Annotated in this window: 110 protein-coding genes, 1 other RNA gene and 4 pseudogenes (2 of these 115 only partly in view); 67 read left to right on the top strand and 48 right to left on the bottom strand. The window is 52.8% G+C overall.

Annotated features, from left to right (window positions below; genetic code table 11):
• Positions 1–1,650 carry the 3' portion of an autotransporter outer membrane beta-barrel domain-containing protein gene (locus N7E69_RS13840; protein WP_261743117.1) on the top strand. The gene continues 1,296 nt to the left of window position 1, outside the view, so 1,650 of the gene's 2,946 nt are visible here — the last part of the coding sequence; its start codon lies beyond the left edge, outside the window; it ends in the stop codon at positions 1,648–1,650.
• A gap of 85 nt (positions 1,651–1,735) precedes the next feature.
• Positions 1,736–2,359, top strand: coding sequence for a hydrogen peroxide resistance inhibitor IprA (iprA, locus tag N7E69_RS13845; RefSeq protein WP_000950242.1), 624 nt, complete (start codon positions 1,736–1,738; stop codon positions 2,357–2,359).
• A gap of 44 nt (positions 2,360–2,403) precedes the next feature.
• Here iprA and ampH read toward each other — a convergent pair whose 3' ends face one another.
• On the bottom strand, positions 2,404–3,561 hold the full coding sequence (gene ampH, locus N7E69_RS13850; RefSeq protein WP_000830780.1) for a D-alanyl-D-alanine-carboxypeptidase/endopeptidase AmpH: 1,158 nt from the start codon (positions 3,559–3,561) through the stop codon (positions 2,404–2,406).
• A 346-nt stretch (positions 3,562–3,907) separates the two neighbouring features.
• Here ampH and sbmA point away from each other — a divergent pair, with 346 nt between their 5' ends.
• Both sbmA and yaiW read left to right on the top strand, forming a co-directional pair.
• Entirely contained in the window at positions 3,908–5,128 is a 1,221-nt protein-coding gene (gene sbmA, locus N7E69_RS13855; RefSeq protein WP_000477019.1) for a peptide antibiotic transporter SbmA, read from the top strand.
• Positions 5,129–5,142: 14 nt separating this feature from the next.
• Positions 5,143–6,237, top strand: coding sequence for a surface-exposed outer membrane lipoprotein YaiW (gene yaiW, locus N7E69_RS13860; RefSeq protein ID WP_001271421.1), 1,095 nt, complete (start codon positions 5,143–5,145; stop codon positions 6,235–6,237).
• Positions 6,238–6,274: 37 nt separating this feature from the next.
• Here yaiW and N7E69_RS13865 read toward each other — a convergent pair whose 3' ends face one another.
• Complete coding sequence (locus tag N7E69_RS13865) at positions 6,275–6,583, bottom strand: YaiY family protein (protein WP_000763139.1); 309 nt, start codon at positions 6,581–6,583, stop codon at positions 6,275–6,277.
• Positions 6,584–6,850: 267 nt separating this feature from the next.
• Between N7E69_RS13865 and N7E69_RS13870 the strand changes: the two genes are divergently transcribed.
• Complete coding sequence (locus N7E69_RS13870) at positions 6,851–7,066, top strand: DUF2754 family protein (protein ID WP_001239244.1); 216 nt, start codon at positions 6,851–6,853, stop codon at positions 7,064–7,066.
• Between the two features lie 25 nt (positions 7,067–7,091).
• On the opposite strand, the gene ddlA is transcribed toward N7E69_RS13870, so the two are convergent.
• Entirely contained in the window at positions 7,092–8,186 is a 1,095-nt protein-coding gene (gene ddlA / locus N7E69_RS13875) for a D-alanine--D-alanine ligase (RefSeq protein WP_001096593.1), read from the bottom strand.
• A gap of 77 nt (positions 8,187–8,263) precedes the next feature.
• Here ddlA and N7E69_RS13880 point away from each other — a divergent pair, with 77 nt between their 5' ends.
• The 5 genes and pseudogenes from N7E69_RS13880 (at position 8,264) to adrA (ending at position 12,791) form a co-directional block, all read left to right on the top strand.
• On the top strand, positions 8,264–8,977 hold the full coding sequence (locus tag N7E69_RS13880) for an extensin family protein (RefSeq protein ID WP_000480794.1): 714 nt from the start codon (positions 8,264–8,266) through the stop codon (positions 8,975–8,977).
• A 168-nt stretch (positions 8,978–9,145) separates the two neighbouring features.
• A pseudogene (locus tag N7E69_RS13885) lies at positions 9,146–10,357 on the top strand (multidrug efflux MFS transporter).
• A gap of 296 nt (positions 10,358–10,653) precedes the next feature.
• Entirely contained in the window at positions 10,654–10,914 is a 261-nt protein-coding gene (gene iraP, locus N7E69_RS13890) for an anti-adapter protein IraP (RefSeq protein WP_001518423.1), read from the top strand.
• A 352-nt stretch (positions 10,915–11,266) separates the two neighbouring features.
• Positions 11,267–11,587: a phosphate starvation-inducible protein PsiF gene (gene psiF, locus N7E69_RS13895; protein WP_000705165.1), complete on the top strand. Its 321-nt coding sequence runs from the start codon at positions 11,267–11,269 to the stop codon at positions 11,585–11,587.
• Between the two features lie 91 nt (positions 11,588–11,678).
• Positions 11,679–12,791: a diguanylate cyclase AdrA gene (gene adrA / locus N7E69_RS13900; protein ID WP_000484098.1), complete on the top strand. Its 1,113-nt coding sequence runs from the start codon at positions 11,679–11,681 to the stop codon at positions 12,789–12,791.
• A gap of 14 nt (positions 12,792–12,805) precedes the next feature.
• Here the strand turns inward: adrA and proC are convergent, their stop codons facing one another.
• A complete protein-coding gene (gene proC, locus N7E69_RS13905; protein ID WP_000412193.1) occupies positions 12,806–13,615 on the bottom strand; it encodes a pyrroline-5-carboxylate reductase in 810 nt (269 codons plus the stop codon).
• A gap of 139 nt (positions 13,616–13,754) precedes the next feature.
• Here proC and N7E69_RS13910 point away from each other — a divergent pair, with 139 nt between their 5' ends.
• The 5 genes from N7E69_RS13910 (at position 13,755) to ppnP (ending at position 16,458) form a co-directional block, all read left to right on the top strand.
• Positions 13,755–14,210, top strand: a complete 456-nt coding sequence (locus tag N7E69_RS13910; RefSeq protein ID WP_261743118.1) for a YaiI/YqxD family protein — start codon at positions 13,755–13,757, stop codon at positions 14,208–14,210.
• 201 nt (positions 14,211–14,411) lie between these two features.
• A complete protein-coding gene (aroL, locus tag N7E69_RS13915) occupies positions 14,412–14,957 on the top strand; it encodes a shikimate kinase AroL (RefSeq protein ID WP_000983565.1) in 546 nt (181 codons plus the stop codon).
• A gap of 26 nt (positions 14,958–14,983) precedes the next feature.
• Positions 14,984–15,175: a protein YaiA gene (gene yaiA / locus N7E69_RS13920; protein WP_001143161.1), complete on the top strand. Its 192-nt coding sequence runs from the start codon at positions 14,984–14,986 to the stop codon at positions 15,173–15,175.
• 250 nt (positions 15,176–15,425) lie between these two features.
• The gene (locus N7E69_RS13925; RefSeq protein WP_001276437.1) at positions 15,426–16,103 is read left to right on the top strand and encodes an AroM family protein; all 678 of its coding nucleotides are present in this window, start codon (positions 15,426–15,428) and stop codon (positions 16,101–16,103) included.
• 70 nt (positions 16,104–16,173) lie between these two features.
• Positions 16,174–16,458, top strand: a complete 285-nt coding sequence (gene ppnP / locus N7E69_RS13930; RefSeq protein WP_000941953.1) for a pyrimidine/purine nucleoside phosphorylase — start codon at positions 16,174–16,176, stop codon at positions 16,456–16,458.
• A 37-nt stretch (positions 16,459–16,495) separates the two neighbouring features.
• Here ppnP and rdgC read toward each other — a convergent pair whose 3' ends face one another.
• Positions 16,496–17,407: a recombination-associated protein RdgC gene (rdgC, locus tag N7E69_RS13935; protein ID WP_000964305.1), complete on the bottom strand. Its 912-nt coding sequence runs from the start codon at positions 17,405–17,407 to the stop codon at positions 16,496–16,498.
• A 125-nt stretch (positions 17,408–17,532) separates the two neighbouring features.
• Between rdgC and mak the strand changes: the two genes are divergently transcribed.
• Positions 17,533–18,441, top strand: coding sequence for a fructokinase (mak, locus tag N7E69_RS13940; protein WP_001219271.1), 909 nt, complete (start codon positions 17,533–17,535; stop codon positions 18,439–18,441).
• A 21-nt stretch (positions 18,442–18,462) separates the two neighbouring features.
• Here mak and araJ read toward each other — a convergent pair whose 3' ends face one another.
• From araJ to sbcD, 3 genes are all read right to left on the bottom strand, one after another.
• Complete coding sequence (gene araJ, locus N7E69_RS13945) at positions 18,463–19,635, bottom strand: MFS transporter AraJ (protein ID WP_000755619.1); 1,173 nt, start codon at positions 19,633–19,635, stop codon at positions 18,463–18,465.
• Between the two features lie 172 nt (positions 19,636–19,807).
• A complete protein-coding gene (gene sbcC, locus N7E69_RS13950; RefSeq protein ID WP_001573932.1) occupies positions 19,808–22,948 on the bottom strand; it encodes an exonuclease subunit SbcC in 3,141 nt (1,046 codons plus the stop codon).
• Positions 22,945–24,147 (bottom strand): exonuclease subunit SbcD, encoded by a 1,203-nt coding sequence (gene sbcD / locus N7E69_RS13955; RefSeq protein WP_001221264.1) that lies wholly within the window; start codon positions 24,145–24,147, stop codon positions 22,945–22,947. Before sbcD ends, sbcC begins: the two co-directional genes overlap by 4 nt.
• Before the next feature lie 213 nt (positions 24,148–24,360).
• On the opposite strand from sbcD, the gene phoB reads away from it, so the two are divergent.
• From phoB to malZ, 5 genes are all read left to right on the top strand, one after another.
• Positions 24,361–25,050, top strand: coding sequence for a phosphate response regulator transcription factor PhoB (phoB, locus tag N7E69_RS13960; protein WP_000113921.1), 690 nt, complete (start codon positions 24,361–24,363; stop codon positions 25,048–25,050).
• Between the two features lie 69 nt (positions 25,051–25,119).
• The gene (phoR, locus tag N7E69_RS13965) at positions 25,120–26,415 is read left to right on the top strand and encodes a phosphate regulon sensor histidine kinase PhoR (RefSeq protein WP_000893636.1); all 1,296 of its coding nucleotides are present in this window, start codon (positions 25,120–25,122) and stop codon (positions 26,413–26,415) included.
• A gap of 408 nt (positions 26,416–26,823) precedes the next feature.
• Positions 26,824–28,143, top strand: coding sequence for a branched-chain amino acid transporter carrier protein BrnQ (gene brnQ, locus N7E69_RS13970; RefSeq protein ID WP_000149619.1), 1,320 nt, complete (start codon positions 26,824–26,826; stop codon positions 28,141–28,143).
• A 74-nt stretch (positions 28,144–28,217) separates the two neighbouring features.
• A complete protein-coding gene (gene proY, locus N7E69_RS13975; RefSeq protein ID WP_001537837.1) occupies positions 28,218–29,588 on the top strand; it encodes a proline-specific permease ProY in 1,371 nt (456 codons plus the stop codon).
• A gap of 161 nt (positions 29,589–29,749) precedes the next feature.
• Positions 29,750–31,567 carry a maltodextrin glucosidase gene (malZ, locus tag N7E69_RS13980; RefSeq protein ID WP_000930694.1) on the top strand — a complete coding sequence of 606 codons (1,818 nt, stop codon included), beginning with the start codon at positions 29,750–29,752 and terminating at the stop codon, positions 31,565–31,567.
• 71 nt (positions 31,568–31,638) lie between these two features.
• On the opposite strand, the gene N7E69_RS13985 is transcribed toward malZ, so the two are convergent.
• Both N7E69_RS13985 and acpH read right to left on the bottom strand, forming a co-directional pair.
• On the bottom strand, positions 31,639–32,241 hold the full coding sequence (locus N7E69_RS13985; RefSeq protein WP_000244731.1) for a peroxiredoxin: 603 nt from the start codon (positions 32,239–32,241) through the stop codon (positions 31,639–31,641).
• Positions 32,242–32,450: 209 nt separating this feature from the next.
• A complete protein-coding gene (gene acpH, locus N7E69_RS13990) occupies positions 32,451–33,032 on the bottom strand; it encodes an ACP phosphodiesterase (RefSeq protein ID WP_001009855.1) in 582 nt (193 codons plus the stop codon).
• A 93-nt stretch (positions 33,033–33,125) separates the two neighbouring features.
• Between acpH and queA the strand changes: the two genes are divergently transcribed.
• The 9 genes from queA to N7E69_RS14035 all read left to right on the top strand — a co-directional run bounded on the left by queA (position 33,126) and on the right by N7E69_RS14035 (position 41,016).
• A complete protein-coding gene (gene queA / locus N7E69_RS13995; RefSeq protein ID WP_001266522.1) occupies positions 33,126–34,190 on the top strand; it encodes a tRNA preQ1(34) S-adenosylmethionine ribosyltransferase-isomerase QueA in 1,065 nt (354 codons plus the stop codon).
• Positions 34,191–34,386: 196 nt separating this feature from the next.
• Positions 34,387–35,514, top strand: coding sequence for a tRNA guanosine(34) transglycosylase Tgt (tgt, locus tag N7E69_RS14000; protein WP_000667302.1), 1,128 nt, complete (start codon positions 34,387–34,389; stop codon positions 35,512–35,514).
• Between the two features lie 22 nt (positions 35,515–35,536).
• On the top strand, positions 35,537–35,869 hold the full coding sequence (gene yajC / locus N7E69_RS14005; RefSeq protein ID WP_000007628.1) for a preprotein translocase subunit YajC: 333 nt from the start codon (positions 35,537–35,539) through the stop codon (positions 35,867–35,869).
• Positions 35,870–35,896: 27 nt separating this feature from the next.
• Complete coding sequence (gene secD, locus N7E69_RS14010) at positions 35,897–37,744, top strand: protein translocase subunit SecD (RefSeq protein ID WP_000934811.1); 1,848 nt, start codon at positions 35,897–35,899, stop codon at positions 37,742–37,744.
• A gap of 10 nt (positions 37,745–37,754) precedes the next feature.
• Positions 37,755–38,726, top strand: coding sequence for a protein translocase subunit SecF (secF, locus tag N7E69_RS14015; RefSeq protein ID WP_039507835.1), 972 nt, complete (start codon positions 37,755–37,757; stop codon positions 38,724–38,726).
• Between the two features lie 144 nt (positions 38,727–38,870).
• A complete protein-coding gene (locus N7E69_RS14020; protein WP_000793035.1) occupies positions 38,871–39,236 on the top strand; it encodes a VOC family protein in 366 nt (121 codons plus the stop codon).
• Between the two features lie 25 nt (positions 39,237–39,261).
• Complete coding sequence (locus tag N7E69_RS14025; protein ID WP_000198318.1) at positions 39,262–39,954, top strand: helix-turn-helix transcriptional regulator; 693 nt, start codon at positions 39,262–39,264, stop codon at positions 39,952–39,954.
• Positions 39,955–40,123: 169 nt separating this feature from the next.
• On the top strand, positions 40,124–40,471 hold the full coding sequence (gene yajD, locus N7E69_RS14030; protein ID WP_000974818.1) for an HNH nuclease YajD: 348 nt from the start codon (positions 40,124–40,126) through the stop codon (positions 40,469–40,471).
• Between the two features lie 437 nt (positions 40,472–40,908).
• Complete coding sequence (locus tag N7E69_RS14035) at positions 40,909–41,016, top strand: type I toxin-antitoxin system toxin Ldr family protein (protein WP_000176312.1); 108 nt, start codon at positions 40,909–40,911, stop codon at positions 41,014–41,016.
• 83 nt (positions 41,017–41,099) lie between these two features.
• Here N7E69_RS14035 and N7E69_RS14040 read toward each other — a convergent pair whose 3' ends face one another.
• Together N7E69_RS14040 and N7E69_RS14045 are read right to left on the bottom strand one after the other, a co-directional pair.
• Positions 41,100–41,963: a nucleoside-specific channel-forming protein Tsx gene (locus N7E69_RS14040; RefSeq protein WP_000752021.1), complete on the bottom strand. Its 864-nt coding sequence runs from the start codon at positions 41,961–41,963 to the stop codon at positions 41,100–41,102.
• A gap of 299 nt (positions 41,964–42,262) precedes the next feature.
• A complete protein-coding gene (locus tag N7E69_RS14045) occupies positions 42,263–42,802 on the bottom strand; it encodes a DUF3251 domain-containing protein (protein WP_000198484.1) in 540 nt (179 codons plus the stop codon).
• Between the two features lie 151 nt (positions 42,803–42,953).
• Between N7E69_RS14045 and nrdR the strand changes: the two genes are divergently transcribed.
• The 6 genes from nrdR (at position 42,954) to pgpA (ending at position 47,061) form a co-directional block, all read left to right on the top strand.
• Positions 42,954–43,403, top strand: coding sequence for a transcriptional regulator NrdR (nrdR, locus tag N7E69_RS14050; RefSeq protein ID WP_000543533.1), 450 nt, complete (start codon positions 42,954–42,956; stop codon positions 43,401–43,403).
• Between the two features lie 3 nt (positions 43,404–43,406).
• Positions 43,407–44,510, top strand: coding sequence for a bifunctional diaminohydroxyphosphoribosylaminopyrimidine deaminase/5-amino-6-(5-phosphoribosylamino)uracil reductase RibD (gene ribD / locus N7E69_RS14055; protein ID WP_001150229.1), 1,104 nt, complete (start codon positions 43,407–43,409; stop codon positions 44,508–44,510).
• Positions 44,511–44,598: 88 nt separating this feature from the next.
• Positions 44,599–45,069 (top strand): 6,7-dimethyl-8-ribityllumazine synthase, encoded by a 471-nt coding sequence (gene ribE, locus N7E69_RS14060; RefSeq protein WP_001021372.1) that lies wholly within the window; start codon positions 44,599–44,601, stop codon positions 45,067–45,069.
• Positions 45,070–45,089: 20 nt separating this feature from the next.
• Positions 45,090–45,509: a transcription antitermination factor NusB gene (gene nusB, locus N7E69_RS14065; RefSeq protein ID WP_000801129.1), complete on the top strand. Its 420-nt coding sequence runs from the start codon at positions 45,090–45,092 to the stop codon at positions 45,507–45,509.
• A gap of 78 nt (positions 45,510–45,587) precedes the next feature.
• Complete coding sequence (gene thiL / locus N7E69_RS14070; RefSeq protein WP_000742083.1) at positions 45,588–46,568, top strand: thiamine-phosphate kinase; 981 nt, start codon at positions 45,588–45,590, stop codon at positions 46,566–46,568.
• Positions 46,546–47,061, top strand: coding sequence for a phosphatidylglycerophosphatase A (pgpA, locus tag N7E69_RS14075; protein ID WP_000154063.1), 516 nt, complete (start codon positions 46,546–46,548; stop codon positions 47,059–47,061). The genes thiL and pgpA overlap by 23 nt, the downstream gene beginning before the upstream one ends.
• Before the next feature lie 4 nt (positions 47,062–47,065).
• Here pgpA and N7E69_RS24580 read toward each other — a convergent pair.
• The 5 genes and pseudogenes from N7E69_RS24580 to xseB form a co-directional block, all read right to left on the bottom strand.
• A pseudogene (locus tag N7E69_RS24580) lies at positions 47,066–47,157 on the bottom strand (hypothetical protein); the annotation flags it as partial.
• Positions 47,158–47,164: 7 nt separating this feature from the next.
• On the bottom strand, positions 47,165–48,139 hold the full coding sequence (locus tag N7E69_RS14080; protein WP_001199872.1) for an aldo/keto reductase: 975 nt from the start codon (positions 48,137–48,139) through the stop codon (positions 47,165–47,167).
• Positions 48,140–48,195: 56 nt separating this feature from the next.
• Positions 48,196–50,058 (bottom strand): 1-deoxy-D-xylulose-5-phosphate synthase, encoded by a 1,863-nt coding sequence (gene dxs / locus N7E69_RS14085; protein WP_000006777.1) that lies wholly within the window; start codon positions 50,056–50,058, stop codon positions 48,196–48,198.
• Positions 50,059–50,081: 23 nt separating this feature from the next.
• Positions 50,082–50,981, bottom strand: a complete 900-nt coding sequence (gene ispA, locus N7E69_RS14090; protein WP_000348074.1) for a (2E,6E)-farnesyl diphosphate synthase — start codon at positions 50,979–50,981, stop codon at positions 50,082–50,084.
• The gene (gene xseB / locus N7E69_RS14095) at positions 50,982–51,224 is read right to left on the bottom strand and encodes an exodeoxyribonuclease VII small subunit (protein ID WP_001124944.1); all 243 of its coding nucleotides are present in this window, start codon (positions 51,222–51,224) and stop codon (positions 50,982–50,984) included. It abuts the gene before it with no gap.
• A 209-nt stretch (positions 51,225–51,433) separates the two neighbouring features.
• Here xseB and thiI point away from each other — a divergent pair, with 209 nt between their 5' ends.
• Positions 51,434–52,882 carry a tRNA uracil 4-sulfurtransferase ThiI gene (gene thiI / locus N7E69_RS14100; RefSeq protein WP_000668652.1) on the top strand — a complete coding sequence of 483 codons (1,449 nt, stop codon included), beginning with the start codon at positions 51,434–51,436 and terminating at the stop codon, positions 52,880–52,882.
• Between the two features lie 43 nt (positions 52,883–52,925).
• On the opposite strand, the gene phnV is transcribed toward thiI, so the two are convergent.
• The 5 genes from phnV to phnR all read right to left on the bottom strand — a co-directional run bounded on the left by phnV (position 52,926) and on the right by phnR (position 57,634).
• Entirely contained in the window at positions 52,926–53,723 is a 798-nt protein-coding gene (phnV, locus tag N7E69_RS14105) for a 2-aminoethylphosphonate ABC transport system, membrane component PhnV (RefSeq protein WP_000909797.1), read from the bottom strand.
• A complete protein-coding gene (phnU, locus tag N7E69_RS14110; protein WP_000052717.1) occupies positions 53,717–54,586 on the bottom strand; it encodes a 2-aminoethylphosphonate ABC transporter permease subunit in 870 nt (289 codons plus the stop codon). The genes phnV and phnU overlap by 7 nt, the downstream gene beginning before the upstream one ends.
• A gap of 2 nt (positions 54,587–54,588) precedes the next feature.
• On the bottom strand, positions 54,589–55,698 hold the full coding sequence (gene phnT / locus N7E69_RS14115) for a 2-aminoethylphosphonate ABC transport system ATP-binding subunit PhnT (RefSeq protein ID WP_000928799.1): 1,110 nt from the start codon (positions 55,696–55,698) through the stop codon (positions 54,589–54,591).
• Positions 55,699–55,703: 5 nt separating this feature from the next.
• Positions 55,704–56,717, bottom strand: coding sequence for a 2-aminoethylphosphonate ABC transporter substrate-binding protein (phnS, locus tag N7E69_RS14120; protein WP_000778013.1), 1,014 nt, complete (start codon positions 56,715–56,717; stop codon positions 55,704–55,706).
• 197 nt (positions 56,718–56,914) lie between these two features.
• A complete protein-coding gene (phnR, locus tag N7E69_RS14125; RefSeq protein WP_000836263.1) occupies positions 56,915–57,634 on the bottom strand; it encodes a phosphonate utilization transcriptional regulator PhnR in 720 nt (239 codons plus the stop codon).
• Between the two features lie 139 nt (positions 57,635–57,773).
• Between phnR and phnW the strand changes: the two genes are divergently transcribed.
• The 3 genes and pseudogenes from phnW to N7E69_RS24585 form a co-directional block, all read left to right on the top strand.
• Positions 57,774–58,877, top strand: coding sequence for a 2-aminoethylphosphonate--pyruvate transaminase (gene phnW / locus N7E69_RS14130; protein ID WP_000203973.1), 1,104 nt, complete (start codon positions 57,774–57,776; stop codon positions 58,875–58,877).
• 9 nt (positions 58,878–58,886) lie between these two features.
• Entirely contained in the window at positions 58,887–59,696 is an 810-nt protein-coding gene (gene phnX / locus N7E69_RS14135; protein WP_001675137.1) for a phosphonoacetaldehyde hydrolase, read from the top strand.
• A 5-nt stretch (positions 59,697–59,701) separates the two neighbouring features.
• Positions 59,702–59,784, top strand: a pseudogene (locus N7E69_RS24585) (hypothetical protein); the annotation flags it as partial.
• Positions 59,785–59,792: 8 nt separating this feature from the next.
• On the opposite strand, the gene yajL reads toward N7E69_RS24585, so the two are convergent.
• Positions 59,793–60,383 (bottom strand): protein deglycase YajL, encoded by a 591-nt coding sequence (yajL, locus tag N7E69_RS14140; RefSeq protein ID WP_001275809.1) that lies wholly within the window; start codon positions 60,381–60,383, stop codon positions 59,793–59,795.
• Complete coding sequence (gene panE, locus N7E69_RS14145) at positions 60,346–61,257, bottom strand: 2-dehydropantoate 2-reductase (RefSeq protein WP_000705816.1); 912 nt, start codon at positions 61,255–61,257, stop codon at positions 60,346–60,348. The genes yajL and panE overlap by 38 nt, the downstream gene beginning before the upstream one ends.
• 125 nt (positions 61,258–61,382) lie before the next feature.
• Here panE and N7E69_RS14150 point away from each other — a divergent pair, with 125 nt between their 5' ends.
• Entirely contained in the window at positions 61,383–61,874 is a 492-nt protein-coding gene (locus tag N7E69_RS14150) for a YajQ family cyclic di-GMP-binding protein (protein WP_001138913.1), read from the top strand.
• Positions 61,875–61,920: 46 nt separating this feature from the next.
• On the opposite strand, the gene N7E69_RS14155 is transcribed toward N7E69_RS14150, so the two are convergent.
• Positions 61,921–63,285, bottom strand: a complete 1,365-nt coding sequence (locus N7E69_RS14155) for an MFS transporter (protein ID WP_001000925.1) — start codon at positions 63,283–63,285, stop codon at positions 61,921–61,923.
• Between the two features lie 524 nt (positions 63,286–63,809).
• On the opposite strand from N7E69_RS14155, the gene N7E69_RS14160 reads away from it, so the two are divergent.
• Entirely contained in the window at positions 63,810–65,321 is a 1,512-nt protein-coding gene (locus N7E69_RS14160; RefSeq protein WP_000403146.1) for a tetratricopeptide repeat protein, read from the top strand.
• 11 nt (positions 65,322–65,332) lie between these two features.
• On the top strand, positions 65,333–66,826 hold the full coding sequence (locus N7E69_RS14165; RefSeq protein WP_000595934.1) for a tetratricopeptide repeat protein: 1,494 nt from the start codon (positions 65,333–65,335) through the stop codon (positions 66,824–66,826).
• Positions 66,827–66,907: 81 nt separating this feature from the next.
• Here the strand turns inward: N7E69_RS14165 and cyoE are convergent, their stop codons facing one another.
• The 7 genes from cyoE to N7E69_RS14200 form a co-directional block, all read right to left on the bottom strand.
• Positions 66,908–67,798: a heme o synthase gene (gene cyoE / locus N7E69_RS14170; RefSeq protein WP_000971352.1), complete on the bottom strand. Its 891-nt coding sequence runs from the start codon at positions 67,796–67,798 to the stop codon at positions 66,908–66,910.
• An 11-nt stretch (positions 67,799–67,809) separates the two neighbouring features.
• The gene (locus tag N7E69_RS14175) at positions 67,810–68,139 is read right to left on the bottom strand and encodes a cytochrome o ubiquinol oxidase subunit IV (RefSeq protein WP_000019878.1); all 330 of its coding nucleotides are present in this window, start codon (positions 68,137–68,139) and stop codon (positions 67,810–67,812) included.
• The gene (locus N7E69_RS14180; protein WP_000179833.1) at positions 68,139–68,753 is read right to left on the bottom strand and encodes a cytochrome o ubiquinol oxidase subunit III; all 615 of its coding nucleotides are present in this window, start codon (positions 68,751–68,753) and stop codon (positions 68,139–68,141) included. Before N7E69_RS14180 ends, N7E69_RS14175 begins: the two co-directional genes overlap by 1 nt.
• On the bottom strand, positions 68,743–70,734 hold the full coding sequence (cyoB, locus tag N7E69_RS14185; protein WP_000467158.1) for a cytochrome o ubiquinol oxidase subunit I: 1,992 nt from the start codon (positions 70,732–70,734) through the stop codon (positions 68,743–68,745). Before cyoB ends, N7E69_RS14180 begins: the two co-directional genes overlap by 11 nt.
• 10 nt (positions 70,735–70,744) lie before the next feature.
• Positions 70,745–71,701, bottom strand: coding sequence for a cytochrome o ubiquinol oxidase subunit II (cyoA, locus tag N7E69_RS14190; protein WP_001239448.1), 957 nt, complete (start codon positions 71,699–71,701; stop codon positions 70,745–70,747).
• 452 nt (positions 71,702–72,153) lie between these two features.
• The gene (gene ampG / locus N7E69_RS14195) at positions 72,154–73,629 is read right to left on the bottom strand and encodes a muropeptide MFS transporter AmpG (protein WP_000098473.1); all 1,476 of its coding nucleotides are present in this window, start codon (positions 73,627–73,629) and stop codon (positions 72,154–72,156) included.
• Positions 73,630–73,672: 43 nt separating this feature from the next.
• A complete protein-coding gene (locus N7E69_RS14200) occupies positions 73,673–74,251 on the bottom strand; it encodes a lipoprotein (protein WP_001537832.1) in 579 nt (192 codons plus the stop codon).
• 303 nt (positions 74,252–74,554) lie between these two features.
• Between N7E69_RS14200 and bolA the strand changes: the two genes are divergently transcribed.
• The 9 genes from bolA (at position 74,555) to fadM (ending at position 85,120) form a co-directional block, all read left to right on the top strand.
• The gene (gene bolA, locus N7E69_RS14205) at positions 74,555–74,872 is read left to right on the top strand and encodes a transcriptional regulator BolA (RefSeq protein WP_000973433.1); all 318 of its coding nucleotides are present in this window, start codon (positions 74,555–74,557) and stop codon (positions 74,870–74,872) included.
• Positions 74,873–75,218: 346 nt separating this feature from the next.
• Positions 75,219–76,517 (top strand): trigger factor, encoded by a 1,299-nt coding sequence (tig, locus tag N7E69_RS14210; RefSeq protein ID WP_001198403.1) that lies wholly within the window; start codon positions 75,219–75,221, stop codon positions 76,515–76,517.
• 247 nt (positions 76,518–76,764) lie between these two features.
• Positions 76,765–77,388 carry an ATP-dependent Clp endopeptidase proteolytic subunit ClpP gene (gene clpP, locus N7E69_RS14215; protein ID WP_000122257.1) on the top strand — a complete coding sequence of 208 codons (624 nt, stop codon included), beginning with the start codon at positions 76,765–76,767 and terminating at the stop codon, positions 77,386–77,388.
• A gap of 251 nt (positions 77,389–77,639) precedes the next feature.
• Positions 77,640–78,911, top strand: coding sequence for an ATP-dependent protease ATP-binding subunit ClpX (gene clpX / locus N7E69_RS14220; protein WP_000130314.1), 1,272 nt, complete (start codon positions 77,640–77,642; stop codon positions 78,909–78,911).
• A gap of 185 nt (positions 78,912–79,096) precedes the next feature.
• Entirely contained in the window at positions 79,097–81,451 is a 2,355-nt protein-coding gene (lon, locus tag N7E69_RS14225) for an endopeptidase La (protein ID WP_001067723.1), read from the top strand.
• Between the two features lie 208 nt (positions 81,452–81,659).
• Positions 81,660–81,932, top strand: a complete 273-nt coding sequence (gene hupB / locus N7E69_RS14230) for a nucleoid-associated protein HU-beta (protein WP_001043544.1) — start codon at positions 81,660–81,662, stop codon at positions 81,930–81,932.
• 290 nt (positions 81,933–82,222) lie between these two features.
• On the top strand, positions 82,223–84,094 hold the full coding sequence (ppiD, locus tag N7E69_RS14235) for a peptidylprolyl isomerase (protein WP_000969438.1): 1,872 nt from the start codon (positions 82,223–82,225) through the stop codon (positions 84,092–84,094).
• Positions 84,095–84,243: 149 nt separating this feature from the next.
• The gene (locus N7E69_RS14240; RefSeq protein WP_000680322.1) at positions 84,244–84,618 is read left to right on the top strand and encodes a helix-hairpin-helix domain-containing protein; all 375 of its coding nucleotides are present in this window, start codon (positions 84,244–84,246) and stop codon (positions 84,616–84,618) included.
• 103 nt (positions 84,619–84,721) lie between these two features.
• Positions 84,722–85,120, top strand: coding sequence for a long-chain acyl-CoA thioesterase FadM (gene fadM / locus N7E69_RS14245; protein WP_001194543.1), 399 nt, complete (start codon positions 84,722–84,724; stop codon positions 85,118–85,120).
• Between the two features lie 105 nt (positions 85,121–85,225).
• Here the strand turns inward: fadM and queC are convergent, their stop codons facing one another.
• A complete protein-coding gene (gene queC, locus N7E69_RS14250; protein ID WP_000817201.1) occupies positions 85,226–85,921 on the bottom strand; it encodes a 7-cyano-7-deazaguanine synthase QueC in 696 nt (231 codons plus the stop codon).
• Between the two features lie 64 nt (positions 85,922–85,985).
• Positions 85,986–87,686 (bottom strand): annotated as a pseudogene (locus N7E69_RS14255) (SgrR family transcriptional regulator).
• 100 nt (positions 87,687–87,786) lie between these two features.
• Between N7E69_RS14255 and cof the strand changes: the two are divergent.
• Entirely contained in the window at positions 87,787–88,605 is an 819-nt protein-coding gene (cof, locus tag N7E69_RS14260; protein WP_000113030.1) for an HMP-PP phosphatase, read from the top strand.
• A gap of 49 nt (positions 88,606–88,654) precedes the next feature.
• Here the strand turns inward: cof and cdsH are convergent, their stop codons facing one another.
• On the bottom strand, positions 88,655–89,710 hold the full coding sequence (gene cdsH, locus N7E69_RS14265; protein ID WP_000987849.1) for a cysteine desulfhydrase: 1,056 nt from the start codon (positions 89,708–89,710) through the stop codon (positions 88,655–88,657).
• Positions 89,711–89,822: 112 nt separating this feature from the next.
• Here cdsH and decR point away from each other — a divergent pair, with 112 nt between their 5' ends.
• Genes decR through N7E69_RS14280 form a run of 3 tightly spaced genes read left to right on the top strand, consistent with a single transcriptional unit; the run spans position 89,823 to position 93,868 of the window.
• Positions 89,823–90,281: a DNA-binding transcriptional regulator DecR gene (gene decR / locus N7E69_RS14270; RefSeq protein WP_000884593.1), complete on the top strand. Its 459-nt coding sequence runs from the start codon at positions 89,823–89,825 to the stop codon at positions 90,279–90,281.
• A gap of 40 nt (positions 90,282–90,321) precedes the next feature.
• Complete coding sequence (locus N7E69_RS14275; RefSeq protein WP_001235567.1) at positions 90,322–92,094, top strand: SmdA family multidrug ABC transporter permease/ATP-binding protein; 1,773 nt, start codon at positions 90,322–90,324, stop codon at positions 92,092–92,094.
• Positions 92,087–93,868, top strand: a complete 1,782-nt coding sequence (locus tag N7E69_RS14280) for a SmdB family multidrug efflux ABC transporter permease/ATP-binding protein (RefSeq protein ID WP_001256083.1) — start codon at positions 92,087–92,089, stop codon at positions 93,866–93,868. The genes N7E69_RS14275 and N7E69_RS14280 overlap by 8 nt, the downstream gene beginning before the upstream one ends.
• A gap of 31 nt (positions 93,869–93,899) precedes the next feature.
• Here the strand turns inward: N7E69_RS14280 and N7E69_RS14285 are convergent, their stop codons facing one another.
• Positions 93,900–94,025, bottom strand: a complete 126-nt coding sequence (locus tag N7E69_RS14285) for a hypothetical protein (protein ID WP_016712120.1) — start codon at positions 94,023–94,025, stop codon at positions 93,900–93,902.
• 55 nt (positions 94,026–94,080) lie between these two features.
• Here N7E69_RS14285 and glnK point away from each other — a divergent pair, with 55 nt between their 5' ends.
• Both glnK and amtB read left to right on the top strand, forming a co-directional pair.
• Positions 94,081–94,419 carry a P-II family nitrogen regulator gene (glnK, locus tag N7E69_RS14290; protein WP_000780341.1) on the top strand — a complete coding sequence of 113 codons (339 nt, stop codon included), beginning with the start codon at positions 94,081–94,083 and terminating at the stop codon, positions 94,417–94,419.
• Positions 94,420–94,450: 31 nt separating this feature from the next.
• Positions 94,451–95,737: an ammonium transporter AmtB gene (gene amtB, locus N7E69_RS14295; RefSeq protein WP_000684917.1), complete on the top strand. Its 1,287-nt coding sequence runs from the start codon at positions 94,451–94,453 to the stop codon at positions 95,735–95,737.
• A 99-nt stretch (positions 95,738–95,836) separates the two neighbouring features.
• Here amtB and tesB read toward each other — a convergent pair whose 3' ends face one another.
• Positions 95,837–96,697: an acyl-CoA thioesterase II gene (tesB, locus tag N7E69_RS14300; protein ID WP_000084176.1), complete on the bottom strand. Its 861-nt coding sequence runs from the start codon at positions 96,695–96,697 to the stop codon at positions 95,837–95,839.
• Between the two features lie 214 nt (positions 96,698–96,911).
• Between tesB and N7E69_RS14305 the strand changes: the two genes are divergently transcribed.
• Complete coding sequence (locus tag N7E69_RS14305; RefSeq protein ID WP_000779802.1) at positions 96,912–97,481, top strand: YbaY family lipoprotein; 570 nt, start codon at positions 96,912–96,914, stop codon at positions 97,479–97,481.
• A gap of 32 nt (positions 97,482–97,513) precedes the next feature.
• Here N7E69_RS14305 and N7E69_RS14310 read toward each other — a convergent pair whose 3' ends face one another.
• Complete coding sequence (locus N7E69_RS14310; protein WP_000961287.1) at positions 97,514–97,903, bottom strand: MGMT family protein; 390 nt, start codon at positions 97,901–97,903, stop codon at positions 97,514–97,516.
• Between the two features lie 84 nt (positions 97,904–97,987).
• Between N7E69_RS14310 and ffs the strand changes: the two genes are divergently transcribed.
• Positions 97,988–98,084: signal recognition particle sRNA small type (gene ffs / locus N7E69_RS14315), an RNA gene on the top strand.
• 49 nt (positions 98,085–98,133) lie between these two features.
• Here ffs and N7E69_RS14320 read toward each other — a convergent pair.
• Positions 98,134–99,684, bottom strand: a complete 1,551-nt coding sequence (locus N7E69_RS14320; protein ID WP_000213140.1) for an EAL domain-containing protein — start codon at positions 99,682–99,684, stop codon at positions 98,134–98,136.
• A 224-nt stretch (positions 99,685–99,908) separates the two neighbouring features.
• On the opposite strand from N7E69_RS14320, the gene N7E69_RS14325 reads away from it, so the two are divergent.
• Together N7E69_RS14325 and ykgO are read left to right on the top strand one after the other, a co-directional pair.
• Positions 99,909–100,169 carry a type B 50S ribosomal protein L31 gene (locus N7E69_RS14325; RefSeq protein WP_000801415.1) on the top strand — a complete coding sequence of 87 codons (261 nt, stop codon included), beginning with the start codon at positions 99,909–99,911 and terminating at the stop codon, positions 100,167–100,169.
• A 5-nt stretch (positions 100,170–100,174) separates the two neighbouring features.
• Positions 100,175–100,315, top strand: coding sequence for a type B 50S ribosomal protein L36 (ykgO, locus tag N7E69_RS14330; RefSeq protein ID WP_001197749.1), 141 nt, complete (start codon positions 100,175–100,177; stop codon positions 100,313–100,315).
• A gap of 55 nt (positions 100,316–100,370) precedes the next feature.
• Here ykgO and N7E69_RS14335 read toward each other — a convergent pair whose 3' ends face one another.
• From N7E69_RS14335 to acrA, 6 genes are all read right to left on the bottom strand, one after another.
• Positions 100,371–100,841: a YlaC family protein gene (locus tag N7E69_RS14335; protein ID WP_000136183.1), complete on the bottom strand. Its 471-nt coding sequence runs from the start codon at positions 100,839–100,841 to the stop codon at positions 100,371–100,373.
• A gap of 117 nt (positions 100,842–100,958) precedes the next feature.
• Positions 100,959–101,510, bottom strand: coding sequence for a maltose O-acetyltransferase (gene maa / locus N7E69_RS14340; RefSeq protein ID WP_001278787.1), 552 nt, complete (start codon positions 101,508–101,510; stop codon positions 100,959–100,961).
• 178 nt (positions 101,511–101,688) lie between these two features.
• Positions 101,689–101,907 carry an HHA domain-containing protein gene (locus N7E69_RS14345; RefSeq protein WP_001280991.1) on the bottom strand — a complete coding sequence of 73 codons (219 nt, stop codon included), beginning with the start codon at positions 101,905–101,907 and terminating at the stop codon, positions 101,689–101,691.
• A gap of 27 nt (positions 101,908–101,934) precedes the next feature.
• Positions 101,935–102,309: an Hha toxicity modulator TomB gene (tomB, locus tag N7E69_RS14350; protein WP_000344807.1), complete on the bottom strand. Its 375-nt coding sequence runs from the start codon at positions 102,307–102,309 to the stop codon at positions 101,935–101,937.
• 495 nt (positions 102,310–102,804) lie between these two features.
• A complete protein-coding gene (gene acrB, locus N7E69_RS14355) occupies positions 102,805–105,954 on the bottom strand; it encodes an efflux RND transporter permease AcrB (protein WP_001132508.1) in 3,150 nt (1,049 codons plus the stop codon).
• A 22-nt stretch (positions 105,955–105,976) separates the two neighbouring features.
• Positions 105,977–107,170, bottom strand: coding sequence for a multidrug efflux RND transporter periplasmic adaptor subunit AcrA (acrA, locus tag N7E69_RS14360; protein WP_001039202.1), 1,194 nt, complete (start codon positions 107,168–107,170; stop codon positions 105,977–105,979).
• 141 nt (positions 107,171–107,311) lie between these two features.
• On the opposite strand from acrA, the gene acrR reads away from it, so the two are divergent.
• The gene (acrR, locus tag N7E69_RS14365; protein WP_000101753.1) at positions 107,312–107,965 is read left to right on the top strand and encodes a multidrug efflux transporter transcriptional repressor AcrR; all 654 of its coding nucleotides are present in this window, start codon (positions 107,312–107,314) and stop codon (positions 107,963–107,965) included.
• A 118-nt stretch (positions 107,966–108,083) separates the two neighbouring features.
• The gene (mscK, locus tag N7E69_RS14370) at positions 108,084–111,446 is read left to right on the top strand and encodes a mechanosensitive channel MscK (RefSeq protein WP_000178241.1); all 3,363 of its coding nucleotides are present in this window, start codon (positions 108,084–108,086) and stop codon (positions 111,444–111,446) included.
• A 41-nt stretch (positions 111,447–111,487) separates the two neighbouring features.
• Here mscK and N7E69_RS14375 read toward each other — a convergent pair whose 3' ends face one another.
• The 3 genes from N7E69_RS14375 to priC form a co-directional block, all read right to left on the bottom strand.
• Positions 111,488–112,423, bottom strand: coding sequence for an Rpn family recombination-promoting nuclease/putative transposase (locus tag N7E69_RS14375; RefSeq protein ID WP_000440504.1), 936 nt, complete (start codon positions 112,421–112,423; stop codon positions 111,488–111,490).
• Positions 112,424–112,492: 69 nt separating this feature from the next.
• Positions 112,493–112,660: a pleiotropic regulatory protein RsmS gene (gene rsmS / locus N7E69_RS14380; RefSeq protein WP_000051161.1), complete on the bottom strand. Its 168-nt coding sequence runs from the start codon at positions 112,658–112,660 to the stop codon at positions 112,493–112,495.
• Positions 112,661–112,673: 13 nt separating this feature from the next.
• The gene (gene priC / locus N7E69_RS14385; RefSeq protein WP_001575715.1) at positions 112,674–113,201 is read right to left on the bottom strand and encodes a primosomal replication protein N''; all 528 of its coding nucleotides are present in this window, start codon (positions 113,199–113,201) and stop codon (positions 112,674–112,676) included.
• A gap of 68 nt (positions 113,202–113,269) precedes the next feature.
• Between priC and N7E69_RS14390 the strand changes: the two genes are divergently transcribed.
• The 3 genes from N7E69_RS14390 to dnaX form a co-directional block, all read left to right on the top strand.
• Positions 113,270–113,647, top strand: a complete 378-nt coding sequence (locus N7E69_RS14390) for a DUF454 family protein (protein WP_001189860.1) — start codon at positions 113,270–113,272, stop codon at positions 113,645–113,647.
• Positions 113,648–113,799: 152 nt separating this feature from the next.
• Complete coding sequence (gene apt, locus N7E69_RS14395; RefSeq protein WP_000127350.1) at positions 113,800–114,351, top strand: adenine phosphoribosyltransferase; 552 nt, start codon at positions 113,800–113,802, stop codon at positions 114,349–114,351.
• Between the two features lie 113 nt (positions 114,352–114,464).
• Positions 114,465–115,343 carry the start of a DNA polymerase III subunit gamma/tau gene (gene dnaX, locus N7E69_RS14400; protein ID WP_000121974.1) on the top strand. 1,050 nt of this gene lie beyond the right edge of the window, so the window shows 879 of its 1,929 coding nt (coding positions 1–879); its start codon is at positions 114,465–114,467; the stop codon falls past the right edge of the window.

Below are 115,343 nucleotides of genomic sequence, written 5' to 3' on the forward strand. Positions count from 1 at the left end.
GTAAACGCTTCAAACGTCGATACCCTAACTGTTAATAATGGTTCTCAGGTTAACGTAGCTGATAGTTCTTCTTTAATCGCAGACACCATCACATTGACCAATGGTTCAACGATGAACCTCAGTTCCTATGGTGAAGTTGATACCGATCACCTGACGGTTGATAGTTACAGTAAAGTTGATCTGACAAACGAAACTGCTTATCTGTATGCTAACACTATTACCGTATCAAACGGCGGTGAATTCAGCATCGGTGCTGGTGAATTTGATGCCGATTCTTTCGGTACGGATACTCTGGAACTGACCAACGCTGGTGTATTTAACATCAACAACAGCGACTATGTGCTGGATGCAGATTTGGTTAACGGCCACACCAATACAACCGATACATCAAATGCTACCTATGGTTACGGTGTCATCGCTATGACTTCTGACGGTCATTTGACCGTGAATGGTAATGGTGATTATTACAACGGTGATAACACTGCCGATACTACTTACAGTGCTAACGGTGAAGCGGATAATAGCTACACGGACAATGTTGTAGCGGCTACCGGTAACTATAAAGTGCGCATCGACAACGCTACTGGTGCGGGTTCTGTTGCGGATTACAAAGGCAACGAGCTGATTCGTGTCAATGACGTAAACACCGACGCAACCTTCTCTGCAGCAAACAAAGCTGACCTGGGTGCTTACACCTATCAGGCTAAGCAGGAAGGCAACACTGTCGTGCTGGAACAGATGGAACTGACCGACTACGCTAACATGGCGCTGAGCATTCCTTCTGCGAACACCAATATCTGGAACCTGGAACAAGACACCGTTGGTACTCGTCTGACCAACGCTCGTCATGGCCTGGCGGATAACGGCGGCGCATGGGTAAGCTACTTCGGCGGTAACTTCAACGGCGACAACGGCACCATTAACTACGATCAGGATGTTAATGGCATCATGGTCGGTGTTGATACCAAAGTTGATGGTAACAACGCTAAGTGGATCGTTGGTGCGGCAGCAGGCTTCGCGAAAGGCGATCTGAGCGATCGTACCGGTCAGGTGGATCAGGACAGCCAGTCTGCCTACATCTACTCTTCCGCTCGTTTCGCAAACAACATCTTTGTTGACGGTAACTTGAGCTACTCTCACTTCAACAACGATTTGTCTGCTAACATGAGCGACGGTACTTACGTTGACGGCAACACCTCTTCTGACGCCTGGGGCTTCGGCTTGAAACTGGGTTATGATCTGAAGCTGGGTGATGCAGGCTACGTAACGCCTTACGGCAGCGTATCCGGTCTGTTCCAGTCCGGCGACGACTACCAGCTGAGCAACGACATGAAAGTTGACGGTCAGTCTTACGACAGCATGCGTTATGAACTCGGTGTAGATGCAGGTTATACCTTCACTTACAGCGAAGATCAGGCGCTGACCCCGTACTTCAAACTGGCTTACGTTTACGACGACTCCAACAACGATGCTGACGTAAACGGCGACTCTATCGACAACGGCGTAGAAGGTTCTGCGGTACGTGTTGGTCTGGGTACTCAGTTCAGCTTCACGAAGAACTTCAGCGCCTACACCGATGCTAACTACCTCGGCGGCGGTGATGTTGATCAAGACTGGTCTGCAAACGTTGGTGTTAAATATACCTGGTAATCATTTTCTCTCAGGAGAAATAAAGGTAATTTAAACTGAAAAATGCCCGTCAAGGACTTGACGGGCATTATTGCAAGGAATGCATATGTTATCTTTAAGCAAGCCACTACAGGAATTCTACAGACTCGATAAATGCCTTTCTAAGCATGGTACGCGTTTCGAGTTTGTTAATGATAAAGAGATTATCTGTTCACCTGATGAAAGTAATACCCATACCTTTGTTATTTTAGAGGGGGTTGTTTCGTTAGTTCGGGGTGATAAAGTTCTTATTGGTATTGTGCAGGCCCCTTTTATTTTTGGCTTAGCCGATGGCGTGGCGAAAAAAGAGGCACAATATAAATTAATTGCGGAGAGCGGTTGCATCGGTTATCGCCTCTCATCATCACAAACTCTCGCCATCATTGAGCAGAACCAACTGTGGCGTGAAGCCTTCTGTTGGATAGTATGGAAAAGTCAGGTACTGGAACTTCGTGACAAGCAGCTCATTGGTAATAATTCTTACGACCAAATTCGTGCGACGTTAATGACAATGATTGAGTGGGATGAAGAACTTCGCTCACGTATTGGTGTTATGAATTATATTCATCAACGAACGCGCGTATCGCGATCGGTGGTGGCGGAAGTTCTCGCGGCCCTGCGTAAGGGTAATTACATTGAAATGAATAAAGGCAAACTGATCAGTATTAACCGTTTGCCCTCCGAATATTAACAAAAATGTTGCGCCTCGTCTGATATAGCGCGAGGCGCGACGACTCAGGATGCAGGAATAGCAATCGGTTTATTGCCGCTTAGCTCAGTAACCAAATCGTTAATCCCGTCGCTCATATTGGTAAAACGAGTGAGGGGGGAACGGGTTACCACCACAAAAGCGCCAATATTATATTGCGGGATCATCGCCATATAGGTAATAAAACCGCCGCCGCCTCCTGTTTTCTGGATAATGCCAGGACGTCCGTCTTTTGGCGCCATATAGACCCAGCCCAGACCGAGCGCGTCGGCTTTACCCGGTACGTCCATCCCGATGATTTTCTTTAACTGTGTGCGCTGATAAATCAACGTTTGCATACGATCGGCCTGATGGCTACGGTGATAAAAATCTGAAGACAGATACTGTTGCATCCAGCGCATCATATCTCCTGGCGTAGAATAGACCCCGCCGCTGCCAATGGCAGCCAGCGTATTATTACAGGGGCTTGCGCCTTTTTCTGCCACCATCAGACGTTTACACTGATCAGGAGAGGGGGTAAACGTGGTGTCTTTCATTCCCAGCGGGCGGGTAATCTTTTCTTCAAACAGTTGCGTATAAGGTTTGCCGGAGGCGGTCGCCAGCGCGTCGGCTAACAGGTCGAACGCCAGATTGGAATAGGCCGCCTGCGAGCCTGGCGCGACTTTTAACGTTGCTGTGGAGAGCCAGCTCCAGCGTTGTTCGCGGGTTGGCCAGACAAATACCGGACGATGCGCCGCGCCGCCGGGCTGTTCTCGCGGAAGCGCGCTGGTATGGGTCGCTAAGTTGACCAACGTAATCGGCGTGCCTTGATACGTCGGGACATGCGCGCCGGGAGGCGCATATTTGCTGAGAGGATCGTTTAATTTTACCGTTCCCTGATCGAGCAATTTTACCAACATTTCACTGGTCATTAGCTTGGTGAGCGAAGCGATACGAATGACCGAATCAAGCTGTGGACGAACATTATTGCCCGGTCTGGTGTCACCGAAACTACGAAATACGCGTTGATTGCCGTCGATCACCACCAGCGCCATGCCCGTGGCGCCGCTACCATAAAAGATATGCTCGGCATAACGATCAACGATATCAGAGGCAAAAACCGGATCGGCAATCGGCTGAGCCGCCTGGACAGAAGTAAGTGATGCCGCAAACAGCATGGCAGTAAAAAGCAGACTACGTTTCAACGGTGATGTCCATAAGTGAAATAACGGTGGTTATGCGTATTTATACTACCCGGCGGCACATTGCAAAACGTTAAAGAGAAAAAAGTGGGTGAAAAAACGTAACGGCGGGTTTTCGTGATGGAGAATGTTTACTTTTGTGATAAAGCGCTTGTGATAACCTGATAGCGTCAGCGTGCCTGCTGAGTATGAAACTCGTCGAAACAATTCTGTTGAGCAGAAATGCGAACTAAGCGTCACAACGTAGGTCACAATGCCTAGTTTAGCCCTTTCATTTGCGTGGGCATGGCGTGCTATTGCCGCCGTCACAGCAGCCGTAATAAAGATAAGAAGTTAGCAGGAGAGCATGATGTTTAAATCTTTTTTCCCAAAGCCAGGGCCGTTTTTCATGTCGGCGTTTGTTTGGGCGCTGATCGCCGTCATTTTCTGGCAGGCGGGAGGAGGAGATTGGGTGGCGCGACTTGTGGGGGCATCCGATGAAGTGCCTATCAGCGCAGCGCGCTTTTGGTCGCTGGACTATCTGATTTTTTATGCTTATTACCTGATTTGCGTGGGATTATTTGCAACGTTCTGGTTCATCTATAGCCCGCACCGCTGGCAGTACTGGTCGATACTTGGCACCTCGCTCATTATTTTTGTCACCTGGTTTTTGGTGGAGGTTGGCGTCGCGGTTAACGCCTGGTACGCACCGTTCTATGATTTGATTCAAACGGCGCTCAGCTCGCCGCACAAGGTCACTCTTGGTCAATTTTATCATGAAGTGGGGGGGTTTCTCGGTATTGCGCTTATCGCCGTGGTGATCGGCGTGCTGAACAACTTCTTTGTCAGCCACTATGTATTTCGCTGGCGTACCGCAATGAATGAGCACTATATGGCGCACTGGCAGTACCTGCGCCATATCGAAGGGGCTGCCCAGCGTGTGCAGGAAGACACCATGCGTTTTGCCTCTACACTGGAGAACATGGGCGTGAGTTTTATCAATGCCATCATGACGCTTATCGCCTTTCTGCCGGTGTTAGTCACCCTGTCAGCGCATGTGCCGAATTTACCCATCGTAGGACATATCCCTTACGGCCTGGTCATTGCCGCCATAGTCTGGTCATTAATGGGGACGGGCCTGCTGGCGGTCGTCGGGATCAAATTGCCAGGGCTGGAATTTAAAAATCAGCGAGTGGAAGCCGCTTATCGTAAGGAGCTGGTCTACGGTGAAGATGACGCCAGCCGCGCCACGCCGCCAACAGTCCGTGAACTGTTTAGCGCGGTGCGTCATAACTACTTCCGTCTCTACTTTCACTATATGTATTTCAACATCGCGCGCATTCTCTATTTGCAGGTCGATAACGTTTTCGGTTTGTTCCTGCTGTTTCCTTCCATTGTTGCCGGTACGATTACGCTGGGGCTGATGACGCAAATCACCAACGTGTTTGGCCAGGTGCGCGGTTCGTTCCAGTATTTGATTAACTCCTGGACGACGCTGGTGGAGCTGATGTCTATTTATAAACGTTTGCGTAGCTTTGAACGTCAGTTGGATGGTCAGCCAGTTCAGGAAGTGACCCACTCTTTTAGCTAACAGAAGGAAACGTTATGTCGGCGGCGTCCCGTCTTTACCCTCTGCCTTTTCTGGCGGTCGCCATATTGGCTGGCTGTAGTAGTCAATCCGGGCAGCCGGTGAGCAAGGGCGAGAAGCCTGTCGACGTGGCAAGCGTAGTACGTCAGAAAATGCCGGCCAGTGTCAAAGACAGAGAGGCCTGGGCGAAAGATATCGCGACAACGTTTAAGAGCCAGGGGCTGGCGCCGACGGTAGAAAATATCTGTTCGGTGCTGGCTGTCGCCCAGCAGGAGTCCGGTTATCAGGCGGATCCTGTCGTGCCGGGGCTAAGTAAAATCGCCTGGCAGGAGATTGATCGCCGCGCTGAACGACTACACATTCCGCTGTTTCTGGTGCACACCGCGCTGAAAATTAACTCCCCCAACGGCAAGAGCTATAGCGAACGGCTGGACACGGTAAAAACCGAAAAACAGCTTAGCGCTATTTTTGACGACTTTATCAATATGGTTCCTATGGGGCAGACGCTATTTGGCTCATATAACCCGGTGCATACGGGCGGCCCGATGCAGGTCAGCATTGCCTTTGCCGAACAGCACGCGAAAGGTTATCCGTGGAAGATGACGGGTACGGTACGTCAGGAGGTCTTTACGCGCCGTGGCGGGTTGTGGTTTGGAACCTACCATTTGCTGAATTACCCGGCGAACTACAGCGCGCCTGTTTTCCGCTTCGCCGACTTCAACGCGGGATGGTACGCCAGCCGTAACGCTGCGTTCCAGAATGCCGTCAGTAAAGCCAGTGGGGTAAAACTGGCGCTGGATGGCGATCTGATTCGTTATAACAGCAAGGAACCGGGCAAAACAGAGTTAGCGGTACGCAAACTGGCAGGGCAGTTGGGAATGAGTGAGCGTGAAATTCGCAGCCAACTGGAGAAAGGCGATAGCCTGGCGTTTGAAAAAACGGCGCTCTACAAGAAAGTCTATAAACTGGCCGAGGCCAAAACGGGCAAGACGCTTGCGCGGGAAATGTTGCCCGGTATTCAACTGGAAAGCCCGAAGATCACGCGCAAGCTGACGACCGCCTGGTTTGCTAAACGAGTTGATGAGCGGCGGGCGCGGTGTATGGGGCGATAAATTTCGCGCTGGGATATTTTCTCCAGCGCGCTAAGGTTTATTGGTGACGGTGACGCCAGCGTAAAAACGCGGCGATAACGGCGAAAATGAGGCAGCCCGTGAGGAAGGGCACCAGGCCAAAAATCGTCCCGACGCCCAGCCCAATCTCTACCCGTGGTCGACCTGTATCCTGTACCTGCATCAGATGCTCATAGATGCCCGGCGCATGAACCAGCAGGTTTAAGAGTTGCGCTCCGGCCCAGAAGCAAAACAGTACAAATATGGCGTAAGCAATATTTCCGGGCGTAGAGGAGGTTTCTCGATGCTTCCCGCTGAACAGCGATTTTGAGAGAGTGAAATCAGCCATAAAGACCTCCAGGATGATCGGCTACGATCTGGCGTTATGCCATCGGCTTACTGTGAAGTTTGACAGGTCATTGTGTTTGTCAATATCAGAATCATGGTAATTTCACATACGGAATGTATCCATCGCGTAAATTTTTGTTAGTTGTCACAAAACGATCACTTTTATCAAAATCAATTAACATTTAAGAAATTCCGTATCCCCCACAGACTCGCCCGCCAGAAGTATGCAAAAATACGTTTTTGTTGCTGTTAATACGTCGGAGTCGTTATGCGTTTGCCTGTAAAAATTCGTCGTGACTGGCACTACTATGCCTTCTCTATTGGCCTTATCTTTATTTTGAATGGCGTCGTAGGATTGCTGGGTTTTGAGGCGAAAGGATGGCAAACCTATGGCGTTGGGGTGGTAACGTGGATTATTAGCTTCTGGCTGGCGGGGTTCATTATTCGTCGGCGCGAAGATGGTGAGGTAAAAGACGCCCGATAAACGTTGCGCTATCGGGCGTGCGCTATTACATCGTGGTTTTTAAGGCGTTATTCGCCGTATGGCGTTCCAGCGCCAGCTCAATCAGGCGACTAATCAAATCGGTATAGCCCAATCCGCTCGCCTGCCAGAGTTTTGGATACATACTGATATTGGTAAAACCTGGCAGCGTATTAATCTCGTTAATCACGACCTCATTGTCTGCCGTTAAGAAGACATCGACACGCGCCATACCCGCGCACCCCAGCGTCTGATAAGCCTGGATCGCGATCGCGCGGATCTTGTCATTTACCCCGGAAGGAAGCTGCGCAGGCACGACAACTTGTGCGCCGTTATCATCAATATACTTAGTATCGTAGGCGTAAAATTCGCTATTCAGTACGATTTCGCCGCAGGTACTGGCCTGTGGGTTATCGTTACCTAATACGGCGCATTCGATCTCGCGCCCTTTGATCCCTTGTTCCACCACCACTTTATGATCGAATTCGAAAGCCAGCGCGACCGCCTGCTGATATTGCGCTTCGTTAGCGACTTTACTGACGCCGACCGAAGAGCCCTGATTGGCGGGCTTAACGAACAGCGGCAGTCCCAGACGGGATTCAACCTCGGCAAAACTAAACGCGTGACGATTCGTTCGGGTGAGTGTAATAAACGGGGCGATATTCAGTCCTGCATCGCGTAGCAGTCGTTTGGCGACGTCTTTATCCATGCAGGCTGCGGAGCTCAGCACGTCTGAACCGACAAACGGTAAGTTTGCGACGCGCAGCATCCCCTGCAATGAGCCGTCTTCGCCCAGCGTACCGTGGACGATAGGAAAAATAACATCTACCGTTGGTAGCGGCTGCCCGTTCTGAGCGTTAATCAATTGGTGTTGGTGTTTGCCAGGCACCTGGGCCAGACTGATTGCCGAAGGACGTAGCGCGATATGTGCCGGATCGTCTGCATTCTGCAAATAATTTTCCGCATCGTTAACATGCCATTGTCCCGCCTTATCTATCCCTAACAGCACCACGTCGAAGCGGGTTTTATCGATCGCATCAACGATATTTTTCGCTGATTGCAAAGACACTTCATGTTCCGCCGACTTACCGCCAAATACTATTCCTACCCGCAATTTCGCCATCTTAAAAAACCATTCCATCGAATGCAAAGCGTATACATTACCACGACAAAACGCGGGTTTCGCGGGGTTCTGCCATAATGTTTATGGGATGTGAGAACGGAGGCCGCGTGAGAGGTAAGGGTTTTCTGATTATTGTGCTGTTGGGCGGTATTGGCGGGCTGGGATATCGTTATCTTCCCTCTTATTATAATCCTTTTGCTCCGCTACAACTTGCCGATCCGCCAGGCTGGATCACGACCTTCAAACTACAGCGCCTGACGCCGTCGCAGTGCCGGGAGCTGTTGACGGCGGCCAATCAACAGGGATTAATTTCATCACAACCTGTTGCGGATAGCGCTGGTGAATGTCCCTTGTCCCATGTTGTGCGCGTCAGAGATTTTGGCCAGGTCAAACTGAGCAGCAGTTTTTTAGCCTCCTGCCCGTTGGCGCTGCGCTCCGCGCTGTTTGTCGAACAGCAGGCAAAACCTTTAACAGAAACGTGGATGAAGCGCCGCCTGACCCGCATCGAACATCTGGGCAGCTATGCCTGCCGTAATATTTATCACCGCCCGGATGCGCGTCGCAGTGAACATGCCAGCGCAGAAGCGCTGGATGTCAGCGGGTTTCAGCTATCAGATGGCCGAAAAATCACTGTTCTGCGCGGCTGGGGGCGTCAGGAGACGGGGCCCTGGTTACGCGCTATGTTAAACGCCAGTTGCCATTATTATGGCAATGGGCTCGGGCCTGACTATAACGCTGCGCATGCTAACCATTTTCATCTTGGAATGCGGGGCTACGGCGTGTGTCGTTAAAGCATAAACGTCTGCCTTGCGCGGCTATATAATGTGACATGTTTCACAAAAATGATGAACGGGGAGACAAAATAGCAAAGTGTGACGTATCGCACCTCTGGAACCATCAGGAAAAAGAGAACTTGCTAAGCTAACGCGTATTTTCAGCTACTTACCGTTACGAGTCTTATGGAATCCTGGAAAGTTAATCTAATTTCCGTTTGGTTTGGATGTTTTTTTACCGGGCTGGCAATCAGCCAAATCCTGCCATTCTTACCCCTTTATATTTCCCAGCTTGGCGTCTCTTCCCATGAAGCGTTATCAATGTGGTCCGGGTTAACGTTTAGCATCACGTTTCTTATTTCCGCCATTGTGTCGCCGATGTGGGGCAGTCTTGCCGATCGTAAAGGGCGTAAACTGATGCTATTGCGCGCGTCGCTCGGGATGGCGATAGCTATTCTACTGCAGGCATTTGCGACCCATGTCTGGCAACTTTTCCTGCTGCGCGGAATCATGGGGTTAACGTCAGGCTATATCCCCAATGCCATGGCGCTGGTAGCCTCTCAGGTACCACGCGAACGTAGCGGCTGGGCGCTCAGTACGCTTTCTACCGCGCAGATCAGCGGCGTTATCGGCGGGCCGTTAATGGGCGGCTTTGTCGCGGATCATATCGGGCTGCGGGCGGTATTTCTGATTACCGCCATGCTGTTGGTGGTGAGCTTTCTGGTCACGCTATTTTTAATTAAAGAAGGCGTGCGTCCGGTCATCAGGAAAAGCGAACGCCTGAGCGGTAAAGCCGTTTTTGCGTCGTTACCTTATCCTGCGCTGGTGATCAGTTTGTTTTTTACCACGATGGTCATTCAACTCTGTAATGGTTCCATCAGTCCAATCCTGGCGCTGTTTATCAAATCAATGATGCCGGACAGTAATAACATCGCCTTTCTTAGCGGGTTAATCGCCTCGGTGCCCGGTATCTCCGCGCTTATCTCCGCGCCTCGCCTGGGAAAACTTGGCGACAGAATCGGCACGGAAAGAATTCTGATGGCCACGCTTATCTGCGCAGTGCTGCTTTTCTTCGCGATGTCCTAGGTCACCACGCCGTTCCAGTTGGGGCTGTTGCGTTTCTTGTTGGGCTTTGCCGATGGCGCGATGTTACCCGCCGTACAAACGTTATTGGTGAAATACTCCAGCGACCAAATTACCGGACGTATTTTTGGCTACAACCAGTCATTTATGTATCTGGGCAACGTGGTTGGGCCGTTGATGGGCGCGACGGTATCGGCGATGGCCGGTTTCCGCTGGGTTTTTATCGCTACGGCGGCGATCGTGTTGATCAATATTGGGCAACTGACCCTGGCGTTACGTCGTCGGCGTAACGCGCAAAAAGCGAAAGGCCAATAGCGGTGCATCGTAACGGCGCTTCTGCCGTTACGATATGGTTTAAATTAAAAGATATATTCTTTATCCGTGAAGTTTTTCTATAGATGGCATAACCTTAAATTATGATATAGCGTGATTATTGTTTTTTGATGGTTTATTATCGTCTCGTTTTCGGTCTGAGAAACGTTTCGCTGCGGCGACAGTGATAATTATTTGTGTAAAGTTCTTCCTGTATCATAAAAATAGTACTTTCAGCCTCTAGGCAGTGGTTCTTCATAGTGATAACGTCACCCTGGAACTAATAAGGAAATATGGTCATGAAAAATCTCATAGCAGAGTTGTTGCTTAAGCTAGCCCAAAAAGAAGAAGAGTCGAAAGAACTGGTTGCTCAGGTAGAAGCGTTAGAGATTATCGTCACAGCAATGTTACGTAACATGGCGCAAAACGAGCAGGAGATGTTGATACGTCAGGTAGAGGGGGCACTTGAAGGCGTAAAGCCGGATGCCAGCGTTCCTGATCACGATACGGAATTGCTGCGCCAATATGTAAAAAAGTTGCTGAGACACCCCCGGCACTAATCGTATTTTAAAACAACACAGTTGTTATAACGTTACTTTTATGAAATAACATAGCCGCTTCGTTTTTATTTTCTTCTGGGTAATACAGAGCAAAATAAAAACGAAGCGGCTATGGTAATAACAGTGTAACGTTATGCGCTGTTCTTCTGCATCCTGCCAGTGTAAGTGTGGATAATCGAATTGCACATTAGCCTACGGTTTGTCAATCAATAAAACATCTATTGCTAACGGTAAGTAATACTTTTACTGCCGGGTGGTATTTTTGCCAGTAACAGCCAGACTTATATAAAGTCCCTGGGATATTTCCCAAAGGGACAACGTGTAATGCGTACACTGACAAAAGGATGGTGCTATGAAAATAACATTACTGGTGACTTTACTTTTTGGCCTGGTCTTTTTAACCGCCGTCGGCGCAACCGAGAAACCGTTAACGCCGCAACAGCAGCGCATGACGACCTGTAATCAGCAGGCGACAGCGCAAGCGTTGAAAGGCGATGCGCGTAAAACCTACCTTAGCGACTGCCTGAAAAACAGCCAGTCAGCCCCTGGCGAGAAAAGCCTGACGCCGCAACAGCAGAAAATGCGTGAATGCAATGTTCAGGCGACGGAACAATCACTGAAAGGCGATGACCGTAGCAAGTTTATGAGCGCCTGCCTGAAAAAAGCGGCGTAGTGCTATCGGGTGAGCCCTGAAAAACACTCACCCGAAATTTCATACTCCCTCCATGCGCTCTGTTTCTATAATTTGGGAAAATTGTTTCTAAATGTTCCCAAAAATAATGAATGATGAAAATTTTTACCGAAAAGCGGTTGAGCAGGCGGTAGCGCCGCCTGACCCTTCTGATGATCGTCAGCGCTCCGGATTGCGCTTCGCCCGGCGCATCAGGCTACCGCGCGCGGTGGGGTTAGGGGGGATGTTTTTACCGGTGGCCGCCGTGTTAGTGTCGCAACCTGTCTTTGGCGGCTGGTGGTTATTGCTGGTCGGCTGGTCTTTTGTCTGGCCGCATCTGGCGTGGCAGTGGGCGGCGAAAGCCCTTGATCCGCTACGCCAGGAAATTTACAACCTGAAAGTGGATGCGATCCTCTCCGGCATGTGGATCGCGTTGATGGGCGTCAATATGTTGCCTGCCGCCGCGCTGTTTATGATGATGAGCATGAATCTGATGGGCGCTGGCGGGCGGCGGCTATTCACTGTCGGAATGGGCCTTTTGCTGGCGTCATGTCTGGTGACGTTGCAGCTTACCGGGCTACCCGTCGCGATGCGAAGCTCGTCGCTGGAAGTCACGCTCTCTTTGCCCGTCATTATGTTGTATCCGCTTCTGTTCGCCTGGGTAAGTTACCAAACGGCCATTAAATTAGCGGAACATAAGCGACGCTTGCAGGCGATGAGCTCGCGGGATGGCATGACCGGCGTCTATAACCGACGCCACTGGGAAATTTTATTACGTAATGAATTCGATCACAGCCGACGCCACCATCGGGAGGCGACATTGTTGATTATCGATATCGATCATTTTAAGAGCATTAACGACACCTGGGGACATGATGTTGGGGATGAGGCTATTATCGCCCTGACGCGTCAATTACAGTTAACGCTACGCGGGAGTGATATTATCGGGCGCTTTGGCGGCGACGAATTTGCGGTGATTATGTGCGGAACGCCGGCAGATAGCGCGATTACCGCCATGTCGCGAGTGCATGAACGGCTAAATACCTTACGCTTGCCGGGCGCGCCGCAGGTCATGTTACGTATCAGCGTGGGCGTGGCGCCGTTAACGCCACAAATCGGTCATTATCGGGAATGGCTAAAGTCTGCGGATATGGCGCTTTACAAAGCAAAGAATGCCGGACGTAACCGCACCGAAGTGGCGGCATGACGTCCAGCCGGGCTTCAGGATTTACTGAGCGCCTCTGATTTTTCCATACACTTCGTCATCGCTTCTATTACCGCAGCGCGGAAGCCACGTTCTTCCAGAACGCGTACGGCTTCAATTGTCGTTCCGCCAGGCGAGCACACCATATCTTTCAGTTCGCCGGGATGCTTTCCGGTTTCGAGTACCATTTTCGCCGACCCCATGACGGCCTGCGCGGCGAATTTATAAGCCTGAGCGCGAGGCATACCGCCAAGAACGGCTGCGTCCGCCATCGCCTCGATAAACATAAAGACATAGGCCGGCGAAGATCCGCTCACGCCAACCACCGGATGGATCATCGGCTCAGCAATCACTTCCGCCTCGCCAAAGCAGCGGAAAATATTCAGGACATCAGCCGTATCTTCCGGTGTGACCAGCGCGTTGGGCGTGACGGAGGTCATTCCTGCGTTGACCAGCGACGGCGTATTCGGCATAGCGCGAATGATTTTACGGTCGTGTCCCAGCGCGCGCGCAAGCTGATCAAGCGTTACGCCTGCGGCGATAGAGACCACCAGAGAGTCTTTGTTCAGGCTGGAGGAGATTTCACTGAGCACTTTCACCATAATGCCCGGTTTTACCGCGCCGAAAACGATATCCGCGACCTGAGCGACCTCCTGCGCGCTTTGCGCCGCATTAATGCCGTACTGGTCATGCAGGGCGGCAACTTTATCGGGGGAGGGGGTGTAGACCCAGATCTGACCGGGAAGTACCTGACCGCTGGCAATCAGTCCGCCGAGAATAGCCTTGCCCATATTACCGCAGCCAATAAAACCGATTTTCTTCTCCATCTCGTCACTCCCTATGTTTGTGTGTTATGGGGAATGGTTAGCTTAACGCGGATTGAAAACGGGCAGAAGGAGAAACAGCACTTTGATGAAAGACAAAAGCGCGAGACAATAAAAGATTGTATACCGTACGGGAGACATTATGACCATCTGGGTGGATGCGGATGCGTGTCCGAATGTCATTAAAGAAATTTTGTACCGCGCCGCCGAGCGGATGCAGTTGCCGCTTATTCTGGTTGCCAATCAGGCCTTGCACGTGCCGCCTTCGCGTTTTATCCGCACGCTCCGCGTGGCCGCCGGGTTTGACGTGGCGGATAACGAAATTGTGCGTCAATGCGAAGCGGGCGATCTGGTGATTACCGCGGATATTCCGTTGGCGGCTGAAGTGCTGGAAAAAGGCGCTGCGGCTCTTAATCCCCGGGGAGAACGCTATAGCGACGCCACGATTCGCGAACGTCTGACGATGCGTGACTTTATGGACACGCTACGCGCCAGCGGCGTACAAACGGGGGGGCCAAACACTCTCTCGCCGCGCGATCGTCAGCATTTTGCCGCCGAGCTGGATAAGTGGTGGCTGGAAAGCCAGCGTAAAAAATAAATCCTGTAATGAAAAATTTACAGTTTATTCATTTCTGATTCTTGCTATAGTACTAATATTGTGACTTTAGTATCTTTGTGTAAATTATTATTTACATTTATGCATTGTACTAGTTAGATGATATGATTATAACATTGCTGATATCAAATCCTGCGTATGCGCAGTTCCTGCGTATGCGCAGTTCCTGGGGGAACGCCTGCTATGATGCAACCTCTTTATCTTGTTGGCCCGCGGGGCTGTGGGAAAACCACCATCGGTATGGCGCTGGCGCAGGCAACCGGTTTTCGGTTTGCAGATACCGACCGCTGGCTGCAATCGCACGTGCAGATGAGCGTCGCTGATATCGTTGAAAAAGAAGGCTGGGGAGGGTTCCGCGCCCGGGAAACCGCGGCCCTGGAGGCGGTAAGCGCGCCTTCGACTGTCGTGGCGACGGGAGGCGGTATTATTCTCACGGATTATAACCGACGTTATATGCACCGTGTTGGCGTAGTGATTTATCTGTGCGCGCCGGTATCCACGCTGGTTAATCGGCTTGAGGCTGAACCTGAAGCGGATCTGCGCCCGACCCTCACCGGCAAGCCGTTGAGCGAAGAGGTTCGGGAAGTGCTTGAGCAGCGTGACGCGTTGTATCGCGAAACGGCGCATTACATTATTGACGCGACGAAAGCGCCGGCCCAGGTCGTTTCTGAAATTATTGCGGCGCTGCCGCCGTCGACGCAACGGTTACAGGGAGATGTCTATACTTAACGCTCACCCAGAATAAAGGAAACGCTATGCCAACCAGACCACCTTATCCGCGGGAAGCTTATATCGTCACCATTGAAAAAGGCACGCCGGGCCAGACGGTGACGTGGTATCAGCTACGGGCTGATCATCCGAAACCTGATTCGCTCATCAGCGAGCATCCGACCGCAGAAGAAGCGATGGATGCGAAAAAACGTTACGAAGATCCGGATAAATCATAGACGCATGACCCACTCGGAAGGGATTCCGGGTACCCCTAAATTGTATCTCCATCACATTCTTGAAACATTTATACTGGCAACTAAAACCGTAAATTAAGCGATAACAATACAATATTGGAGTTATTTGGAATCTTTACACAATACGTTGCTCATCTGCTGCTACGCTTTCTGAGATTTGTAGGGCAGGTAGCGCGGTGAGCGTGTGAATATTTGCCCGGGAATTACGACGAAGTAATAAGGTGGAATAAAAATGAGTGCGTCGTTGGCAATCCTCACAATCGGCGTTGTGCCAATGAGCGAAGTGTTACCGCTTCTGACGGAATACATCGACGAACAACACATCACCCATCATAGCCTGCTGGGAAAAATGAGCCGGGAAGACGTTATGGCGGATTACGCTGTAGAGCCTGGCGACGATCCGCTTTTGACGTTGCTGAATGATAACCAGATAGCCCATGTTTCCCGCCAGAAAGTGGAGCGAGATTTACAGAGCGTTGTCGAGGTGCTGGATAATCAGGGTTACGATGTCATTATACTGATGAGCACCGCGGCGATTAAAAGTATGGCAGCCCGTAATTCTATTTTGCTTGAACCGCTGCGTATTATTCCACCGCTTGTCGCCTCTATTGTGGATGGACATCAGGTTGGCGTGATTGTGCCTGTTGCAGAACTTCTGGCGGCCCAGGAGAAAAAATGGCAGGTATTGCAAATGCCGCCGGTGTATTCGCTGGCGAATCCGGTTCACGGTTCTGAGCAACAGTTAATTGATGCCGGGCAGGCGCTACTGGATCAAGGCGCGGACGTCATTATGCTGGATTGTCTGGGTTTTCATCAGCGTCATCGGGATATTTTACAGCAGGCGCTGGATGTGCCGGTTTTACTCTCTAATGTTTTGATTGCGCGGTTAGCTTCAGAACTGCTTGTCTAATTTTACGTGACAGGCCGAACGTCAGGACTCTATATTGGGTGTTAATTTAATAATGAGACGGGGCCTGATTATGCTACAAAGCAATGAATACTTTTCCGGGAAAGTGAAGTCTATTGGATTTACCAGCAGTAGCACCGGCCGGGCCAGCGTTGGTGTGATGGCGGAAGGGGAGTATACATTTGGCACCGCCGAACCCGAAGAGATGACGGTTGTGAGCGGCGCGTTGAAGGTACTGTTGCCGGGAACTGTCGAATGGAAAGTGTATACAGCCGGTGAGGTGTTTAACGTGCCTGGCCACAGCGAGTTTCATCTCCAGGTTGCTGAGCCCACCTCGTATCTGTGCCGCTATTTGTAACGGTGAGTCCCCTCTCCGGCGGAGAGGGGCCCTCTGGTTAGCGCTGCGCTTCGCCGCCTAATCCTTCCACCAGGCTTTGAATCAGCGCCGCCAGCTCGCCGGTCATCAGGATAAAGTCCGCGTCAAAACGTTGGGCAAAATCTTCCCGGTCGATATCTTCGTTCTGGTCGCGCAGCTCATCGCAGAATTTCAGACGCTTAATGGAGCCGTCATCGCACATGACGAATTGAATGCGCTGCTGCCAGTCGAGCGCCAGCTTCGTGACCACTTTACCCGCTTCAATATGAACGGCGATCTCGTCGCTGACCAGATCCTGCTTTTTCGCGCGGATCACGCCGCCATCTTCCAGCATCGCTTTCAATTCGGCTTCGTCCAGCAACTGGAAACCCTGAGCGACCGTACCGGAGCGCACCCACTCGGTGAGCGTCAGCTCAATCGGATTTTCCAGCGCCAGCGGGACGACCGGCAGCGAGCCAAGACTTTTACGCAGTAGCGCCAAAGTATCTTCCGCTTTTTTCGCGCTGGCGCAGTCAACCATAATCAGGCCGTTAACGGTATCAATCCACATCATTGTCTGACTGAAGCGGCTAAACGCGCGCGGCAGCAACGAATGCAACACTTCATCCTTCAGGGAATCTTTTTCCGTCTTCTTCAGCTTGCGTCCCTGATCGGCTTCCAGTTTCTGGATTTTCGCCTCCAGAGCCTGTTTGATCACTGGCGATGGCAGGATTTTCTCTTCTTTGCGCGCGCAAATAATAATCTGGCCATTGGCGGTGTGCGTTAACGCATCGCTGTGAGAGCCCATCGGCGGAACCCAGCCCATTTTGGCCATATCCTGGCTACCGCATGGGGTAAACGTCATTGAGGCGAGCTGTTTCTCCATCTCTTCGGCGCGTAATGTAATATCGCGGCTAAGACGGTAAACCATTAAATTTTTGAACCACAGCATGATAATTTCCACGGCCTTGTCGTTAAATCCAGGCGGTATAGTAACGAATTGTCGGCAGGCTTGCATTGCCAATCAGAACGGTGAATTCTACCCTGTTGATATTCCCAAAAAATGAGGAGCGGTATGTGCGTATTGGTATCGATTTAGGCGGCACAAAAACGGAAGTCATTGCGCTTGATGATGCAGGAGAGCAGCGGTTTCGCCATCGTCTGCCTACGCCGCGGGAGGATTATCAGCAAACGATAGAAACCATCGCTACGCTGGTCGACATGGCGGAACAGGCGACCGGCCAGACCGGTAGCGTTGGCATTGGCATTCCCGGTTCTCTCTCGCCTTACACCGGCGTGGTGAAAAACGCTAACTCTACGTGGCTTAACGGCCAGCCGTTCGATAGCGATGTGAGCCGTCGTCTGAAGCGTGAAGTGCGGTTAGCCAACGATGCCAATTGCCTGGCGGTATCAGAGGCGGTAGATGGCGCGGCGGCGGGGGCGCAAACGGTATTTGCGGTGATTATCGGTACCGGGTGCGGCGCGGGCGTAGCGCTAAATGGCCGGGCGCACATCGGCGGCAACGGTACGGCAGGCGAATGGGGCCACAATCCGTTGCCGTGGATGGATGACGATGAGTTGCGTTACCGCGAAGAAATTCCCTGTTATTGCGGTAAACAAGGCTGTATCGAAACCTTTATTTCCGGTACGGGATTCGCCACGGATTACCAGCGTTTGAGCGGTAAAACGCTAAAAGGCGATGAGATTATTCGTCTGGTCGACGCGCAGGACGCCGTGGCGGAACTGGCGATAAGCCGTTATGAGCTACGGCTGGCGAAGGCATTATCTCATGTCGTGAATATTCTGGATCCGGATGTCATTGTGCTGGGCGGCGGTATGAGCAATATTGAGCGCCTGTACAAAACGGTTCCGTCGCTGATGAAATCGTTTGTTTTTGGCGGCGAGTGCGAGACGCCGGTACGTAAGGCGCGGCATGGCGATTCGAGCGGCGTGCGCGGCGCGGCCTGGCTGTGGCCGCTGGCGTAACGTTGTTAGCCGGATGGCGCGTCATCCGGCAACCGGCGTGACCGATGGCTGCTTGTGTTTTAGACGTCCGTATACCAGCAACGACGACATGGCGGAAAACGAGAGCAGGGCGGCGGGAAGCGCCACATAGTGGTACGCAAAACCTAGCGTCAGCATCAGCCCGCCGCACCAGGCGCCAATCGCGCTACCGAGATTAAACGCGATTTGCCCTCCCGCCGCGCCCAGCAGTTCGCCGCCTTTGGCGTTTTGCAGCAGCAGGATTTGCAGTGGCGCAGAGAGCGCAAACAGACCAGCACAGCAGATAAACGCGAAAGTCAGCGATGCCGTTTTGTATCCGCTGAAGAAAAAGAGCGCCATGAGAGAGAGCACGATAACGAGGTCAGTCACTACCGCGATGCGCAGCGGAGTATATCTGCCGGAGAGTTTGCCGCTTAACAGATTGCCTAACACCATCCCCAGCCCGACCAGCATCATAATAAACGTCATGCTCGTCTCCGAAAAACCGGAGATGTACATCATAAATGGCTTGATATAGCTGAACCAGGCAAAAACGCCCGCATTGCCGAACATCGTGGCGGCGAAAATGAGCCACGGCGCGGGGCTACGCAAGAAGTGAAACTGTTCGCGCAGGCTGCCTTGGGCTTTGTCACGGATATCCGGCACCCAGAAGAAAATTGCGGTGAGCACGGCGATGTTGAAAACCGCGATCAATAAAAAGGTGTAGCGCCAGCTAAATTCCTGGCTCAGGTAAGTGCCGAACGGAATGCCCACCAGATTCGCCACCGTCATCCCTGAAACCATACCCGCGACGGCGGCGGTGACTTTCCCGGGGCGGATAATCTTTGACAGGACAATGGCGCCGACGCCAAAAAAGGCGCCGTGCGGAAAGCCGGAAACCAGTCTGCCGACGGCGAGCATCAGATATGACGAGGAAAAGGTAAATATGGCATTGCCCATCACGCACAGCATGACCAGAAACAGCAGTATATGTTTAAGCGAAAAGCGGCTGGAAAAGAGCGCCATAACAGGCGCGCCCAGCACGACGCCGAAGGCGTAAAACGAGATCATATGCCCGGCGGCGGGAATCGTTATCCCGACATCGCGTGCCAGCTCCGTCAGCACGCCCATAATGCCAAACTCGGCCATCCCCAGTCCGAACGTACCCAGCGCCAAAGAAAAAATAACTTTTTTCATACCACCTGCCGAAAATAAAGGCGCATGTTGCGCGCTGTGGCTGTGAATTGTCACAGCCAATCAACGTATAGCTTGCGGATAAGCGCGAGGTAATACCATTCCTTATCCGTCTTTGTGTATTCATTATTATGCTATGTCATGACGGTATGCTGTGCGCAGGATGACACTCGCGTTACTCCACAGCAAACGCTTTGTCCAGTTTGCTATAACCAAGCCCATTGATTTTTTTCACTTTTATCTGCACAGGGATACGTTCTTTCATGGCTTCCACGTGGCTAATCACACCGATGGTCTTCCCGCTGGCATTCAGCGCGTCGAGCGCATCCAGCGCGGCGTCCAGCGTTTCGCTATCAAGCGTGCCGAAGCCTTCGTCGAGGAACAAAGAATCAATGCGCGTTTTATGGCTGACCAAATCTGATAACGCCAGCGCCAGCGCCAGGCTGACCAGGAAGCTTTCGCCGCCTGATAACGTTCGCGTATCGCGCACGGCGTCGGCCTGCCAGGTATCGACAACCTCCAGTTCCAGCGCGTCGCTGGCTTTGCGCTGCAATAAATAGCGGCCATGCAGGCGGGTGAGCTGATGATTCGCCAGCCAGACCAGATTATCCAGCGTCAGTCCCTGGGCGAATTTGCGGAACTTATCACCTTCTTTAGAGCCGATCAGCGCATTGAGATAGCCCCAGTCTTCCACTTGCTGAGAGGCTTGCTTCATTTCCGCCATCAGCGCGCGTTGGCGCTGCCGATTATCTGCATCCTGTTTAATTTGCTGGCGGATTTCCCCCTGGCGTGTCGTGTTTTCGCGCAGTTGTTGCGCCAACTGCGTCAGCCGCTGCGCGAGCTGCTCCGCCGTACACGTTGGGTCCAGACCAGCGGGCGGCTGTTGCTGATGGTCAGCCAGCGCCTGCGCGGACTGCGCGCTTAACGCCTTCGCTTGTTGTAGCTGACTTTCCAGCGTTTGTTGTTGTTTTTCCAGACGGGTCACGGTCTCTTCATCCAGCAACGCCGCCAGGAACGTTGCCTGGCTGTCAAACGGGCTATTTTTTAACGCCGCATCAAAGTGCGCTATCGCCTCGGCGGCGCGCTGCTGCTCCTGCGTCGTCTGTTCCTGCAGGGTTTGCAACTGGCTTTGTAATGACACGCACTCATCATGCGCCTGCCGCCAGTTATCCAGCGGCACGTCGTCGTCGGAATCCGCGGTATCCGTTTGCGGTAGCGTCTCCAGCAACGGGGCAAGCCTGTCGATCTGCGTTTGCAAATCCGCGAACTCTGTCTGACGCTGTTGCCATATTTTCGCTTCGTCGGCGCGCTCATTCAGCCACGAAGCCTCGTCTTCTGGCGCAGGAAGGGAAAGCGTATACTGCGCCAAATCAGCCGTCAGCGACGCCTGACGCTGCGCAATCTGCGCGGTAAAGCGCGCTACCTGTTCAGTATGCGCCGCGATTTGCGTTTGTAGAGCATGACGCTGGCTGAGCTGATCCAACTGTTGCTCATGCTCTTCCGCGGCGGTCAGCCAGCCCGCGAGGTCTTCTTGCGGCTGGAGCTGAACGCCCAGCGTAGCGCACAGCGTTTGCCATTCCTCAGTAAGCGCTTGCTCCTCCTGCAACAACGACTGCGCCTCGCTTTCATCCCGCTGTAATTGTTGCGTTAAGGCATCTAACTGTCCTCGCAGCGCCGCGCCTTCTTCCGCCAGCGTTTTGACCTCTTTTTCCAGCGCGTCGCGGCGGGTTTGATTCGCGCTCAGTTCCAGCGCCTGATAGGCGGCGATGGCGGGGTGCGTCGTCGAGCCGCAAAGCGGACACGGCTGGCCGGACTGTAAGTGCGCCCGCTGGCTTTCCAGATCTTTGATGCGCGCCTCCTGCTCGCAAATAGTGCGAACGTCCGCAAGCTCCTGCGCTTTAGTCTTATAACTCAAACGCTTATCCGCCAGACGTTGGGTGTATTGCGCCTGCTCCTGATGATGACGCGCGATAGCTGCCTGTAGCTGCGCCTGACGCTTTTGTTTCGGGAGAATTTGCCCCTGAAGCGCGGCGAGACGATGGCGTAGCGGACGCTGCCGGGTATGCAATGCTCTGGCTTCCGCCAGCGCCTGTGGCGTGAGGTCGAGCGTGAGCGGCGGTAGCGCATCACGCTGACGCGTATCGCTCAGCAACTGCTGTTGCCATTGGCTCAGTTGCGCCCGATCGTGGGATTGTTGTGTTAATAATGCTCGCCACCCCGCCAGTTCGCTGCGCCAGACGCGGATGCCGTCGTGTTCCGCCAGCCATGTCTTCAACCGCTGCCCTGTGGCGTTCAGTTGCGTGAATTGTCGATGCGCGCAGGCGCGGATACGCTGGCGCAGGCGATACGCGCTTTGTAAGCGAGCATTCACTTCATCACTGTGCTGGCGAACACGCTCAACGGCGCGGGTTTGTTCCTGAATGCGCTCCCAATGCGGACGCAACTGGCGAGCAGGTTGCGCCAGAGTCAGCGCCGCGAGCTGCGGCTGCGCTTTTTCTCGCGCCTCTTGCGCTGCGTACAGCGCCTGCTGCCGGGCGTGTAATTCAGTGTGGAGCTCGTTTTTTCGGGTCAGCCAGTGAAGGTGCTGCTGCTGTACCTGCTGGTCGGCCAGCAGGCGTTTCTCTTCGTCAGTAAGCGCCTGCAAACTGGCTTCCAGTTGCTGTAACTGTTCGTCCGCCAATAGGGCGACGCCGCTGGCCTGCGCTTGTAACTTTTCCAGTTCGAGACGGGCTGATTTATGTTTTTCAAATACCTGTGCGGAGATCTGCCCGTAAATCTCAGTGCCGGTGAGCTCCTCCAGAAGCTCTGCGCGCTCTTTCGCTTTGGCGTTAAGAAAGGCGGCGAACTGCCCCTGTGATAACAACATCGAACGGGTGAAGCGCCCGTAGTCCAGCCCGGTCAACGTGGCGATCATCTCCAGTTTATCCTTTACCTTATCGGCAAAGATCTTTCCGTCTGAACACCGCGCCAGCTCTACGCGTGGGGCCTGGAGATTGCCGTCAGGCTGATTTCGGGCTCGGTTCTGGCTCCAGAACGCGCGCCAGGCTTCGCCTTTTACCTCAAACTCCACTTCGGCCAGACATTCCGCCGTATCGCGCGTCATCAAATCGTTTTGCGACTGCGATACCGTATTCAGGCGCGGCGTTTCGTGGTACAGCGCCAGGCAGATGGCGTCAAGCAAGGTGGTTTTTCCCGCGCCGGTCGGGCCGGTAATGGCGAATAACCCGTTACTGGCAAACGGTTCGGCGGTAAAATCGACCTTCCATTCTCCTTTCAGCGAGTTCAGGTTTTTCAGACGCAAACTGAGAATTTTCATGCCTCATGCTCCTCATTCAACGCGTAGAGCGTGCTGGAAAAGAGCTGATTCAGGCGCTCGCGCTGCGGGGGATCTAACGCTTCCAGCGCCAGACGCCGCGCAAAAACCTCTTCCACGCTAAGCTCGCTTAATGTTTCCCGCCGCTCGTTCGCCAGCGAGCGCTCGCGCTGTTCGCGGCTACGGCGCACCAGTAATACCTCTACGGGGAGTGACTCCGTTAATGTCTGTATTCTGCGTTGGATATCGTGCAGATAGTCATCGGTTGTGATTTCAATATCCAGCCAGACGGGGGGCGATTGCTCAACGCCGCGCCACTGCTCAAGCTGTTCGGTAATTGATGCCAGGTCGCCTTTTAAAACCGCCAACGGTTGAGTCACGGGGACAGCCAGACTTTCGGTGCTTTGCCATTTCCCCTGGTCGAAGGTCACCAGATGCACGCATTTGCTTTTGCCGCACTCATCAAAGCTGAGGGCGATGGGCGAGCCGCAATAGCGGATATGCTCCGTGCCGCCGACACATTGCGCGCGGTGAATGTGTCCTAATGCGATATAATCCGCTGGGGGGAAATGCTGCGCCGGAAAGGCATCCAGCGTACCGATATAAATGTCGCGAACCGCATCGCTTTTGCTGGCGCCGACGGTGGTTAAATGCCCCGTCGCGATAACCGGCAGCTTTCGTTCGCCGCGTAGCAGGCACGCTTCCCGATACTGCTGTTGATAATAATCGGCAATCGCATGAAGAAGTTGCTGCTGTTTCTCGCTGCCGGATAATCCCGCCTGACTGGTAAGAATGTCGCGCGGGCGCAAAAAGGGAATGGGGCACAGTACGGCGCCCGGAGAACCGTCGCGACGATGAAGTAGCCGCGGCGCATAGCCCGCGCTGGCGATCACGGTTGTATTGAGAAACGCCAGAATGTCGCGCGATTCGTTTAGCGTGGCGACGGAATCATGATTACCGGCCAGCACCACCAGATGACAGCCCGTTTGCTGTAAATTAACGACGAAACGGTTATAAAGTTCTCGGGCATAGCTTGGAGGCGAACCGGTATCAAAAATATCGCCAGCGACAATAATGGCATCCACCTGATGGGCCTGCGCGGTCTCCAGCAGCCAGTCCAGAAAAGCCTGATGCTCCGCGGCGCGGCTTTTACTGTAGAAATTTTGTCCCAGATGCCAGTCAGAGGTGTGGAGGATGCGCATAATTGTTCCATGCAAAAAAAGCGTGAACGGGATTATACACGTCATCCCCTCCATTTTTGGGCGCAATTTACTGCCGGTACACGGTAATGCACGGTTTCACCGGTGTCATAAATCATCAACATGCTGTCAATGCCGCCTTTTTTTTCATAAATCTGTCATAAATCTGACGCATAATGGCGCGGCATTGATAACTAACGACTAACAGGGCAAATTATGGCGAGACGTATTCTGGTCGTAGAAGATGAGGCGCCGATCCGTGAAATGGTGTGCTTCGTGCTCGAACAAAATGGCTTTCAGCCCGTAGAAGCCGAAGATTATGACAGTGCGGTGAATAAACTTAATGAACCCTGGCCGGATCTCATCCTTCTTGACTGGATGTTGCCCGGCGGGTCAGGGTTACAGTTTATTAAACATCTCAAACGTGAGGCCATGACCCGGGATATTCCGGTGGTTATGCTGACCGCGAGAGGTGAGGAAGAAGATCGTGTGCGCGGGCTGGAAACCGGCGCTGACGATTACATTACCAAGCCGTTTTCCCCCAAGGAGTTGGTGGCGCGCATTAAAGCCGTTATGCGGCGCATCTCGCCGATGGCGGTCGAAGAGGTGATCGAGATGCAGGGACTGAGCCTTGATCCTGGCTCTCACCGCGTGATGACCGGCGACAGCCCGCTGGATATGGGGCCGACCGAATTTAAATTACTCCATTTCTTTATGACGCACCCGGAACGGGTTTACAGCCGCGAACAGCTACTCAATCATGTCTGGGGCACCAATGTGTACGTTGAAGACCGGACGGTCGACGTGCATATTCGCCGTTTGCGTAAGGCGCTGGAGCACAGCGGCCACGACCGGATGGTGCAAACGGTACGCGGGACAGGGTATCGTTTTTCGACCCGCTTTTAATGCCTTTTCCGCCAGTAGAACACAGGTTTCTGGCGGAGAAGGCTTTCCATTCTTGAGGGAGTATGACGCGTGCTGGAACGGCTGTCATGGAAAAGGCTGGTGCTGGAGCTGGTGCTCTGTTGCATCCCCGCGCTTATCCTTAGCGCTTTTTTTGGTTATCTGCCGTGGTTTTTACTGGCGGCGGTGACGGGACTGCTTGTCTGGCATTTCTGGAATTTGTTACGCCTCTCCTGGTGGCTTTGGGTCGACAGAAGTATGACGCCGCCGCCGGGGCGGGGAAGTTGGGAACCGCTGTTATACGGTTTACACCAGATGCAGTTGCGAAATAAGAAGCGTCGCCGCGAGCTGGGGAACCTGATTAAACGTTTTCGCAGCGGCGCGGAGTCGCTGCCTGATGCCGTGGTACTGACCACAGAAGAGGGCGGCATTTTTTGGTGTAACGGTTTGGCGCAACAGATACTGGGGCTACGCTGGCCGGATGACAACGGGCAGAATATTCTCAATCTACTGCGTTATCCGGAGTTTACCCAGTATTTAAAAACGCGTGATTTCACCCGTCCGCTTCATTTGGTGCTCAATACCGGGCGGCATCTGGAGATCCGCGTCATGCCTTATACCGATAAACAACTCCTGATGGTGGCGCGCGATGTGATGCAAATGCATCAGCTTGAAGGCGCCAGACGTAACTTTTTCGCCAACGTTAGCCATGAGTTGCGTACGCCCTTGACGGTATTGCAAGGCTATCTGGAAATGATGCAGGAACAGGCGCTGGAAGGGGCGACGCGAGAGAAAGCGCTGCATACGATGCGCGAGCAAACGTATCGTATGGAAGGGCTAGTAAAACAACTGCTTACGCTGTCTAAAATTGAGGCGGCCCCGGCGCTGTTATTAAATGAAAAAGTGGATGTACCGATGATGCTGCGGGTCGTGGAGCGTGAAGCGCAGACGCTCAGCCAGCAGAAACATACCTTTACGTTTGAGGTCGACGATAGTCTTAGCGTTCTGGGCAATGAAGAGCAGCTACGTAGCGCGATCTCAAACCTGGTGTATAACGCGGTAAACCATACGCCGGCGGGAACGCATATTACGGTGAGCTGGCGACGTGCCGCGCATGGCGCTGAATTTTGCATTCAAGATAACGGTCCGGGGATTGCTGCCGAGCATATTCCTCGTCTGACCGAACGCTTCTACCGCGTCGATAAAGCGCGTTCGCGGCAAACGGGCGGCAGCGGCCTGGGATTGGCGATTGTGAAACATGCGTTGAATCACCATGAAAGCCGCCTTCAAATCGACAGTTCGCCTGGCAAAGGAACGCGATTTAGCTTTGTGCTGCCGGAACGTTTAATTGCCAAAAATAGCGATTAATTGCCTTTCGTAAGTATAACTTTCCATAAGCCAGCGGATGCTGGCTTATTTTCTTTGCAGTTAAGACGGGCTCGTTGAAACATTCAACGTTTGGTGATTTTTTGTTCGCATGATTAGCCATAACTTTTTCATGAGAATGGTGTTTTATTCTGGTTGTAAATTTCATATCGCTATATTCATCTGGTTTTTAGATCCCACCTTGCTTTAAAACGTTATAAGCGTTTAAATTGCGCTTCAGGTGCTGTCATTACGACTGCATTTGCGCGGTAAATCGAAAAACAATTCTTCGCCGCATCGGTCCGGGAGCTTTTCCCGCTGAAATTGATAAAAAACGCCGCTTTATAATCCTCCGGGAAAGGCAAAAATTTTAATGTTTACAACATCACCATCCACAGGCAGTAAGACTTTATGACCCATCAGTTAAAATCGCGTGATATCATCGCCCTGGGCTTTATGACATTTGCGCTGTTCGTTGGCGCAGGCAATATTATCTTTCCTCCTATGGTCGGTTTGCAGGCGGGTGAACACGTCTGGACAGCCGCTATTGGCTTTCTGATTACCGCCGTAGGGCTACCGGTTCTTACTGTTGTGGCGCTGGCGAAAGTCGGCGGCGGCGTAGACAGCCTCAGTACGCCGATTGGCAAAGTGGCGGGACTCCTGCTGGCGACCGTTTGCTATCTGGCCGTCGGGCCGTTATTTGCGACGCCGCGTACCGCGACGGTGTCGTTTGAGGTCGGTATCGCTCCGTTGACCGGCGATTCTGCAATGCCGTTGCTGATTTACAGCGTGGTCTATTTCGCTATCGTTATTCTGGTTTCCCTCTATCCGGGTAAGCTGCTGGATTCGGTAGGGAATTTCCTGGCGCCGTTGAAAATTATTGCGCTGGTCATCCTTTCCGTCGCGGCTATCGTTTGGCCTGCCGGTCCAATCAGCAACGCCCTGGACGCTTATCAGAATGCGGCCTTTTCTAACGGATTTGTGAACGGCTATCTGACGATGGATACGCTGGGCGCGATGGTGTTTGGTATCGTTATTGTGAACGCGGCGCGTTCTCGCGGCGTGACCGAAGCGCGCCTGTTGACGCGTTACACGGTCTGGGCCGGCCTGATGGCGGGCGTGGGGCTGACGCTGCTTTACCTTGCCTTGTTCCGCTTAGGTTCTGATAGCGCGACGCTGGTCGATCAGTCAGCGAACGGCGCGGCGATTCTTCATGCCTACGTTCAGCATACCTTTGGCGGCGCGGGAAGCTTCCTGCTGGCGGCGCTGATCTTTATCGCGTGTCTGGTGACGGCGGTGGGGCTGACCTGCGCCTGCGCTGAGTTTTTCGCGCAGTATATTCCGCTGTCTTACCGCACGCTGGTCTTTATTCTCGGCGGCTTCTCTATGGTGGTGTCAAACCTCGGACTGAGCCATCTGATTCAAATTTCCATTCCGGTGCTGACGGCTATCTATCCGCCGTGTATCGCACTGGTTGTATTAAGTTTTACCCGCTCATGGTGGCATAATTCCACCCGCATCATCGCGCCGGCCATGTTTATCAGTCTGCTTTTTGGTATCCTTGACGGCATCAAAGCATCTGCCTTTGGCGATATGCTGCCAGCCTGGAGTCAGCGTTTGCCGCTGGCGGAACAGGGACTGGCGTGGTTGATGCCAACGGTGGTGATGGTGATCCTGGCGATTATCTGGGATCGCGCGGCGGGTCGGCAGGTGACCTCCAGCGCTCACTAAAATCGCTGACATATGTGTACACCACGGGGCTTAACGCCCCGTGGTTTTTTATTGTGTTGATAGGTCAGAAATTGATGGAAAGCAATAATAAGCTAAAGCGTGGGCTGAGCACCCGGCACATTCGCTTTATGGCATTAGGTTCGGCAATCGGCACCGGCCTGTTTTACGGCTCGGCGGACGCCATCAAAATGGCGGGGCCGAGCGTGCTGTTGGCCTATATTATTGGCGGGGTCGCGGCATATATCATTATGCGCGCATTGGGGGAAATGTCCGTTCACAACCCTGCCGCCAGCTCATTTTCGCGCTATGCGCAGGAAAACCTCGGCCCGCTTGCGGGCTACATTACCGGCTGGACCTACTGTTTTGAGATCCTGATCGTCGCCATTGCCGACGTGACCGCGTTCGGCATTTACATGGGAGTCTGGTTCCCCGCCGTGCCGCACTGGATTTGGGTACTTAGCGTGGTGCTGATCATTTGCGCCATCAACCTGATGAGCGTCAAGGTGTTCGGCGAGCTGGAGTTTTGGTTCTCCTTCTTCAAAGTCGCCACCATTATTATCATGATTGTCGCGGGTATCGGCATCATTGTGTGGGGAATTGGCAACGGCGGGCAGCCGACCGGCATTCATAACCTGTGGAGCAACGGCGGCTTCTTCAGCAATGGCTGGCTGGGAATGATCATGTCGCTGCAAATGGTGATGTTCGCTTACGGCGGGATTGAGATTATCGGTATCACCGCCGGGGAAGCGAAAGACCCGGAGAAATCCATTCCGCGCGCCATTAACTCAGTACCGATGCGTATCCTGGTATTTTATGTCGGCACGCTGTTCGTCATTATGTCTATCTATCCGTGGAATCAGGTCGGCACAAACGGCAGCCCATTTGTGCTGACGTTCCAGCATATGGGGATTACCTTTGCCGCCAGCATTCTGAACTTTGTGGTATTGACCGCCTCGCTTTCCGCTATCAACTCCGATGTGTTTGGCGTAGGCCGTATGCTGCATGGTATGGCGGAGCAGGGGAGCGCGCCGAAAGTCTTTGCCAAAACGTCACGCCGTGGTATTCCGTGGGTTACTGTGCTGGTGATGACGATTGCGCTGCTGTTTGCGGTTTACCTGAACTACATCATGCCGGAAAACGTCTTCCTGGTGATTGCCTCGCTGGCGACGTTTGCGACGGTATGGGTATGGATCATGATCCTGCTGTCACAAATCGCCTTCCGCCGTCGTTTACCGCCGGAAGAGGTAAAAGCGCTGAAGTTTAAGGTGCCGGGCGGTGTCGTAACGACGATAGCGGGTCTGATTTTCCTGGTCTTCATTATTGCGCTTATCGGCTACCATCCGGATACCCGCATCTCACTGTATGTGGGCTTCGCCTGGATAGTTCTGCTGTTGATTGGCTGGATGTTTAAACGCCGTCGCGACCGTCAATTGGCGCAGGCGTAGTCGTTTTTCTCTGCCTTATCCGGTCTGCAGACAATGGTAGGCCGGATAAGCGGAGCCGTTTCTCCTCCTGGAGTCTCCTCCCCTAATAAACCCCTGGATGATGAGTTATCCTTTAAATCTCTGTGGCAAGGTGGCCCCATTTTCAGTAGAGGGGATACGAGATGTTGAATGCCTGGCACTTACCGGTTGCCCCATTTGTGAAGCAACATAAAGATAAATTAACCATTACGCTGTGGCTGAGCGGAGAAAATCCGCCGTCTCGCGTGACGTTGCGCTCAGAATTCGATAATGAAGAAATCTCACTGGCGATGCGCAAACAGCGCCGCCAGCCGCAGCCGGGCGTGACGGCGTGGCGAGCGACGCTCAATATCGCGTTAGGGCAACCCCGTCGCCGTTACAGCTTTAAATTGCTTTGGCATGACCGCCAGCTTTGGTTTACGCCACAGGGATTTAGCCGTTTTCCGCCTGCGCGTCTGGAACAATTTGCGGTTGATGTGCCGGATAGCGGCCCGCAGTGGGTCGCCGATCAAATTTTTTATCAGATCTTCCCGGATCGTTTTGCCCGCAGCCAGTCTCGTGAAGCTGGGCAGGATAAGGTGTATTACCACCATGCTGCCGGTCACGACATCGTGCGTAAAGAGTGGGATGAACCGCTCACCCCCCAGGCGGGCGGTTCCACCTTTTACGGCGGCTGTCTGAATGGCATTTGTGAGAAGCTGCCGTATCTGAAAAAACTGGGCGTCACAGCGCTATATCTGAATCCGGTATTTACCGCGCCGAGCGTCCATAAGTACGATACGGAAGATTATCGCCATGTCGATCCGCAATTTGGCGGCGATCGGGCGCTGCTACGCCTGCGGCGTGAAACCCAGGCGCAGGGCATGAGGCTGGTGCTGGATGGCGTGTTTAATCATAGTGGCGACTCGCATGCGTGGTTTGACAGGCATAACCGCAGCACTGGCGGCGCGTGCCATCACCCGGACTCGCCGTGGCGCGACTGGTACTCCTTTTCACCACAAGGCGTGGCGCTGGACTGGCTGGGTTATCCGAGCCTGCCGAAACTCGATTATCAATCAGAAACGCTGGTGGATGAGATCTATCGCGGTGAGGACAGTATCGTTCGTCACTGGCTAAAGGCACCGTGGAATATGGACGGCTGGCGGCTGGATGTCGTACATATGTTGGGCGAGGCGGGCGGGGCGCGTCATAATTTGCAGCACGTCGCCGGTATTACCCGGGCGGCAAAAGAGGCGCAGCCCGAAGCCTATATTGTGGGGGAACATTTCGGCGATGCGCGGCAGTGGCTACAGGCCGATGCGGAAGATGCCGCCATGAATTATCGCGGCTTCACCTTCCCGCTATGGGGATTTCTCGCCAATACTGATATCGCTTACGAACCACAGCATATTGATGCCCGGACCTGTATCGCGTGGATGGATAACTACCGCGCCGGGCTGTCACATCAGCAACAACTGCGCATGTTTAATCAACTCGACAGCCATGATACTGCGCGCTTTAAAACTCTGCTGGGTAAAGACGCGGCGCGCCTGCCGCTGGCGGTGGTCTGGCTGTTTACCTGGCCCGGCGTGCCATGTATTTATTACGGCGATGAAGTCGGCGTGGACGGCGCAAATGACCCCATGTGCCGCAAACCGTTCCCATGGGATGAACGCAAGCAGGACGGCAACTTGCTGGCGCTGTACCAGCGTATGGCGAAACTGCGCCAGAGCAGTCTGGCGCTGCGTCGTGGCGGATGCCAGGCGCTGTATGCCGAAGGTGACGTAGTGGTATTCGTGCGAGTTTATCAGCAGCAGCGGGCGCTGGTGGCGATTAACCGGGGCGAGGCCTGTGAAGTGGCGCTGGAAGCGTTGCCGTTGCTGAACGTGGTCGGATGGCAATGTAAAACGGGAAGCGGTGACATCCGCGAGGGAAGACTTAGTTTACCCGCGATTTCCGCGACCGTATGGATGAATCGTTGAGGCGAGGTGGTTCGTAACACCTCACGCATAAAAAAGGCTCGCATTCGCGAGCCTTTTATCAATGCACTGACTTACAGGCTGGAAATGTTCTCAGCCAGGTATTTAGCCACGCCGTCCGGAGAGGCGTTCATGCCTTCTTTGCCTTTTTCCCACTGCGCCGGGCAGACATCGCCGTGCTCTTCGTGGAACTGCAGAGCGTCGACCATACGCAGCATTTCGTCGATGTTACGACCCAGCGGCAGATCGTTTACGACCTGGTGGCGAACAATACCGTTAGCGTCAATCAGGAAAGAGCCGCGCAGCGCAACGCCTTCGTCCGGGTGTTCGATACCGTAAGCTTTCTGAATTTCACGCTTCACGTCGGCGACCATTGCGTATTTCACCGGGCCAATGCCGCCTTTATCGACAGGGGTGTTACGCCATGCGTTGTGAACGAACTCAGAGTCGAAAGAAACGCCGACCACTTCAACGCCGCGCTTCTGGAATTCTTCATAACGTTTATCAAAGGCGATCAGCTCAGACGGGCAAACAAAAGTGAAGTCCATCGGCCAGAAGAACAGAACGGTCGTTTTACCATTGGTATGCTGTTTGAAGTTGAATTTATCAACAATCTCACCGCTACCCAGTACCGCCGCAGCGGTGAAATCCGGGGCCTGACGAGTAACCAGTACCATAATAATTCTCCTGCAATATTAAGGGTTTTAGAACGCAACGCGGGCAGTATAGGGAGGGCGAAGCGACAAAACAATGCGGTCTTGACAATCAATGAGACAGCTTTTGACTATCGATCAGGTCATTATAAATCGTAATGATGACCCTTTTATGACAGCGAACGATCTTTCTGCCAACGGCGGATCTGACGCACGCCCTCGCTATCAGGCCGTCACAGCGCTTTGCGGGCGGCCTGTGCCATCATACGCGGATAAAAATGCCAGAAGCGCTCTTCTAACGCGTCGTAGTGCGCGTCCAGATCGTACCAGGAATCACGCAAGGCATCCAGCCGGGGACGGCGATTCGCCATGCCATTCAGCACGTTTTGAATGAAATCCATATCGCGATACCGCTCTAACCATTTTTCTGACCAAAGATAATCATTCAGGTTGACAAAGCGCGGCGGGGAGTCGGGCAGAATCGTCGCGACCTGCGCATGGGCGTAGGCGACAAACGCCTGAAGTGGAAAATCAGGGGAGATTTGCGTCCAGTGGCGCGATAAAAAATGATCCCACATGACGTCCAGCGTAATGGGCGCCACGCGCCGCGTTTCATGGCGGAACCACTCTCGCGCCTCACGAACTTCCGGCAGGTTGTCGGTCATGACGTCAATACGCCGATGCATATAAATACCCTCTACCACGTCAGGAGGATAATGCGTTGCCGGGTTACCGCGGACAAAATCGGCCAGAAGATTACCGGAAAGCGAGCTGTCGGCAAGGTGCGCCAGATGCAGGTGAGCAAGAAAATTCATTATTGATTCTCTGTCCAAAAAGCGGGTAACGGTTGCAGCGGGAACGCCCCGGCACTAGACTACCCGCCTCTTATTTTAGTCTGAGTCAGAGTCATGCGCGTTACCGATTTTTCCTTTGAACTACCCGAATCCCTGATTGCCCACTACCCACAGCCGGAACGCAGTCGCTGCCGTTTGCTGTCATTAGAGGGGCCGACGGGCGCGCTGACGCACGGTACTTTCACCGATCTGCTCGATAAGCTCAACCCTGGCGATTTGCTGGTCTTCAATAATACCCGCGTGATCCCGGCGCGGCTCTTTGGCCGTAAAGCCAGCGGCGGCAAGATAGAAGTGCTGGTCGAACGTATGCTCGATGATAAACGCATCCTGGCGCATATTCGCGCTTCTAAAGCGCCAAAACCGGGCACGGAACTGCTACTGGGCGACGACGAAAGTATCCACGCGACCATGACCGCGCGTCACGGCGCTCTGTTTGAAGTTGAGTTTAATGACCCGCGTCCGGTGCTGGATATTCTTAACGCCATCGGCCATATGCCGTTGCCGCCGTACATCGACCGCCCGGACGAGGACGCCGACCGCGAACTGTACCAGACGGTCTACAGTGAAAAACCGGGCGCCGTCGCCGCGCCGACCGCGGGGCTGCACTTTGATGAGCCGCTGCTGGCGGCGCTTCGTGAGAAAGGTATCGAAATGGCGTTTGTTACGCTACACGTAGGCGCGGGCACTTTCCAGCCAGTGCGTGTCGATACCATTGAAGATCACATCATGCACTCCGAATATGCTGAGGTGCCGCAGGAGGTGGTCGACGCGGTGCTGGCGGCGAAAGCGCGTGGCAACCGGGTTATCGCTGTCGGCACCACCTCGGTACGCTCACTGGAGAGCGCGGCACAGGCGGCAAAAAACGATTTGATAGAGCCGTTCTTCGGCGATACGCAAATCTTTATTTATCCAGGTTATCAATACAAAGTGATTGATGCGCTGATCACCAACTTTCATCTGCCGGAATCGACGTTGATTATGCTGGTTTCCGCATTTGCCGGTTATCAACACACCATGAATGCCTATAAGACTGCGGTAGAACAAAAATATCGCTTTTTTAGCTACGGGGACGCGATGTTTATCACGTACAATCCGCAGGCTATTTCTGAGCGTCCGTAAGAAGGCTATCTCACTTGCCATTTTGACGCCGGGCAGTGCTCGCCATCCTCACGTACTGCGTGTACGCTCCGGTGGCTGTGCGCTGGTCGACCCCAAACTGGCTGCGCCGATGACGCCTTCGGGAATTTATTAGCTATGGAATCATTCCGTAGCGAGTCGTTAAACGTCGGACTGTTTTTCTGACGCAGGAGTGATAATGAAATTTGAGTTAGATACCACCGATGGTCGCGCGCGTCGCGGTCGTCTGGTGTTTGATCGTGGCATAGTGGAAACGCCTGCTTTTATGCCTGTGGGTACTTACGGTACCGTGAAAGGCATGACGCCGGAAGAAGTGGAAGCGACCGGCGCGCAGATTATTCTCGGCAACACTTTCCACCTGTGGCTGCGCCCGGGTCAGGAGATCATGAAGCTGCATGGCGATCTGCACGATTTTATGCAGTGGAAAGGGCCGATTCTCACCGATTCCGGCGGCTTCCAGGTCTTCAGCCTCGGCGATATTCGTAAGATTACCGAGCAAGGCGTGCACTTCCGTAACCCGATCAACGGTGATCCGATTTTCCTCGATCCGGAAAAGTCGATGGAGATCCAGTACGATCTCGGTTCCGATATCGTGATGATCTTTGATGAATGTACGCCGTACCCGGCAGACTGGGACTATGCGAAACGCTCGATGGAGATGTCGTTGCGTTGGGCGAAGCGTAGCCGCGACCGTTTTGATAGCCTTGGCAATAAGAATGCGCTTTTTGGCATCATTCAGGGCAGCGTTTACGAAGATTTACGCGATATCTCGGTGAAAGGTCTGGTAGAGATTGGCTTTGATGGCTACGCTGTCGGCGGTTTGGCTGTCGGTGAGCCGAAAGCAGATATGCACCGCATTCTGGAGCACGTTTGCCCGCAGATCCCGGCTGACAAACCGCGTTACCTGATGGGCGTGGGTAAACCGGAAGATCTGGTGGAAGGGGTGCGTCGCGGTATTGATATGTTTGACTGTGTCATGCCAACGCGAAATGCCCGTAATGGTCATCTGTTTGTGACCGACGGCGTGGTGAAGATTCGTAATGCAAAGCATAAAAGCGACACCAGCCCGCTTGACGCCGAGTGCGATTGCTACACCTGTCGCAATTATTCACGCGCTTACTTGCATCATCTCGACCGTTGCAACGAAATATTAGGTGCGCGTCTCAATACCATTCATAACTTGCGTTACTACCAGCGTTTGATGGCGGGTTTACGCAAGGCTATTGAAGAGGGTAAATTAGAGAGCTTCGTAACCGAGTTTTACCAACGTCAGGGGCGACCCGTTCCACCTTTGAACGTTGATTAATTTTAATAATGAGGGAATTTGAATGAGCTTTTTTATTTCTGATGCGGTAGCGGCAACAGGTGCTCCAGCGCAGGGCAGCCCGATGTCTCTGATTTTAATGCTGGTGGTGTTTGGTCTGATTTTCTATTTCATGATCCTGCGCCCGCAGCAGAAGCGCACCAAAGAGCACAAAAAGCTGATGGACTCCATTGCGAAAGGTGATGAAGTTCTGACGAATGGCGGTCTGGTCGGTCGAGTGACCAAAGTAGCGGAAGCCGGCTACATTGCCATCGCGCTGAATGACACCACGGAAGTGGTTATCAAACGTGACTTCGTAGCTGCCGTTCTGCCGAAAGGCACCATGAAGGCGCTGTAATATTTCGTTTTCCCAAAGGGAACTGCCGTGTTAAACCGTTATCCTTTGTGGAAGTACATCATGCTGGTCGTCGTGATTATCGTCGGCCTGCTTTACGCACTTCCCAACCTGTATGGTGAGGATCCGGCTGTTCAAATCACTGGCGTGCGCGGCGTCGCCGCCAGTGAGCAAACGCTGATCCAGGTCCAGAAAACGTTACAAGAAGAAAAAATTCCCGCTAAGTCTGTGGCACTGGAAGAGGGCGCTATTCTTGCGCGCTTCGACACCACCGATACCCAGCTACGCGCCCGTGAAGCGCTGATGAGCGTGCTGGGGGATAAATATGTCGTGGCGCTTAACCTTGCGCCGGCTACGCCGCGCTGGTTGGCGGCTATTCACGCCGATCCGATGAAGCTCGGTCTTGATCTGCGCGGCGGCGTTCACTTCCTGATGGAAGTGGATATGGATACCGCGTTAGGTAAACTCCAGGAACAAAATATCGATAGCCTGCGCAGCGATCTGCGTGAAAAAGGCATTCCTTATACCACCGTTCGTAAAGAAAATAATTATGGGTTGAGCATCACGTTCCGTGACAGCAAAGCGCGTGATGAGGCGATCGCCTATCTGACGCCGCGTCATCGTGACCTGGTGATTTCCAGCCAGAGCGGCAATCAACTTCGCGCGGTAATGACCGATGCGCGCCTGAGCGAAGCGCGTGAATACGCCGTTCAGCAGAACATTAATATTCTGCGTAACCGTGTTAACCAACTGGGCGTCGCGGAGCCTGTCGTACAACGCCAGGGCGCAGACCGTATTGTGGTTGAGCTGCCGGGTATCCAGGATACCGCTCGCGCGAAAGAAATTCTCGGCGCGACCGCGACGCTGGAATTCCGTCTGGTGAATACCAACGTTGACCAGGCCGCCGCTGCTGCCGGGCGCGTACCGGGTGATTCCGAAGTGAAACAGACCCGCGAAGGTCAGCCGGTGGTATTGTACAAACGCGTGATCCTCACCGGCGACCATATCACCGACTCGACGTCCAGCCAGGATGAATATAACCAACCGCAGGTTAACATCTCGCTGGATAGCGCAGGCGGCAATATCATGTCTAACTTCACTAAGGACAATATCGGCAAACCGATGGCGACCCTGTTTGTGGAGTATAAAGACAGCGGTAAGAAAGACGCTAACGGTCGCGCCGTACTGGTGAAACAGGAAGAAGTGATTAACATTGCCAACATCCAGTCCCGGCTGGGTAACAGCTTCCGTATTACTGGTATCAGCAACCCGAACGAAGCGCGTCAGCTCTCGTTGTTGTTGCGTGCGGGCGCCCTGATTGCGCCGATTCAGATCGTTGAAGAGCGCACCATTGGCCCGACTCTGGGTATGCAGAACATCAAGCAGGGCCTGGAAGCCTGTCTGGCCGGTCTGGTGGTCTCCATCCTGTTCATGATCTTCTTCTATAAGAAGTTTGGTCTGATTGCGACCAGCGCGTTAGTGGCTAACCTGGTGTTGATTGTCGGTATCATGTCGCTGTTGCCGGGGGCAACGCTCAGTATGCCGGGGATTGCGGGTATCGTGTTAACCCTTGCGGTGGCGGTCGACGCCAACGTTCTGATTAACGAACGTATCAAAGAAGAGTTGAGTAATGGCCGCACGGTACAGCAGGCGATAAACGAAGGCTATGCCGGCGCGTTCAGTTCCATCTTCGATGCGAACATCACGACGCTGATTAAAGTCATCATTCTGTATGCCGTTGGTACCGGGGCAATTAAAGGGTTCGCGATTACGACCGGTATCGGTGTGGCGACGTCGATGTTTACCGCGATTATCGGTACGCGTGCTATCGTAAACCTGCTATATGGCGGCAAGCGCGTCACTAAGCTGTCAATCTGAGGAGTGCGATGTGGCACAGGAATACACTGTTGAACAACTAAACCACGGCCGTAAAGTCTATGACTTTATGCGCTGGGACTTCTGGGCATTCGGCATCTCCGGGCTGTTGCTGATCGCGGCCATTGTCATTATGGGCGTACGCGGGTTTAACTGGGGGCTGGATTTCACCGGTGGTACGGTAATTGAAATCACGCTGGAAAAACCGGCTGAAATGGACGTGATGCGCGAAGCGCTGCAAAAAGCGGGCTATGAAGAGCCGCAGTTGAAGAACTTTGGCAGCAGTCACGACATTATGGTGCGTATGCCGCCAACCGAAGGTGAAACCGGCGGTCAGGTACTGGGTAGCAAAGTGGTGACGATCATTAATGAAGCCACCAACCAGAACGCGGCCGTGAAGCGTATTGAATTCGTGGGGCCAAGCGTGGGCGCCGATCTGGCGCAAACCGGCGCTATGGCGCTGCTGGTGGCGTTGATCTCTATCCTCGTTTATGTCGGTTTCCGCTTTGAGTGGCGACTGGCGGCAGGGGTGGTCATCGCGCTGGCGCACGACGTGATCATTACGCTGGGGATACTGTCGCTTTTCCATATCGAGATTGACCTGACCATTGTGGCATCGTTGATGTCGGTGATCGGTTACTCGCTGAACGACAGTATCGTGGTCTCCGACCGTATTCGTGAAAACTTCCGCAAAATCCGTCGCGGGACGCCTTACGAAATCTTTAACGTGTCGCTGACCCAGACGCTACACCGTACGTTGATTACCTCCGGTACGACGTTAGTGGTAATTCTGATGCTGTACCTCTTCGGCGGTCCGGTACTGGAAGGCTTCTCGCTGACGATGCTGATCGGTGTCTCTATTGGTACGGCATCTTCTATCTATGTCGCATCGGCGCTGGCGCTGAAACTCGGTATGAAGCGCGAGCATATGCTGCAGCAGAAAGTCGAAAAAGAAGGGGCGGATCAGCCGTCCATTCTGCCGTAAACACGTATTTAAGTGTTATCTGAATCCCGGTCATACGATCGGGATTTTTTTTATGTACCATGACGATAAACATTACTGACAGTATGCTGTCAGGAGCCCTGTCATACACTCCTCATGAATTAATCCACACACGCAGGAGGATGTATGAAAAACTTGATTAACTGGTTTGAAATTCCAGTTACTGATATGGCGCGTGCAATCGCCTTTTATGAGCAAGTGATGCAGATATCGTTACGTCGGGAAACCATGGATGGGGCGGACCTGGCCGTATTCCCGTATGCTGAACCCGGACCCGGCGGAGCGCTGATAAAGCAGGATGATGTCGCTCCAGTTGCGCAGGGAGTCGTTATTTATCTGCATACCGCCGATTTGTTAGCCTCGATTGAACGTGTCGTCCTTGCTGGTGGCAAGTGTGTTCTGGAACCCATGGTTCCCGGAGATGACATTGGAACCATCGCGTTGTTTATTGACAGCGAAGGTAACCGAATAGGTTTACATCAACCTGCGTGATATTTGCTAAATGTAGAGAGTCAATATGACCAGACGCGCTGACCGTTTGTTTCAGATCGTGCAAATTTTGCGGGGTAGACGACTGACGACGGCAGCGCTGTTGGCACAGCGGCTTGCGGTTTCTGAACGGACGATTTATCGCGATATTCGCGATCTGTCGTTATCCGGTGTGCCTGTCGAAGGTGAAGCGGGGAGCGGATACCGTTTAATGGCGGGTTTTGATCTGCCGCCCTTGATGCTTACCCATCGTGAATCGGAAGCACTGATGGTGGCTATACGGTTATTGAAAACCTGGGGCGGCGATTCGCTATCGCGCGAGCTTGAATCCGCCCAGGAAAAAGTGTTGGCTATTTTACCGGAAGAGAGCCGTCGTAAAGCGGAGCAGACACGGATTTACGCTCCGGATTTGGGTACATCTCCACATTCGCGCAGCGCGTTTGATCTTATCCATCAGGCCGTTTCGGCGCAGCAGGTGTTGGCGCTACATTATCGTGATGAAGCGGGGCATCTCTCTTCGCGGGATATACAACCTCTGGGATTGTTTTTCTGGGGAGAGCACTGGCTACTGGTTGCCTGGTGTGAGAGACGGGAAGACTATCGGTGTTTTCGCCTCGATCGCTGTTTACAAATTACTCCGCTTAACCGGCGATTTCGTGAAACAATCGACCGTTCTTTGCGTGATTTTTTGCGTAAAGTTGAGCACGAAAAAATGCCGTAAGATGTGATAGCGATAACTCCAACGCTTGTAAAACGGGTTGATTGGTCATCAGTTTGCCTGAAATAGCCTTCCTTACCTGGATATATAAGTTGCACAGAATCATTGCTAAAAGCCCGGCTTCGCGGGAAACTGCGCATAACCCTTTGTATTATTCAGGTACCTGTTGATTATGGCTATCATCCCCAAAAACTATGCGCGCCTGGAAAGCGGCTATCGTGAAAAAGCGCTGAAGCTGTTTCCGTGGGTATGCGGACGTTGTTCCCGTGAGTTTGTGTATTCAAATCTGCGTGAGCTGACGGTGCATCATATCGATCATGACCACACCAATAATCCGGAAGACGGCAGCAACTGGGAGCTATTGTGCCTCTACTGCCACGATCATGAGCATTCTAAATATACCGAAGCCGATCAGTACGGTTCGACGGTCATTGCCGGGGAAGATGCGCAAAAAGATGTCGGCGAGGCGACTTATAACCCGTTTGCCGATCTGAAAGCGATGATGAACAAAAAGAAATAAGCAGGCTGCTGACAAAGTTGTTGGTGCTGTTGAATGTTAGGTTACGCTTCGCTCCACCCAACGGAATCCGCAATATAAATGAACTATTGGTTTTCGTAGATCGGATGCAATCCGACATTTTTTCAGCCCCGGAGTTTGTCGCCAGCCCCAAACGTCCTGTAACGCATACATTGTCACTGGAATCCCGATCGCAAGGTTGGGATTTTTTTGTTTTTAAGTCCTGCCGATACTGGCGAGCAGAGTAGAATCAGCGGTAAGCCGGGGCAACCCGGTGAGGCGCAATGTTGCGGGGGCTTGATCCCCGGTGGCCTTGTCGCTGGAAAGAGAAAACCCCCGCACATTGTTCGGTATTCACCGGCAACATTACGGGGGCTAACTTGACCCTAGACAAGTTGAGGATAGCCGCGAACCGTTGCCATTGCAACAAAGGCGGCAATATGACGCTCACAGAGTTGAGCATTACTATCTGGCACGATCTGGCGGCACCAACGCTGGTCGGGATTGCGACAGGTCTGTTTTTAGGCTGGTGGCATCGCCGGAAGTAATGTGAAGTGGGCGCGACTCGCCGCCGCATGGCAGCATGCGCCCGAAACGGGCCAGAAGACGACCTCTGGCCTTTTTTGCAGGTTTAGAAGTTGTAACCCACGACCAGGTAGCCGCCCCAGCCGGTAGATTTCGCGCTGAAATCGCCGTCGCCCCAGTTCAGTTTTGCGCCATTCTGCCACTGTCCGCCGTTATGGAAGTAACGCGCAACGACCGAGTAGTGCCAGTGATCGTAGTTCAGCGCCAGGATATGGCTGGAAGCGATGGAGTTGCTGGTACGGTTCGGATCGTCGCCTAAATCAGATCCCCAGTCAAAGTTGGTAAAGCCGATATAGCTCAGTTTACCGCCCCACAGATCGGTGATGGGGACGAAGTATTTCACTTTGAAACGGTAGCCGTCCCATTCGTTTTCATTGGACGCGCCGTAGTTTTGCCACTGATATTTCGCATACACGTTCAGCGACAGACCCATCGGCAGGCCTGTGTCGATATCGGTCCCCAGACCCATATACCATGTGCTCTGGCGGCTGGCTTTGTTATCGCCCATATCGTAGATGTAGTTGTTGGCGAAATACCACTCTTTAAACGGGCCGAAGCTCAGGTCTGCGCCGGTCAGCTTATCAATCGAGAAACGCGGTTCGATTTCCATGAACAGCGGAGAACCGTCGGACCAGATACCTTTATCGTTGCCGTTACCCCAATCAAAGGTTTTGGGAATATCGATATAGCCGTAGAAATCAAACCAGTCTTTTTTGGCAAATGCTTCATATTCCAGATAGACGTCGTTGTTCAATTTCGGCGAGAAACGGGTATGGTAGCTGCCTACCACGTTTACGCTCTGGTGCCACCAGTCGGACAAATACTGCGGCTGATCATTTTCTGCTGCGTTAGCAGTAAAAGATGAGGTGAGCGCCAGCGCTGCGCTGACTGCGAGTAAAGTTTTTTTCATATGTATGCCACTGTTTGAAATCCCTTGCGGGAGTGAAAAGAACGCAATTTGCGTTTCTAAATATTTCGTGTTTCTGCGGAGCCTATTATAAAAATCATTGCTCACAAAAATATGTCTTGTTTCACATATCTATCATTTACGTAATCGATTGCGTTCACGTTTGCGCATTTTAGACGCGGCGACAGTACTATCTTTCATGAATATTACCAATCCATGTCATAAATGACGGAAATGTCAGTAGGGCAACAAAAGTCGCGCGGGGGATGTTGCGGAACGCACAAAACGCTCCGCCAGAACGTTTATTGATTAACAGGCTGAATATCATGGATGCGAATGAAGCCTAACTGCGCCGGTGTGATCCCCTTCAACGGTAACGAAATATTGACATCACTGGGCGCCAGCAAGCTGGCAGGGGCATTTACCAGAAGGCTCTGTGCATTCACCTCCTGATAGTTCTCCGTAGTGCCCTGAAGTTGCCCGTACTCTACGGTAGCGCTGAATGCCGGCAGCGGATCGCGGGACTCGCCCTGAATGTGTAACGTTGCGTGAGCGCCGTCTGCGACAGGCGTAATTTCCAGCAATGTCATACGTAGCGTACCGATCTGGCTCTCCAGCCGGGCAGGCGTATTGGCGCCAGGCAACAAATAGACGCCGCGGGTTGACTCCGCATTCAGCTTATTTTGTTGGGTAATTTTTACCGTTTCCTGATTCAGTTGGGTCATCTCTTTATTCAGGGTGCTAATGCTTTGATGCATCTGGCGAACTTCGCTCTGCGGCGCGCAGGCGGTCAGGCTCAAGAGACTTCCCACCAGGAGAATTCTTAGGTAACGTCTTGTCATGTCGATGATTTCCTTCGTGGTCCGATAGCGTAATGGTAGTGCGCTATACGCACAAAGGCACCGATCCTTTATCTCAAAAGCGCTCCGCCTTTGTTGTCGCGCCAGTTCAGGGTAAAATAGTGTTTTCTAAATCATCTGGTCAGGACGCCGTATGCATTGCCCATTTTGTTTCGCCGTAGATACCAAAGTCATTGACTCTCGTCTTGTAGGCGAGGGCTCGTCCGTGCGCCGCCGTCGGCAGTGTCTGGTGTGTAATGAACGCTTTACGACCTTTGAAGTGGCTGAACTGGTCATGCCGCGCGTGATAAAAAGCAACGATGTGCGCGAACCCTTTAATGAGGATAAGCTGCGTAGCGGCATGTTGAGAGCGCTGGAAAAAAGACCCGTCAGCGCAGATGATGTTGAAATGGCATTGAACCATATTAAGTCACAATTACGTGCCACTGGGGAGCGTGAAGTTCCCAGCAAGATGATTGGCAACCTGGTCATGGAGCAGCTGAAAAAACTCGATAAAGTCGCGTATATTCGCTTTGCCTCCGTCTATCGCAGTTTCGAAGATATCAAAGACTTTGGCGAAGAAATCGCTCGCCTACAGGACTAAGCCATGCAGGATGAGTTTTACATGGCGCGAGCGCTCAAACTGGCGCAGCGTGGACGTTTCACCACTCACCCGAACCCTAATGTCGGCTGTGTCATTGTTAACAATGGCGACATCGTCGGCGAAGGTTATCACCAGCGCGCCGGAGAGCCGCACGCCGAGGTCCATGCGCTGCGGATGGCGGGCGCAAAAGCCAAAGGCGCAACCGCCTATGTCACGCTTGAACCCTGTAGCCATCATGGGCGAACGCCGCCATGTTGCGATGCGCTGATTGCGGCTGGCGTCGCGCGCGTGGTCGCCGCGATGCAGGACCCGAACCCACAGGTCGCCGGGCGCGGACTGTATCGCCTGCAACAGGCGGGTATTGCGGTCAGCCACGGGTTAATGATGAGTGAAGCGGAGGCGCTCAATAAAGGCTTCCTCAAACGGATGCGTACCGGATTCCCTTATCTTCAGCTTAAACTGGGCGCCTCCGTCGACGGACGGACGGCGATGGCCAGCGGCGAAAGCCAGTGGATCACCTCGCCGCAGGCCCGGCGCGACGTTCAGCGCTTGCGTGCGCAAAGTCACGCTATCTTAACCAGTAGCGCGACGGTATTGGCTGACGATCCGGCCTTGACGGTGCGTTGGGCGGAGTTAGACGCCTCTACGCAGGCGTCTTACCCGCAGGAAAATCTGCGCCAGCCGGTGCGAATTGTTATCGACAGCCAAAACCGGGTAACGCCTGCGCATCGTATTGTGCAGCAGCCTGGCGAAACGTGGATTGCGCGTACCCAGGAAGATAGCCGCGCGTGGCCCGATTCGGTTCGTACTATCAGCGTGCCGGCGCACAACGGACATTTGGATCTGGTTGTGCTGATGATGCAGTTAGGCAGGCAGCAGATTAATAGCATATGGGTTGAAGCCGGACCGGGACTGGCGGGCGCGTTGCTGCAAGCCGGGCTGGTGGATGAACTGATTGTCTATGTCGCGCCTAAATTGTTGGGAACCCAGGCGCGGGGATTATGCGAATTGCCGGGGCTTGAGAAGCTCGCCGACGCGCCGCAATTTACCTTCAGCGAAATACGTCATGTCGGCCCGGATGTTTGCCTGCATATGGTGAGCGCATGAGTTCTCCCGTCGAAAGGGGAGCAGCGCTCAAATTATTATGATAAAATCCGCCCCCCTGCGGGGCCAAATGAACCCTGGAAGAGAGAATATGAACATTATTAAAGCTAACGTTGCAGCCCCTGACGCTCGTGTCGCCATCACTATTGCGCGTTTCAATCAGTTTATCAACGACAGCCTGCTGGATGGCGCGGTTGATGCCCTGACGCGTATTGGTCAGGTAAAAGATGATAATATTACCGTAGTGTGGGTGCCTGGCGCCTATGAACTGCCGCTGGCGACCGAAGCGCTGGCGAAAAGCGGTAAATACGACGCCGTGGTTGCGCTGGGAACCGTGATTCGCGGGGGGACTGCGCACTTTGAATATGTGGCAGGCGGCGCCAGCAATGGCCTGGCAAGCGTTGCCCAGGACAGCGGCGTGCCGGTAGCCTTTGGTGTTCTGACCACCGAGAGTATTGAACAAGCCATCGAACGTGCTGGTACAAAAGCCGGTAATAAAGGCGCAGAAGCTGCGCTGACCGCGCTTGAAATGATTAATGTATTGAAAGCCATTAAGGCCTGATTTTTTGTAAGGGGAATTCCGTGAAACCTGCTGCTCGTCGCCGCGCCCGTGAGTGTGCCGTCCAGGCGCTTTACTCCTGGCAGTTGTCCCAGAACGACATCGCTGATGTTGAATACCAGTTCCTGGCGGAACAGGACGTAAAAGACGTCGACGTTCTCTATTTCCGTGAACTGCTATCCGGGGTGGCGACTAACAGCGCGTACCTGGATGGTTTAATGAAACCGTATCTGTCCCGCCTGCTTGAAGAGCTGGGACAGGTTGAAAAAGCCGTGCTGCGTATTGCGTTGTTTGAGCTGTCAAAACGCAGCGATGTGCCTTATAAAGTGGCCATCAACGAAGCGATTGAACTGGCGAAAACCTTTGGCGCTGAAGACAGCCACAAATTCGTCAACGGCGTACTGGATAAAGCAGCTCCGGTGATTCGTCCCAACAAAAAGTGATTCACAGGCCGGAAAGATAGCGGGCGATCGATACCCGCCGTCTCCGGCCTTTTCTTTTTTTCTGCTGAGGCATAACGTATGGCATGTGGCGAGTTTTCCCTGATTGCCCGTTATTTTGACCGTGTAAAAAGCTCTCGTCTTGATGTTGAAACCGGTATTGGCGACGATTGCGCGCTCCTGAATATTCCTGAAAAACAGACCCTGGCGATCAGTACCGATACGCTGGTGGCGGGCATCCATTTCTTACCCGATATCGATCCTGCCGATCTGGCGTATAAAGCGCTGGCGGTGAATTTAAGCGATCTGGCGGCGATGGGCGCCGATCCGGCATGGTTAACGCTGGCGCTCACGCTTCCTGACGTCGATGAGGCGTGGCTTGCCGCGTTCAGCGACAGCCTGTTTGAACAACTGGATTACTACGACATGCAGCTCATTGGCGGCGATACCACGCGCGGCCCGCTGTCGATGACGCTAGGTATTCATGGCCTTGTGCCAGTCGGTCGGGCGTTGAAACGTTCTGGCGCAAAACCGGGCGACTGGATTTATGTTACTGGCACGTTGGGCGATAGCGCTGCCGGGCTGGCGATTCTACGGGGTGATTTTCGCGTGGGAAGCTGGGGGGATGCCGACTATCTGGTCAAACGCCATCTGCGCCCGACGCCGCGTATTTTACAAGGGCAGGCGCTACGCGATCTCGCCAGTTCAGCGATCGATCTTTCCGACGGTTTGATCTCCGATCTTGGTCACATTCTGCAAGCCAGCAACTGCGGCGCGCGAATCGATTTGGAGGCGCTGCCTGACTCCGAAGAACTGTGGGGACATGCCAATGATCCCGAACAAAAGCTTCGCTGGATGTTATCCGGCGGCGAAGATTATGAACTGTGCTTTACCGTCCCGGAGCTGAACCGTGGCGCGCTGGATGTCGCGCTTGGTCATCTGGGCGTGCCGTTTACCTGTATCGGGCAAATGACGGCGGATATCGAAGGGATCGCCTTTGTGCGTGACGGAGAACCTGTCACTTTTGACTGGAAAGGATATGACCATTTTGCCACGCCATAAAGATGTTGCGAAAAGTCGCCTGAATTTGCGCAATCCGTGGCACCTGCTCGCTACCGGCTTTGGCAGCGGGCTGAGCCCCGTGGTGCCGGGCACGATGGGCTCGCTGGCGGCGATCCCCTTCTGGTATTTGATGACGTTTCTGCCGTGGCAGCTTTATTCGCTGGTCGTGATGTTTGGGATCTGCATTGGCGTTTATCTTTGCCATCAGACGGCGAAAGATATGGGCGTACACGACCACGGCAGTATTGTCTGGGATGAATTTATCGGTATGTGGATAACGCTGATGGCGTTGCCGACGACGGACTGGCAGTGGGTGGCTGCCGGGTTCGTTATTTTCCGCATTCTGGATATGTGGAAACCCTGGCCGATCCGTTGGTTTGATCGCAACGTGCACGGCGGCATGGGAATTATGATCGATGATATCGTCGCCGGCGTGATATCCGCCGGCATACTGTATTTTATCGGTCATCACTGGCCGCTCGGTATTATTTAAAGGGTTTGCCGGATGGCGGCGTAAACGCCTTATCCGGCCTATCCCCGAACAATATGTCGATTTCGCAGGCCCGATAAGCGCCGCGCCATCGGGCAATGGCAGATTATTTAAATCCCACCACCGGATGCTGTTTGTACGGCGTTTCGAGTTCAGCAATCTGCTCCGGTTTGAGCGTTAAATCAACGGCATTCAGCAACTCATCTAACTGCTCTTCACGCGAAGCGCCGATAATCGGCGCGGCGACGCCTCGTTTACTGAGTAGCCAGGCCAGCGCGACCTGCGCTCGCGTTGCGCCAAGCGCCTTGCTGACGCCAGCCAGCCGTTCCGCTATTTGCGCATCATTTTTATCGCTTTCAGCGTATAAATTTTTGCCCACGTCATCCGAGACCAGCCGGGCCGTGGTTTCTCCCCAGGGGCGAGTTAAGCGCCCGCGCGCCAGCGGACTCCACGGAATCACGGCGACGCCTTCCTGCCAGCACAGCGGTAGCATCTCACGCTCTTCCTCGCGGTAGATCAGGTTATAGTGATCCTGCATGGTGACAAACGGCGCCCAGCCGTGTTGTTTTTGTAGCGCCAGCGCTTGGGCAAATTGTGAGGCGTGCATTGAGGAAGCGCCGATATAGCGGGCTTTACCCGCCTTCACCACGTCGTTTAGCGCTTCCAGAGTCTCTTCTATCGGCGTGGTGTAATCCCAGCGGTGGATTTGCAGGATATCGACATACTCCATTCCCAGACGGGTGAGGCTATCGTCAATAGAGCGCAGGATTTGCGCGCGGGACAATCCTTCCGGCAGATCGCCGACGCGATGGAAGACTTTCGTCGCTACCACCACCTCGTCGCGCCGGGCGAAATCACGCAGCGCGCGGCCGACAATCTCTTCGCTGCTGCCGTCGGAGTAGCTGTTGGCGGTATCAAAAAAGTTAATGCCGCCCTCAAGGGCGCGCTTGATGATGGGACGGCTGCTCTCTTCGGGAAGCGTCCAGGCGTGATTGCCGCGACTCGGCTCGCCGAATGTCATACAGCCCAGACAAAGGCGGGATACCCGAAGATCTGTATTTCCTAACGTGTTGTATTGCATGACTCCGCTCCTGTTATACCCGTCACTCTTCAAGCATAGCAGGAGCAAAGAGGGGATTATGCCAGCCAGGCCTTGATTTTGGCTTCAATGCCTGCGGCGTCAAGCCCCAGTTCCGCGCGGGCTTCTTCCTGCGTTCCTTGCGGGATAAAGAAATCCGGAAGACCGATATTCAGCACAGGTACAGGTTTACGATGGGCCATTAGCACTTCGTTTACGCCGCTGCCAGCGCCGCCCATAATGGCGTTTTCTTCCAGCGTCACCAGCGCGTCATGCTGCGCGGCCATCTCCAGAATTAACGTGTCGTCCAGCGGCTTAACAAAGCGCATGTCGACCAGCGTGGCGTTCAGCGCTTCGGCGACTTTCGCCGCCTCAGGCATTAAGGTGCCAAAGTTCAGAATCGCCAGTTTTTCGCCATGACGCTTCACAAGGCCTTTACCAATAGGCAGTTTTTCCAGCGGGGTTAGCGCCACGCCCTGCGCATTACCGCGTGGATAACGTACTGCCGTCGGGCCGTCGTTATAGTGATACCCGGTAAATAACATCTGGCGACATTCGTTTTCGTCGCTTGGCGTCATGATCACCATATCCGGGATGCAGCGCAGATAGGAGAGATCGAACGCGCCCTGGTGTGTTTGTCCATCCGCGCCAACGATACCGGCGCGATCGATGGCGAACATGACCGGCAGTTTCTGGATAGCGACGTCATGGATGACCTGATCGTAGGCGCGTTGCAGGAAAGTAGAGTAGATCGCCACGACGGGCTTATAGCCGCCAATCGCCAGACCTGCGGCGAAGGTGACGGCATGCTGCTCGGCGATGGCGACGTCAAAATAGCGATCCGGGAATTTACGTGAAAATTCCACCATGCCGGAACCTTCGCGCATTGCCGGGGTGATCGCCATCAGCTTGCTGTCTTTGGCGGCGGTTTCACACAGCCAGTCACCGAAGATTTTTGAATAACCGGGCAGACCGCCGCTGCTTTTCGGCAAACATCCGCTGGAGGGATCAAATTTAGGCACCGCATGGAAAGTGATCGGATCTTTTTCCGCGGGCTCATAGCCGCGGCCTTTCTTGGTCATGATATGCAGGAACTGCGGCCCTTTCAGGTCGCGCATGTTCTTCAATGTGCTGATAAGCCCCATGACATCGTGACCATCGACCGGCCCGATGTAGTTAAAGCCCAGCTCTTCGAACAGTGTGCCCGGCACAACCATGCCTTTAATATGTTCTTCGGTACGCTTGAGCAGTTCTTTAATTGGCGGTACGCCGGAGAAGACCTTTTTTCCGCCTTCGCGCAGAGAAGAGTAAAGCTTACCGGAAAGTAGCTGCGCCAGATGGTTGTTGAGCGCGCCGACGTTTTCCGAAATCGACATTTCATTGTCGTTCAGAATGACCAGCATGTCGGGCCGGATATCGCCTGCGTGATTCATTGCTTCAAACGCCATACCGGCGGTGATGGCGCCGTCGCCAATCACACAGACGGTGCGGCGATCTTTGCCTTCTTTCTCCGCCGCCACGGCAATACCGATACCGGCGCTGATGGAGGTGGAGGAATGCCCAACGCTCAGCACATCGTATTCGCTTTCTCCGCGCCACGGGAACGGGTGCAGACCGCCTTTCTGGCGAATGGTGCCGATTTTGTCGCGACGACCGGTAAGGATTTTATGTGGATAAGCCTGGTGTCCAACATCCCAGATTAGCTGGTCAAACGGGGTGTTGTAGACATAATGCAGCGCCACGGTAAGTTCTACCGTGCCCAGCCCGGAAGCGAAATGCCCGCTGGAACGGCTTACGCTGTCGAGTAAGTAGCGGCGTAGCTCGTCGCAGAGTTTCGGCAGACTCTCTTTCGGTAACAGTCGTAACTCCTGGGTGGAGTCGACCAATGCCAGGGTAGGGTATTTGGCTATATCAAAACTCATCGCAAGCTCATTGGATATGGGGGTTATTTATCACGCTGGATTATGTAGTTCGCTAGCGCTTCCAGTGCCGAGGTGTCCAGTGATTGCGCGGCCAGCTGATGTAACGACTGACGGGCGTCCTCTATCAGGTCCCGGGCTTTATTCCGGGCTTGCTCAAGACCCAGAAGTGCAGGGTAGGTACTTTTGCCAAGCTGCTGGTCTGCGCCCTGACGTTTACCTAACGTTGCAGTATCGCCCACCACATCCAGAATGTCATCCTGAACCTGGAAGGCAAGGCCGATACTCTCTGCATAGCGGTCAAGTATCGGCAGAGTATTCCGTCCTTTATCGCCCGCGCTCAATGCGCCAAGTCTAACGGCGGCGCGAATGAGCGCGCCGGTCTTATGGCGATGAATGCGTTCCAGCGCGTCCAGAGTGATCCGCTGGCCTTCTGCCGCCAGATCCAATGCCTGACCGCCGCACATACCGGCGATACCGCTGGCGTTTGCCAGTTCGGCGATCATCGCGATACGATCGCGATCGGCGACTTCCGGCATCGGCGCGTCGCTGATAATGGCAAACGCCAGCGTCTGCAACGCGTCTCCCGCCAGGATTGCGTTGGCTTCGCCAAATTTAATATGGCAAGTCGGCAGGCCGCGACGCAAATCGTCATCGTCCATTGCTGGCAGGTCGTCATGGATCAGCGAATAGGCATGAATGCATTCGACCGCCGCAGCTGGCGCATCCAGCGTTGCCGTACTGACGCCAAACATTTGACCGGTGGCGTAAACCAGAAATGGCCGCAGGCGTTTACCGCCTAATAATGCGCCATACTGCATGGCTTCGACCACGGGAGTGTTCTGAAAGGGCAGTGGCGCGATAAAACGGCTCAGCGCCTGATTCGCTTGCGTTACGCAAGCCTGTAGCTGCTGCGTAAAGTCCATTTACTCATTATCCGCGATAAAAGGCTCAGGTGAAGCCTCTTCATTATCAGACAGCAAAATTTGCACGCGCTGTTCCGCCTGCTGCAGTTTTGCCTGCCCCTGACGCGCCAGTTGTACGCCGCGCTCGAATTCATTCAGCGCGTCTTCCAGCGGCAAATCGCCGCTTTCCAGGCGGGTAACAATATGTTCCAGCTCGCTCAGCGCAGTTTCAAAGCTGGCGGGCGCCTCATTTTTCTTCGGCATGATGACTGTTTGACTCTCTGTAATGGCAGTACAAGTCTATGGTAACGGACTCACACTGATAAGCAAATAACGCGCAATGGTAAGGGGAAATGCGCAAGATGTCCGTGATAGTGATATACTTCCGCGCCTGGATGCAGCCGTAGGTATGGGCTGCTGTACTATTTCTCCACGACAAGCCTTAGATAGCTTGCTAAAGAACCATTGCCGCCATGAAGTTTATCATTAAATTGTTCCCGGAAATCACTATCAAAAGCCAATCTGTGCGTTTGCGCTTTATAAAAATTTTAACCGGGAACATCCGTAACGTTTTAAAGCACTACGATGAGACCCTCGCGGTTGTCCGTCACTGGGATAACATTGAAGTTCGCGCCAAAGATGAAAACCAGCGTCTGGCGATTCGCGACGCGCTGACCCGCATCCCGGGGATTCACCATATTCTTGAAGTCGAAGATGTGCCGTTCACCGATATGCACGACATTTTCGAGAAAGCGTTGGCGCAGTATCGCGAACAGCTTGAAGGCAAAACCTTCTGCGTGCGGGTAAAACGTCGCGGTAAGCATGAGTTTAGCTCCATTGAAGTGGAGCGCTATGTTGGCGGCGGATTAAATCAGCATATTGAATCGGCGCGCGTGAAGCTCACTAACCCGGATGTGACGGTGCATCTGGAAGTGGAAGATGATCGCCTGCTGCTGATCAAAGGGCGTTATGAAGGTATTGGCGGTTTCCCGATTGGCACCCAGGAAGATGTGCTGTCGCTGATCTCCGGCGGTTTTGACTCCGGCGTCTCCAGCTATATGCTGATGCGTCGCGGCTGTCGCGTACACTACTGCTTCTTTAACCTTGGCGGCGCGGCGCATGAAATCGGCGTTCGCCAGGTGGCGCATTACCTGTGGAACCGCTTTGGCAGCTCCCATCGCGTGCGTTTTGTGGCGATTAACTTCGAACCGGTGGTCGGCGAGATTCTGGAGAAAGTTGACGACGGCCAGATGGGCGTGGTGCTCAAACGTATGATGGTACGCGCGGCGTCGAAAGTGGCGGAACGTTACGGCGTACAGGCGCTGGTGACCGGCGAAGCGCTGGGCCAGGTATCCAGCCAGACGCTAACCAACTTGCGCTTGATCGATAACGTGTCTGACACGCTGATCCTGCGCCCGCTGATCTCTTACGATAAAGAGCACATTATCAACCTGGCGCGCCAGATTGGTACGGAAGATTTTGCCCGTACGATGCCGGAATACTGTGGCGTGATTTCAAAAAGTCCGACGGTGAAAGCCATTAAAGCGAAAATTGAAGCCGAAGAAGAAAATTTCGACTTCAGTATTCTCGATAAGGTGGTAGAAGAAGCGAACAACGTCGATATTCGTGAAATCGCCCAGCAGACCCAGCAGGAGGTGGTGGAAGTAGAAACCGTGAGCGGTTTCGGCCCGAACGACGTGATTCTGGATATCCGTTCTGTGGATGAGCAGGATGACAAGCCGCTGAAAGTGGAAGGTGTGGACGTCGTTTCGCTGCCGTTCTACAAGCTGAGCACTAAATTTGGCGACCTCGATCAGAGCAAAACCTGGCTGCTGTGGTGCGAACGCGGGGTAATGAGCCGCCTGCAGGCGCTCTATCTGCGCGAGCAGGGCTTTGAAAACGTGAAAGTGTATCGTCCGTAATTCCTTTGCCGGGTGGCGGCTATGTCCTACCCGGCCTACCGTTTTATTTCTGCCCCAACCGTTTTGCAATGCGCTCCAGCTTCATCATCAGCAGCAGCGTAATGGCCACCAGCACAATAGTCAGCGCCGCGCCGTCGGCAATATTTCCACGGTCGGTCAGGCTAAAGATAGCTACCGGCAGCGTCGTCCAGCCCGGCGGATAAATCATCATCGTCGCGCCCAACTCCCCCATGGAGAGCGATAAACTCAGCGCCAGCGCTGACACCATCCACGGCATCAATAACGGCAACGTCACGTGACGCAGACGATACCAGGGCGATGCCCCCAGACTCGACGCGACGTTTTCAATATCGGCGGAAATGCGCGCCAGTCCGGTCGACACGTTACTGAAGGTAAAGGCGGAAATCAGCACAAAGTGCGCTGTCAGCACAATCCATAGGGTGCCGTTCATTTGCAATGGCACCTGGCTGAAAGCAACCAGAATGCCCAGACCCACGGACACTGACGGAATCGCACTCGGCAGATAGAACACCATACTTAACCATTTCTGCGTTTTCACCCCATATTGACGCAGCGCCAGCGCCGCCCAAACGCCGCAAAGCAGCGCAAACAGGCTGGCGCAAAAGCCAATCGTGAGGCTGGCAAGTAGGGCATCCCATGCCGCACCGTGCAGAGCGTTAACAAAGTGGTTCAGCGTGAAGCCACTCGGCAGAATACCGTTCCACTGCTGGCTAAGGCTGGACATTAGAATCACCGCCAGCGGCAGGAAAAAGAACACGATAAACAGTACGCTAGCCACAACGCCCGCCGCTGCGCGTCCTTTAGGTGACCAAATTAGCATGGCTGGCTCCTTACGCCGGTACGCGATGCCGCCAGGCGATAGAGGGAGAACAGCCCCAGCGACAAGACAATGTTAATCAACGCAATCATGCAGGCGACCGTATAGTCGGACTCCAGAATCGCTTTGCTGTAAACCATCATCGGCAGGGTGTTAACCCCTTTCGCGCCAATAAACAGTACGATGCCAAACTCGTTAGTGGTCAACAGCAGGCACAGGCTGCCACCAGCCATCAGCGCCGGTAGCGCCGCCGGGAAAATCACCTGCCCAATCACCCGTAACGGGTGCGCCCCCAGAATGCTGGCTGCCTCTAGCTGGCTTTTATCAATTTGCCGCAGCGCGGCCATCAGTGGCCGCATCACCAGCGGAGTGAACACCGTGATCTCCGCCAGAATGACGCCCTGCATCGAGTAGAGAAAATCCACCGGCGGTAGCTCAAAGGCAAACAGGCTCATCAGCGTACCGTTGAGCAGACCCGCTGACCCATAAATAAAGGTGAACGCCAGCGTAATCAGGAAGGTCGGCAGCGCAATAAAAGTATCGACGACCCGACCAATCAACTCGCTGCCGGGGAAAGGAATAAACACCAGAATCAGCGACATCACGCTGCCCAGCAGCAGGCAACCGGCGGTGGCGAAAAAGGCGATTTGCAACGTGTTCAGCAACGCGCCGACAAAGCGTTTCGAGTCGACCACCTGGCGGAAGGTCTCGAGCCCGATCTCGCCATTAGCACCGCGTAGCGCCTGTTCAACGATGAGCGACAGAGGCCAGAAAAACAGCGTCGCCAGCACCAGCAACGGGAGCAGCAGCCACAGCAGTGGGCGTAGGTTAAGCGCCGGTTTTTCCAGAGGTAAAATGAGTGACATGGTTATACCTCAATCAGGACCGCATCATCCGGTTCGAACCACAGCGCCAGCTTGTCGCCCACGCGCGGCAGCGGATTGACATGCGTCAACACCATTCGCACCGTTTCGCCAGCAACGTCACACAGCAGATGGGTTAAATCGCCCTGCCAGTGCACCGATTGCAGTGTGGCGTTGAAGCGGTTGCTGTAGGCCGAACGCGGCGTCAGGCTGAGGTGCTGAGGACGAATGCACAGCAGTTTGTTGTAACCGTGGTGGCTGCCCCGGCTGAACGCGCGAATCACCGCACCGCCGCAGCTGACGTCCACCAGCCCCGGAGCCTCCGTTATCCCCAGCGCGATGGCGGAGAGAATATTGGCGCGACCTAAGAATTCGGCGGCAAAACGATTGGGCGGATGCTGATATAGCGCGCGGGTTTCGCCGTGAGCAATCAGCGAGCCATCCTTCATAATGCCGATTTTATCGGCCAGGGTGAGCGCTTCCGTTTGATCGTGGGTGACGTAGAGAATAGTGAGCTCCGGCAGCTCACGGTGAAGACAGGCGATTTCTTCCACCATATTATGACGAATCTGTGCGTCCAGCGCTGACAGTGGTTCATCCAGCAACAGCACGCGCGGGCGCACGGCAATCGCGCGGGCGATGGCCACGCGTTGCTGCTGGCCGCCGGAAAGTTGATGCGGATAACGGGCGGCGTAATCACTCATGCCAACCGTTTTCAGCGCCTGCGTTACACGCTCATTAATTAGCGCCTTTGGCTGCTTCTGCGCACGCAGGCCAAAAGCGACGTTGTCTTCCACTTTCAGATGCGGGAACAAGGCGTAGTTCTGCACCACCATCGCCAACCCGCGTTTATAGGGTGGCAGATGGGTGACGTCCGTATCGCCAATCAGAATACGACCGCCTGCAGGTTGCACAAAGCCCGCAACCGCACGCAGCACCGTCGTTTTTCCAGATCCTGATGGGCCAATCAGCGCCAGCACTTCGCCAGGTTCAATCGTCAAAGAGAGCGGTTTAAGCACCACGTTGCCGTGATACGCAACGCGCAGCGAGTCGAGGACTATCCCCGATGTCCCCTGCGATGCAGGGACGTGAACGGCAGTCGTTTTCATCAGCATCAGGCTTACTCGCTTTCGGTCACTTTGTGCCAACGGCTAATATCTGCCGACAGCGAAACGGCTACGTCATCCCAATTTGGCTGCCAGCTCTGCACGCCTTCTAACGCGGCAGTGGCGGCCTTGTAATGTTCGTCGCTCGGCGTCACGTCGCTGCGTACTGGCATTCCCCAGGAGAGTTCGCTGACGCGAGTCTGCGCTTCTTTACTCAGCAGGAAGTTAATCAGCTTTTTACCATTTTCACTCTGCGGCGCCCCCTGGACCAGGCCAATGACATAAGGGATGGCCAGCGCGCTGCGCTCGCCTTTGTCGTTGGCCGGCCAGAAGATTTTCACGTTCGGGTTACGTTCCATCTGCGCGAGGTTCATTTGCAGGTCGCCGTTAGCGACGTAGATTTCACCTTTATTAACCAGCGCGGTTAGCTTGCCGGTAGAGGCAGATGGCCCGACGTTATTGGCCTGCAGCTTGCCGAGATACGCAAAACCGGCATCTTTACTGCCGAAGCTGTGGAAAGCCTGCAGCATCACCGCCGTGCCGTCAGCGGCCTGACCTGGCGTGGAATACTGGAGTTTATTTTTGAATTTACCGTCAAGCAGATCCTGCCAGCTCGCCGGGGCAGTTTTCAGCAGCTTGCTGTTGTAGATAAAGCTCAGATAGTTCTTTACCAGCGGCGAATAAAGGTTGTTGGCATCGGGGATAGCCGATGCGGCGTCGGTGTTAAAGTTCGCCAGCAGCTTTTTGGCGGCGGCGCGCTGAATGAATGGCGGCGCGGTTACCAGCACGTCGGCCTGTGGATTCGTGCGCTCTTTTGCCAGACGTTCCACTACCACGCCACCACCGCCTTCAACATAGCGTACGGTAATGCCGGTCGCTTTGGTGAATGCGTCAAACTGCACCTGGTACCAGCTGTTATCGCCATCGTGCAGCCCGTCGATGGAGTACACCGTGACCACCGATTCCGCCCATGACGGGGCGCTGGCGAGAGCGAAGACAGACAGCAGAGCAAGTCGGGAAAGTTTCATCGTAATAGCCTCATAGCGTACGTTGCATTTTCTGGCCTATACCAGGTTTGCTTTTTACGCTAAACGGCTTATATGACAAAACGATGAAAGAGAAATAAATCAGTCCACGCCGGATGATGCTGCGTTTATCCGGATAGCCGTGAGACGATACGATTGGTAGGCCGGATAAGTCCCGCAGCCAACATCCGGCGCATCCGCTAGTGGGTATCTACCTCAATACGCAGGCTGTCGTGACGCCAGTATTCGATATCCAGATCCAGCACTCGCCCGTGTTGATCGTAGTTCAGGCGGCGCAGTAACAGCGCCGGGCGTCCTTCCATAACTCCCAGCGCCTGTGCGGCCTGCGCAGGCATGGCGGTGGGGTAGAACGACAGATGCATGCTGGTATAGACGAGGTTGTAGTGCGACTCGTATACCTCGGTCAGGCTGCCGTTGAGATCGTACTGCAGCAGCTCAGGCACGCGGGCGGGCAAACAATGGTTTTCGCAGTAGCACACGGCGCGGCCATCGGCGTAACGCAGACGGGTCAGCAGATAGATTTGATCAAACGGCTGGAGCTGGAGGGGCTCCATGACCTCGATAGGCACGGTGGTTAACACGCCGCTCAGTAGCGCGGTTTTTGGCTCCCGCCCCTGCTCGCGGCAAAGCTTATGGAAGTTGGTGTTCTGGGTCGGATCCAGCCACAGGCGTTCCGGCGTAACGAACCAACCGCGACGATCGGCGCGCCAGATAAGCCCACTGGACTCCAGCTGTGCCAGACTTTCGCGAATAGTAATGCGCGTGGTGTTGAAGATCGCGCACAGTTCGCGTTCAGACGGCAGTTTATCACCGCTTTTCAACGCACCGCTCTGAATACGTGCCTGAAGCTGTGCCTTGATCAACAGGTACTGCGGGATATCGCCCGGGATAGATTTCATGCTTACTCGCTTCCGTTTTGCCTGCCGCCATTATACAAGCAGAGATGAATTTTTTGTTGCAGCGCGATTTTCTCTTTGACCCGTCGCGGCAAAGATCGTCATGATAAATGCAATCTGGTATAGACCAAAGGTAAATAACATGACTTCGCGTAACTATCTGTTGCTGACTCCTGGCCCGCTCACCACCTCTCGTACCGTGAAAGAAGCGATGTTGTTCGATAGCTGTACTTGGGATGATGATTACAATATCGGCGTGGTGGAACAGATCCGCCAGCAGCTGACCGAACTGGCAACGGCCTCCGAAGGCTACACCTCCGTACTACTGCAAGGCAGCGGCAGCTATGCTGTGGAAGCCGTACTGGGCAGCGCATTGGGTCCGCAGGATAAGGTGCTGATCGTCAGCAACGGTGCATACGGCGCACGAATGGTCGAGATGGCCGGCCTTATGGGTATCGCCCATCACGCTTACGACTGCGGCGAAGTTGCGCGCCCGGACGTGCAGGCGATCGACGCGATCCTCAACGCCGACCCGACGATCAGCCATATCGCCATGGTGCATAGCGAAACGACCACCGGGATGCTCAACCCCATTGATGAGGTGGGCACTCTGGCGCATCGCTATGGCAAAACCTACATCGTTGACGCCATGAGTAGCTTCGGCGGCATCCCCATGGATATTGCAGCATTACACATCGACTATCTGATCAGCTCCGCCAATAAATGCATTCAGGGCGTGCCGGGTTTTGCCTTCGTGATTGCCCGCGAGCAAAAACTGGCCGCGTGCAAAGGGCGTTCCCGCTCGCTGTCGTTAGATCTCTACGCCCAGTGGCGTTGCATGGAGGATAACCACGGCAAATGGCGTTTTACTTCGCCCACACATACCGTCCTGGCGTTTGCACAGGCGCTGAAAGAGCTGGCGAAAGAAGGTGGCGTGGCGGCACGTCATCAACGCTATCAGCAAAATCAGCGCAGCCTGGTGGCCGGAATGCGGGCGCTGGGCTTTAACACGCTGCTGGATGACGAGCTTCATTCGCCCATTATCACCGCCTTTTATTCACCGGAAGACCCGCAGTATCGCTTTAGCGAATTTTATCGCCGCCTCAAAGAGCAGGGCTTTGTTATCTATCCTGGCAAAGTGTCGCAAAGCGACTGCTTCCGCATCGGCAACATTGGCGAAGTATATGCCGCCGATATCACTGCCCTGCTGACCGCCATTCGTACCGCCATGTACTGGACGAAATAAGGAACCATGATGAACCGTATTCACGCTGTTATTCTCGACTGGGCGGGCACCACCGTCGATTTTGGCTCCTTCGCGCCGACGCAAATTTTCGTCGAGGCGTTCCGTCAGGCATTTGATGTGGAGATCACCCTCGCCGAAGCACGCGTGCCAATGGGGCTGGGTAAATGGCAACACATTGAAGCGCTGGGAAAATTACCTGCTGTTGACGCGCGCTGGCAGGCAAAGTTTGGTCGCTCCATGAGCGCAGCAGATATTGATGCCATCTACGCCGCTTTCATGCCGTTACAGATTGCTAAAGTTGTCGATTTTTCTTCTCCTATTGCCGGAGTTATCGACACGATCGCGGCGCTACGAGCCGAGGGCATCAAGATAGGCTCCTGCTCCGGTTACCCACGAGCGGTGATGGAGCGCCTGGTTCCCGCCGCCGCCGAGCATGGCTATCGTCCGGATCATTGGGTAGCAACGGACGACCTGGCCGCGGGTGGTCGCCCGGGGCCGTGGATGGCGCTGCAAAACGTGATTGCGCTGGGCATTGATGCGGTCGCGCACTGCGTGAAGGTAGATGATGCCGCGCCGGGCATTAGCGAGGGGCTTAACGCGGGGATGTGGACGGTGGGGCTGGCGGTATCGGGTAACGAATTCGGCGCAACATGGGACGCCTATCAGACAATGTCGAAAGAGGACGTTGCGGTCCGCCGCGAGCACGCGGCCAGCAAGCTGTACGCCGCCGGGGCGCATTACGTGGTGGATTCACTGGCGGATTTATCTGGGGTGATTGCGCATATTAATGCGCGTCTGGCGCAGGGCGAACGCCCGTAAAATAACTGCCGGATGGCGCTGCCGCTTATTCGGCCTACAGACTGTACCGTTTTGTAGGCCGGATAAGGTGTTTACGCCGCCATCCGGCAATCATTCTTATTCGTAGTAGTTATAAATCCCCGCCGCCATCACCAGTTGCGAAGCCACTTCATGCGCTTTTTCACGACCAACCAACAGGTCGATGATTTTCAAGCCAAAATCGATAGCGGTACCCGGTCCCTGGCTGGTTAATAATTTTACCCGCGCATCCCACACCACACGCTTATCCTGCCACTGTTCGGCGGGGATCTTATCTTTCAGCGCCGGAAAACCGGTCATATTGCCGATAGGGAAGATATCGTGCGGCACGAGCACTGTAGCGGCTGCGGCGCAAATGGCTGCGACAATACGCCCGGAGCGGTGAAACTGTTTTACGGTTTCGACCAGCAGCGGGCTGTCGCGAAAGCACTCGGCGCCTTTAATTCCGCCGGGCAACACGATGATGTCATAATCGCCGTCGGCAACTTCAACCAGCGGCGCATCCGCCAGCAGCTTCACGCCGCGCGAGCAGACAATCGTCAGGTTGCCATCGCTGGCGACGCTGGCGGTAGTGACGTGGATTCCGCCGCGAACCAGCAGATCGATAGTGGTGACCGCTTCGGTCTCTTCACTACCAGGGGCGAGGCATACCAGTGCCTGAGCGCTCATACTCACTCTCCTTTCGCTTTACCATTTCAAACAGGCGGCTATTTTCCGGAACGGCGAGACCGTGCACGCGGGCGCGCTTGAGTAAATAACCGGTGATGTAGTCAATTTCGGTATGGCGCATGGCGCGCACGTCCTGCAACATGGATGAGATGTTTTCTGCCGTACTGTCAATCACTTGCTCAACATAATAGCGTAAATCGTCTGCCGATGTGTGGTAGCCTTCACGTTCAATCACGGCGGCGACCTCTTCGCAAATCGCGTTGATTTCATCAGTATGATGGCGCAGCTCGCCGTTCGGGCAGTTCCAAAGCGCGGTGAGCGGGTTGATAACACAGTTGACCGCCAGTTTGCGCCACATCTCTGCGCGGATATTGTTATGCCAGGCGACATCGGGCAGTACCCCCTGCAGGATATCGGCGAGATAACTGTAATCGCCGTCTTGCTCGCGTGCCGGGCCAATATGCGTAGTACCGTTAGCGACATGAATAATGATATTACCGTCGCGGCGCGCAGCATGGGTGATAGTCCCCATCAACATCGGCTGTTGGATATTTTGCAGTTCTTCTATGGTTCCCATTCCATTATGAATGAGCAGAATAGGCGACGTCACCGGTAGGGTTGACGCCAGGGTTCGTACTGCGTCGGAAACCTGCCACGCTTTCAGCGTGACTAACAACAGTTCGCTCTTCGCCAAAAAATCCGGATCGTTTGCCGTCAGTGATTCGTTGAAAAAGGAACCATCGGTATCGATCAGATTTACGCTGCAATAAGGTTGTGGCACCCGTAGCCAGCCCTGTACGTCATGTCCATGTTTGCACAGTGCCGAAAGCCAAAGTTGTCCTAAGGCTCCGCATCCCAGTACAGTAATTTTCATTGTTCCTCCTCACCTGCAACAGCGCCAGGTGTTATAGCGCTAATTATAGCGTCATCAGCTAAGCTTCTCGTTAAGCCTCGTTGCAGGTATTATGCAACGCAACGAAAATGAAGGGAGAAGAAAAGATGCCATCTTTCGATATTGTTTCTGAAGTTGATCTGCAGGAAGCGCGTAACGGCGTGGATAACGCGGTTCGCGAGGTTGAGTCTCGTTTTGACTTTCGTGGCGTAGAGGCGACTATTGAACTGAACGATGCCAATAAAACCATCAAGGTGCTGAGCGAGTCCGATTTCCAGGTCAATCAGTTGCTCGATATTCTGCGCGCCAAGCTGCTTAAACGCGGTATTGAAGGCGCTTCGCTGGATGTACCGGACGAGTTCGTGCATAGCGGTAAAACCTGGTATGTGGAAGCGAAGCTGAAGCAGGGCATTGAAAGCGCCGTGCAGAAGAAAATCGTCAAGCTGATTAAAGACAGCAAACTGAAGGTGCAGGCGCAAATTCAGGGGGAAGAGATTCGCGTGACGGGCAAATCACGTGACGATCTGCAATCGGTAATGGCGCTGGTTCGCGGCGGTGATTTGGGCCAGCCGTTCCAGTTCAAAAACTTCCGCGATTAAGTTGTTATGCCGGATAGAGCCTCGCCGCCATCCGGCAATGCAGTATTTATCCTTTGCTGATAAGCTGTTCAACTTCAAAGCGATTGGTCACTTTGCTGTCGATTTTGACGTAAGCGGAATGCTCTTCCGCCACGATCAGCGCTTCGCTTACGCCTTTCATTTCCAACAGTCGCTGTTTTAGTCTGTCGTCAGCAACGATATCCGCTGGAATTTCCACACGCAGGCTGCTGACATAGGGCGGCTCTTTCATGGTACTTGCCACCGCCAGCCATACCATCGCCAGTACGGCCCCGGCAAGGAAAACGGTTTGCCCATCAAACGTGCCGTCTATCCAGCCGCCCAGCGAGCCGCCAAGCGCCACGCCAAGAAACTGACTGGTAGAATAGACGCCCATCGCCGTTCCTTTATACCCCGCGGGCGATTCTTTGCTAATAAGCGAAGGCAGCAGCGCCTCCATCAGATTAAAGGCGAGGAAAAAGAGTTGTACGCCAATCACCAGCTCCCAGAAATGTTGGCCCGCTCCCCACAACACGATTTCTGCGACGACAATGAGTCCCACGCAGAACAGGAATACCTGCTTCATCCGCCGTTTGACTTCAGCATAGATAATAAAAGGCACGACGGCGGCAAAGGCGATTACCATGGTTGCCAGATACACCTTCCAGTGTTCGGCGGCAGGGAAACCGGCATCGGCAAGCTGGCCGGGCAGGGCGACAAAGGTGGACATCAATAAAATATGCAGACACATAATGCCTAAATTGAGCTTGAGCAGCCTCGGCTCCGCCAGCACTTTACTGAAGCTGCCTTTGACCATCCCGGATTCGCGATTCAGCACATGGTTGGTATTGTTGGGAACCACCCAGATCGTCAAAATAATGCCCAGGGTGGCGAGGGCGGCGATCATCCAGAACAACGCGTTCAATCCCAGACTATGGGTAACGATCGGCCCTAATACCATCGCAATCGCGAAGGTGATACCAAAGCTGACGCCGATAAACGCCATCGCTTTGGTACGGTTTTGCTCGCGGGTGAGGTCAGACAGGAGCGCCATGACGGCGGCGGCAATAGCGCCGGACCCTTGTAGCGCTCGCCCCAGAATAATGCCCCAGATTGAGTGGGAGAGCGCGGCAATGACGCTGCCCGCGACAAATACCGCCAGTCCGCCGACAATCAGCGGTTTGCGGCCAATGCGGTCGGACAGCAGCCCAAAGGGAATTTGAAAGATAGCCTGCGCCAGCCCGTAAATGCCGATCGCAATGCCGATTAATGCTTCGCTGGCGCCCTGTAGCGCCATACCGTATGTGGTCAGTACTGGTAGAACCATAAACATGCCCAGCATACGCAACGAAAAGACGGTCCCTAAACCCCATGTGGCACGCAGCTCCCCTGGCGTCATTTTATAATCGTTCATTGCCACCTCTGTATAAAAGCTGGGAGTAGTGTAGTGCGGGGAGTGTGCCGGGTAAATAGAGGGTTAATTAGCAAATATTATGTTTTTGAAACAGTTGAGCTAAAAAAGAGATAAATTGTTAACACGATAGGGGCGATCGGGAGAGTCAGCATAGCCTTGTGCTCATTCATATTCCGATCTCCTTGAGCTGTAGTGGCTATCTGAGCCATCTCAGTATAGTGTAGCGGTTAGCCACGGCCTTCAGGCTGTGTACGCTGTTGCTCCATGTAGCAATAGCAGACTCGTCAAGTCAGACTGTCAGCGAACCGCGCTGCTGGCCGGTGGGTGACTTTAAACTTTTGCTTTGCCATAGGAAGCCGATTCTGAAACGATGGCAATGATCAGAACCGTCCATCTCCTGAAAATTTGATTTATTCAACAACGCCGAGACTGATAGCAAACTTTCCGCGTGATGGCGCGCGTTTATCAGGCAGAAGGTTCGTCAGCAGTCGCATTTATTATATTATTCAAGGAGTGAATTCGTTATGGAAATTAAATTTTTATCATTATGTATTTTAGCGGGTGTTTTATTTGTTAGCCAGGTGAATGCTTCAGCGAACAACGGTAAAGATGATGTAAAATATGCTGCGCTTACCCAGAAGGATCTTGATGCTTTGCCTGTGGAAAAAAGAGCTTCGGTTCTGGATGAACTGGGGTTTATCCATGAATACGGCCTTAATGTACCGATGAATCGCGAACAGGCGTTGCAGTATTACAAGCAGGCCTGTGAGCTTGGCGGTAACTACGGCTGTTATAATGTGAAGTATGCTTATCAGTATGGCGACGGAGTGGCCAAAGATAGCGCTCAGGCCAATAAGTATGCTAAGAAAATGAATCTGGATAATTTATTGATTGAGCAAGAATATATTGATAAGTTTTCGCAAGAAATTTTCACGGCAAAAGTATTGGCCGATACGGATAAATCGCAGCGACCAGAATTTATTAATGCACTATTTAATTTTCTAAATAATAGGCCAGAGAGCGATGCGCTTTTTTTTAGTCGTATCGGATTTAATCAGGAAAAAACGTTCCGCCTTGCTACGCTATGGGTGCAGGACGGCGATCCACAAATGGATTATCAACTGGGGTTACTCACCCTTAATGATTTCTCTGGTCATTATGTGGATGAGCCTTATAAAGCCAGGCCGGCCTCGTTGAAATGGTTTCGCGCCGCCGCGGAAAAAGGCGTCGTTGAGGCCCAATCTCTCTTGGGGGGTATTTATTCGGGGGGAGAGGGCGATGAGTGGGGGATTAAGCCAGACATTCAGGAAGCACAAAAATGGTATGGACAGGCGGCTAAGCAGGGGGACAGCGATGCACAGATTGCGTTAGGTAAAATCTATTATTCTGGCGCAACAGGGCGCACTGATTACGCTAAAGCGCTGGCATTATTTACGCAGGTTGAAAATGATGGTACTAATTCGCGCTCAACGATGCCGTTGAGTTGGATGTATTATAACGGTTTAGGTACTGCACCTGATTGTGATAAAGCCTGGTCGTATTACAAGAAAGCATCTCGATATGTAGGTAAGAAAGTTGAGGAAAAAATATTTTTAAGTAAATGCGCAGCGGATATTCAGAGTCGAAAAAACAACGCGGATGCTTTACCTAAAGTAACCCTGAAAAAAGAGAGAATTTTCTCTCGCGGGATAACGGCTAAACCGAAAGAATGCGCACTAATTTTTCAGATTGGCACAGATAAAATTCGTAACATGGCGAATTTGCATATTACGCTTGAACTGAAGAATGCTGATGGAATGGCAACTGAGGAAACGTTGATGATTCCGCCATTCGGTTTGAATACTCTGGGGATAGATATGCAAAATCATGATGTTGATCCTCTCGTTACCCCATACGATCTCCCGCTGTATACGCAAGATTTTTGTCACGGGATTGACGATATCCATTTTACGCTGAAATCCGCTACGGCAACGATTAACGGTAAGAATGTCGATTTACTGAAAGCTGATAGTGTGCGCTTTTTAGATAAAGAATAAGGGAATGAAAAATGATAAAACGGAAATGGAGTATTTTGTTTCTGCTTGGGCTTTCTTTCGCATCGGTATGTCAGGCAGGTGGTGATATTGACGCGTTGTATAGCCGTATTGCGCAGAAAGATATTCAGGCGCTAAATGAGCTAAAAGCGTTAGCCAAAGATAATAATGCTCAAGCGCTGGCGGAGTTGGGGTTTATTTATGAGTACGGTGTTTCAGTATCTGTGGATATTCCGCAAGCAATAAAGTACTACGAGCAGGCTTGTGATTTGGACGGTGATTATGGTTGCTTTAATGCAGCTTATTTCTATGAATATGGCATCGGTACCCAAAAGGACATTACGCAAGCGAAAACATTAGCAAAACAGCTTAGAGAAAAAATTAATCTACCCAATATCAATCTCGATAAAAAGGTGAGTGAACGTATAATTGGGAGTGTTTATAGTAATAAACTTGAGGCATATAGAGACCTTTCATTTCGTCCTCATTTTATTCAAGGCTTAAGTTTCTATTTTTATGCCCCGCAATCAGATGAGCGAAAACTGCTGAGTCGAATAGGTTTTGACTCATCACATCTTGCGCGGATAGCGATACTCTGGGCGAGAGAGGGTGATCCTGAGGTCGCGTATCAGACGGCAAAACTGGTCTCTACTTTGTATTTTAATAATGAAACGAAAACGATAGATATTGCTGAAGCGCTGAAATGGCTCCGAATTTCGGCCGAGAAGGGGGATGCCGACTCACAGACGCTGTTAGGTTTTCTTTATGAACACGCTGGATTGGGATTACAACCAGATGGAGAGAAAGCCAGGAAATGGTATGAAATGGCGGCGCAGCAAGGTAATGGAGAAGCATTGTATACGTTAGGTCGTATGTACTATTCTGGCGTAATGGTTAACGTTGATTACGATAAAGCGCTGTATTTTTTTAAAAAAGCTTATGAGAAAGAATTACAGGCGGCCGCTGATTATTTAGCACAGATGTATTTTAATGGCCAGAGTGTAGATGTCGATTGCCAACAATCCTGGCACTATTACGATAACAGCTATATAAAAAAGATGACACAACGCGATTATCTTGATTATTGTGAAAAAGATCGAAAGCGCCGTAATGATTTTAGTCAGCAACTTCCTGAGCTGACATTAGAAAAATATGCGGGATTATTTGGCAGGATTGATAATATTCCTCTGTGTCAGATTGGATTTGTTGTCAATACGAATAAGTTAATTCATGTTGCGAACTTACGTGTGGAATTGATATTAAAAAATGATGCTGGAGTTAGTGACGAAAGAATAGTCGCTTTTCCTCCTTTGGGTCTCAATACTCTGGGTGCTGAACAGGGTATGGGGGATTCTTTTAAGTCGATGGGATATCTCTTGATGAAAAACGGTGACTTGTGTGATTACCATAAACTTACTTTCACCGTGAAGTCAGCGACGGCAACAATCAATGGTAAAAAAGTTGATTTACTGAAAACGGATAATTTACATATTATTCAGAATCGATAACTCGTGGGGCGTTACTGCCTGATGAAATGGATAAAAAAACCGCCGTTTGTGACACGGCGGTTTTTTCAATAGCAACGCTTGTTACCAGACGTAAGTCAGCAGATTCTGCGAATTCGGCACCATAAAATCAACGGACATCATGATACTCAGCGCGGTAATCGCAATGATAGAGAAGCCGAACAGCTTACGCGCCCAGACCTTATCATCTTCCACTTTGTAACCGCGTAGCGCCATGCCGAGCCACCAAACGCTGACCGCCGCGGCGACCACCAGGTATTTGTAACCGGCATAACCGCCCAACGTGAGCATTAGCGTTGCAACGGCAAACGCAATGATGTACAGCGTGATGTGGTTTTTAGCGACTGAGATTCCTTTTACCACCGGCAGAACCGGGATATTGGCCGCCTGATAGTCCTTAAAGCGGAAAATGGCGATGGCGTAAGAGTGCGGCATCTGCCAGAGGCTGAAAATAGCCAACAGAATCGCCGCGCCGCTGTCAAAGTCGCCCGTTACGGCGCAGTAGCCAATCACCGGCGGCGCTGCGCCGGAGAGAGAACCAATCAGCGTGCCGTAAACGGAGTGACGCTTCATGTACAAGCTGTACACGCCAACGTAGACCACGAAGCCCATCACCCCCAGCCAGCAGGCCAGAGGATTAGCGCCAAACCACAGCAGCATAAAGCCAGCAATACCCAGCAGGGTGGCGTATACCAGCGAGACGCCAGGAGAAATCAGGCCTTTGACCAGCACCCGATTCTTGGTCCTTTCCATCTTCCTGTCGATATCCCTGTCGATGTAGTTGTTAAATACACAACCCGACGCCACAACCAGTGACACCCCGACCAGCGTATAAATGAACAGGGGATAGTCAATGCTGCCCTTTGAGGCCAGCAGAAATCCCCCGATCACCGAGATCAGGTTGCCAAAGATGATGCCTGGTTTCGTTACTTGCAGGTATTGCTTAAACATCATACTCGCCGCTCTTAGTGCATCATCATGTTGTAGTTGAGGTTCCACATAATCCAGATGGAGCCCACAACCAGGATGGCGATGATCAGCACGGTAAAGATGAAGGCCGTCATGTTCCAGCCTTCATCAGATTTGGTGTTCATGTGCAGGAAACACACCAGATGCACCAAAATCTGCACCACTGCCATTGCCAGGATAGATCCCAGAATAACGGCCGGAGAGGCAGCGCCGGTCATCACCATCCAGAATGGAATAACCGTCAGGATGACCGACAGGATAAAGCCGGTCATGTACGTTTTTACGCTGCCGTGGGATGCGCCGCCGCTCTCGGTAGAATGACTCATTACATCGCCCCCATCAGATAAACAACAGTGAATACGCAAATCCAAATCACATCCAGGAAGTGCCAGAACAGGCTCAGGCACATGATGCGGGTACGGTTAGTGCTGGTCAGACCGCGACGGGCAACTTGCACCATCAGCACCGCCATCCAGATCAAACCGGAAGTGACGTGCAGACCGTGCGTGCCGACCAGCGCGAAGAACGCAGACAGGAAGCCGCTGCGATCCGGGCCCATACCGTTAACAATCAGGTGATGGAATTCATAGAGTTCCATCCCGATAAATCCGGCACCGAACAAGAAGGTCAACGCCAGCCAGGAGATAACCTGGCTCTTGTTGTTCTTGTGCATGGCGATCGCCGCCATGCCGTAGGTAATGGAGCTAAATAACAGCAGGAAGGTTTCAACCAGAACGAACGGCAGTTCGAAAATGTCCTTACCTGTCGGGCCGCCAGCGGTGCCGTTCACCAGAACGGCATAGGTAGCAAACAGAATAGAGAACAGAATGCAGTCGCTCATCAGGTAGACCCAAAATCCGAAGATTTTGTTCTGGCCTGCGTCATGGTGCCCGTGTTCGTGCGCGTGGGCAGTCGCGTGCGTTAAAGTATCAGTTGCCATTTTTCAGCCCTGCCTTAGTAATCTCATCGAAATGCTGGTTTTCCAGTTTTTCGACTTCCGGGACCGGCACGTAGTAATCCACATCTTCATCAAAGCTTTTTACAATCCAGCTGATGATCATGCCTGCGAAACCCACTATCGCCAGCCACCAGATATGCCAGATCATGGCGAAGCCAAATACCGTTGCGAAGGCGGCGATAACAATACCGGCACCGCTATTTTTCGGCATATGAATCTCTTCATATTGTCCAGGCTGTTGGTACGCTTCGCCTTTTTCTTTCATTTCCCAGAAGGCGTCACGTTCGTGAACGTGCGGCACAACGGCAAAGTTATAGAACGGCGGCGGAGACGAGGTTGACCACTCCAGCGTACGGCCACCCCATGGGTCGCCGGTCAGATCGCGGTTCTGATCGCGGTCGCGAATAGAAACGAAGATCTGAATCAGTTGACACAGGATACCCAGCGCAATCAGCGCGGCGCCGGCGGCGGCAACCATCAGCATCGTATGGAACTGCGGATCAATTTGCTGGCTGAGGCGACGGGTCATGCCCATGAAGCCCAGTACATACAGCGGCATAAAGGCTACAAAGAAACCGATAATCCAGAACCAGAAGGCGCGTTTACCCCAGGTTTCGTTCAGCTTGAAGCCAAACGCCTTCGGCCACCAGTAGGTCATACCCGCGAAGCAGCCAAACACTACGCCGCCGATGATCACGTTATGGAAGTGCGCAATCAGGAACAGACTGTTGTGCAGGACGAAGTCCGCGCCCGGTACCGCCAGCAGCACGCCGGTCATACCGCCGACCGAGAAGGTCACGATAAAGCCGATGGTCCACATCATTGCGGAATGGAAGACGATACGGCCCTGATACATGGTGAACAACCAGTTGAAGATCTTCACCCCGGTCGGGATGGCGATAATCATGGTGGTGATACCGAAGAAGGCGTTAACGTTCGCGCCTGCGCCCATCGTGAAGAAGTGGTGCAGCCAAACGATAAACGACAGTACGGTAATACAGACGGTCGCCCAAACCAGCGAGGTATAGCCGAACAGACGTTTACGCGAGAAGGTCGCTGCGATTTCGGAGAATACCCCGAAGACCGGCAGAATCAGAATGTACACTTCCGGATGGCCCCAGGCCCAAATCAGGTTGATGTACATCATCATGTTGCCGCCCATATCGTTGGTAAAGAAATGGGTGCCCAGATAGCGATCCAGGGTCAGCAACGCGACGGTAACCGTCAGAATCGGGAAAGAGGCGATGATCAGTACGTTGGCGCACAAAGAGGCCCAGGTAAAGACCGGCATCTTGAACATCGTCATACCCGGCGCACGCATCTTCAGGATCGTCACGAAGAAGTTGATACCGGTTAACGTCGTACCAATACCCGAGAGTTGCAACGCCCATATCCAGTAATCGACCCCGACGCTGGGACTGTACTCTATTCCCGATAGCGGCGGATAAGCCAGCCACCCTGTCTGCGCGAATTCACCCACGCCCAGCGAGAGGTTAACCAGGATAACGCCGACAACGGTGAACCAGAAGCTCAGGTTGTTCAGGAAAGGGAACGCAACGTCGCGCGCGCCGATCTGCAGCGGAACCACCAGGTTCATCAGACCGATAACGAAGGGCATCGCCACGAAGAAGATCATGATTACGCCGTGAGCGGTAAAGATCTGATCGTAGTGGTGCGGCGGTAGAAAACCCGCTTCGCCTGCGGAGGCAAGTGCCTGCTGGCTACGCATCATGATGGCATCGGCGAAACCACGTAACAGCATCACAATCGCGACGATGATATACATGATGCCGAGGCGTTTATGGTCAACTGACGTTAACCACTCTTTCCATAGGTAGGTCCACTTACCGAAGTAAGTAATCGCTGCCAGTATCGCCAGTCCCCCGACGATAATTGCAGCGATCGTTACCATGACGATAGGTTCATGGAACGGTACTGCATCCAGTGATAATTTTCCGAACATCTTATCTTCCTCAACCCTTGGAGTTGGCGGATTCCGCGTGGCTCATGTCCATACCTTCCATTCCTTCATGCGAGCTGTGCTCACCTTCAGGTTGGGTCATGTCCATGCTCTTACCGTGGTCCATGAATTTGTTAATAACGTCCTTGAACAAATCTGGTTTCACGCTGGAGAAATATTCCACCTTGTTGTACTCGCTTGGCATAGCCACTTTCTCGAACGCCGCCATATCATTCATGGTGTTCGGAGACTGCTTCGCTTTTGCGACCCATTGGTCGAATTCTGCGCGGTCTTTGGTGGCGATAGCTTTAAACTTCATACCAGAGAAGCCCGGGCCACTATAGCTGGCGGAGATGCCATCGTAGGTTCCGGGTTCGTTGGCGATCAGATGCAAACGTGTTTGCATACCGGCCATGGCATAAATCTGGCTACCCAGACGCGGGATAAAGAAGGAGTTCATCACGGAGTTGGAGGTCACTTTGAAATAAACCGGCGTGTTCGCCGGGAAGGCGATCTCGTTGACGGTGGCGATACCCTGCTCCGGATAGATGAAGAACCATTTCCAGTCCATGGAAACCACTTCGATGGTGATCGGTTTTTCGTCATGCGCCAGCGGCTTGCTTGGTTCAAGCGCGTGCGTGGTTTTCCAGGTCAGTACGGCAAGGAAAATGATGATTAAGATAGGCACCGTCCAGACCACGGCTTCCACTTTATTGGAGTGTGACCAGTTCGGGCTATACTTCGCATCCTTATTACTCGCACGATACTTCCAGGCGAAACCAACAGCCATCAAGATGGCGGGAATAACGACGATCAACATCAGGCCAAATGCCGTCAGTATCAGCGAACGTTGCTCCAGTCCAATCTGTCCTTTGGGATCCAGCAGCGCAGAATTACAGCCACTGAGTAATGCAGTGCCTGCAATTAATGACAACCATCCCAAACTTTTATTGTATTTCCTGAGTCTCATTTAACGACCTCAATTCCACGGGACCTGGTGGCGTTTAAAGTGTAGGGGCATTTTACGGTAAGGTTACATTACTGTAAACATGATTGGTTCTGTGTTACCAAGTTCTGCCGCGCATGTCACATATGTTGCCAAGTATGTCGAAATAACTTTAAGACACTGTTGAAACTTTGCGTTATAGCGGATGAGGTCTGTAAGTGGGATGTTGAGGGATAATTGGTATAACCAATGTAAAAATAAAACAATTACTTAACAATTTATTATCAATAAAAGGACAATCAACGGCAGAAATTTAAATTTAATCGGCTGAATCGTGTAAAGAAAATAGGTAGCGTAGAAATTACCAATAATTTCCAAAATTCTGTTGCGCACAAAAAGACAAATATATTTTTTATCAATTGATGGTTATTTAGCCGTTATAATTCCGGGTCGTTATTACAACGGCAAATAATGTTTTAGAGCAGGCGTGTTTTTCGTAGTGCCAGGTAGTCCAGCAACCCGCCAAAGACAATGCCGCACACGGCAACCGCTACCGCAGTCTCAAGCAATCCGGACAGGAATGAGAAGTTAGTGTAATCCAACGCGTTCATGGTCAGCAGGAGTACCCATACCGCCAGCAAAGCGACGCCCGCGAGCAGGATTGAAAGCGCGAAATTGTAGGCGCCACGGTATTGCGTGCGGGGAATGAAACGCTCGTTCTGCCAGCTATATTCCAGCGTTTGCCGACAGACCAGCAACAGTAACAGCCCGGGAACGGCGGCAACAACCGAGAAGAGGTAGAATGTCGGCCAGCCGTGCGCTTCAACGAACCAGCCCGCTACAGGACCAACATAAACGCGGCCTACTGCGGAGAGGGCCGACAGTAGGGCAAACTGTGTTGCGGAAAACGACTTATTACATAGCGTCATTAATAAGGCGACAAAGGCGGCAGTACCCATCCCGCCGCACAGATTTTCGAAAAAGACCGCCGCGCCCATGCTGAACATGTTTTTATCGGTAATGGAGAGCAACCAGTAACCGGCGTTGGACGCGCCTTGCAAAATGCCGAAAATCAGCAGCGCGCGAAACAGCGAAAGACGCTGCATTAATATGCCGCCGTATAACGCGCCGACGATCGTCGCCAGCAGGCCCAGCGTTTTATTGACCACGCCGACTTCGCCGGCGTCAAAGCCGACGCCGCGAATCAAAAAGGTGGTGGTCAGGCTCATAGCGAAGGCATCACCCAGTTTATAAAGCACAATGAGCAGTAAAATCAGCCAGGCGTTATTACGGCCAAAGAAATCGCGTAGCGGCGCGACGACGGCCTGTTCCAGCGATTTCGGGGACGGGATAGTATCGGTCGGTTCCGGCGCCAGTAAGGTGGCGATAATGCAGGGGATCAGCAATGCCGCCATCAGCCAGTACATGCCCTGCCAGCCGAGCCAGCGATCGGCCAGCCATAGCGCCAGTCCGCCGGAAACCAGCATTCCCAACCGGTAGCCAAGCACGCTGATTGCCGCGCCAGCGCCGCGTTCTTCTGCGGGTAAAACATCGGTTTTCCAGGCGTCGAACACGATATCCTGCGAGGCGGAGCAAAAAGCAATCACCACCGCCAGCGCCGCCATCCAGCGTAGCTGCGTGCCGGGTTCAAGAAAGCCCATCGCCGCAATCGCCGCCAGTAACAACAGTTGGGTGGCGAGTAACCAACCGCGACGACGACCTAAAAAAGGCGGCGTGTAGCGGTCCATCAGCGGGGACCAGAGAAACTTAAACACATAGGCCTGACCAACCAGCGAGAAGAAGCCAATCGTTTTAAGATCGATATTCTCGACGGTCATCCACGCCTGTAGCGTACCGGAAGTGAGCGCCAGCGGGAGACCGGAGGCAAAACCCAATATCAGCAGAATGGCTGAGCGCGGTTGCTGGAAAATACGTAAATATTGACTTGACATAGGCATCTACAGACCCGGCTTCTGCCGGGTCTTGTTGTTGCTATTAACGGGCGTTTTGCTTGATAAAATCGTGAATACTGGTGTCCTGAGACATATCAGCAATGGTATCGGTCAGAACGCTATTCACTGCGTCGGCAATATTCTGGTTAGAGGCCTGGAACGCCCCTTCAATAGAGTAGTTGGCGCGATAGTTTTTGGTCATCTTGCTGCCATTTGCCGCGGTCGCAATAATCGCGATATCCGCTTTGGTCGCGATGTTGTAGCGCACGCTGCCCTGGGAAACATCAGCATACAGTTGGTTAACAATAATCTGCAGATTAACCGCGCCGTTAGGCCCGATCATATAGCCCCGCGCCGTCATCTGTTTTTCCAGGACTTCTTGTAACAGGAAGCGTAAATCGCGGGAGGCGGTTAACGTTACCAGCTGGTTGTTACGCGTGACTTTCGCTAACGCTTGATCCTGGCGCTGGTCCGCGCCGGTAATGCTAACGGTGACGCCCATCAGGCTCGGGTCCTGTTGTGGCAAGGTGATCTTCGGCGCGACGTCAATGGTCGTCGGCGGTGTGGCGCATCCTGCCAGCATAAACAGAGCGACTAACGGAAAGAGAAGTTTTTTTAACATATTCAGGCTCTCAATGACGCTTAAAACGTGATAGGTAAAAATTCCCGCCATCATAACACCGCTAACGGCGAGGGGAAGTGGTCAACGCAGGTAAATTCGTCGTAATGTCCGATTTGGTATTGATAACGGCGCGAGCGGGGATTTTGAGCGCTAAAAGAATGATTAAGGCAGTAAACTTCATACGTTTGGCTGAAATAATCAGACGAAAGCTAAATTTTTGTTGTCATGCTGTAATGGAAACGGTAAAAGCGGCTAGTATTTAAAGGGATGGGTGACATCACAGCGTTGTCGGAGGAGATTTTCATGATGATACGTGAGCAAATAGAAGAAAAATTAAGGACAGCGTTCGACCCCGTGTTTCTCGAAGTTGTGGATGAAAGCTATCGTCACAATGTTCCTGCAGGATCGGAAAGCCATTTTAAGGTCGTGCTGGTGAGCGATCGCTTTACAGGCGAACGTTTTCTTAATCGTCATCGGATGATTTACGGTACGTTAACGGCGGAACTTTCCACAACCGTACATGCGCTGGCACTGCATACTTATACCCTCAAAGAGTGGGAAGGATTGCAGGATACTATCTTCGCGTCGCCTCCTTGTCGCGGCGCGGGAAGCATCGCGTAGCAAAACGGATTTGCAACTACCTCCGCTTTTCCAGTATGTTGCTACAGAATTATGTGAAAACGGCCTGCGGGCCGTTTTGTTTTGTCTGAATTTTGAGCGTGTCGTACAGTATTCAGACAAAAATTAGCCGAGAATTGTGAAAACCGCCGCAGCATCGCACAATCACCGTTCTCGACTCACAAAAGTGATGCCGCTATAATGCGCCGTCTTATATATGAACGTCTTCGGGATGATTCTGACGACAGGGAATGTGATTGATTATGAGAACATCCCGGTTCCGCGAAGCAAATAGCACGTGCTTGCGGAGTAGAGTTGACCGAGCACTGTGATTTTTTGAGGTAACAAGATGCAAGTTTCAGTTGAAACCACTCAGGGCCTTGGCCGCCGTGTAACGATTACAATCGCTGCTGACAGCATCGAGACCGCTGTAAAAAGCGAGCTGGTCAACGTAGCGAAAAAAGTACGTATTGACGGCTTCCGTAAAGGCAAAGTACCGATGAATATCGTCGCTCAGCGTTATGGCGCTTCTGTTCGCCAGGACGTGCTGGGCGATCTGATGAGCCGCAACTTCGTTGACGCGATCATCAAAGAAAAAATTAACCCGGCAGGCGCGCCGAACTATGTTCCGGGCGAATACAAAGTGGGTGAAGACTTCACTTACTCCGTCGAGTTTGAAGTCTATCCGGAAGTTGAACTGACCGGCCTCGAGTCCATCGAAGTTGAAAAACCGGTTGTTGAAGTCACCGACGCTGACGTTGATGTGATGCTGGACACCCTGCGTAAGCAGCAGGCGACCTGGAAAGAAAAAGACGGCGCTGCTGATGCGGAAGACCGTGTGACCATCGACTTCACCGGCTCTGTAGACGGCGAAGAGTTCGAAGGCGGCAAAGCGACCGATTTCGTTCTGGCTATGGGCCAGGGTCGTATGATTCCGGGCTTTGAAGACGGCGTTAAAGGCCACAAAGCTGGCGAAGAGTTCACTATCGATGTGACCTTCCCGGAAGAGTACCATGCTGAAAACCTGAAAGGTAAAGCGGCTAAGTTCGTTATCAACCTGAAGAAAGTTGAAGAACGCGAACTGCCGGAACTGACCGAAGAATTCATCAAACGTTTCGGCGTTGAAGATGGTTCCGTAGCCGGTCTGCGCGCTGAAGTACGTAAAAACATGGAACGCGAGCTGAAAGGCGCGGTGCGTAACCGCGTTAAGTCTCAGGCGATTGAAGGTCTGGTAAAAGCTAACGACATCGACGTACCGGCTGCGCTGATCGACAGCGAAATCGACGTTCTGCGTCGTCAGGCTGCGCAGCGTTTTGGTGGTAACGAGAAACAGGCTCTGGAGCTGCCGCGCGAACTGTTCGAAGAACAGGCTAAGCGTCGTGTAGTTGTCGGTCTGCTGCTCGGCGAAGTCATTCGTACCAACGAGCTGAAAGCGGACGAAGAACGCGTTAAAGGCCTGATCGAAGAGATGGCGTCTGCTTACGAAGATCCGAAAGAAGTAATTGAGTTCTACAGCAAAAATAAAGAGCTGATGGACAATATGCGTAACGTCGCTCTGGAAGAACAGGCTGTTGAAGCGGTTCTGGCAAAAGCGAAAGTGTCTGAAAAAGCCACTTCCTTCAATGAGCTGATGAACCAGCAGGCGTAATTTGTCGCGTTAAAAGCACGAAATTTGCACAAAAACCCGTCACCTTTCAGTGACGGGTTTTTTTTTGTCACGCATTTTGCATGGTAAGGGTGCGAAAACCGCGTTTCAGTGTTAGCGTTAGAGCAAAAGATTGTTATGCTTGAATTATGGCGATGCCGTACCCATTACAGAGGGACTGGCTGATAATCCGTCCATCAGGTTACAATCAGTACAGCAGGTTTTTTCAATTTTTATCCAGGAGACGGAAATGTCATACAGCGGAGAACGAGATAATTTGGCCCCTCATATGGCGCTGGTGCCGATGGTCATTGAACAGACCTCACGCGGTGAGCGCTCTTTTGATATCTATTCTCGTCTACTTAAGGAACGCGTCATATTTCTGACCGGCCAGGTCGAAGACCATATGGCTAACCTGATCGTGGCGCAGATGCTGTTCCTGGAAGCGGAAAACCCGGAAAAAGATATCTATCTGTACATTAATTCTCCTGGCGGCGTAATTACTGCGGGGATGTCCATCTATGACACCATGCAGTTTATTAAGCCAGACGTCAGCACCATTTGTATGGGACAGGCGGCCTCTATGGGGGCGTTTCTGCTGACTGCCGGGGCGAAAGGCAAACGTTTCTGCTTGCCGAACTCTCGCGTCATGATCCACCAGCCGCTGGGTGGCTACCAGGGCCAGGCGACGGATATTGAAATTCACGCCCGCGAAATTTTGAAAGTAAAAGGGCGCATGAATGAACTTATGGCGCATCATACGGGTCAATCTCTTGAGCAGATTGAACGTGATACTGAGCGCGATCGCTTCCTCTCCGCGCCTGAAGCGGTAGAGTACGGTTTGGTTGACTCAATTTTGACCCATCGTAATTGATGCCCTGGACGCAAGTGTGCCGCTATACACTTCATCCTTCACGCTACCTCGGTGTTGGCTGTTAGCGCGCCTCCCAGTGACTTACTTATGTAAGCGCCTGCGGAGTCGCCGAGTTGCCGCCTTGATGTAGCTCGAATGATTTTGTGTATATACTAATGAAGGGCGGCACAACGCTGATTAGCGGCTTGCGCCTGAGAATGGCATTTGCGTCGTCGTGTGCGGCACAAAGAACAAAGAAGAGGTTTTGACTCATGACAGATAAACGCAAAGATGGCTCGGGCAAATTGTTGTACTGCTCTTTTTGCGGCAAAAGCCAGCATGAAGTGCGCAAGCTGATTGCCGGTCCATCCGTGTATATCTGCGACGAATGCGTCGATTTATGTAACGACATTATTCGCGAAGAAATTAAAGAAGTTGCTCCGCACCGTGAACGTAGTGCGCTGCCGACGCCGCATGAAATTCGTACCCACCTGGACGATTACGTTATCGGCCAGGAGCAGGCGAAAAAAGTGCTGGCGGTGGCGGTCTATAACCACTACAAGCGTCTGCGTAACGGCGATACCAGCAATGGCGTCGAGTTAGGTAAAAGCAACATTCTGCTGATTGGACCGACCGGTTCCGGTAAAACGCTGCTGGCGGAAACGCTGGCGCGCTTGCTGGATGTGCCGTTCACTATGGCGGATGCGACCACGCTAACCGAAGCGGGTTACGTTGGTGAAGACGTCGAGAATATCATTCAGAAACTGTTGCAGAAATGCGACTACGACGTGCAAAAAGCGCAGCGTGGGATTGTCTACATTGATGAAATCGATAAGATTTCGCGTAAATCAGACAATCCGTCCATTACCCGCGATGTTTCCGGCGAAGGCGTACAGCAGGCGTTGCTGAAACTGATCGAAGGCACCGTCGCCGCGGTTCCACCGCAGGGCGGTCGCAAACATCCGCAGCAGGAGTTCTTACAGGTAGATACCTCTAAGATTCTGTTTATCTGCGGCGGCGCGTTTGCCGGTCTGGATAAAGTGATCGCTAACCGTGTTGAAACCGGCTCCGGCATTGGTTTTGGCGCGACGGTGAAAGCGAAGTCCGACAAAGCCAGCGAAGGCGAGCTGTTGTCGCAGGTTGAACCGGAAGATTTGATCAAATTTGGTCTGATTCCTGAGTTTATCGGTCGTCTGCCAGTGGTAGCGACGCTGAATGAACTCAGCGAAGAAGCGCTGATTCAAATCCTGAAAGAGCCGAAAAATGCGCTGACCAAGCAGTATCAGGCGCTGTTTAACCTGGAAGGCGTCGATCTGGAATTCCGTGACGAAGCGCTGGACGCTATCGCCAGGAAAGCAATGGCGCGTAAAACCGGCGCCCGTGGCCTGCGTTCTATCGTCGAAGCGGCGCTGCTGGATACCATGTACGATTTGCCATCTATGGAAGACGTCGAAAAAGTGGTGATCGACGAGTCCGTTATTGCCGGTCAGAGTAAGCCGTTGCTGATTTACGGCAAACCGGAAGCGCAGGCTTCTGGCGAATAATTAAACATTCATACAATCAGTTAGCCAAAAAAGGGGGGATTTTATCTCCCCTTTCGTTTTTCCTGTAAACACGCCGTTGAATGTGTGGGAAACATCCCCATATACTGACGTACATGTTATAGGTGGTATGGAGCACAGCTATACTATCTGATTACCTGGCGGACACTAAACTAAGAGAGAGCTCTATGAATCCTGAGCGTTCTGAACGCATTGAAATCCCCGTATTGCCCTTGCGCGATGTGGTGGTTTATCCGCACATGGTCATACCCTTATTTGTAGGGCGGGAAAAATCTATCCGTTGTCTGGAAGCGGCTATGGACCATGATAAAAAAATCATGCTGGTCGCCCAGAAGGAAGCATCGACGGATGAGCCGGGTGTAAACGATCTTTTCACCGTCGGGACCGTGGCCTCTATTTTGCAGATGCTGAAACTGCCTGACGGCACCGTAAAAGTGCTGGTCGAGGGGTTACAGCGCGCGCGTATTTCCGCGCTGTCTGACAACGGCGAACATTTCTCCGCGAAGGCGGAGTACCTTGATTCGCCAGCCATTGATGAGCGTGAACAAGAAGTGCTGGTGCGTACAGCTATCAGCCAGTTCGAAGGCTACATCAAGCTGAACAAAAAAATTCCGCCGGAAGTGCTGACGTCACTCAATAGCATTGACGACCCTGCACGTCTGGCTGACACCATCGCCGCGCATATGCCGCTGAAACTGGCGGATAAACAGTCCGTACTGGAGATGTCCGACGTTAACGAACGTCTGGAATATCTGATGGCGATGATGGAATCTGAAATCGATCTGCTGCAGGTTGAGAAACGCATTCGCAACCGCGTGAAAAAGCAGATGGAGAAATCCCAGCGCGAGTACTATCTGAACGAGCAAATGAAAGCGATTCAGAAAGAGCTTGGCGAGATGGACGACGCGCCGGACGAAAACGAAGCGCTGAAGCGTAAGATCGACGCGGCGAAAATGCCGAAAGAGGCGAAAGAGAAAGCGGAAGCGGAACTGCAGAAGCTGAAAATGATGTCTCCGATGTCGGCGGAAGCGACCGTGGTGCGCGGCTACATCGACTGGATGGTGCAGGTGCCGTGGAATGCGCGTAGCAAGGTCAAAAAAGACCTGCGTCAGGCGCAGGAAATCCTCGATACTGACCATTATGGTCTGGAGCGCGTGAAAGACCGCATCCTTGAGTATCTCGCGGTTCAAAGCCGTGTAAATAAAATCAAGGGGCCGATCCTGTGTCTGGTGGGGCCGCCGGGGGTAGGTAAAACCTCGTTGGGCCAGTCCATCGCTAAAGCAACAGGGCGTAAATACATCCGTATGGCGCTGGGCGGCGTGCGTGATGAAGCGGAAATCCGCGGTCATCGCCGGACTTACATTGGCTCTATGCCGGGTAAACTGATCCAAAAAATGGCCAAAGTGGGGGTTAAAAACCCACTGTTCCTGCTCGATGAGATCGACAAAATGTCTTCTGACATGCGCGGCGATCCGGCTTCCGCACTGCTGGAAGTGCTGGATCCGGAGCAGAACGTGGCGTTCAGCGATCATTACCTGGAAGTGGATTACGATCTCAGCGATGTGATGTTCGTCGCCACTTCCAACTCCATGAACATTCCGGCGCCGCTGCTGGATCGTATGGAAGTGATCCGTCTGTCCGGTTATACCGAAGACGAGAAGCTGAATATTGCTAAACGTCACCTGCTGCCGAAGCAGATCGAGCGTAACGCGCTGAAGAAAGGCGAACTGACGGTCGACGATAGCGCGATTATCGGTATTATCCGCTATTACACGCGTGAAGCGGGCGTTCGTAGTCTGGAGCGTGAAATCTCCAAACTGTGCCGCAAAGCGGTTAAACAACTGTTGCTCGATAAGTCGTTAAAACATATCGAAATTAACGGTGATAATCTGCACGACTACCTCGGTGTGCAGCGCTTTGACTATGGCCGCGCGGATAGCGAAAACCGCGTAGGTCAGGTGACGGGCCTGGCGTGGACGGAAGTGGGCGGCGATCTGTTGACCATCGAAACCGCCTGCGTCCCGGGCAAAGGCAAGTTGACCTACACCGGCTCGCTCGGTGAAGTGATGCAGGAATCCATTCAGGCGGCGCTGACCGTGGTGCGTGCGCGCGCGGAAAAACTGGGTATTAATCCGGACTTTTACGAAAAACGCGATATCCACGTTCACGTGCCGGAAGGCGCAACGCCGAAAGACGGTCCAAGCGCCGGTATCGCGATGTGTACCGCGCTGGTTTCCTGCCTGACCGGTAATCCGGTGCGTGCAGATGTGGCAATGACCGGTGAGATCACGCTGCGTGGTCAGGTGTTGCCGATCGGCGGCCTGAAAGAAAAACTGTTGGCGGCGCATCGCGGCGGGATTAAAACGGTCTTAATTCCGTTCGAAAATAAACGTGACCTGGAGGAAATTCCGGACAACGTGATTGCCGATCTGGATATTCATCCTGTGAAGCGCATTGAGGAAGTTCTGACGCTTGCTCTGCAAAACGAACCGTCTGGAATGCAGGTTGTAACCGCAAAATAGTGACCTCGCGCAAATAGCGCTAATAAAAACAGGGCTGGCAGGCTATTTCGGACTTGCCAGCCTTTTTTTGTATAGCTAATTTAGATGGTTGATTGGGTCTGCCACCATTAACGGGTGTTGTAAGGGCGTGGCAGGCCTGATATAACTGCTGCGCGGTCGTACTTCGAAGGATTCAGGTGCGATATAAATTATAAAGAGGAAGAGAAGAGTGAATAAATCTCAACTGATCGAAAAAATTGCTGCAGGGGCTGATATCTCTAAGGCTGCGGCTGGACGTGCGTTAGATGCGATTATTGCTTCTGTTACCGAATCTCTGAAAGAAGGGGATGACGTTGCACTGGTAGGCTTTGGTACTTTTGCTGTTAAAGAGCGTGCTGCCCGTACTGGTCGCAACCCGCAAACAGGTAAAGAGATCACCATCGCCGCTGCCAAAGTGCCGAGTTTCCGTGCAGGTAAAGCGCTGAAAGACGCGGTAAACTAAGCGTGATCCCCTCGGGGGATGTGACAAAGTACAAGGGCGCATCAACTGATGTGCCTTTTTTATTGGCGATTCGGGACTTTCTGTGCGTTGCGGGCTGACAATTGCCCTCGTTTCTTGTCACAATAGGCTTTTGTGCGCCGCGTTCAGAAAATGCGATGCGCGTGAAGTCTCTATACGCAAATCATTCAGGTTGCGTCGACGCGGCTACTGAGCGAATCACTCAGTAGCCAGCAGAGAAGCCGCCTGAAAGATAAAGTGTAAAGTCACCTACAGCGGAGTGTGGTTACACCATGATGGACAGCTTACGCACGGCTGCAAACAGTCTCGTGCTCAAGATTATTTTCGTTATCATTATCGTGTCGTTCATTTTGACCGGCGTTAGTGGTTACCTGATTGGCGGAAGCAATAACTACGCCGCAAAAGTGAATGGCCAGGGAATCAGCCGGGCACAGTTTGAGAATGCGTTTAACAACGAACGTAACCGTATGCAGCAGCAGTTGGGCGACAGGTATTCTGAACTGGCGGCCAACGAAGGTTATATGAAAAGCCTGCGCCAGCAGGTGCTGAATCGTCTGATAGATGAAGCGCTGTTGGATCAATATTCCCGCGAACTGAAACTGGGCATCAGCGATGAGCAGGTAAAACAGGCGATTTTCGCCACTCCCGCTTTTCAGGTGGACGGTAAGTTTGACAACAACCGCTATAACGCGATTGTGAATCAGATGGGAATGACCGCCGATCAGTACGCTCAGGCGCTGCGTAACCAGCTTACCACTCAGCAACTGATCAACGGCGTGGCCGGTACTGATTTTATGCTGAAAGGGGAAACCGACGAACTGGCGGCATTAGTCTCTCAACAGCGCGTGGTGCGTGAAGCCGTTATTGATGTCAACGCGCTGGCGGCGAAGCAGCAGGTGACCGATCAGGAAGTGTCCAGCTACTACGATCAGAATAAAGTCCGCTTTATGACGCCGGAACAGTTCCGCGTAAGCTATATCAAGCTGGATGCCGCGACGATGCAGGCACCGGTCAGCGATGCGGATATTCAGGCCTATTATGACCAGCATGTAGATCAGTTTACTCAGCCGGAGCGCATTCGTTACAGCATTATTCAGACCAAAACGGAAGATGATGCGAAAGCGGTACTGGATGCGCTGAACAAGGGCGAAGATTTCGCCACGCTGGCGAAAGAGAAATCTACCGATATCATCTCTGCGCGTAATGGCGGCGATATGGGCTGGCTGGAAGAGTCTGCCACGGTGCCGGAACTGAAAAACGCCGGATTAAAAGAAAAAGGCCAGATATCTGGCGTGATTAAGTCGTCTGTCGGTTTTCTGGTGGCGCGTCTGGATGATATTCAGCCTGCCAAAGTGAAACCGTTAAGCGAGGTTCGCGACGACATTGCCGCGAAAGTGAAACAGGAAAAAGCGCTGGATGCTTACTATGCGTTGCAGCAGAAAGTGAGCGATGCGGCAAGCAACGACAATGAGTCGTTAGCAGGCGCTGAACAGGTCGCTGGCGTAAAAGCCGTTGAAACCGGCTGGTTTAGCCGTGACACCTTACCGGAAGAGCTGAACTTCAAACCGGTAGCCGATGCTATCTTTAATGGCGGTCTGGTAGGCGAAAACGGTACGCCGGGGCCGAATTCAGACATTATCACCGTAGATGGCGACCGGGCTTTTGTTGTGCGCGTGAGCGAACATAAACCTGAAGCCGTGAAGCCGTTGGCAGAAGTGAAAGAACAGGTCACTGCCCTGGTGAAGCATAATAAAGCGGAACAACAGGCGAAGCTGGATGCGGAAAAACTGCTGGTCGAGCTGAAAGCGGGCAAAGGCGCGGAAGCGATGAAAGCGGCGGGGCTGAGTTTTGGCGAGCCTAAAACGTTAAGTCGTACCAGTCAGGATCCGGTGAGTCAGGCGGCCTTTGCGTTAAGCCTTCCGACGAAAGATAAGCCAGTTTATGGCGTGGCGAACGATATGCAGGGTAACGTCGTTCTGCTGGCGTTTGACGAGGTGAAAGCGGGCGCCATGCCGGAAGCGCAGAAAAAAGCGATGGTGCAGGGCATCACGCAGAACAATGCGCAAATTGTCTTTGAGGCGCTGATGAGCAATCTGCGTAAAGAGGCGAAAATCAAAATCGGCGACGCTCTGGAACAGCAGTAATCGTCGAGGCGCTTCGCAAAAAATTGCAAAACGTTGTATCCCACAAAGGCCGCTTTCGCGGCCTTTTCCATTTCTGAGAATTGCCGTTTGTTCGTTTTTCTCCGCCCCGCTATCGTGGCTGCACTGTTAACAAACAAGGAGAAAACAGTATGAAACACGGAATTAAAGCACTGCTTATTACACTTTCTTTAACCTGCGCGGGCATGGCCCATAGCGCACTGGCGGCGACGCCTGTCGCAAAAAATGCAGCGGTGGAAACAAAAGCGGATACGCCTTCTTCATCCTCCGCCAAAGCGGCATTACCTGCTAAAGCCAGCGATGATGAAGGTACCAGGGTGAGCATTAATACCGCGTCTGCGGAGGATCTGGCGCGGGTGATGAACGGCGTTGGGCTGAAAAAAGCGCAGGCTATTGTGAGCTATCGGGAGGAGTATGGTCCTTTTAAAACGGTGGATGATTTAAAGCAGGTGCCGGGAATGGGAAGCGCGCTGGTGGAGCGTAATCTGGCAGTTTTAACATTGTAATCACTTGCATAGTGGCCAAAATTTGCCAGACTGTAGAGGTCATACCAGTTATGACCTCTGTACTTGTCGTTTACTTATAACAACAACGTAAGGTTATTGCGCTATGCAAACACAAATCAAAGTTCGTGGATATCATCTTGATGTTTATCAACATGTTAATAATGCCCGCTATCTGGAGTTTCTGGAAGAGGCCCGTTGGGATGGTCTGGAAAACAGCGACAGCTTTCAGTGGATGACGGCCCGCAATATTGCCTTTGTGGTGGTAAACATCAATATAAATTACCGTCGCCCGGCGGTATTGAGCGATCTATTGACCGTGACCAGCCAGGTACAACAGCTTAACGGTAAAAGCGGCGTATTAAGCCAGACGATTACGCTGGAGCCAGAAGGGCAGGTGGTGGCCGATGCGCTCATCACGTTTGTTTGTATTGATTTAAAAACGCAAAAAGCGCTGCCGCTGGAAGGCGAATTGCGTGAAAAGCTGGAACAGATGGTGCAATAACGCTTCGCAGTCTGATGGCGTTGAACTTGTCCGGCCTGGCGATATTGACCATGGTGAATATCGCCAGGCCGGATAAGGTGCATGCGCCGCCATCCGGCAAAACAATCACCTTAACCCGGTTTTTTGCTTCATTGCCGCCATCACCGCCGCTTTATTCGACAGATAATGATTCAGGCCGTTAGCGCGCAGATTACAGGCCGCGCAATGACCACAGCCATCGCCTTTAATGCCGTTATAGCAGGTCAGCGTCTCTTCGCGAACCAAATCCAGTTGGCCCCAATAATCGGCCAGCGCCCAGGTTTCAGCTTTATCAATCCACATTAAGGGCGTTTCGAAACGGATATCTTTCGCCATGCCCAGATTCACCGCGTGATTCAGCGCTTTGACGAACTCATCGCGACAGTCTGGATAGCCGGAAAAATCGGTCTCGCAAACGCCAGTGATCACCGCTTCGGCTTTAACCTGATAAGCGTAAATCGCCGCCAGCGTCAGAAAGAGAATATTGCGTCCCGGTACGAAAGTATTGGGGATACCGTCAGCGTTCGGTTCATAGTCCGGCACCGGAATGCTATCCCGCGTCAGGCTGCTGACCGCCAGTTCGTTCAGCAAAGTGACATCCAGCACTTTATGCGCGCGTGCGCCAAGTTTTAACGCCAGCGCCCGCGCGACATCAATCTCTGCGCGGTGGCGCTGACCATAATCAAACGTGACACAATGCACTTCATCATACTGATGCCGCGCTTGCGCCAGACAAGTGGTGGAGTCCTGACCTCCACTAAATACAACAACGGCGCGTTTCATAGTTATCCTGATCAATGACGAAAGCCAATATGGTAACGCGTACGGATAATCCCGACCAGCTTCTTCACGGCGAAGGCGGCGGAAGCCAGGCTTCGCTAAATTCAAACCAGCCGCGAGGGGTGAGTCGAACGCCGTTAACGCCCGGTGGGGCGCTGATGCGATAGTGATAATTAAATAGTGGCGTAAGTGTGGCGTCATCCATCAGGTTAGCAAAAACTTGTTGTAGCGCGGCGCGGCGATCTTTTTCATTGGGCTGAATTTGCAGAGCGTCAAGCGTAGCCTGCAGATGGGAAAACGCAGGCGCGTCCAGGACATGTGACCAGATCTGATCGCAACGTAGCCACTGCTCCAGCGTATATTCCGGCGCTTCGCCGATCAGCCTGTCGCCCATCATCAGATCCGCTTGCGCCAACGCAGGGCAGTTATCCCAGTTTTTGGCATTATGAAAAATCAACGTTAACTCACAGCCGAGCGTCGCCAGGTAATGTCGAAGCTGTTCCGCCATCGTATGCAGCTCTACGGGAAGGTGATACGCCAGGGTAAGTTTTTTCGGCAATGGCGTTTCATCAACGTCCTGCCATTGCGGGATTGTCCAGCCGGGTAGCAGCCCCTGACTTGGCATAATCAAGTTCTCATCTACCGGTAAGGTTTTCAGCAGCGAAGTATGATGGATAATATGTATCAGACGCCGCGCCTGCTGTACGTTGAGCCGTGAGCCCTTTTTGAGGGTTAAATAACAAAAGCCAAGACTGATACCACTACTTACCTGACTCAGCGTCGCCAGCTCTTCCGGTTTGCCGATGGCAATCTGCACCGGATGGCGGCAACTGGTGCCCAGATCCTAGGCAAACAGTTGCGGGGTGATCCAGAATTCAATCGCTTTCAGCAGCGGATGGCTGAGGTGATAATGGTCATGACTTTCCAGACGCACCAGTTCCGGCGTGAACAACGCCAGGCGAAAAGGACCGGTGCCGATAAGCGGCAGGTCAGGATGCGCCAGACCGCTACAATAGCTCGCCAGACGATGCGCCAGCCAGTAATCAGGTCGGTGAAGGAGAAAGGTCAGGCACTGAGGATGCGTTACTTCGCTCCGTGCGACGCTAATAAACAATTTGCTTAGCGCGGGTAGGGTAAGCAGCCTTTCCAGGCGTTCGTGTAGCTGCGCGGTATCCACCGCATCGCCATTATGCCAGTGCAGCGTGGAGCGAATATAAAAATCCCAGCGTAAACCGTCGGCGGAAACCTCCCAGTGATGCGCCAAATCCCCGCAAGGATATTGACTGTCGCGGTCGAAGCGCGTTAACCCGGAAAAAACTTGCCCTGCGAGATGCTGTTCCGCGCGGCCTGGCAGGAAACCCGGCTGCAGCGGATCAAGCGGACGATAGTAGGGAATACGCAATGTCGGCGTATCGTTTTGCCATTGGCCGCCCATAAAAGGCTGGAGCATCGCCCGTAACTCGCCCGGCGCCAGCTGCGCCAGTTCCAGTACGTTGAGCTGCTGCCCTTTTTCCAGCGCCTGTTCCATCATGGCGGTGCGGAGCGATTCCGGCGTGACCAGAAACTGGAGCCGTCCACGTTTCCCGCGCCCGGACTGCGCCTCCCATCTTAGCCAACCTGCCTGCTGGGCCTGACGCAGCAGCGTTCGCAGATGGCGCTCGCTACAAAAACAGCGTTCGGCCAGTTCGCTAACGGTGACATGTTGCGTTTCCCCGGCGGAAGGCTGCCAGAGGCGTTGATATTGATTAAGCCGATTCAGTAGCCTCATAGAAACCCGGAACACTTCCTTTTATCTGTTCACTATTACTTCCGTATATCTCAGGTAATACTGAACAACAAGTTAACCGCGTCACAGTGTGGAGAAAGAGATGGCCCGTCTGGCAGCATTTGATATGGATGGCACGTTATTAATGCCCGATCACCATTTGGGTAGAGAAACGATCGCCACGCTGGCGCGTCTGCGCGAACGCGATATCACCCTGACATTCGCTACGGGTCGTCATGTGCTGGAAATGCGGCATATTCTGGGGACGCTTTCACTGGATGCTTATCTTATTACCGGTAACGGGACGCGAATTCACTCGCTGGAAGGCGACGTGCTGCATCGTCAGGATCTCGATCCTCAGGTTGCCGATACGGTGATGCACCATGCCTGGGATACCCGAGCCAGTATGCATGTGTTTAATGACAACGGCTGGTTTACAGGCCAGGAGATCCCCGCGCTACTCCAGGCGCACGTCTACAGCGGCTTTCGTTATCAGGTTATCGATATAAAAAGTATTCCGGCCCATCAGGTGACGAAGATCTGTTTTTGCGGCGATCATGACGATCTGATCCGTTTGCGCATTCAGCTCAATGAGGCGCTGGAAGAACGCGCGCACCTCTGTTTCTCTGCCGTCGACTGCCTGGAAGTGCTACCGCTGGGGTGCAATAAAGGATCGGCGCTGGCGGTATTGAGCAACCATTTAGGGCTTTCACTGGCAGATTGCATGGCGTTTGGCGACGCGATGAACGATCGGGAAATGCTGGGCAGCGTCGGGCGGGGGCTCATTATGGGCAATGCCATGCCGCAGCTTATCGCCGCGCTGCCACACCTTTCGGTTATCGGACATTGTGGTAATCAAGCGGTATCACACTTTTTGACGCATTGGCTGGACAATCCGCATCTACCTTATTCCCCCGAATGAGAGATCTCTTCCAGCAAGCCAGACATTCAGTCTGGCTTTTTTTTGGTTTCTAGTCGCCGGTAAGTAATTTTGCGATGGCCGCTGACCACGGCGTCAAATCGCCGATATGGTCGCTAACCCAGGCCGGATGGTAATAGGTATCCAGATAGCGATCGCCGCTATCGCACAATAACGTCACGATAGCGCCGGTTTCTCCAGCCTCGCGCATCCGGGCCGCAAGCTGCAGCGCTCCCCACATATTCGTGCCGGTAGAGGCGCCGACTTTACGGCCTAGCTGCGTTTCCAGCCAGTGTGCGGTGGCAACGCTGGCGGCGTCCGGCACGCGCAGCATCTCATCCACGACATCCGGAATAAAAGAAGGCTCTACTCGCGGACGACCAATTCCTTCAATTTTACTGCCTACCGGGCTGCGTAATGAAGCGTCGCGATCCTGCCAGTAAGGTAAAAAGACGGAATTTTCCGGATCCACCACCATGAGCTGAGTATCATAGCCCTGGCAGCGAATATAGCGCCCAATCGTCGCAGAGGTTCCGCCCGTTCCGGCGCTCATGACGATAAATCGCGGTACCGGATGGGGTTCGTTGCGCATCTGGCGGAAAATACTGTCGGCAATATTATTGTTGCCCCGCCAGTCGGTAGCTCGTTCTGCGTAGGTAAACTGGTCCATATAGTGACCGTTCAGTTCATGCGCCAGCCGCTCGGAGGCGGCATAAATTTCGCAGGCGCTCTCCACAAAATGACAGTGGCCGCCGTAAAATTGAATCTGTTCGATTTTACGTTTTGCGGTACAGGCGGGCATGACGGCGATGAACGGCAGTCCCAGTAAACGCGCGAACCAGGCTTCGGAAATCGCCGTTGAGCCTGATGATGCTTCAATAATCGGAGTGCCTTCTTTAATCCAGCCATTGCACAACCCATAAAGGAACAGCGAGCGCGCCAGACGATGCTTGAGGCTACCGGTGGGATGCGTGCTTTCGTCTTTCAGGTAAAGCTGGATACCTGGAAATGCCGACAGGGGCAAACGAATAAGATGCGTATCCGCCGAGCGCTGGTGGTCAGCGTTAATTTCATTAATGGCATTTTTAACCCAATTGCTACTCATCATTAATATCCATTTATCATTTTGTGCCAAGAGTAGCGAAAAGTACGGAAAAAATTGTTGCTATTTGACCTTTAAATTACAATGTAAGGAGAAAAATATTCTCTATGGAGTGGGTATGTTAGATAAAATTGACCGTAAACTGCTTTGCTTATTGCAGCAGGACTGTACCCTCTCTTTGCAGGCGCTGGCGGATGCCGTTAATCTGACGACAACGCCTTGCTGGAAGCGGCTTAAACGCCTGGAAGATGACGGTATCCTGCTTGGCAGGGTCGCGCTGCTGGACCCGGAAAAACTGGGGCTGGGATTAACCGCTTTTGTGTTGATAAAAACGCAGCACCACAGCAGTGAATGGTACTGTCGGTTCGTGACCGTCGTCTCTGAGATGCCGGAAGTGCTTGGCTTCTGGCGGATGGCGGGGGAATACGACTATCTGATGCGAGTTCAGGTGGCCGACATGAAGCGGTATGACGACTTCTATAAACGTCTGGTCAATAGCGTCCCAGGACTGTCAGACGTCACCTCCAGTTTTGCGATGGAACAGATTAAGTACACCACCTCTCTGCCCATTGAATAATTCTCCCGGTATTGCCGGAAATCATATCAGGAAATAACGCGTGCGATTATTTGCTCAATTAAGCTGGTACTTTCGCCGGGAATGGCGTCGCTATCTTGGCGCGGTGGCCCTGCTTATGCTTATTGCGATGCTTCAGCTGATCCCGCCCAAAGTGGTGGGGATTGTCGTGGATGGCGTAACCGCACAGCATTTTACTCCAGGCCGAATAGCGATGTGGATTGGCACCATTGCCCTGATCGCCGTAGTGGTCTATTTGTTGCGCTATGTCTGGCGCGTGCTGCTGTTTGGCGCTTCTTATCAATTAGCCGTTGAACTGCGTGAAGATTATTATCGCCAGTTGAGTCGTCAGCATCCTGAATTTTATCAGCGCCATCGGACGGGCGATCTTATCGCGCGTGCGACGAATGATGTGGATCGCGTCGTATTTGCGGCGGGCGAGGGCGTTCTGACGCTGGTTGACTCGCTGGTAATGGGCTGCGCGGTACTGATTGTCATGTCGACGCAAATTAGCTGGCAGCTAACGCTATTAGCGCTGTTGCCGATGCCGATTATGGCGCTGATGATCAAACGTTACGGCGATCGGCTGCATGACTATTTCAAACTGGCGCAGGCCGCCTTCTCCAGCCTGAACGACCGCACGCAGGAGAGTCTGACCAGCATCCGTATGATCAAAGCGTTTGGTCTGGAGGACCGCCAGTCTTCGCTGTTTGCGGCGGATGCCGAAGATACCGGCAAGAAAAATATGCGCGTGGCGCGTATTGACGCGCGTTTTGATCCAACCATTTACATCGCCATTGGCATGGCGAACCTGCTCGCGATTAGCGGCGGAAGCTGGATGGTGGTTAACGGCAGCCTGACGCTGGGCGAACTCACCAGCTTTATGATGTATCTGGGGTTGATGATTTGGCCGATGCTGGCGCTGGCCTGGATGTTTAATATCGTGGAGCGGGGGAGCGCCGCTTACAGCCGCATCCGCGCCATGCTGGCGGAAGCGCCGGTAGTTAAGGATGGCGAAGAGCCGGTCCCGGCGGGGCGCGGCGAACTGACGGCGGCCATTCGTGAGTTTTGCTATCCGCAAACGACGCATCCGGCGCTGGAGAATGTGAACTTTCGTCTTAAACCGGGTCAGATGCTGGGGATATGCGGTCCGACCGGCGCGGGGAAAAGCACAATATTGTCGCTTATCCAGCGCCATTTTGATGTGACGCAGGGAGAGATCCGTTTCCATGACGTGCCGTTGACGCATCTGCAGCTGGATAGCTGGCGTAGCCGACTGGCGGTCGTCAGCCAGACGCCGTTTTTGTTCTCGGACTCTATTGCCAATAATATTGCGCTCGGACGCCCGGAGGCGACTCAGGAGGAGATTGAACAGGTGGCGCGTTTAGCCAGCGTACATGAGGATATTCTCCGTTTGCCTCAGGGCTACGACACGCAGGTAGGTGAACGTGGCGTCATGTTATCGGGAGGGCAAAAACAGCGTATCTCGATTGCCAGAGCGCTACTGTTAAATGCGGAAATTCTGCTTCTCGATGATGCGCTTTCTGCAGTAGATGGCCGCACGGAGCATCAGATTTTGCATAATTTGCGCCAGTGGGGCGAAGGGCGTACGGTCATCATCAGCGCGCATCGTTTATCCGCGCTGACCGACGCCAATGAAATTATCGTTATGCAACATGGCCATGTTGTTCAGCGCGGCGATCACGATCAACTGGCGCAGCAGATTGGCTGGTATCGCGATATGTATCGCTATCAGCAACTGGAGGCCGCTCTGGATGACGCGCCGGAACGCGGCGAGGAGGCGGTGAGTGCGTAGTTTTGGACAGCTATGGCCGACGCTGAAACGGTTGCTGGCGTATGGCTCGCCATGGCGAAAACCGCTCTCTGTCGCGGTGATGATGCTGTGGATTGCGGCGGCGGCGGAGGTTAGCGGTCCGCTGCTGATCAGCTATTTCATTGATAACATGGTGGCCCGCCACCATTTACCGTTGGGCAAGGTCGCGGGGCTGGCGGCCGCCTATGTGGGGCTACAGTTTCTGGCGGCGGGTCTCCATTACGCCCAGTCTTTATTATTTAACCGGGCGGCCGTTGGCGTGGTTCAGTCCTTGCGCACGGACGTCATGGATGCCGCCTTGCGTCAGCCGCTAAGCGCCTTCGACACGCAGCCTGTCGGACAATTAATTTCACGCGTGACCAACGATACGGAAGTCATCCGCGATCTGTACGTCACGGTCGTCGCAACGGTATTACGTAGCGCGGCGTTGATCGGCGCCATGCTGGTCGCTATGTTCAGCCTTGACTGGCGGATGGCGCTGGTGGCGGTTTTGATTTTTCCGGCGGTATTGACCGTGATGGTCATTTATCAGCGCTACAGCACGCCGATTGTACGCCGCGTGCGGGCATACCTGGCGGATATTAACGACGGCTTTAACGAAATCATCAATGGGATGAGCGTAATCCAGCAGTTTCGCCAGCAGGCGCGCTTCGGCGAACGCATGGGCGAGGCCAGCCGCTCGCACTACATGGCGCGGATGCAGACGCTGCGCTTGGACGGCTTTTTATTGCGTCCGCTGCTTAGCCTCTTTTCCGCGCTCATTTTATGCGGTTTGTTGATGCTTTTCAGCTTTACGTCTGCCGGCACGATTGAGGTCGGGGTGCTGTATGCGTTCATTAGCTATTTGTCACGTCTGAACGAGCCGCTCATTGAACTGACCACCCAGCAATCCATGCTACAGCAGGCGGTTGTGGCGGGAGAGCGTGTTTTTGAACTGATGGATCGCCCGCGCCAGCGCTATGGCAGCGACGACAGGCCGTTACAAAGCGGGGCGATTGATATTGATCATCTGTCGTTTGCTTACCGCGACGATAATCTTGTTTTACAGGACATTACGCTATCAGTACCGTCCCGTAGCTTTGTGGCGCTGGTGGGGCACACCGGCAGCGGGAAGAGCACGCTCGCCAGCTTATTAATGGGGTATTACCCCCTGACACAAGGCGAAATTCGGCTGGATGGGCGAGAAATCGCCTCTCTTAATCATCGCGTTTTACGCCAGGGCGTGGCGATGGTTCAACAGGACCCGGTAGTGATGGCGGATACCTTTCTGGCTAATGTGACGCTGGGGCGCGATGTCTCCGAGGCGCAGGTGTGGCAGGCGCTGGAAACGGTACAACTGGCAGATCTGGCGCGCGGCCTGAGCGACGGGCTGCATACGCATCTCGGCGAGCAGGGAAATACGCTGTCCGTCGGGCAAAAACAGCTATTGGCGCTGGCGCGCGTGCTGGTTGACGCCCCGCAAATATTAATTCTTGATGAAGCGACGGCCAGCATCGATTCCGGCACTGAGCAGGCGATACAGCAGGCGCTGGCGGCGATTCGCGAGCGCACCACGTTGGTGGTTATTGCCCATCGGCTATCGACAATCGTGGAGGCGGATACCATTCTGGTTCTCCATCGCGGCCAGGCGGTGGAGCGCGGGACGCATCAACAATTGCTGGCGGCGCAAGGGCGCTACTGGCAAATGTATCAATTACAGTTAGTTGGCGAGGAGTTAGCCGCCAGCGTACACGAAGAACCCGGCCCTGCGGCATAAGGTTTGGCACCACAGGGCAAAGCCTCGCCCATTATGCACCGTCGTGGTGCGTTTTTCTTTCCCTGCTTCGATTTTGGGGCGCGTCAATATAAAGACGCGCCGCTAACTGCGCTTTTCCTCGCTCGCCAGCTTCTGGCACATCCTTTGCAATATCCATTCTGAAGAGTCCATGCGCGGCGGCAGCCGTTACCTAATTCTGACTGGAGGGTTCTATGAAGCTGGTTACCGTGATTATCAAACCGTTCAAGCTGGAGGACGTGCGGGAGGCGCTTTCTTCCATTGGCATTCAGGGACTGACCGTCACCGAAGTGAAAGGGTTTGGCCGTCAGAAAGGACACGCCGAACTGTATCGCGGCGCGGAGTACAGCGTGAATTTCCTGCCGAAGGTCAAAATTGATGTGGCTATCGCCGACGACCAACTGGAAGAGGTGATCGATATCATCAGTAAAGCGGCTTACACCGGAAAAATTGGCGACGGCAAAATTTTCGTCGCGGAGCTCATGCGCGTTATTCGGATTCGTACCGGCGAAGCTGACGAAGCAGCGCTGTAAGACCCGCCACACAGCAACAGGAAATGAAAAAATGAAGATAGCGATGATAAAAACCACACTGGCTTCACTGGCGCTGCTGCCTGGGCTAACGATAGCCGCGCCGGCGGTTGCCGATAAAGCGGATAGTGCTTTTATGATGATTTGCACCGCGCTGGTGCTGTTCATGACGATACCGGGTATCGCGCTGTTTTACGGCGGATTAATTCGCGCCAAGAACGTGTTGTCAATGTTAACGCAAGTGACCGTCACCTTTGCGCTGGTCTGTATTTTATGGGTGGTGTACGGCTATTCGCTGGCTTTTGGCGAAGGGAATCATTTCTTCGGTAATACCGATGGGGCGATGTTGAAGAATATCGCGTTGACGGCGGTAACGGGGACGATTTATCAGTATATTCATGTCGCGTTTCAGGGATCTTTCGCCTGTATTACCGTCGGGCTGATTGTCGGCGCGCTGGCGGAGCGTATTCGTTTTTCGGCGGTGCTGATTTTTGTCGTGGTGTGGTTCACGCTCTCTTATATCCCGATTGCGCACATGGTGTGGGGCGGCGGCCTGCTGGCTGCTCACGGCGCGCTGGATTTTGCCGGTGGTACGGTGGTGCATATTAACGCCGCTATCGCCGGGCTGGTGGGGGCTTATTTAATTGGCAAACGCGTCGGCTTTGGGAAAGAAGCATTTAAACCCCATAACCTGCCGATGGTCTTTACCGGTACTGCGATTCTGTATATCGGCTGGTTTGGGTTTAACGCGGGTTCTGCGGGTAGCGCAAACGAGATAGCAGCGCTGGCCTTTGTGAACACCGTGGTGGCGACCGCCGCCGCGATTCTGGGGTGGATTATCGGCGAGTGGACGCTACGCGGTAAGCCTTCCCTGCTGGGGGCGTGTTCCGGCGCGATTGCCGGTCTGGTCGGCGTGACGCCAGCCTGTGGCTATGTTGGCGTTGGCGGCGCGCTGGTTATCGGCGTTATTGCGGGTCTGGCGGGATTGTGGGGAGTCACCATGCTTAAACGTCTGTTACGGGTAGATGATCCGTGCGACGTATTTGGCGTTCACGGCGTTTGCGGAATAGTCGGCTGTATCCTGACCGGCGTTTTTGCCGCCAGTTCGCTGGGCGGCGTCGGCTTTGTCGACGGCGTTACGATGGGACATCAGGTGATGGTACAGCTGGAAAGTATTGCTATTACGGTCGTCTGGTCCGGCGTTGTCGCGTTTGTTGGTTACAAACTGGCGGATATCCTTGTTGGACTGCGTGTACCGGAAGAGCAGGAGCGCGAGGGGCTGGATGTGAACAGTCACGGCGAGAATGCGTATAACGCGTGATTGCGCAACATGCCTGATGGCGCTGCGCTTACCCAGTCTACCGTAGGCCGGATAAGCGCAGCGTCATCGGGCCATTAACGCCGCATAGCGGCACGTTTTTTAATTGTGATTGCGCATTACCCCTTCCTGCACGGTTGAAGCGACCAGCGCGCCATCCTGAGTATAAAACTCGCCGCGAACAAAGCCCCGGGCGCTGGAGGCGGAAGTGCTCTCCACGCTATAAAGTAGCCATTCATTAAAATTGAACGGACGATGGAACCACATAGAGTGATCGATCGTGGCGATCTGAATGCCCTTTTCCAGAAAACCGATGCCGTGAGGCTGAAGCGCGACGGGAAGGAAATTCAGATCCGAGGCGTATCCCAGTAAATATTGATGGACGCGAATGTCATCCGGAACGGTGCCGTTGGCGCGAATCCATACCTGACGCACAGGCGCGGCGACGTGACCTTTCAACGGATTGTGAAATTCGACGGGACGAATTTCCAGCGGGCGATCGCAGAGAAACTTTTCTTTCAGAATCGGCGGCAGTAAATGCGCCAGCGATTGCGCGATTTCCGTTTCTGACGGTAGTCCTTCCGGCCCGACTGCTGTCGGCATGGTTTTTTGATGTTCAAAACCCGGTTCCGGCGCCTGGAATGAGGCGGTCATGTAAAAGATGGGTTTCCCGTTCTGAATTGCGGCAACGCGGCGGGCGCTGAAGCTATTCCCATCGCGCAGCACTTCTACGTCATAGATAATGGGTTTTTGGCTATCGCCTGGCCGCAGAAAATAACTGTGGAATGAATGCACCAGTCGCGCTTCCGGCACCGTTTCTTTGGCGGCATAGAGCGCCTGGCCCACCACCTGACCGCCAAATACCTGGCGCAGCCCTAAGTCTTCACTTTGGCCCCGAAAGAGTCCTTCTTCAATTTTTTCCAGATTCAATAATGTCAGCAAATTATTCAGTGTCTGACTCATACATACTCTCCAGGTGACAACGATGCCGAAGCGAGGTAGGGCAGAGTATAACGCAATTTTGCAAGTGGTCCGATGGGTACAAAAGTCTGAATAACAGACCAATTCCAGGCAAAAATGAGTGACATGTGCCACACTTAATCACGTTATGTTTCTGTTAACCACTCTTCCGGCGGGGGGAAAGGCCTGCTGGTGCATTGATGATAAGGAGAATTGAATGAAACTCGTGCACATCGTAAGTGGTTTAGCGGTTGCGATATCTCTGGCGGCCTGCGCTGATAAAAGCGCTGATATCCAGACGCCTGCGCCAAACCCTAACATGTCGATTACAGCTAACCAGTCTACTATTCAGCAACCCAATGTTTCCGGTACCGTCTGGATCCGCCAGAAGGTCGCTCTGCCGCCAGATGCGGTGCTGACCGTGACGCTTTCAGATGCTTCGCTGGCTGATGCGCCGTCTAAGGTGCTGTCGCAAAAAGCGGTACGTACCGAAGGTAAACAGGCGCCTTTCAGTTTTGTGTTGCCGTTTAACCCATCAGATATTCAACCTAACGCGCGTATTCTCCTGAGCGCGGCCATCACCGTTGACAATAAGCTGGTATTTATTACCGATAGCGTGAAACCGGTGATTAACAATGGCGGCACTAAAGCGGATCTGACGCTGGTACCGGTACAGCAAACGGCGGTGCCTGTGCAGGCCAGCGGTGGTGCGACGACGACGGTTCCATCGACTTCGCCGACCCAGGTCAATCCGTCTTCTGCCGTTCCTGCGCCTACCCAGTATTAATCCTGCGCCAACCCTCTCCGTTACGGAGAGGGTTAATACACCCAGCGATAGCGTTGTAAATCGATTTGTCCGCTTCCCGACACCACTACGCCTTCCGCCAGTAATGCCTGACGTTGCCGCTGTAGATCCGGCCCGGTAAGTGATATTGCGCCCTGGCGGTTCACCACCCGATGCCATGGTAAAGTGCTGCCTTCCGGCAGACGTTTTAAAACTCCGCCGACCTGACGCGCTGCCCGAGGGGAACCGGCAAGCCGGGCGACATCGCCGTAGGTCGTGACAAACCCTTCCGGGATCGAAGCGACGATTTGCCAGACGCGTTGAGGAAATGTGTCCTGAATATCCATAATAGAATCCTGCGTTAATGCTTCAGGATAATCTGGAATAAGGGGGGAGGAAAGCCCGGATGCGCAAGAAACCAGCATCCGATGCCTGATGGGTTGCAATTGCACGATATAGCAGTGATAATGCGCCTGCGCGTTGGTTCACAACGCTCTCAATGGGGGCTCTGTTGGTTCTCCCGCAACGCTACTCTGTTTACCAGGTCAGGTCCGGAAGGAAGCAGCCAAGGCAGATGACGCGTGTGCCGGGATGTAGCTGGCAGGGCCCCCACCCATTTGTGCCTCTCCACACTGTTCTTTTCTGCTGTGCGACGTTATAGCCGCTGTTCCGCCCAAAGAATAAATGCCGTAGCGGGTAGGGGCTTACTGTATAACCAGCCCTGACCATAATGTACGCCATGCTGGCGTAGCCACTGTTCTTGCCTGGTCGTTTCGATGCCTTCTGCGACCATCTTAAGTTTGAGCGTTTTCGCCATTTCAATAATATGCGGCGTGACGTTTTTATATTCCAGCGCATCGACAAAAGATTTATCAATTTTAAGGACATCCACATCCAGATTTTGTAAGTAGCTGAGGCTGGAATAGCCGGTGCCAAAGTCATCAATATAAATTGAATGTCCCGCGTTACGGTATCTGGCGACAATTGGCGCGCTGGTTTTCGGATCGGCGAACTCGCGTTCCGTTAACTCAAGCGCGATTTGCGACGGAGAAATTTGGCTACGGTTCAGCAGCGTGCTTAACAGCGTCGGCAACGTTTCCGACGCCAGATCGGATGCCTCAAGATTGATTGAAATATGTTGTTCGGGATGGGACTTTAACCAACTCCCCATGTCTTCAAAAACGGTGTCGATGATTAGCCGGGTTAGCGGCTCCGTGAGCCCGGTTTGTTCAGCCAGCGCGATAAAAATTTCCGGCGAAAGGAAAGTGCCGTCCGCCTGTTGCCAGCGAGCTAAGGCTTCGGCACCGACAATTTTTCCGCTGCTCAGGGAGACAATAGGCTGATAGTGTACGTTAATTTCGCGATTGTCTATCGCATCCTGGAGACGGTGGCGGGGCGACTGTAGCCGACGCAAAATACGCAGAATAAAGGCCGCGGCCAGCAGACCCGTTACGATGCCCGCCGGTAGCCAGATAAACGCCTGTCGATACCAGCTCCTTTCCAGCGGAGCGGTCGGTGCCCAGCTTACGATAGTAATGCCCATTTCCGGAAAGGGGTGGATAGCATACTGAATGCCTCGGTTTTCCAGCCGCAGGGGCGTCTCATGGTGAATGAGCGGAAGAATAGCGGGGTCAAGGTTACCGCTGCTGGCAACCACAGTATTGCGTTCCCGGCCAATAATAGCGACGTCAATCGGCCATGCGCCAAACGGAATCACATCGATAAAGGACGCCGGGTCGATCATCACGATATAGCTGTCGCTCCCGAGTGCCGCCATATAGCGTTTTATACCCAGATCGTTTTGCGCCGTAAACCAGGCGCGATAACCGTCGCGAGTGATTTTCATGGGCGGAGGGAAAGCGGGAATATGGCTCTCTTTTTCAAGTGAGGAGCAAACGGGAATCGAATTTTTAAGATACAGAACTTCCTGGACATACCGAAAGCTATAAGACACGCGGCGCATGGCGAGTAAATGGGCGCTGCTGCAGGGCTCGCCTTTAAAGGAGGCAATATGCGTTAACGCGGCTTTTGCCTGGTCACTGACCCTTTCTGTACGTAGCGCCACCCGGGACGAGAAGATATCCAGCTCTTCGTTAAACCTTTTTTCAACTTGACGGTGCGCCAGCCACAGGCTCAATCCTATCGGGAAAAGGACAGACAGGATAAGCACTCCCGTTACCAGGCTGACCAGATGTCGTGTTGTCACAGTGATGTCCTTATAAACACAGCGTAGAGAAAGTATATCCGATCGTAAATCGCGCCCTTGAATGATAAAGCTATTTTATCGATTTTACAGATACAGGGGCCAGACTAACGCGTTACGCCACGTTGCTTTTGCCGCCAGGAAGAGATCGTGAATGTTTACCGGTTGAAAAAGGAGCATTGATAGCGTATTTTATTGTTATGTTATAACATAATTGAGAGGGCGCAATGAAACCTGATATTCATCCTGTATACCGCACCGTCGTATTTCACGACACCAGCGCAAATGAATATGTGAAAGTGGGATCAACTATCAAAACTGAACGTGAAATCGAACTGGACGGCGTGACATATCCGTATGTCACTATTGATGTGTCATCAAAATCGCATCCTTTTTATACCGGTAGACAGAAAACGTTTGATAGCGAAAGTAGCGCCGCACGCTTCCAGAAACGTTTTGGTCATTTTATCGGCGCTAAACGGGGGTAAATGAAATGCAGGTGTTAAACTCACTTCGCAATGCAAAACAACGGCATCCGGATTGCCAGATAGTCAAACGCAAAGGACGCTTATACGTGATTTGTAAAACAAATCCGCGTTTTAAGGCGGTTCAGGGGCGTAAAAAAAGACGTTAAAAAACCAACGGTTCAGGGAAAGCAGTGCGTACCAGGGAGGGTGCGCACTTTTTTATTACCGGCTGGCTTCTGCGCGGGCCAGCGTAAAAATATCGTAGAAGGAAAGTTCGCCCTTACGGGCAACCATTTTTTGCAGCTGGACTTTATGTTCATTATCCACCTGTGGAGACTGAAGAATCGTCTCAATGAGCGTGGGGGGAACAAAGCGGGTGTTGTACCATTCGCCGTTGTAACAGACCCGGAGGTCCAGCACATCGATGTCGTTATAGTGATAACGCGGGGCGATGTCGAAAAAGAAGAAGCCATTAAATGCGATAAATAACACCACTAACAGCCACACTGACCCCACCAGCGTTTCTGATTGCAGCATGACCGCCAGCGTCGCAAACCAGGCTGCATACATCGCGATAAATAACCCAGGATGCTTGCGGATAAAACTGATACTAAAACGCGGCCTGTTATCGCGTTTTTCACGGACGTTTAAGTCATCAATAGTTTCGCTAAGCAGGCGCTGTATCTCTGTCATCTTTTGCCTTCATGATTTCTGCGACATAGGGGGTAGTAACAGCCCATTTTAAAGGGAGGTGTAACGTGAAAAAAGTAACAGATTAACCACGAGTTAGCATAACAGTTATCATTTGAACTACAATTTTTTAATGATTCGCGCCGGATTTCCGCCTACCACGACGTCTGGCGGTACGTTTTTTGTCACCACAGCGCCTGAAGCGACGACGACGTTATCGCCGATGGTTACGCCAGGATTAACGACGGCTCGTCCGCCTATCCAGACGTTATTTCCGATAGTGACGGGTTTACCTAATTCTCTGCCGCTGTTGCGTTCGACGGCGTCCAGCGGGTGCGTGGCGGTATAGATATGTCCCCCTGGCGCGAGCATACAATTATCGCCAATATGAATAGGGCAAACATCAAGCATGACGCAGTCGAAGTTAGCGTAAAAGGAGTGACCAAGAAAAATATTATAGCCGTAGTCGCAACGGAAGGAAGGTTCAATATAGGCGTCTTCGCATCGACCCAACAGGTCGCATAAAATCGCCTGACGCTTATTTATTTCATCAGGCGTAGTATAATTGTATTGATGGATGAGTTGACGCGCCCGCAGTCGATCCTGGCATAAAGTTTCATCGGTCGGGCAATACAGTGCCCCAGCGATCATTTTTTGTTTTTCGTCACTCATCGCGCGCTCCCCTTGGTGGATATTATCGCAATAGAAGCAATAATAAAGTATTAGAGGGAACGTTCCCTGCTATTGCTATGTGATCTATATCACTGTTCTATAATAGCCCGTTGTGTTATTAGCCAGAACGAGGAGGCAGATAACACCTGCGTGTTCTCTAAAAAGTAATGTAGCGTGATTAACGAATGAATTTCCATACTGAAGAGGGGATCTTGTCGTAGAGTTTGTTCATCGTCAATTCTGCAAGACGGTGATCCGCAGCTGAGTAAAATACAGCCAGCTCATTGTCGGACAATTCATATTTATTTTTCTCAATGACGCGCTCCAGAGTGTCAATTGTCTGACAGCGCCGTAAACGCATCAAATAATCAGTTTTAGTTAATGGTTTATCAGACATAAATTCTACCTATGATTGTAATAATTTTTAACAAGACAAACTAACAGGATTGGCCCTGGTGGCGTTGACGAAACAACGGAACAGGCGGTTGCCCGATTTACGCCATTTTTGCAAATCCTGCGTATTAATACCATAGCTGCTGAACAACATAAAGGTGTCGTCCAGGTATTCATCTATCTGCGCAATCAATTTATTGTCTTCATTGTACTTAATTTTATAATTAAGCGCGAAAGTTGCAATATGCTCTATCAGCTCATTGAGCTGCAGGTTGACTGCTGAGGTCGGGTCATTAACCCAGCCATGGTTGCTTTCTTCAAGGTTTGCAAGACAGTCATGATACAGGGTTTCGCAAAGAAATTTAAGCTGTGCTATATCATGTCTTTTGGGTGAGTATTCGTCCATAATGCATCCCCTTTTTAGTGGCTTAAACTAACCGAACACCTTCGGGATGGATACAACTAACTAACCTGGTACTTCCCACGTCACCTTATGATTTAACTATAATCTACTCTAAAAAACTTTTCATCGTCATATTACGAAAAATTACAATTGCGTGAAAGCCGCGTGTTGCCATACTTTTTCGAATTTTAACAGTGATCGTCGGTCGCCTAAAAAGGAACCAGTTTTATTGTTTGTGTAATCATTGGGTTAACGTTTTTTAGCTTTTCAGGCTAAAACAATAGACTCTGACAGGAGAAAATAGCCAGGAATATTCTTAATATTTCTTAATTAATGGCTGAATTAAGAAATGGCCAACTTTCCTAAGAAAAGCCTTTAACGCAGTAAGGATTATACCTTTTATTAATATGGCAAAAAATAATCAATCTAACAATAAGCGTATTTTATGATTTTTGCGTAAAAAAGGCCGCTTGCGCGGCCTTATCAACAGTGAGCAAATCAGCGATGTTCTGTCGAATGACTATGCTCAATATCTTCGCTTTTACGGCTAAAGCGGCGGCGTACCACCACGAAGAAGACCGGTACGAAGAAAATAGCCAGTACGGTTGCCGTTACCATCCCGCCCAGTACGCCAGTACCTACCGCATTCTGCGCGCCGGAACCCGCGCCGGAACTGATAACCAGCGGCATAACCCCCAGCATGAACGCTAACGAGGTCATCAGAATCGGGCGCAAACGCATCCGAACGGCCTCCAGCGTCGCTTCTACCAGACCTTTCCCTTCTTTATCCATTAAGTCTTTGGCGAATTCGACGATAAGTATCGCGTTCTTCGCCGACAACCCAATGGTTGTGAGCAGGCCCACCTGGAAGTAAACGTCGTTAGTCAGTCCGCGGAAGGTCGCAGCCAGCAGCGCGCCGATAACCCCAAGCGGAACAACCAGCATTACGGAGAACGGGATAGACCAGCTCTCATACAATGCCGCCAGACACAGGAAGACGACGATCAGCGAGATAGCATACAGGGCAGGGGCCTGGTTGCCGGACAACCGCTCCTGGTAGGACATCCCGGTCCAGTCATATCCAATGCCTGACGGCAGCTTGCTGGCCAGTTCCTCCATCATCGCCATCGCTTCACCAGTACTCTTGCCTGGCGCCGCCTGACCCAGAATTTCCATCGAAGGCAGACCGTTATAGCGTTCCAGACGCGGCGAACCATATTCCCAGCGGGAAGAGGAGAATGCGGAGAACGGCACCATCTGACCATCGCTACCACGAACGTACCAGTCGTTAATATCATCCGGCAACATGCGGTATTTCGCTTCGGACATCACGTAAACTTTCTTCACACGACCGCGATCGATAAAGTCGTTTACATAGCTGCCGCCCCATGCTGCGCCCAGTGTGGTATTAATGTCGCTAATAGACACGCCCAGCGCCTGAGCTTTTTCCTGGTCGATATCGATTTTAAACTGCGGCGTATCTTCCAGACCGTTAGGTCGAACGCCGACCAGCAGATCAGGATATTTCGCCACCTCGCCGAACAACTGATTACGTGCCTGGGTGAGTTTTTCATGACCAAGTCCCGCCTGGTCAATCAACTCGAAGTCAAACCCGGTTGCGGTGCCCAGTTCAACAATCGCCGGTAGGTTAAAGGCGAAGACCATCGCATCTTTAATTTGTGAAAACGCTGCGGTTGCCCGCTGGGTAATCGCTTCAACCTTGTTTTTTTCGCCTGGACGATCGGCCCAGTCTTTCAACGACACGAATGCAATACCGGTATTCTGACCGCGCCCTGCAAAACCGAAGCCGTTGACGGCGAATACCGATTCAACGTTGGCTTTCTCTTTGTTCAGATAGTAATCCGTGACCTCATCCAGCACTTTTTGCGTGCGCTCTTGCGTCGCGCCGGCGGGGAGCTGGACCATTGTCAGGAATACGCCCTGGTCTTCATCCGGCAAGAAAGAGCTTGGCAGACGAACGAACAGATAAGCCATACCGACGACGATAATGAGATAGAGCAGCAGATAACGCCCGGTGCTGCGCAGAATATTGCCTACGCTATCGGTGTAGTGATGCGTGCTCTTATCAAACAGGCGGTTAAACCAGCCGAAAAAGCCTTTTTTCCCTTCGCCATGATCGCCTTTGGCGACGGGTTTGAGCATCGTCGCGCACAGCGCAGGCGTCAGGATCAGCGCGACCAGCACCGACAGCGCCATCGCCGATACGATGGTGATAGAGAACTGACGATAAATTGCCCCGGTTGAGCCGCCAAAGAAGGCCATCGGAATAAATACCGCCGACAGTACCATCGCGATACCCACCAATGCGCCCTGAATCTGGCCCATGGATTTGCGCGTCGCTTCCTTCGGCGGAAGGCCTTCTTCCGTCATAACACGTTCGACGTTCTCGACCACCACGATGGCGTCATCCACCAGCAAGCCGATGGCGAGCACCATCCCGAACATCGTCAGCGTGTTTATCGAGAAACCGAATGCCGCAAGCACGGCAAAGGTTCCCAACAACACCACCGGAACCGCAATAGTCGGAATCAACGTCGCGCGGAAGTTCTGCAGGAACAGGTACATCACCAGGAACACGAGGATAATCGCTTCGACCAGCGTTTTTACCACTTCATGAATAGAGATCTTCACGAACGGCGTGGTGTCATACGGGTAGACGATTTTCATCCCTGGCGGGAAGAACGGTTCCATTTTTTTCAGTTCGGCGCGAATAGCGGTAGCGGTATCCAGCGCGTTGGCGCCGGTAGCCAGTTTGATGCCAAGACCTGACGCTGGCTGACCGTTAAATTTCGCGATGACGTCGTAGTTCTCGCCGCCAAGCTCAATTTTCGCTACATCCCGCAGACGAACCTGGGAGCCATCCTGATTCACTTTCAGCAGGATTTTGCCAAACTCATCCGTTGAGGTCAGACGCGTTTGGGCAATAATCGATGCGTTAAGCTGCTGGCCTTTTACCGGCGGCGTACCACCGAGCTGACCTGCCGCGACCTGGGCGTTCTGCGCTTTGATCGCGTTAATCACGTCGACCGGCGTCAGTTGGTATTTGGTCAGCTCTGTCGGATTCATCCAGATACGCATCGCATACTGCGAACCAAACAGCTGAACGTCGCCCACCCCAGAGGTACGGCTGATCGGATCTTTCATATTGGCGGCAACGTAATCCGAAATATCCTCCTGGGTCATGGTGCCGTCGGTGTTAATGACGCCCACTACCATCAGGAAGCTACTTGAGGACTTCTCAACGCTCACGCCCTGTTGCTGTACTTCCTGGGGAAGTAAAGGCATTGCCAGTTGCAACTTGTTCTGAACCTGAACCTGCGCGATATCCGCATCGGTGCCGGATTCAAAGGTCAGCGTGATCTGCACGGTCCCCGTAGAGTCACTGTTGGAGGACATATACATCAGGTTATCGATACCGTTCATATTCTGTTCGATAACCTGCGTGACGGTATCCTGTACCGTTTTCGCATCAGCGCCAGGGTAGGTTGCGGAGATCGTCACTGCTGGTGGCGCAATCGTCGGATATTGCGCTACCGGCAATTTGAGGATCGCGAGCCCCCCTGCCAACATGATGATGATGGCGATCACCCACGCAAATATAGGGCGATCGATAAAGAAATTAGGCATGTCTTAACGGCTCCTGTTTAAGTTAAGACCTGGGCTGAGCAGGTTGATCACCGCTTGCGGCTTGCTGTTTGTTATCCGCGGTAATTTCCTGCACTTTAACCTGTGCGCCAGGACGTACTTTTTGCAGCCCGCTGACGACTACGCGGTCGCCCGCTTTCAACCCGTCAGTCACCAGCCACTTATCGCCGATCGCCTGGCTTGCGACGATTTGGCGGGTTTCCACTTTGTTATCAGCGCCAACCACCAGCACCGTGGCATCGCCGCGTGGAGTACGGGTAACGCCCTGTTGTGGAACCAGTAATGCCGTCGGTTTTGTCCCTTCCTGCAGACGTGCGCGAACGAACATTCCTGGCAATAAGGTGTGATCCGGGTTAGGGAAGATGGCGCGCAAAGTAATAGACCCGGTGGTTTGGTCAACGGTCACGTCGGAGAACTCAAGCGTACCGGACTGCGGGAATTTGATACCGTCGCTGGTCACCAGATCGACCTTCGCTTTGCCGTTTTCCTGTTTCAGCGAACCATTTGCCAGCTCCTGCTTCAGGCGCAGGAAGTCATTGCTGGACTGGGTCACATCGACATAAATAGGGTCCAGCTGCTGCACTGTCGCCAGCGCCGACGCCTGACCGTTCTGTACCAGCGCGCCTTCCGTTACGGACGACTTACCAATACGACCGCTAATCGGCGAGGTGACTTTGGTATACGCCAGGTTGATACGTGCGGTTTCAACGGCGGCTTTTGCTGCGACAACGGCGGCAGTCGCTTGTTGCGCGTCAGCCAGCGCCTGATCGTATTCCTGCTTACTGATGTACTGCGTACCCAGCAGCTTTTGATAACGCTTCACCGTCAGTTCAGCGATATTCGCGGCGGCCTGCGCTTTTGCCAGATCGCCCTTAGCGCTGTCGTAAGTCGCCTGGTAGGTCGCAGGATCAATCTGATAGAGAGAGACTCCCGCTTCGATATCACTTCCCTCAACGAAATTACGCTTCAGGATAATGCCGCTTACCTGTGGGCGAACTTCGGCGATACGGTAAGCAACGGTACGACCCGGAAGTTCAGTTGTGATTTGCAGTGGTTCCGTTTTTAGTGTGACAACTCCAACTTCTGGCATCTGCTGGCCGCCTTGCTGGTCCTGTTTGTCGTCACATCCTGTTAGCGCTAAGCTGCCTGAGAGCATCAGAACGACCGCCAGAGGCGTTAACCCTCTGTTTTTGTTCATATGTAAACCTCGAGTGTCCGATTTCAAATTGGTCAATGGTCAAAGGTCCTTAAACCCATTGCTGCGTTTATATTATCGTCGTGCTATGGTACATACATCCATAAATGTATGTAAATCTAACGCCTGTAAATTCACCGACATATGGCACGAAAAACCAAACAACAAGCGCTGGAGACACGACAACACATCCTGGATGTGGCCCTGCGTTTGTTCTCGCAGCAAGGCGTATCAGCAACCTCGCTGGCGGAGATTGCGAACGCTGCTGGCGTGACGCGCGGCGCAATCTATTGGCATTTCAAAAATAAGTCGGATTTATTCAGTGAGATCTGGGAGCTATCAGAATCCAATATTGGTGAGCTTGAGATTGAGTATCAGGCAAAATTCCCCGACGATCCACTATCTGTATTAAGAGAAATTTTAGTTCATATTCTTGAAGCTACTGTAACAGAAGAACGACGCCGCTTATTGATGGAGATTATATTCCATAAATGTGAGTTTGTCGGAGAAATGGTTGTGGTTCAACAGGCGCAACGTAGCCTTTGTCTGGAAAGTTACGATCGGATTGAACAAACGTTAAAACATTGTATTAATGCTAAAATGCTGCCTGAAAATCTGCTGACTCGTCGTGCGGCGATACTGATGCGCAGCTTTATTTCAGGGCTCATGGAAAACTGGTTATTTGCTCCGCAATCGTTTGATTTAAAAAAAGAAGCTCGCGCCTACGTCACGATCCTGCTGGAGATGTATCAATTGTGTCCGACGCTGCGCGCGTCGACGTTCAACGGCTCCCCCTGATAATATTCCAGGAAAACTCCTGGACATTTTCTGTGTCGCTATTCTGTTTGTTACAGGCGTGATATTCTTGCGACTCAATTATTTCCGGTCTGCTTGCCGGTTCAGACACTTCATTCTCATGACTATGTTGCAGCTTTATAAACGTTCACAGCATTTTGTTTTTATTACAATTAGCGTCCTTATTATCCTGCTGTCCTGTCAGTCTCTGGCATTTGCCCGGGGGCAAACGAATGGCGACCTGCCGTCAAAAGCGGATGTGCAAAACCAGCTGGATACGCTGAATAAGCAAAAAGATCTCTCCGCCCAGGATAAGCTCGTCCAGCAGGACCTTATTGATACGTTAGCTACGCTGGAGAAAATCGAGCGGGTAAAAGAGGAGACCGTACAGCTACGGCAGAAGGTGGCGCAGGCGCCTGAAAAAATGCGTCAGGCGACGGCTGCGTTGAATGCGCTGAGCGACGTCGATAATGATGATGAAATGCGAAAAACGCTGAGTGCGCTTTCGTTACGTCAGCTTGAGCTGCGCGTGGCGCAGGTACTGGATGATTTGCAAAATTCGCAAAACGATCTTGCCGCTTATAACAGCCAGCTTGTTTCGCTACAGACCCAGCCTGAGCGCGTGCAAAACGCCATGTATACCGCCTCACAGCAAATACAGCAAATCCGTAACCGTCTGGACGGCAATAACGTCGGCGAAGCCGCGCTTCGCCCCAGCCAACAGGTGTTATTACAGGCACAACAGGCGCTGCTTAATGCGCAGATCGACCAGCAACGTAAGAGTCTTGAAGGAAATACCGTTTTGCAGGACACCCTGCAAAAACAGCGGGATTACGTGACGGCCAACAGTAATCGCCTTGAACATCAGCTTCAACTTTTACAGGAGGCGGTCAACAGTAAACGACTTACGCTAACGGAAAAAACGGCCCAGGAGGCCATTTCGCCGGACGAAACGGCGCGTATCCAGGCGAACCCGCTGGTAAAACAGGAACTGGATATTAACCATCAACTCAGCCAGCGTCTGATTGTCGCGACCGAAAACGGCAATATGTTGATGCAGCAAAACATTAAAGTAAAAAACTGGCTCGATCGCGCGCTGCAGTCGGAAAGAAATATCAAAGAACAGATTGCCGTCTTAAAAGGCAGCCTGTTGCTGTCGCGTATTCTTTATCAACAGCAGCAAACCCTGCCCTCCGCCGACGAACTCGAAGATATGACCAACCGCATTGCGGATTTGCGTCTGGAGCAGTTTGAAATCAACCAGCAGCGTGATGCCTTATTCCAAAGCGATGCCTTTGTCGACAAGCTGGAGGAGGGGCATACCAGCGAGGTGAATGATGAAGTTCATGATGCGTTGCTTCAGGTGGTGGAGATGCGCCGTGAGCTATTGGATCAGCTAAATAAACAGTTGGGTAACCAGCTGATGATGGCGATTAACCTGCAAGTTAACCAGCAGCAGTTGATGAGCGTCTCGAAAAATCTGAAAGCCATTCTGACGCAGCAGATTTTTTGGGTGAACAGTAACCGCCCTATGGACTGGGACTGGCTTAAAGCGTTCCCCCAAACGTTAAAAGAGCAATTCAGCGCCATGAAAATCACGGTGAACTGGCAAAAAGCCTGGCCCGCGGTATTTATTGCTTTTTTGGCCGGGTTGCCGCTCTTGCTCATCGCCGGTTTAATCCGCTGGCGTCTGAAATGGTTAAAAGCGTATCAACAGAAGCTGGCCGCCGCCGTGGGAGCGTTGCGTAACGATAGTCAGCTCAATACGCCAAAAGCTATTCTGATCGATCTGATCCGCGCGCTGCCGGTGTGCCTGATTATCCTCGCGCTTGGACTGATCCTGCTGACCATGCAGCTAAATATCAGCGATCTGCTCTGGGCCTTTAGTAAAAAGCTCGCAATGTTCTGGCTGGTCTTTGGGCTGTGCTGGAAGGTGCTGGAAAAAGAGGGCGTGGCAATACGCCATTTCGGTATGCCAGCGCAGTTGACCAGCCACTGGCGTCGCCAGATTGTACGCATTAGCCTCGCATTGCTGCCGCTGCACTTTTGGTCTGTGGTGGCGGAGTTGTCGCCGCTGAATCTGATGGATGACGTGCTGGGGCAGGCGGTTATTTTCCTCAATCTGCTGGTCATAACATTGCTGGTGTGGCCACTGTGCCGGGAAAGCTGGCGCGATAAAGAATCTCACGGCATTCGACTGGTGACCGTGACGATTCTTTCCATTATTCCGGTGGCGTTAATGGTATTAACGGCGACCGGCTATTTCTATACCACCCTGCGCCTGGCGGAGCGCTGGATTGAAACCGTCTATCTGGTCATTATCTGGAACCTGCTTTATCAAACGGTGCTGCGCGGGTTAAGCGTAGCGGCGCGCCGGATTGCCTGGCGACGCGCGCTGGCTCGTCGTCAGAACCTGGTAAAAGAGGGAGCGGAAGGCGCGGAGCCACAGGAAGAACCCGCCATCGCGTTGGAGCAGATTAACCAGCAAACATTACGTATCACGATGCTGCTAATGCTTGCCCTGTTCGGCGTTATGTTCTGGGCGATTTGGTCCGATTTGATCACCGTATTCAGCTATCTTGATAGCATCACGCTGTGGCACTACAACGGCTCCGAAGCTGGCGCTGCGGTGGTGAAAAGCGTGACGATGGGCAGCTTGCTATTCGCCATTATTGCCGCGATGGTGGCCTGGGCGCTCATCCGCAACTTACCCGGCCTGTTGGAAGTGCTGGTGCTTTCACGTCTGAATATGCGCCAGGGGGCTTCGTATGCGATCACCACGATCCTTAACTACGTCATTATCGCTGTTGGCGCGATGACAGTATTCGGATCGCTCGGCGTCTCGTGGGATAAACTCCAGTGGCTGGCGGCGGCGTTGTCGGTGGGTCTCGGTTTTGGGCTACAGGAGATCTTCGGTAACTTTGTCTCGGGTTTAATCATCCTCTTCGAACGTCCGGTACGCATTGGCGATACGGTAACGATCGGCACCTATTCCGGCACGGTCAGTAAGATTCGTATTCGCGCCACCACTATTACCGATTTTGATCGTAAAGAAGTGATCATTCCGAACAAAGCATTCGTAACGGAGCGGCTGATTAACTGGTCCCTCTCCGATACCACGACACGTCTGGTGATCCGGCTTGGCGTGGCTTATGGCTCGGATCTGGAGAAAGTGAAAAGAGTCCTGCTACAGGCGGCGATGGAGCATCCGAAGGTGATGCACGATCCGGAACCTGCCGTATTCTTCACCACCTTTGGCGCCAGCACTCTGGATCATGAACTGCGTCTGTATGTGCGTGAATTGCGCGATCGTAGCCATACGGTGGATGAACTGAACCGCGCGATCGATCGACTGTGCCGTGAAAATGATATCAATATCGCCTTTAACCAGCTTGAGGTGCATCTGCATAACGCGAAGGGCGACGAAGTCACTGAAGTGAAGCGCGATCTCAACGGCGGCGATCTGGCGCCTACGGCAAGCTAAAAGGCGGTGGGCCGCGCGCTTTATGAGTGCGCGCGGCGCCGCTAATGCGACAGCGTAGAAAGCTCTTCCGGCGTAATGCCGGTGACGCTGGCGATGAGCCCGGGTTCCAGCCCGTTGGCAAGCATTTTGCGGGCAATAGCGCGCGCTTCGGCCTCTCGGCCTTGTGCTAACCCTTGCTCAAGGCCTTTTTGCAGGCCCTTTTGCAACCCTTCCGTTCGGCCTTTTTCTTCCAGCCATTCCGCTATTGTCATCAGTTGTTCCTTATACTGCGGCGCGCCCTGCGCCAGTTGACGAATTAGCGCCCCGGGTTCTGCGGCGTTTCCTGCTTTCAACATATAGTTGATCAACACACTGAGCTGCGTGTCCGTCAAATGATCCTGCGTTAAAAGCGTGATAAGGGGGTCGAGCAGTTCGCTTAAATCGCGTTGACGAATATGTTTTTGCAGGAGCTCTAACATCGCTATCCGCCGATGCTGCAAAAGCTGATTATCCGGCATTGTCGTCAGGTCGACCAGCGCAAATTCGCAGCTGTATAAGGCCTTCGCCATATCCGGTTTCACAAACATATTATGCCAGTTAAGGCTATAGGGCCACGGGCTTTCCGGACCGTGATAAAAGAGGATTGGTACCACCAGCGGCAAGGTATCATGACCGGCATCCAGATGACGCTGCATGGCGGCAATGGCGTACCGCATCAGGCGAAAAGCCATCAGCCGGTCTGATTTGCTCTGATGTTCAATGAGCGCGTAAACATACCCTGGGCCGTGTTGGGTATGCAGAGAGTAGAGAATATCTGAATAGCGGCTGCGTAAATTGTCTTCAACAAAACTCCCTGACTCCAGCTTCAGTGAATCCAGATCGCAGATTGCAAGAAAGGCTTCTGGCAAGTGGATAGCCAGAAAGTCGCGGGCGACCTCTTTTTGCATCAGCATTTGTCGAAATACCGCATCGTGCGGCGTGGTGGGTAGACGTTCCATGACCTGTCCCTTGTTGCCTGACTGTAGCGACCACTCTGTCAGCGACAACGAGGACAAACCAGAGGGCAATTACTCTGTTTGCGAGTCGTCTTCCGTACTTTTTAACTTGTTTTCATAATCTCGCATAACTATTTCCAGCGCGCGTAGCACCGTTCGTGCCGGTAAGCGATTCTCTTCAAGCAGCACAATTAAATCCACGGCCAGTTTGACTTCATCAGGGGCATTTTCAAGCGACATACTTTCTCCAGGGTTAGCGGGTTAAACGCGCCAGTACGTTTTCTATTTTCTCCAGCGCATGTCGGCAACGCGCCAGCCGTCCTTCATAGATCTCGACTTCCTTTTGCAGCGTTTGTTGTTCGACAAGGCCGGTCGCCTGCGCCAGACGAATTTTGCGCTCCTGTGTCATCGCCAGTAGTCGACGTTCAAACTCCTGATGCTGTATTCGTCTGCGCTGCCAACGGCCAAGCCCTGGCGCGGCGGCGTCCCACTGGCGCAGCGACCAGGCGGCGGTTTCACGCGATATCGCCTCCAGTTGCGAAGCCAGATGTTCTGCCAGCCAGGCGACTTGCGGCAGTTGCTCATGTTTTACCGCCTGACGCAACGCGGCGAGATTGGCGTCAGCCTCTTCCAGATATCCCTGCAACAGAGTACTGCGGGTACGGAAAAGATGTCGGTCAAAGCGCGCGCTTAACGTCGCATGTTGCGCCAGCGGCGCGCAGCGTTGGCGTAGCGTCGCCAGCCTCTCTTCCAGCGTCTGTAACAGCATAGCGGTTTTCAATTCAACACCCCGATGAAAATAAGACAGGCTGTGCTACAGTAGCCTTCTGTTTGATAACGATTCGCATTATGCAACGTACTATTTTAATCATCATTGGCTGGCTGGCGGTAGTATTAGGGACATTGGGCGTGGTTTTGCCTCTGTTGCCGACAACGCCGTTCATTTTACTGGCGGCCTGGTGTTTCGCCCGCTCGTCGCCTCGTTTCCATGCCTGGTTGTTATACCGCTCATGGTTTGGCGGTTATCTGCGCCACTGGCAGCGCTATCGGGCCATGCCGCCGGGAGCGAAACCGCGAGCGATCGCGTTGATATTGCTGACCTTTGGTATTTCGCTGTGGCTGGTGAATATGATGTGGGTGCGGGTGCTGCTGTTGGTTATTTTGGCCTGTCTGCTGATCTTTATGTGGCGGATACCGGTGATTGATGAAAAGCAACAAAAGCGCTGAAGCACACGAATCGCTGTTGCAATTGTCGTTCACAGCCAGTAAATTCGACCGTTTTCGAGCACAGGCGCAGGCGGTCAAAGAGTAACCGAGCGTTACCCCTGACCGAAAAGTATTGCGCCGTGAGTAACACCGTACTTAGCAGGCATATATCCATGACCGCGACTGCACAGCAGCTTGAGTTTCTCAAAAACAGCATCAAAAGCATTCAGGATTACCCGAAACCGGGCATTCTTTTCCGTGATGTCACCAGCTTACTGGAAGACCCGAAAGCCTACGCGCTCAGTATTGAACTGTTGGTTGAGCGTTATAAAAATGCGGGTATCACCAAAGTGGTCGGCACCGAAGCGCGTGGCTTCCTGTTTGGCGCGCCGGTTGCGCTTGGGCTGGGCGTTGGTTTTGTTCCGGTACGTAAACCGCGCAAATTACCGCGTGAAACTATTGCCGAGACCTATGAATTAGAGTACGGCACCGATCAGCTGGAAATTCATGTCGACGCGATTAAACCTGGCGACAACGTGCTGGTCGTGGACGATCTGCTGGCGACTGGCGGCACCATTGAGGCGACCGTGAAGCTGATCCGTCGTCTGGGCGGGAAAGTCACCGATGCGGCGTTCATCATCAATTTGTTCGATCTGGGCGGCGAGCAGCGTCTGGAAAAGCAGGGGATTACCTGTTATAGCCTGGTGCCGTTTCCGGGGCATTGATTCAGGCTATTCGCACTGCTATTTTAGCCAGAGAGACAACCTCGCTGTATCGGCGAGGTTGTGTTAGCATTACCCTTCTATGAATCCACCTTCCAGCGTTTCAGAGCCTGCCAATGAGTTATCAGGTCTTAGCCAGAAAATGGCGCCCACAAACCTTTGCTGACGTCGTCGGCCAGGAACATGTGCTGACCGCACTGGCGAACGGCTTGTCGTTAGGGCGCATTCATCACGCATATCTTTTTTCCGGCACGCGCGGCGTCGGTAAAACCTCTATCGCCCGACTGCTGGCGAAGGGGCTGAACTGCGAAACCGGCATTACCGCGACGCCGTGCGGCGTTTGCGATAACTGTCGGGAAATTGAGCAAGGGCGTTTTGTCGATCTCATTGAGATTGACGCCGCATCGCGTACCAAAGTCGAAGACACCCGCGACCTGCTGGATAATGTCCAGTACGCGCCTGCGCGCGGTCGCTTTAAAGTCTATCTGATCGATGAAGTCCACATGCTGTCGCGCCACAGCTTTAATGCGCTACTTAAAACGCTTGAAGAGCCGCCAGCGCATGTGAAATTTTTACTGGCGACCACCGATCCGCAGAAGCTGCCGGTGACCATTTTGTCGCGCTGCCTACAGTTTCATCTCAAAGCGCTGGATGTTGAACAGATTCGCCATCAGCTTGAGCATATTCTCAATGAGGAACATATCGCTCACGAACCCCGCGCGTTGCAGTTGTTATCGCGTGCGGCTGACGGCAGCCTGCGCGATGCATTAAGTCTGACTGACCAGGCGATCGCCAGCGGCGACGGGCAGGTTTCGACGCAGGCGGTAAGCGCCATGCTCGGTACGCTGGACGACGACCAGGCTTTGTCATTAGTCGAGGCGGTGGTTGACGCTAACGGCGAACGCGTCATGTCGCTTATCAACGAGGCGGCGGCGCGCGGTATTGAATGGGAAGCGCTGCTGGTCGAAATGCTTAGCCTGCTGCACCGTATTGCG

Source organism: Salmonella sp. 3C (genome assembly GCF_025426275.1).
Lineage (GTDB): Bacteria > Pseudomonadota > Gammaproteobacteria > Enterobacterales > Enterobacteriaceae > Salmonella > Salmonella enterica.

Excerpts from the sequence above, each read along its gene's own strand:
- N7E69_RS14325 (WP_000801415.1), top strand. The coding sequence starts at position 99,909 with ATGAAACCTGATATTCATCCTGTATACCGCACCGTCGTATTTCACGAC.
- N7E69_RS14155 (WP_001000925.1), bottom strand. The coding sequence starts at position 63,285 with ATGAACGATTATAAAATGACGCCAGGGGAGCTGCGTGCCACATGGGGT.
- ddlA (WP_001096593.1), bottom strand. The coding sequence starts at position 8,186 with ATGGCGAAATTGCGGGTAGGAATAGTATTTGGCGGTAAGTCGGCGGAA.
- N7E69_RS14045 (WP_000198484.1), bottom strand. The coding sequence starts at position 42,802 with ATGACAAGACGTTACCTAAGAATTCTCCTGGTGGGAAGTCTCTTGAGC.
- yajD (WP_000974818.1), top strand. The coding sequence starts at position 40,124 with ATGGCTATCATCCCCAAAAACTATGCGCGCCTGGAAAGCGGCTATCGT.
- nrdR (WP_000543533.1), top strand. The coding sequence starts at position 42,954 with ATGCATTGCCCATTTTGTTTCGCCGTAGATACCAAAGTCATTGACTCT.
- N7E69_RS14160 (WP_000403146.1), top strand. The coding sequence starts at position 63,810 with ATGGAAATTAAATTTTTATCATTATGTATTTTAGCGGGTGTTTTATTT.
- yaiW (WP_001271421.1), top strand. The coding sequence starts at position 5,143 with ATGTCGGCGGCGTCCCGTCTTTACCCTCTGCCTTTTCTGGCGGTCGCC.
- acrR (WP_000101753.1), top strand. The coding sequence starts at position 107,312 with ATGGCACGAAAAACCAAACAACAAGCGCTGGAGACACGACAACACATC.
- phnT (WP_000928799.1), bottom strand. The coding sequence starts at position 55,698 with ATGCTGATGAAAACGACTGCCGTTCACGTCCCTGCATCGCAGGGGACA.
- yajC (WP_000007628.1), top strand. The coding sequence starts at position 35,537 with ATGAGCTTTTTTATTTCTGATGCGGTAGCGGCAACAGGTGCTCCAGCG.
- glnK (WP_000780341.1), top strand. The coding sequence starts at position 94,081 with ATGAAGCTGGTTACCGTGATTATCAAACCGTTCAAGCTGGAGGACGTG.
- clpX (WP_000130314.1), top strand. The coding sequence starts at position 77,640 with ATGACAGATAAACGCAAAGATGGCTCGGGCAAATTGTTGTACTGCTCT.
- acrA (WP_001039202.1), bottom strand. The coding sequence starts at position 107,170 with ATGAACAAAAACAGAGGGTTAACGCCTCTGGCGGTCGTTCTGATGCTC.
- yaiA (WP_001143161.1), top strand. The coding sequence starts at position 14,984 with ATGCCAACCAGACCACCTTATCCGCGGGAAGCTTATATCGTCACCATT.
- N7E69_RS14175 (WP_000019878.1), bottom strand. The coding sequence starts at position 68,139 with ATGAGTCATTCTACCGAGAGCGGCGGCGCATCCCACGGCAGCGTAAAA.
- aroL (WP_000983565.1), top strand. The coding sequence starts at position 14,412 with ATGATGCAACCTCTTTATCTTGTTGGCCCGCGGGGCTGTGGGAAAACC.
- N7E69_RS13870 (WP_001239244.1), top strand. The coding sequence starts at position 6,851 with ATGCGTTTGCCTGTAAAAATTCGTCGTGACTGGCACTACTATGCCTTC.
- fadM (WP_001194543.1), top strand. The coding sequence starts at position 84,722 with ATGCAAACACAAATCAAAGTTCGTGGATATCATCTTGATGTTTATCAA.
- panE (WP_000705816.1), bottom strand. The coding sequence starts at position 61,257 with ATGAAAATTACTGTACTGGGATGCGGAGCCTTAGGACAACTTTGGCTT.
- tesB (WP_000084176.1), bottom strand. The coding sequence starts at position 96,697 with ATGAGTCAGACACTGAATAATTTGCTGACATTATTGAATCTGGAAAAA.
- phnS (WP_000778013.1), bottom strand. The coding sequence starts at position 56,717 with ATGAAACTTTCCCGACTTGCTCTGCTGTCTGTCTTCGCTCTCGCCAGC.
- ppnP (WP_000941953.1), top strand. The coding sequence starts at position 16,174 with ATGCTACAAAGCAATGAATACTTTTCCGGGAAAGTGAAGTCTATTGGA.
- rdgC (WP_000964305.1), bottom strand. The coding sequence starts at position 17,407 with ATGCTGTGGTTCAAAAATTTAATGGTTTACCGTCTTAGCCGCGATATT.
- N7E69_RS14345 (WP_001280991.1), bottom strand. The coding sequence starts at position 101,907 with ATGTCTGATAAACCATTAACTAAAACTGATTATTTGATGCGTTTACGG.
- sbcC (WP_001573932.1), bottom strand. The coding sequence starts at position 22,948 with ATGAAAATTCTCAGTTTGCGTCTGAAAAACCTGAACTCGCTGAAAGGA.
- cdsH (WP_000987849.1), bottom strand. The coding sequence starts at position 89,710 with ATGATGAGTAGCAATTGGGTTAAAAATGCCATTAATGAAATTAACGCT.
- brnQ (WP_000149619.1), top strand. The coding sequence starts at position 26,824 with ATGACCCATCAGTTAAAATCGCGTGATATCATCGCCCTGGGCTTTATG.
- acrB (WP_001132508.1), bottom strand. The coding sequence starts at position 105,954 with ATGCCTAATTTCTTTATCGATCGCCCTATATTTGCGTGGGTGATCGCC.
- queA (WP_001266522.1), top strand. The coding sequence starts at position 33,126 with ATGCGCGTTACCGATTTTTCCTTTGAACTACCCGAATCCCTGATTGCC.
- ampG (WP_000098473.1), bottom strand. The coding sequence starts at position 73,629 with ATGTCAAGTCAATATTTACGTATTTTCCAGCAACCGCGCTCAGCCATT.
- N7E69_RS14310 (WP_000961287.1), bottom strand. The coding sequence starts at position 97,903 with ATGCTGGTTTCTTGCGCATCCGGGCTTTCCTCCCCCCTTATTCCAGAT.
- tomB (WP_000344807.1), bottom strand. The coding sequence starts at position 102,309 with ATGGACGAATACTCACCCAAAAGACATGATATAGCACAGCTTAAATTT.
- maa (WP_001278787.1), bottom strand. The coding sequence starts at position 101,510 with ATGAGTGACGAAAAACAAAAAATGATCGCTGGGGCACTGTATTGCCCG.
- tgt (WP_000667302.1), top strand. The coding sequence starts at position 34,387 with ATGAAATTTGAGTTAGATACCACCGATGGTCGCGCGCGTCGCGGTCGT.
- xseB (WP_001124944.1), bottom strand. The coding sequence starts at position 51,224 with ATGCCGAAGAAAAATGAGGCGCCCGCCAGCTTTGAAACTGCGCTGAGC.
- N7E69_RS13865 (WP_000763139.1), bottom strand. The coding sequence starts at position 6,583 with ATGGCTGATTTCACTCTCTCAAAATCGCTGTTCAGCGGGAAGCATCGA.
- yajL (WP_001275809.1), bottom strand. The coding sequence starts at position 60,383 with ATGAGCGCTCAGGCACTGGTATGCCTCGCCCCTGGTAGTGAAGAGACC.
- rsmS (WP_000051161.1), bottom strand. The coding sequence starts at position 112,660 with ATGTCGCTTGAAAATGCCCCTGATGAAGTCAAACTGGCCGTGGATTTA.
- N7E69_RS14035 (WP_000176312.1), top strand. The coding sequence starts at position 40,909 with ATGACGCTCACAGAGTTGAGCATTACTATCTGGCACGATCTGGCGGCA.
- phnX (WP_001675137.1), top strand. The coding sequence starts at position 58,887 with ATGAACCGTATTCACGCTGTTATTCTCGACTGGGCGGGCACCACCGTC.
- iprA (WP_000950242.1), top strand. The coding sequence starts at position 1,736 with ATGTTATCTTTAAGCAAGCCACTACAGGAATTCTACAGACTCGATAAA.
- N7E69_RS14240 (WP_000680322.1), top strand. The coding sequence starts at position 84,244 with ATGAAACACGGAATTAAAGCACTGCTTATTACACTTTCTTTAACCTGC.
- clpP (WP_000122257.1), top strand. The coding sequence starts at position 76,765 with ATGTCATACAGCGGAGAACGAGATAATTTGGCCCCTCATATGGCGCTG.
- ppiD (WP_000969438.1), top strand. The coding sequence starts at position 82,223 with ATGATGGACAGCTTACGCACGGCTGCAAACAGTCTCGTGCTCAAGATT.
- queC (WP_000817201.1), bottom strand. The coding sequence starts at position 85,921 with ATGAAACGCGCCGTTGTTGTATTTAGTGGAGGTCAGGACTCCACCACT.
- decR (WP_000884593.1), top strand. The coding sequence starts at position 89,823 with ATGTTAGATAAAATTGACCGTAAACTGCTTTGCTTATTGCAGCAGGAC.
- N7E69_RS13985 (WP_000244731.1), bottom strand. The coding sequence starts at position 32,241 with ATGGTACTGGTTACTCGTCAGGCCCCGGATTTCACCGCTGCGGCGGTA.
- proY (WP_001537837.1), top strand. The coding sequence starts at position 28,218 with ATGGAAAGCAATAATAAGCTAAAGCGTGGGCTGAGCACCCGGCACATT.
- N7E69_RS14200 (WP_001537832.1), bottom strand. The coding sequence starts at position 74,251 with ATGTTAAAAAAACTTCTCTTTCCGTTAGTCGCTCTGTTTATGCTGGCA.
- amtB (WP_000684917.1), top strand. The coding sequence starts at position 94,451 with ATGAAGATAGCGATGATAAAAACCACACTGGCTTCACTGGCGCTGCTG.
- psiF (WP_000705165.1), top strand. The coding sequence starts at position 11,267 with ATGAAAATAACATTACTGGTGACTTTACTTTTTGGCCTGGTCTTTTTA.
- ispA (WP_000348074.1), bottom strand. The coding sequence starts at position 50,981 with ATGGACTTTACGCAGCAGCTACAGGCTTGCGTAACGCAAGCGAATCAG.
- N7E69_RS14390 (WP_001189860.1), top strand. The coding sequence starts at position 113,270 with ATGCAACGTACTATTTTAATCATCATTGGCTGGCTGGCGGTAGTATTA.
- phnR (WP_000836263.1), bottom strand. The coding sequence starts at position 57,634 with ATGAAATCTATCCCGGGCGATATCCCGCAGTACCTGTTGATCAAGGCA.
- apt (WP_000127350.1), top strand. The coding sequence starts at position 113,800 with ATGACCGCGACTGCACAGCAGCTTGAGTTTCTCAAAAACAGCATCAAA.
- thiL (WP_000742083.1), top strand. The coding sequence starts at position 45,588 with ATGGCATGTGGCGAGTTTTCCCTGATTGCCCGTTATTTTGACCGTGTA.
- cyoA (WP_001239448.1), bottom strand. The coding sequence starts at position 71,701 with ATGAGACTCAGGAAATACAATAAAAGTTTGGGATGGTTGTCATTAATT.
- bolA (WP_000973433.1), top strand. The coding sequence starts at position 74,555 with ATGATGATACGTGAGCAAATAGAAGAAAAATTAAGGACAGCGTTCGAC.
- phnU (WP_000052717.1), bottom strand. The coding sequence starts at position 54,586 with ATGTCACTCATTTTACCTCTGGAAAAACCGGCGCTTAACCTACGCCCA.
- ribE (WP_001021372.1), top strand. The coding sequence starts at position 44,599 with ATGAACATTATTAAAGCTAACGTTGCAGCCCCTGACGCTCGTGTCGCC.
- N7E69_RS14080 (WP_001199872.1), bottom strand. The coding sequence starts at position 48,139 with ATGCAATACAACACGTTAGGAAATACAGATCTTCGGGTATCCCGCCTT.
- araJ (WP_000755619.1), bottom strand. The coding sequence starts at position 19,635 with ATGAAAAAAGTTATTTTTTCTTTGGCGCTGGGTACGTTCGGACTGGGG.
- phnV (WP_000909797.1), bottom strand. The coding sequence starts at position 53,723 with ATGCTAATTTGGTCACCTAAAGGACGCGCAGCGGCGGGCGTTGTGGCT.
- N7E69_RS14285 (WP_016712120.1), bottom strand. The coding sequence starts at position 94,025 with ATGGATATTGCAAAGGATGTGCCAGAAGCTGGCGAGCGAGGAAAAGCG.
- N7E69_RS14025 (WP_000198318.1), top strand. The coding sequence starts at position 39,262 with ATGACCAGACGCGCTGACCGTTTGTTTCAGATCGTGCAAATTTTGCGG.
- ribD (WP_001150229.1), top strand. The coding sequence starts at position 43,407 with ATGCAGGATGAGTTTTACATGGCGCGAGCGCTCAAACTGGCGCAGCGT.
- N7E69_RS14335 (WP_000136183.1), bottom strand. The coding sequence starts at position 100,841 with ATGACAGAGATACAGCGCCTGCTTAGCGAAACTATTGATGACTTAAAC.
- N7E69_RS13880 (WP_000480794.1), top strand. The coding sequence starts at position 8,264 with ATGTTTATGGGATGTGAGAACGGAGGCCGCGTGAGAGGTAAGGGTTTT.
- malZ (WP_000930694.1), top strand. The coding sequence starts at position 29,750 with ATGTTGAATGCCTGGCACTTACCGGTTGCCCCATTTGTGAAGCAACAT.
- phoB (WP_000113921.1), top strand. The coding sequence starts at position 24,361 with ATGGCGAGACGTATTCTGGTCGTAGAAGATGAGGCGCCGATCCGTGAA.
- dxs (WP_000006777.1), bottom strand. The coding sequence starts at position 50,058 with ATGAGTTTTGATATAGCCAAATACCCTACCCTGGCATTGGTCGACTCC.
- thiI (WP_000668652.1), top strand. The coding sequence starts at position 51,434 with ATGAAGTTTATCATTAAATTGTTCCCGGAAATCACTATCAAAAGCCAA.
- acpH (WP_001009855.1), bottom strand. The coding sequence starts at position 33,032 with ATGAATTTTCTTGCTCACCTGCATCTGGCGCACCTTGCCGACAGCTCG.
- N7E69_RS14040 (WP_000752021.1), bottom strand. The coding sequence starts at position 41,963 with ATGAAAAAAACTTTACTCGCAGTCAGCGCAGCGCTGGCGCTCACCTCA.
- sbcD (WP_001221264.1), bottom strand. The coding sequence starts at position 24,147 with ATGCGCATCCTCCACACCTCTGACTGGCATCTGGGACAAAATTTCTAC.
- N7E69_RS13925 (WP_001276437.1), top strand. The coding sequence starts at position 15,426 with ATGAGTGCGTCGTTGGCAATCCTCACAATCGGCGTTGTGCCAATGAGC.
- N7E69_RS14180 (WP_000179833.1), bottom strand. The coding sequence starts at position 68,753 with ATGGCAACTGATACTTTAACGCACGCGACTGCCCACGCGCACGAACAC.
- cof (WP_000113030.1), top strand. The coding sequence starts at position 87,787 with ATGGCCCGTCTGGCAGCATTTGATATGGATGGCACGTTATTAATGCCC.
- N7E69_RS14375 (WP_000440504.1), bottom strand. The coding sequence starts at position 112,423 with ATGGAACGTCTACCCACCACGCCGCACGATGCGGTATTTCGACAAATG.
- N7E69_RS13910 (WP_261743118.1), top strand. The coding sequence starts at position 13,755 with ATGACCATCTGGGTGGATGCGGATGCGTGTCCGAATGTCATTAAAGAA.
- N7E69_RS14165 (WP_000595934.1), top strand. The coding sequence starts at position 65,333 with ATGATAAAACGGAAATGGAGTATTTTGTTTCTGCTTGGGCTTTCTTTC.
- N7E69_RS14020 (WP_000793035.1), top strand. The coding sequence starts at position 38,871 with ATGAAAAACTTGATTAACTGGTTTGAAATTCCAGTTACTGATATGGCG.
- cyoE (WP_000971352.1), bottom strand. The coding sequence starts at position 67,798 with ATGATGTTTAAGCAATACCTGCAAGTAACGAAACCAGGCATCATCTTT.
- sbmA (WP_000477019.1), top strand. The coding sequence starts at position 3,908 with ATGTTTAAATCTTTTTTCCCAAAGCCAGGGCCGTTTTTCATGTCGGCG.
- N7E69_RS14150 (WP_001138913.1), top strand. The coding sequence starts at position 61,383 with ATGCCATCTTTCGATATTGTTTCTGAAGTTGATCTGCAGGAAGCGCGT.
- adrA (WP_000484098.1), top strand. The coding sequence starts at position 11,679 with ATGTTCCCAAAAATAATGAATGATGAAAATTTTTACCGAAAAGCGGTT.
- pgpA (WP_000154063.1), top strand. The coding sequence starts at position 46,546 with ATGACCATTTTGCCACGCCATAAAGATGTTGCGAAAAGTCGCCTGAAT.
- lon (WP_001067723.1), top strand. The coding sequence starts at position 79,097 with ATGAATCCTGAGCGTTCTGAACGCATTGAAATCCCCGTATTGCCCTTG.
- iraP (WP_001518423.1), top strand. The coding sequence starts at position 10,654 with ATGAAAAATCTCATAGCAGAGTTGTTGCTTAAGCTAGCCCAAAAAGAA.
- N7E69_RS14305 (WP_000779802.1), top strand. The coding sequence starts at position 96,912 with ATGAAACTCGTGCACATCGTAAGTGGTTTAGCGGTTGCGATATCTCTG.
- mscK (WP_000178241.1), top strand. The coding sequence starts at position 108,084 with ATGACTATGTTGCAGCTTTATAAACGTTCACAGCATTTTGTTTTTATT.
- phnW (WP_000203973.1), top strand. The coding sequence starts at position 57,774 with ATGACTTCGCGTAACTATCTGTTGCTGACTCCTGGCCCGCTCACCACC.
- cyoB (WP_000467158.1), bottom strand. The coding sequence starts at position 70,734 with ATGTTCGGAAAATTATCACTGGATGCAGTACCGTTCCATGAACCTATC.
- proC (WP_000412193.1), bottom strand. The coding sequence starts at position 13,615 with ATGGAGAAGAAAATCGGTTTTATTGGCTGCGGTAATATGGGCAAGGCT.
- ykgO (WP_001197749.1), top strand. The coding sequence starts at position 100,175 with ATGCAGGTGTTAAACTCACTTCGCAATGCAAAACAACGGCATCCGGAT.
- tig (WP_001198403.1), top strand. The coding sequence starts at position 75,219 with ATGCAAGTTTCAGTTGAAACCACTCAGGGCCTTGGCCGCCGTGTAACG.